The 115028-nt window shown below is 65.2% G+C and carries 99 protein-coding genes and 2 tRNA genes (1 of these 101 running past the window's edge); 68 read left to right on the forward strand and 33 right to left on the reverse strand.

Features of this window, described 5'->3' with window-relative positions; translation table 11 throughout:
• Positions 1-293 precede the first annotated feature (293 nt).
• Positions 294-1178, reverse strand: coding sequence for a LysR family transcriptional regulator (locus G503_RS0106745; RefSeq protein ID WP_028026980.1), 885 nt, complete (start codon positions 1176-1178; stop codon positions 294-296).
• A 174-nt stretch (positions 1179-1352) separates the two neighbouring features.
• Between G503_RS0106745 and G503_RS14150 the strand changes: the two genes are divergently transcribed.
• The 3 genes from G503_RS14150 to G503_RS14155 all read left to right on the forward strand — a co-directional run bounded on the left by G503_RS14150 (position 1353) and on the right by G503_RS14155 (position 3354).
• Positions 1353-1973, forward strand: a complete 621-nt coding sequence (locus G503_RS14150; protein ID WP_051191012.1) for a LysE family translocator — start codon at positions 1353-1355, stop codon at positions 1971-1973.
• Positions 1974-2290: 317 nt separating this feature from the next.
• On the forward strand, positions 2291-3088 hold the full coding sequence (gene hdhA / locus G503_RS0106755) for a 7alpha-hydroxysteroid dehydrogenase (protein WP_028026981.1): 798 nt from the start codon (positions 2291-2293) through the stop codon (positions 3086-3088).
• 77 nt (positions 3089-3165) lie between these two features.
• Positions 3166-3354 (forward strand): type II toxin-antitoxin system RelE/ParE family toxin, encoded by a 189-nt coding sequence (locus tag G503_RS14155; protein WP_051191013.1) that lies wholly within the window; start codon positions 3166-3168, stop codon positions 3352-3354.
• 319 nt (positions 3355-3673) lie between these two features.
• On the opposite strand, the gene G503_RS0106765 is transcribed toward G503_RS14155, so the two are convergent.
• On the reverse strand, positions 3674-5443 hold the full coding sequence (locus G503_RS0106765) for an FAD-dependent oxidoreductase (protein WP_028026982.1): 1770 nt from the start codon (positions 5441-5443) through the stop codon (positions 3674-3676).
• Positions 5444-5679: 236 nt separating this feature from the next.
• Here G503_RS0106765 and G503_RS0106770 point away from each other — a divergent pair, with 236 nt between their 5' ends.
• The 5 genes from G503_RS0106770 to G503_RS14170 all read left to right on the forward strand — a co-directional run bounded on the left by G503_RS0106770 (position 5680) and on the right by G503_RS14170 (position 12656).
• A complete protein-coding gene (locus G503_RS0106770; RefSeq protein WP_084636361.1) occupies positions 5680-7083 on the forward strand; it encodes a response regulator transcription factor in 1404 nt (467 codons plus the stop codon).
• 178 nt (positions 7084-7261) lie between these two features.
• The gene (locus tag G503_RS0106775) at positions 7262-8782 is read left to right on the forward strand and encodes an IMP dehydrogenase (RefSeq protein ID WP_028026984.1); all 1521 of its coding nucleotides are present in this window, start codon (positions 7262-7264) and stop codon (positions 8780-8782) included.
• A gap of 219 nt (positions 8783-9001) precedes the next feature.
• Complete coding sequence (locus G503_RS16575) at positions 9002-10711, forward strand: hypothetical protein (protein WP_028026985.1); 1710 nt, start codon at positions 9002-9004, stop codon at positions 10709-10711.
• Positions 10712-10808: 97 nt separating this feature from the next.
• Entirely contained in the window at positions 10809-11678 is an 870-nt protein-coding gene (locus G503_RS15615; protein ID WP_028026986.1) for a VanW family protein, read from the forward strand.
• A 129-nt stretch (positions 11679-11807) separates the two neighbouring features.
• A complete protein-coding gene (locus G503_RS14170; protein WP_035022220.1) occupies positions 11808-12656 on the forward strand; it encodes a hypothetical protein in 849 nt (282 codons plus the stop codon).
• A gap of 54 nt (positions 12657-12710) precedes the next feature.
• Here G503_RS14170 and G503_RS0106795 read toward each other — a convergent pair whose 3' ends face one another.
• Positions 12711-13601 carry a LysR family transcriptional regulator gene (locus G503_RS0106795; protein ID WP_028026987.1) on the reverse strand — a complete coding sequence of 297 codons (891 nt, stop codon included), beginning with the start codon at positions 13599-13601 and terminating at the stop codon, positions 12711-12713.
• 196 nt (positions 13602-13797) lie between these two features.
• Between G503_RS0106795 and G503_RS14175 the strand changes: the two genes are divergently transcribed.
• Positions 13798-14787: a TDT family transporter gene (locus tag G503_RS14175; protein ID WP_051191014.1), complete on the forward strand. Its 990-nt coding sequence runs from the start codon at positions 13798-13800 to the stop codon at positions 14785-14787.
• Between the two features lie 291 nt (positions 14788-15078).
• Here G503_RS14175 and yihA read toward each other — a convergent pair whose 3' ends face one another.
• Entirely contained in the window at positions 15079-15663 is a 585-nt protein-coding gene (gene yihA / locus G503_RS0106805) for a ribosome biogenesis GTP-binding protein YihA/YsxC (protein ID WP_028026988.1), read from the reverse strand.
• A 249-nt stretch (positions 15664-15912) separates the two neighbouring features.
• Between yihA and G503_RS0106810 the strand changes: the two genes are divergently transcribed.
• Positions 15913-16143, forward strand: coding sequence for a hypothetical protein (locus G503_RS0106810; protein ID WP_028026989.1), 231 nt, complete (start codon positions 15913-15915; stop codon positions 16141-16143).
• A 121-nt stretch (positions 16144-16264) separates the two neighbouring features.
• Here G503_RS0106810 and G503_RS0106815 read toward each other — a convergent pair whose 3' ends face one another.
• Complete coding sequence (locus G503_RS0106815; protein WP_028026990.1) at positions 16265-18025, reverse strand: FAD-binding protein; 1761 nt, start codon at positions 18023-18025, stop codon at positions 16265-16267.
• A 135-nt stretch (positions 18026-18160) separates the two neighbouring features.
• Positions 18161-19615: a helix-turn-helix transcriptional regulator gene (locus G503_RS0106820; RefSeq protein WP_028026991.1), complete on the reverse strand. Its 1455-nt coding sequence runs from the start codon at positions 19613-19615 to the stop codon at positions 18161-18163.
• A gap of 589 nt (positions 19616-20204) precedes the next feature.
• Between G503_RS0106820 and leuS the strand changes: the two genes are divergently transcribed.
• On the forward strand, positions 20205-22778 hold the full coding sequence (leuS, locus tag G503_RS0106825; protein ID WP_028026992.1) for a leucine--tRNA ligase: 2574 nt from the start codon (positions 20205-20207) through the stop codon (positions 22776-22778).
• A 299-nt stretch (positions 22779-23077) separates the two neighbouring features.
• Here leuS and G503_RS0106830 read toward each other — a convergent pair whose 3' ends face one another.
• A complete protein-coding gene (locus G503_RS0106830; protein ID WP_028026993.1) occupies positions 23078-24823 on the reverse strand; it encodes an FAD-dependent oxidoreductase in 1746 nt (581 codons plus the stop codon).
• Between the two features lie 300 nt (positions 24824-25123).
• Between G503_RS0106830 and G503_RS0106835 the strand changes: the two genes are divergently transcribed.
• Entirely contained in the window at positions 25124-26626 is a 1503-nt protein-coding gene (locus G503_RS0106835) for a helix-turn-helix transcriptional regulator (RefSeq protein WP_028026994.1), read from the forward strand.
• Positions 26627-26654: 28 nt separating this feature from the next.
• On the opposite strand, the gene G503_RS0106840 is transcribed toward G503_RS0106835, so the two are convergent.
• Entirely contained in the window at positions 26655-29399 is a 2745-nt protein-coding gene (locus G503_RS0106840) for a PAS domain-containing hybrid sensor histidine kinase/response regulator (protein WP_028026995.1), read from the reverse strand.
• A 208-nt stretch (positions 29400-29607) separates the two neighbouring features.
• Between G503_RS0106840 and G503_RS0106845 the strand changes: the two genes are divergently transcribed.
• Together G503_RS0106845 and G503_RS0106850 are read left to right on the forward strand one after the other, a co-directional pair.
• Positions 29608-30303 carry a SanA/YdcF family protein gene (locus tag G503_RS0106845; RefSeq protein ID WP_156891955.1) on the forward strand — a complete coding sequence of 232 codons (696 nt, stop codon included), beginning with the start codon at positions 29608-29610 and terminating at the stop codon, positions 30301-30303.
• A 10-nt stretch (positions 30304-30313) separates the two neighbouring features.
• Positions 30314-31174, forward strand: coding sequence for a hypothetical protein (locus tag G503_RS0106850; RefSeq protein WP_028026997.1), 861 nt, complete (start codon positions 30314-30316; stop codon positions 31172-31174).
• Between the two features lie 42 nt (positions 31175-31216).
• Here G503_RS0106850 and G503_RS0106855 read toward each other — a convergent pair whose 3' ends face one another.
• Positions 31217-31657, reverse strand: coding sequence for an IS1096 element passenger TnpR family protein (locus G503_RS0106855; protein WP_028026998.1), 441 nt, complete (start codon positions 31655-31657; stop codon positions 31217-31219).
• 248 nt (positions 31658-31905) lie between these two features.
• On the opposite strand from G503_RS0106855, the gene G503_RS0106860 reads away from it, so the two are divergent.
• The 9 genes from G503_RS0106860 (at position 31906) to G503_RS0106900 (ending at position 41748) form a co-directional block, all read left to right on the forward strand.
• Positions 31906-32541 carry a TetR/AcrR family transcriptional regulator gene (locus G503_RS0106860; protein WP_035022268.1) on the forward strand — a complete coding sequence of 212 codons (636 nt, stop codon included), beginning with the start codon at positions 31906-31908 and terminating at the stop codon, positions 32539-32541.
• Between the two features lie 280 nt (positions 32542-32821).
• The gene (locus G503_RS14185) at positions 32822-33742 is read left to right on the forward strand and encodes a 3-phosphoglycerate dehydrogenase (protein ID WP_035022227.1); all 921 of its coding nucleotides are present in this window, start codon (positions 32822-32824) and stop codon (positions 33740-33742) included.
• Positions 33743-33932: 190 nt separating this feature from the next.
• Positions 33933-34205, forward strand: coding sequence for a type II toxin-antitoxin system Phd/YefM family antitoxin (locus tag G503_RS15620; protein ID WP_051191015.1), 273 nt, complete (start codon positions 33933-33935; stop codon positions 34203-34205).
• Positions 34198-34467 (forward strand): hypothetical protein, encoded by a 270-nt coding sequence (locus G503_RS0106875; protein ID WP_028027000.1) that lies wholly within the window; start codon positions 34198-34200, stop codon positions 34465-34467. Before G503_RS15620 ends, G503_RS0106875 begins: the two co-directional genes overlap by 8 nt.
• A 33-nt stretch (positions 34468-34500) precedes the next feature.
• Positions 34501-35949 carry a bifunctional phosphopantothenoylcysteine decarboxylase/phosphopantothenate synthase gene (locus G503_RS16745; RefSeq protein ID WP_051191017.1) on the forward strand — a complete coding sequence of 483 codons (1449 nt, stop codon included), beginning with the start codon at positions 34501-34503 and terminating at the stop codon, positions 35947-35949.
• 97 nt (positions 35950-36046) lie between these two features.
• Positions 36047-36718 (forward strand): response regulator transcription factor, encoded by a 672-nt coding sequence (locus G503_RS0106885; RefSeq protein WP_035022230.1) that lies wholly within the window; start codon positions 36047-36049, stop codon positions 36716-36718.
• A gap of 1 nt (position 36719) precedes the next feature.
• On the forward strand, positions 36720-37832 hold the full coding sequence (locus G503_RS0106890; protein ID WP_028027003.1) for a sensor histidine kinase: 1113 nt from the start codon (positions 36720-36722) through the stop codon (positions 37830-37832).
• A gap of 161 nt (positions 37833-37993) precedes the next feature.
• Complete coding sequence (locus G503_RS0106895; RefSeq protein WP_028027004.1) at positions 37994-38677, forward strand: ABC transporter ATP-binding protein; 684 nt, start codon at positions 37994-37996, stop codon at positions 38675-38677.
• The gene (locus tag G503_RS0106900) at positions 38674-41748 is read left to right on the forward strand and encodes an ABC transporter permease (RefSeq protein WP_028027005.1); all 3075 of its coding nucleotides are present in this window, start codon (positions 38674-38676) and stop codon (positions 41746-41748) included. The genes G503_RS0106895 and G503_RS0106900 overlap by 4 nt, the downstream gene beginning before the upstream one ends.
• 68 nt (positions 41749-41816) lie before the next feature.
• On the opposite strand, the gene G503_RS0106905 is transcribed toward G503_RS0106900, so the two are convergent.
• The 6 genes from G503_RS0106905 to G503_RS16005 form a co-directional block, all read right to left on the reverse strand.
• Positions 41817-43175 (reverse strand): MATE family efflux transporter, encoded by a 1359-nt coding sequence (locus tag G503_RS0106905; RefSeq protein WP_028027006.1) that lies wholly within the window; start codon positions 43173-43175, stop codon positions 41817-41819.
• Positions 43176-43441: 266 nt separating this feature from the next.
• The gene (locus G503_RS15625) at positions 43442-43978 is read right to left on the reverse strand and encodes a MarR family winged helix-turn-helix transcriptional regulator (RefSeq protein ID WP_051191018.1); all 537 of its coding nucleotides are present in this window, start codon (positions 43976-43978) and stop codon (positions 43442-43444) included.
• Between the two features lie 425 nt (positions 43979-44403).
• Positions 44404-45108 carry an ABC-2 transporter permease gene (locus G503_RS0106915; protein ID WP_028027007.1) on the reverse strand — a complete coding sequence of 235 codons (705 nt, stop codon included), beginning with the start codon at positions 45106-45108 and terminating at the stop codon, positions 44404-44406.
• On the reverse strand, positions 45105-45989 hold the full coding sequence (locus G503_RS0106920) for an ABC transporter ATP-binding protein (RefSeq protein WP_028027008.1): 885 nt from the start codon (positions 45987-45989) through the stop codon (positions 45105-45107). Before G503_RS0106920 ends, G503_RS0106915 begins: the two co-directional genes overlap by 4 nt.
• Before the next feature lie 36 nt (positions 45990-46025).
• A complete protein-coding gene (locus tag G503_RS0106925; RefSeq protein WP_028027009.1) occupies positions 46026-46400 on the reverse strand; it encodes a GntR family transcriptional regulator in 375 nt (124 codons plus the stop codon).
• Between the two features lie 318 nt (positions 46401-46718).
• Entirely contained in the window at positions 46719-47414 is a 696-nt protein-coding gene (locus G503_RS16005; RefSeq protein WP_051191019.1) for a pentapeptide repeat-containing protein, read from the reverse strand.
• A gap of 93 nt (positions 47415-47507) precedes the next feature.
• Between G503_RS16005 and G503_RS14200 the strand changes: the two genes are divergently transcribed.
• The 14 genes from G503_RS14200 to G503_RS0106995 all read left to right on the forward strand — a co-directional run bounded on the left by G503_RS14200 (position 47508) and on the right by G503_RS0106995 (position 58965).
• A complete protein-coding gene (locus tag G503_RS14200) occupies positions 47508-48053 on the forward strand; it encodes a GNAT family N-acetyltransferase (protein WP_051191020.1) in 546 nt (181 codons plus the stop codon).
• A gap of 123 nt (positions 48054-48176) precedes the next feature.
• A tRNA-Val gene (locus tag G503_RS0106940) sits at positions 48177-48251 on the forward strand.
• Between the two features lie 224 nt (positions 48252-48475).
• On the forward strand, positions 48476-49279 hold the full coding sequence (gene cpaB, locus G503_RS14210) for a Flp pilus assembly protein CpaB (protein ID WP_084636370.1): 804 nt from the start codon (positions 48476-48478) through the stop codon (positions 49277-49279).
• Positions 49279-50793 (forward strand): AAA family ATPase, encoded by a 1515-nt coding sequence (locus G503_RS14215; protein ID WP_051191021.1) that lies wholly within the window; start codon positions 49279-49281, stop codon positions 50791-50793. Before cpaB ends, G503_RS14215 begins: the two co-directional genes overlap by 1 nt.
• Positions 50794-50806: 13 nt before the next feature.
• Positions 50807-52138 carry a CpaF family protein gene (locus G503_RS0106955; protein ID WP_028027011.1) on the forward strand — a complete coding sequence of 444 codons (1332 nt, stop codon included), beginning with the start codon at positions 50807-50809 and terminating at the stop codon, positions 52136-52138.
• Positions 52102-53076, forward strand: coding sequence for a type II secretion system F family protein (locus G503_RS0106960; protein WP_028027012.1), 975 nt, complete (start codon positions 52102-52104; stop codon positions 53074-53076). The genes G503_RS0106955 and G503_RS0106960 overlap by 37 nt, the downstream gene beginning before the upstream one ends.
• 5 nt (positions 53077-53081) lie before the next feature.
• On the forward strand, positions 53082-54041 hold the full coding sequence (locus G503_RS0106965; RefSeq protein ID WP_028027013.1) for a type II secretion system F family protein: 960 nt from the start codon (positions 53082-53084) through the stop codon (positions 54039-54041).
• A 30-nt stretch (positions 54042-54071) separates the two neighbouring features.
• Positions 54072-54314: a class III signal peptide-containing protein gene (locus G503_RS14220; protein ID WP_035022238.1), complete on the forward strand. Its 243-nt coding sequence runs from the start codon at positions 54072-54074 to the stop codon at positions 54312-54314.
• 35 nt (positions 54315-54349) lie between these two features.
• Positions 54350-54502, forward strand: coding sequence for a hypothetical protein (locus G503_RS16010; protein WP_202095516.1), 153 nt, complete (start codon positions 54350-54352; stop codon positions 54500-54502).
• 13 nt (positions 54503-54515) lie between these two features.
• Positions 54516-55034, forward strand: coding sequence for a TadE/TadG family type IV pilus assembly protein (locus G503_RS14225; RefSeq protein WP_035022240.1), 519 nt, complete (start codon positions 54516-54518; stop codon positions 55032-55034).
• 4 nt (positions 55035-55038) lie between these two features.
• Entirely contained in the window at positions 55039-57135 is a 2097-nt protein-coding gene (locus G503_RS14230; protein ID WP_051191023.1) for a hypothetical protein, read from the forward strand.
• An 11-nt stretch (positions 57136-57146) separates the two neighbouring features.
• Entirely contained in the window at positions 57147-57581 is a 435-nt protein-coding gene (locus G503_RS0106985) for a hypothetical protein (RefSeq protein WP_051191024.1), read from the forward strand.
• A 9-nt stretch (positions 57582-57590) separates the two neighbouring features.
• A complete protein-coding gene (locus G503_RS15630; RefSeq protein WP_051191025.1) occupies positions 57591-58124 on the forward strand; it encodes a hypothetical protein in 534 nt (177 codons plus the stop codon).
• Positions 58125-58632: 508 nt separating this feature from the next.
• Positions 58633-58965, forward strand: coding sequence for a hypothetical protein (locus G503_RS0106995; protein WP_084636374.1), 333 nt, complete (start codon positions 58633-58635; stop codon positions 58963-58965).
• Here the strand turns inward: G503_RS0106995 and G503_RS0107000 are convergent.
• A complete protein-coding gene (locus G503_RS0107000; RefSeq protein WP_028027017.1) occupies positions 58962-59318 on the reverse strand; it encodes a winged helix-turn-helix domain-containing protein in 357 nt (118 codons plus the stop codon). The genes G503_RS0106995 and G503_RS0107000 overlap by 4 nt on opposite strands.
• Before the next feature lie 24 nt (positions 59319-59342).
• Positions 59343-60920 (reverse strand): threonine synthase, encoded by a 1578-nt coding sequence (gene thrC, locus G503_RS0107005; RefSeq protein ID WP_051191026.1) that lies wholly within the window; start codon positions 60918-60920, stop codon positions 59343-59345.
• Positions 60921-61210: 290 nt separating this feature from the next.
• Between thrC and G503_RS0107010 the strand changes: the two genes are divergently transcribed.
• The 7 genes from G503_RS0107010 (at position 61211) to G503_RS0107040 (ending at position 67347) form a co-directional block, all read left to right on the forward strand.
• Complete coding sequence (locus tag G503_RS0107010; protein ID WP_028027019.1) at positions 61211-61423, forward strand: FeoA family protein; 213 nt, start codon at positions 61211-61213, stop codon at positions 61421-61423.
• Positions 61424-61517: 94 nt separating this feature from the next.
• Positions 61518-61748 carry a FeoA family protein gene (locus G503_RS0107015; protein WP_028027020.1) on the forward strand — a complete coding sequence of 77 codons (231 nt, stop codon included), beginning with the start codon at positions 61518-61520 and terminating at the stop codon, positions 61746-61748.
• Between the two features lie 160 nt (positions 61749-61908).
• Positions 61909-64245: a ferrous iron transporter B gene (gene feoB, locus G503_RS14240; protein WP_035022242.1), complete on the forward strand. Its 2337-nt coding sequence runs from the start codon at positions 61909-61911 to the stop codon at positions 64243-64245.
• A 30-nt stretch (positions 64246-64275) separates the two neighbouring features.
• Positions 64276-64479 carry a hypothetical protein gene (locus G503_RS0107025; protein WP_028027021.1) on the forward strand — a complete coding sequence of 68 codons (204 nt, stop codon included), beginning with the start codon at positions 64276-64278 and terminating at the stop codon, positions 64477-64479.
• A 193-nt stretch (positions 64480-64672) separates the two neighbouring features.
• A complete protein-coding gene (locus G503_RS0107030) occupies positions 64673-65053 on the forward strand; it encodes a metal-dependent transcriptional regulator (RefSeq protein WP_028027022.1) in 381 nt (126 codons plus the stop codon).
• A gap of 86 nt (positions 65054-65139) precedes the next feature.
• A complete protein-coding gene (locus tag G503_RS15635; protein ID WP_051191027.1) occupies positions 65140-66198 on the forward strand; it encodes an FtsB family cell division protein in 1059 nt (352 codons plus the stop codon).
• 201 nt (positions 66199-66399) lie between these two features.
• Positions 66400-67347, forward strand: coding sequence for a Ppx/GppA phosphatase family protein (locus G503_RS0107040; RefSeq protein WP_035022244.1), 948 nt, complete (start codon positions 66400-66402; stop codon positions 67345-67347).
• A 38-nt stretch (positions 67348-67385) separates the two neighbouring features.
• Here G503_RS0107040 and G503_RS0107045 read toward each other — a convergent pair.
• Positions 67386-67468: transfer RNA gene (locus tag G503_RS0107045), tRNA-Leu, on the reverse strand.
• 37 nt (positions 67469-67505) lie between these two features.
• Positions 67506-68318 (reverse strand): sortase domain-containing protein, encoded by an 813-nt coding sequence (locus G503_RS0107050; RefSeq protein WP_156891958.1) that lies wholly within the window; start codon positions 68316-68318, stop codon positions 67506-67508.
• Between the two features lie 334 nt (positions 68319-68652).
• Here G503_RS0107050 and G503_RS0107055 point away from each other — a divergent pair, with 334 nt between their 5' ends.
• Complete coding sequence (locus G503_RS0107055) at positions 68653-69708, forward strand: polyprenyl synthetase family protein (RefSeq protein WP_028027025.1); 1056 nt, start codon at positions 68653-68655, stop codon at positions 69706-69708.
• 1 nt (position 69709) lies between these two features.
• Positions 69710-70612 carry a peptidoglycan-binding domain-containing protein gene (locus G503_RS14250; RefSeq protein ID WP_028027026.1) on the forward strand — a complete coding sequence of 301 codons (903 nt, stop codon included), beginning with the start codon at positions 69710-69712 and terminating at the stop codon, positions 70610-70612.
• A gap of 457 nt (positions 70613-71069) precedes the next feature.
• On the opposite strand, the gene G503_RS0107065 is transcribed toward G503_RS14250, so the two are convergent.
• A complete protein-coding gene (locus G503_RS0107065) occupies positions 71070-72629 on the reverse strand; it encodes a helix-turn-helix transcriptional regulator (protein ID WP_156891959.1) in 1560 nt (519 codons plus the stop codon).
• 287 nt (positions 72630-72916) lie between these two features.
• On the opposite strand from G503_RS0107065, the gene G503_RS0107070 reads away from it, so the two are divergent.
• The 8 genes from G503_RS0107070 (at position 72917) to hisS (ending at position 83343) form a co-directional block, all read left to right on the forward strand.
• Positions 72917-74653: an FAD-dependent oxidoreductase gene (locus tag G503_RS0107070; protein WP_028027028.1), complete on the forward strand. Its 1737-nt coding sequence runs from the start codon at positions 72917-72919 to the stop codon at positions 74651-74653.
• Between the two features lie 176 nt (positions 74654-74829).
• Complete coding sequence (gene leuC, locus G503_RS0107075) at positions 74830-76116, forward strand: 3-isopropylmalate dehydratase large subunit (protein WP_028027029.1); 1287 nt, start codon at positions 74830-74832, stop codon at positions 76114-76116.
• A gap of 14 nt (positions 76117-76130) precedes the next feature.
• On the forward strand, positions 76131-76625 hold the full coding sequence (locus G503_RS0107080; RefSeq protein WP_028027030.1) for a 3-isopropylmalate dehydratase small subunit: 495 nt from the start codon (positions 76131-76133) through the stop codon (positions 76623-76625).
• 328 nt (positions 76626-76953) lie between these two features.
• Positions 76954-78060 (forward strand): 3-isopropylmalate dehydrogenase, encoded by a 1107-nt coding sequence (gene leuB / locus G503_RS0107085; protein ID WP_028027031.1) that lies wholly within the window; start codon positions 76954-76956, stop codon positions 78058-78060.
• 183 nt (positions 78061-78243) lie between these two features.
• On the forward strand, positions 78244-79698 hold the full coding sequence (locus G503_RS0107090) for a helix-turn-helix transcriptional regulator (RefSeq protein WP_028027032.1): 1455 nt from the start codon (positions 78244-78246) through the stop codon (positions 79696-79698).
• A 162-nt stretch (positions 79699-79860) separates the two neighbouring features.
• Positions 79861-81375, forward strand: a complete 1515-nt coding sequence (locus G503_RS0107095) for an FAD-dependent oxidoreductase (RefSeq protein WP_028027033.1) — start codon at positions 79861-79863, stop codon at positions 81373-81375.
• Positions 81376-81530: 155 nt separating this feature from the next.
• Positions 81531-81908 carry a NifB/NifX family molybdenum-iron cluster-binding protein gene (locus G503_RS0107100; RefSeq protein ID WP_035022248.1) on the forward strand — a complete coding sequence of 126 codons (378 nt, stop codon included), beginning with the start codon at positions 81531-81533 and terminating at the stop codon, positions 81906-81908.
• Positions 81909-82026: 118 nt separating this feature from the next.
• On the forward strand, positions 82027-83343 hold the full coding sequence (gene hisS, locus G503_RS0107105) for a histidine--tRNA ligase (protein ID WP_028027035.1): 1317 nt from the start codon (positions 82027-82029) through the stop codon (positions 83341-83343).
• A 116-nt stretch (positions 83344-83459) separates the two neighbouring features.
• On the opposite strand, the gene G503_RS15640 is transcribed toward hisS, so the two are convergent.
• Positions 83460-84443, reverse strand: a complete 984-nt coding sequence (locus G503_RS15640; protein WP_028027036.1) for an Rpn family recombination-promoting nuclease/putative transposase — start codon at positions 84441-84443, stop codon at positions 83460-83462.
• 277 nt (positions 84444-84720) lie between these two features.
• The gene (locus G503_RS0107115; protein WP_028027037.1) at positions 84721-85980 is read right to left on the reverse strand and encodes an RNA polymerase sigma factor; all 1260 of its coding nucleotides are present in this window, start codon (positions 85978-85980) and stop codon (positions 84721-84723) included.
• A 1343-nt stretch (positions 85981-87323) separates the two neighbouring features.
• Here G503_RS0107115 and G503_RS0107120 point away from each other — a divergent pair.
• The 10 genes from G503_RS0107120 (at position 87324) to G503_RS0107165 (ending at position 100415) form a co-directional block, all read left to right on the forward strand.
• The gene (locus tag G503_RS0107120) at positions 87324-90791 is read left to right on the forward strand and encodes a hypothetical protein (RefSeq protein ID WP_028027038.1); all 3468 of its coding nucleotides are present in this window, start codon (positions 87324-87326) and stop codon (positions 90789-90791) included.
• Entirely contained in the window at positions 90775-90963 is a 189-nt protein-coding gene (locus G503_RS0107125; RefSeq protein ID WP_028027039.1) for a hypothetical protein, read from the forward strand. The genes G503_RS0107120 and G503_RS0107125 overlap by 17 nt, the downstream gene beginning before the upstream one ends.
• Before the next feature lie 195 nt (positions 90964-91158).
• Complete coding sequence (locus tag G503_RS14260; protein ID WP_051191028.1) at positions 91159-91395, forward strand: hypothetical protein; 237 nt, start codon at positions 91159-91161, stop codon at positions 91393-91395.
• Between the two features lie 9 nt (positions 91396-91404).
• On the forward strand, positions 91405-91818 hold the full coding sequence (locus G503_RS0107135; RefSeq protein WP_028027040.1) for a type II toxin-antitoxin system VapC family toxin: 414 nt from the start codon (positions 91405-91407) through the stop codon (positions 91816-91818).
• 297 nt (positions 91819-92115) lie between these two features.
• Positions 92116-94284, forward strand: coding sequence for a Tat pathway signal sequence (locus G503_RS14265; protein WP_371821128.1), 2169 nt, complete (start codon positions 92116-92118; stop codon positions 94282-94284).
• A gap of 255 nt (positions 94285-94539) precedes the next feature.
• Positions 94540-96162 carry an FAD-binding protein gene (locus G503_RS0107145; protein WP_169628151.1) on the forward strand — a complete coding sequence of 541 codons (1623 nt, stop codon included), beginning with the start codon at positions 94540-94542 and terminating at the stop codon, positions 96160-96162.
• Positions 96163-96317: 155 nt separating this feature from the next.
• Positions 96318-97748, forward strand: a complete 1431-nt coding sequence (locus G503_RS0107150) for a helix-turn-helix domain-containing protein (protein ID WP_156891960.1) — start codon at positions 96318-96320, stop codon at positions 97746-97748.
• 415 nt (positions 97749-98163) lie between these two features.
• Positions 98164-98685: a 50S ribosomal protein L10 gene (rplJ, locus tag G503_RS0107155; RefSeq protein WP_028027043.1), complete on the forward strand. Its 522-nt coding sequence runs from the start codon at positions 98164-98166 to the stop codon at positions 98683-98685.
• Positions 98686-98775: 90 nt separating this feature from the next.
• A complete protein-coding gene (gene rplL / locus G503_RS0107160) occupies positions 98776-99153 on the forward strand; it encodes a 50S ribosomal protein L7/L12 (RefSeq protein ID WP_016309505.1) in 378 nt (125 codons plus the stop codon).
• A gap of 464 nt (positions 99154-99617) precedes the next feature.
• Positions 99618-100415, forward strand: coding sequence for an FAD-binding protein (locus tag G503_RS0107165; protein WP_028027044.1), 798 nt, complete (start codon positions 99618-99620; stop codon positions 100413-100415).
• 192 nt (positions 100416-100607) lie between these two features.
• On the opposite strand, the gene G503_RS0107170 is transcribed toward G503_RS0107165, so the two are convergent.
• From G503_RS0107170 to G503_RS0107185, 4 genes are all read right to left on the reverse strand, one after another.
• Positions 100608-101858, reverse strand: coding sequence for a baeRF8 domain-containing protein (locus G503_RS0107170; RefSeq protein WP_028027045.1), 1251 nt, complete (start codon positions 101856-101858; stop codon positions 100608-100610).
• 194 nt (positions 101859-102052) lie between these two features.
• On the reverse strand, positions 102053-104050 hold the full coding sequence (locus tag G503_RS0107175; RefSeq protein ID WP_028027046.1) for a heavy metal translocating P-type ATPase: 1998 nt from the start codon (positions 104048-104050) through the stop codon (positions 102053-102055).
• Between the two features lie 173 nt (positions 104051-104223).
• Positions 104224-104451 (reverse strand): cation transporter, encoded by a 228-nt coding sequence (locus G503_RS0107180; RefSeq protein WP_028027047.1) that lies wholly within the window; start codon positions 104449-104451, stop codon positions 104224-104226.
• Between the two features lie 107 nt (positions 104452-104558).
• On the reverse strand, positions 104559-104843 hold the full coding sequence (locus G503_RS0107185) for an ArsR/SmtB family transcription factor (RefSeq protein WP_202805170.1): 285 nt from the start codon (positions 104841-104843) through the stop codon (positions 104559-104561).
• Positions 104844-105249: 406 nt separating this feature from the next.
• On the opposite strand from G503_RS0107185, the gene G503_RS0107190 reads away from it, so the two are divergent.
• From G503_RS0107190 to guaA, 4 genes are all read left to right on the forward strand, one after another.
• A complete protein-coding gene (locus G503_RS0107190) occupies positions 105250-105627 on the forward strand; it encodes a sulfurtransferase (RefSeq protein WP_169628152.1) in 378 nt (125 codons plus the stop codon).
• 17 nt (positions 105628-105644) lie between these two features.
• Positions 105645-106952, forward strand: coding sequence for a cation:dicarboxylate symporter family transporter (locus G503_RS14270; RefSeq protein ID WP_084636384.1), 1308 nt, complete (start codon positions 105645-105647; stop codon positions 106950-106952).
• Positions 106953-107050: 98 nt separating this feature from the next.
• Entirely contained in the window at positions 107051-107908 is an 858-nt protein-coding gene (locus G503_RS14275) for a tyrosine-protein phosphatase (protein ID WP_051191029.1), read from the forward strand.
• Between the two features lie 89 nt (positions 107909-107997).
• Positions 107998-109602, forward strand: coding sequence for a glutamine-hydrolyzing GMP synthase (gene guaA, locus G503_RS0107205; protein ID WP_028027050.1), 1605 nt, complete (start codon positions 107998-108000; stop codon positions 109600-109602).
• Positions 109603-109854: 252 nt separating this feature from the next.
• Here guaA and G503_RS0107210 read toward each other — a convergent pair whose 3' ends face one another.
• From G503_RS0107210 to istA, 7 genes are all read right to left on the reverse strand, one after another.
• The gene (locus G503_RS0107210) at positions 109855-111252 is read right to left on the reverse strand and encodes a sensor histidine kinase (protein ID WP_051191030.1); all 1398 of its coding nucleotides are present in this window, start codon (positions 111250-111252) and stop codon (positions 109855-109857) included.
• A gap of 26 nt (positions 111253-111278) precedes the next feature.
• The gene (locus G503_RS0107215; RefSeq protein ID WP_028027052.1) at positions 111279-111941 is read right to left on the reverse strand and encodes a response regulator transcription factor; all 663 of its coding nucleotides are present in this window, start codon (positions 111939-111941) and stop codon (positions 111279-111281) included.
• Positions 111942-111986: 45 nt separating this feature from the next.
• Positions 111987-112388 carry a hypothetical protein gene (locus G503_RS0107220; RefSeq protein ID WP_028027053.1) on the reverse strand — a complete coding sequence of 134 codons (402 nt, stop codon included), beginning with the start codon at positions 112386-112388 and terminating at the stop codon, positions 111987-111989.
• Positions 112381-113196, reverse strand: coding sequence for an ABC-2 family transporter permease (locus G503_RS14280; protein WP_035022252.1), 816 nt, complete (start codon positions 113194-113196; stop codon positions 112381-112383). Before G503_RS14280 ends, G503_RS0107220 begins: the two co-directional genes overlap by 8 nt.
• Complete coding sequence (locus G503_RS14285; protein ID WP_202805168.1) at positions 113196-113783, reverse strand: ABC-2 family transporter permease; 588 nt, start codon at positions 113781-113783, stop codon at positions 113196-113198. Before G503_RS14285 ends, G503_RS14280 begins: the two co-directional genes overlap by 1 nt.
• Before the next feature lie 108 nt (positions 113784-113891).
• Positions 113892-114641 (reverse strand): IS21-like element helper ATPase IstB, encoded by a 750-nt coding sequence (gene istB / locus G503_RS0107235; protein WP_035021893.1) that lies wholly within the window; start codon positions 114639-114641, stop codon positions 113892-113894.
• Positions 114642-114643: 2 nt separating this feature from the next.
• On the reverse strand, positions 114644-115028 hold the 3' end of the coding sequence (gene istA / locus G503_RS0107240) for an IS21 family transposase (protein ID WP_235715498.1). It continues 1061 nt past the right edge of the window; the window shows 385 of its 1446 coding nt (coding positions 1062-1446); its start codon lies off the right edge, out of view; the stop codon is at positions 114644-114646.

The following is a 115028-nucleotide window of genomic DNA, read 5'->3' on the forward strand; positions in this document are numbered from 1 at the left end:
CCTGACGTCTGTTCCGTGCCTCAAGCTATCACCCCTCAAAACAAGTGGGACTGGAAACTTTTGTTTCCAGTCCCACTATCGGGGTTCAGTTCATGAACGACTCTCCCTTTTATCATGTTTTATCATTTTTTATCACGTTTTATCATTGGAGGCAATGGGGGGAGTGCAAGTTCGAGAAGTGCCCCATCTATTTCACCCCGGCCACAACCTCGGAGGCTCGTAAGGGCGGGTTTCAGGCCGCCCAGAGCCCTCGGAACTTCCATACCCGATCCCGGTTCCCGTAGGGGCGGACTTCAGCCCGCCCGCAGCTGCTCGCGCACGAGGTCGCAGAACAGGCGGGCGGCCGGGGTGAGCCAGTGGGTTTTGCGGTGGCCGAGGTAGATGGGGAAGGTGCGCTCGCCGAAGGGGTCGGGAATCTCGACGAAGGTTCCGCGCGCCAGCTCGTCGGCGACGGCGAAGCGGGGGAAGACGGAAAAGCCCATGCCCATGGCAACGAGGCGCTTGATGGCCTGGGAACTCCAGAGTTCCATCGTCTCAGCGAGTATTACGCCGCGCGCGTCCAGGGTTTGCTCGAGGGCGATGCGGAACACGTTGTCGGGCTCGTCGATGATGAAGGGGAGTTCCGCCCGCTGCCCCGCGGACTGGAAATCGGGGAGGGATACGCCCGGCGCGGCCACGAGGGTCGTGCGAATCTGCCCCGCCTCTTCGATGGAGAAATCCTCGGGCTGCCAGTCGAAGGCGTAGGTGAGCCCCAGATCGCAGGAGCCATCGCGCAGGTTCTCGGACACCTGGGCGCAGGTGCGGTCGCGCAGGCGCAGCGCCACGCCCGGGGCGCGCTCGCGAAACGCGGCGATCACCTCGTCGAGCGCATAGCACAGAAGCGTCTCGGCCAGATCCACCCGCAGCGTGCCCTGCAACGCCGTCTCCTCTGTGCCGAGGGCGGCCAGGCGGTCGGCGGCGGCGATGATCTCAGCGGCCTGGGCGAGCGCCTCGGCTCCTTTCTGCGTGAGCACCATGCGGCGCCCGATGCGCTCGAACAGCGGCAATCCCAAGTCGCGTTCGAGCTGCTTGATGTGCACCGTCACCGTCGATTGGGTGTAGCCGAGCCGGTCGGCGGCCTTGGCGTAGGTGCCGCAGGCCACGACGGCTTGGAAGGTGCGCAGGCACTTGATATCCACGATGATCCTCCTCTTCGGTGCGCTTTGCGGGCGGGGTGGCCTCGCCGCGCGCAGGTTCTAGCATATGCAATATTGATTGATTTAGTCAAACATATTCTTCTCAATCATTCATTATACAAATGCGTTGTGGCGTCCTATGCTAGAGCCAGCGGAAACGACGGAAGGAGAGCGCCCATGGAGGCAACGGGAATGACGATGGCGGCCACCTTGGCAGGGCTGGCGTTCTACTGTTTCGTGCAGGGCATCACCCCGGGACCCGCGAACCTCTGCTCGTTGGCGACGACGCTGCGCTACGGCCGGACGCTTGCGCTGCGCCAGTGGTACGGGCTCATCGCGGGCTTCTACGCGGTGTCGTTCGCCTCGGTGCTGGTCGTGTGGACCGTAGGCCAGGTGGCGTCGGGCCTGATGGGGTGGCTCACCGCGGCGGGCGCGGCCTACGTGCTCTGGCTCGCCTGGACCATGGTGGCGCCTCGCCGGGAGGGGCACGCGCTGTACGAGGCGAAGCCCACGGTGGCCTCGGGCTTCCTCCTGCAGATCACCAACGTGAAGATACTGGTGCTGTGCCTGACGGCGCTGTGCTCCTACGTGCTTCCCTTGAGCGACCATCCGCTGGCATTGGTAGCCGCGGGGCTGGCGATGCCCCTCATCGGCGTCGGCTGCAATCTGGCTTGGATCTACGCGGGCGAGCTTCTGCGGTCGTTCTACGAGCGGCATCGCCGCCGTGTAGACGGGGCGATGGCCGCCTCGCTCGCACTGTGCGCCGCGACCATGGTGGCGCCCCTGCTCGGAAGCTAGCGCACGACGGCAGCGGGTGCGAAACGAGTTGTAGGGCTTCTTTTGGCTTAGAAATCACGGTTTTGTTACCAGAAGCTACGCGAATAGGCCGCCGGGTAATACAGATGCGGCCGTTTTCCCAGGTGGCGTATTACGCCAGGGACGATTTCGTGCTTGTGCGGTAACAAAACCGTCGATTCCAAGCCAAAATACGCGAAATTGCGTTCAGAAAGGAAACAGGTGCCGAGGGACGGCCGCTTTCGGGGGAGCGGCTCCGTATGATGGGGGAGTTTCCTATTCGCCGGGCAGAGGGCCCGGATGCGTGAAAGGACTTCCCCATGAGACTGCAGGGTAAAGTGATAGTTGTGACGGCGGCCACGCGCGGAATCGGTGCGGCTATTGTGAGGGCGTGCGCGGAAGAGGGGGCGATCGTCTACATCGGCGCCCGCAACATGGAGCGCGCCCAGGCCGAGGCCGACGAGATGACGGCGGCCGGCCTTGCGGTGAAGTGCGTGTACAACGACGCGGGCAAGCCCGATAGCTACCAGTCGATGATCGACACGGTGGTGGCCGCCGAGGGGCGCATCGACGGGCTTGTGAACAATTTCGGTGGCACAAACCCCGCCGAGGACAAGGACCTGCTGAGCACCTCCTACGAGCATTTCCTCGCCGGGGTGGACGCGAATGTGGGCAGCGTGTTCCTCGGCTGCCAGGCGGCCGCGCGCGAGATGGCGAAGACCGGCGGCGGCTCCATTGTGAACATCAGCTCCATCGCCGGCAGCGTGCCCGACATCAGCCAAATCGCCTACGGCACCTCCAAGGCGGCCATCAACCACATGACGAAGTCCATGGCGGTGCAGCTGGCCAAGTCGAACATTCGCGTGAACGCCGTGGCCCCCGGCATGACCGCCACCGATGCCGTGGCCGACAACCTCTCCGAGGAGTTCAAGCAGTTCTTCCTGCGCCACATTCCGCTCGGGCGCATGGCCGATCCGGCCCACATCGCCGCGGCGGTGGTGTACTTCCTCGGTGACGAGAGCGCTGCCACCACCGGCCAGCTCATCGAAGTGGCCGGCGGCTTCGGCCTGGCCACGCCCATCTTCGCCGACGCCATGGACGCCGCCGTGGCGCGGTAGGGGACAGAATCCTTTGTCGTCATTATCGAATGCATCGTGTCACGTTACATGTCACGTTATCGCAAAGGAGGTGGGAGATGATAAGGGCGTTCGCCGATGCCGACACGAGAGAGCTGTTCGAGACGGGGCGGAGCAAGAGCCTTCTCGCCGATATTGTTCGTAGAGCGCTTCGGAAGCTGGAGTATGTGGACAATGCGGTTCTCGTGACCGATCTTCGCCTTCCGCCGGGAAACCGATTGCATACTCTGAAAGGTGCCTTCGCATAGGACGTCTGTTCGGCACCACACTACAGTTCTGGATGAACATGCAGCAGAAAGAGGACATCTGGGATTCCATGGCGTTGCACGAAGATGAGGTAATGGCCATCGAGTCTATTGAGATAGCCGTTATCGCATGGTGCGGTGGGGACTCACAAGGAACGTTCCCCGGTGTCCTCCGGCGACATAATGTGACGGCCGTTGGGGGAACAAAGGGCTGGCGATGATTGCTGAGGCCTGGTTGGGTTTGTGAAAGAAAGCAAAGCATCCGGATGAGGCGCGAGGGCCTCATCCGGATGCAAGGGGAGGACGTTTGGCTTAGCGTAGGCTAGGAGAAATCGCCGGCCAGATAGCGGGCGACGTGGCGGCCGAAAGTCAATGTGCGACCGCAGGCGTTAGCGGCAAGAAGCTCAGGATACGTGTTGGCGTACATGGAGCCCGAACAGTCGCCCACGGCGAACAATCCATCAATCGGACGGCTCTGCTCGTCGAGAACGCGCATATGCTCATCAATACGCAGCCCCTGCAAGGTGGCAAGGAGGGATCCGCCGAACCACGCGCCATAGAAAGGCCCGGTTCGCAGCTCGGAGAGGCGATAGGCCTCTTTGCCAAACTCGTCATCGCGCTGATTATCATAAGCGGTGTTGTAGGTGTCGACTTGCGCGAGGAACGTCTCCTTGTCAGCCCCTTCGAAGCCCAGCAAGTCGGCCAGTTCGTCAAGGGTGTCAGCTTTTTTAATTGGGGTAGTGTCAGCATGCATCATTTGTTCTATGGCTTCCAGCCATTCGTCAACCGTCTCGAAGTTCACCATCCACATGCCGCCTGTAGAGCAGCCGATGGTGGCAAAGCGCTTAACATCCTTGGGCGCGTTGGCGTCCCATACCATGCACCAGACTCCGCCTTCGTGACCTGCAGCCGAAAATACAACGTTGTCGTACGGCGTCGACTCGTTGATGAAGCGTCGGCCGCGTCGATCAACTTTCATGAAGGGCTGGGAGCCAATGCCATTTTGCCCGATTTGGCCGGAGAACATTGCAGTATCGGAGTCGTCGGTATAGCCTGCATCTACGCCTGGCTCCACCATCCCGCGATTGAAGATTGCCGGTGCGGGCTCGGAATCAAACTGTGCGCCAACTTGCATGGCGATGCGAATTCCTTCTCCGGTTGTACTGGGCGAGAAGGCATTGCCGGTAATGCATTTTCCAAGAATCGGGTTGAGCTCACGTGTCATTGCGGCATTGGCTGCATAGCCTCCCGTCGCCAATACCACACCGAGAGAAGCGTTTACGCGAACGTATCCTTCAGGCGTCTCGAAGATGGCGCCCGTGACGGGTCCGTCCTCGACGCGATCGAGCTTAACGAGCTTGTGCTCAAACGTCACTTGATGTCCCGCCTCATTGAGATGTTCCTCAAGCCATACGTTGCGAGACCAGTCCACGGGCAGATCGATGCTTCCCGCTTTTTCAAGAGAAATGCCCGGCTCGATGGATTCATCGGCCACATACACATGAGAAATGGGGGGAATGTAGTAATCGGTGCCGCCATCGCCGTGGTTCTCGTGAAGGCACAAGGTCGCCTTAAGTCCTTTTTTGGCCGCGATGCCGTCGAGCCACTGTTTCATTTCAGCTGACTCGTCGATCCATACTTTAGTGACACGGGGGTCGTTTTTGAAGTCTGCGTAACGGCTCATCTCGTTAAGGAGTTTCAGGGGATCGATATCGACCCCAGCTGCCTTTGTGCAATCAGAGTTGACAACGCCAAAGAAGCCACGGGCGGCTTCAACAGCTGCATTCTTCTCGCAAAGGATAAAGTCAAGACCGAGGTCGACGCAAGATGCCGCGCAGGCCATGCCGCCATTGCCTGCGCCAACGATAAGCACATCCGTTTCCAGGGTGTTGACGATGTCGGCGTCGTCGATTTGAGGCGCCTCGCCAACCCAATTAGTGTTCTTTGGTTCTTCCGCGATGCTCGTTTCCGCGAGAGTTGTGCTCGGCTGCGGCGCGCAACCGACCAATGCGGCTCCGGACGCAAAGGCCGTCAGGGCGCCTAAGCCAAGAAAGCTTCGGCGGGAAAGAGCGGTGGCGCTTGTGGTTGTCATGGGATCCTCCTCGGTTTTTATTCGCCTTCGTTCGAGGCTTTTGGGTTTGCCAGCCGTCGTGGCGTGTTTGAGTATCGTTGGTCGAAAGGGGCTTGAAAAGACATATACCCAGGTGAATAACGGGTGATTCTGCTTCTACAAGCCATCACCCGTTTTGTCACCAACTGCTGAAACGCCTGATGTGAATCGCGATTGCAGATGCCTGCTATAATCGAGCGATTCAACGAGAGGGGTAGATGATGAAATCTGAGAGACGGGAATGGCACTGCGGCCTCTTCTTTGCTGGTCTCATCTTGACGATACCAGCGCTTTTCAGCCTTCTTCCGGCCTCTGCGTCCTCTGGTTGGGGAATTTCTCACATTCACGCTGCATTGCTGGGCGGAACAACGGCTCTTTTGACGGCAGCTTTAGCGTCGGCGTACGGGCGAGAAATATGCTTGCAAAAAAGATTTGCCTGGCTCGCTTATGGTCTTCTATCAGGCGGCATGGTTATTCTTGCGTTAGAGCCGATTGGCATCGGGGTTGATCCGTGGGTCTCTATTGCGGCAGGGTTTGTCCTAGGGGCGGGAAAGGCTTGGGCCTTTTTGCTCTGGGCCCGCCTGTTCTCTTGGTTGCCCTTAGCAAGCATGCTCGCTCACTCCTCCGCCGCATGTCTTTTTGCGGGCGTTTTGGCGTGGTTGGTAATGGGTCTGCGTGCAGAATGGGTTATTGCTGTTGCCGTTGCTGTTCCCTTTATTTTGGCAACCGCCTATGCGTATAGCTGCTCCGTTCTCTCGTTCGATTCTTCTCGGAAGGAATATGACGTAAAGTTTCAAAAAGTCGGCCGTTTGCCTTGGAGGCCGATTATCATTATGGCTCTTGTGGGTTTCGTTGCGGCCTTGGGCCCTATTGCGACTTTTGGAATAACCGTGACACTGGAGGAGGTGGCGCTATTGCCAATGGGGGCTCTCACGTTGGGCTTCCTAATTTGGGTAAAAGCGTTCCGCTCAGAATATCTGCTCAAAGCCGCTTTTGCTGTATATGGCGTTGGCTTTCTTTTGCCGCTCGTGCACAGCGAATGGTCTATCTTGGCTGGTTTTATCGTGTCTATGTCCTATTGGGGAATGGCACTATTCGTCTTCTGGTTTCTCTGCAATGATGTTCGAGAAAAGAAGTCGCCGACCGGTTGGACCTTTGGCGTTAGTTTTGCTTTGCTCGATATTATGCAGCTTGTTGGTTATGTATTACCCCAGATGGGGCTGGTGGTGCCGTCTGCGAACGAGGGCGGGGCGCTCGGCGTGTTCACGATTGCCGCGATTGCCTTGGCTGTTGCAGGCGCCGCTTTGTGGGCAACAGAGCACGTCGGGCAAGGTCATTGGTCCCGACAGTTCGTTGGCTCCAATGTCACCGAAGCTTCGCATTCTGCAAGGCCTGGCGAGAGTGAACTCGCTTTTAGGTGTAGGATGTCTGGACAAGCCCGCGGGCTCACTTTTCGCGAAGAGGAAATACTTGTTCTGTTGCTGGAGCGCAATACGATAAATCAAATAGCGCACCAGCTGTTTCTGAGCGGCAACACCGTGAAGACTCACGTGAAGCATATTTACGGAAAGATGGGCGTTCACAACCGCGACGAATTGCGAACCGCCGTCCTCGGCTCTTAAGGAAACAGCATCACCTTACCAGTTCGTCGTCTGGCTTCCCCAAGACTTTCTCAGCCATTTTCGACCGCTGCCGAAAATATGGTGCACTCTGGGCATGCTCTGGCATGGACTGCGCTCTCGGCCTATAATGAGTCAATTACTGAAATCCAGGGCACCGAGTGGAAGAAGGAGCGCAGCCGTGGCCTACTATTTCGATGAACCGTCCCGTACCTTCAACGAGTATCTGTTGGTCCCGGGCCACACCCCGGTTGATTGCGTGCCGGCTGCGGTCAGCCTGAAAACGCCGCTGGTGAAGTACCGCAAGGGCGAGGAAGACTGCCCCATGGAGCTGTCTGTGCCCATGGTGTCCGCCATCATGGCCGCCGTGTCCGACGACAAGATGGCCGTGGCCTTGGCCACCGAGGGCGGTCTGTCGTTCATCTACGGCAACCAGTCCATTGAAGACGAGGCCGCCATGGTGGCCCGCGTGAAGGACTACAAGGCCGGTTTTGTCACCTCGGATGCGAACCTGTCGCCGGACATGACCCTGGAGCAGGTGGTGAACCTGAAGGACGAGCTCGGCCATTCCACCATGCCCGTCACCGAGGGCGGCACGCCCCACGGCAAGCTCTTGGGCATTGTTACCGAGCGCGACTACCGCCTGTCCCGCATGTCGCTGGACGAGAAGGTGGCCGATTTCATGACCCCTCGCGAGAAGCTCGTGGTGGCTCCCGACGGCACCTCGCTCAAGGAAGCCAACGACATCATCTGGGATCACAAGCTGAACTCGCTGCCCATCGTGGACGGCGACGATCACCTGGTGGCGCTCGTGTTCCGCAAGGACTACGACTCCCACAAGTCCAACCCCGACGAGCTGCTCGATTCCCACAAGCGCTACATGGTGGGCGCGGGCATCAACTCCCGCGACTACGCCGAGCGCATTCCGGCCCTCGTGGAGGCCGGTGCCGACGTGCTGTGCATCGACAGCTCCGAGGGCTACTCCGACTGGCAGAAGCTGACCATCGAATGGGTGCGCGAGCACTACGGCGACACGGTTAAGATCGGCGCGGGCAACGTGGTGGACGCCGAGGGCTTCCGCTTCCTCGCCGACGCGGGTGCCGACTTCATCAAGATCGGCATCGGCGGCGGCTCCATCTGCATCACCCGCGAGACCAAGGGCATCGGCCGCGGCCAGGCCACGGCTACCATCGAGGTGGCCCGCGCCCGTGACGAGTACTTCCGCGAGACCGGCGTGTACGTCCCCATCTGCTCCGACGGCGGCATCGTGTACGACCACCACATCTCGCTCGCCCTGGCCATGGGCGCCGACTTCGTCATGCTCGGCCGCTACTTCGCCCGCTTCGACGAGAGCCCCTCGGCTAAGGTCATGGTGAACGGCACCTACATGAAGGAGTACTGGGGCGAGGGTTCCGCCCGTGCCCGCAACTGGCAGCGCTATGACCTGGGCGGCAAGAAGAAGGGCCTGTCCTTCGAAGAGGGCGTCGATTCCTATGTGCCCTACGCCGGCAGTTTGAAGGACAACATGGCCGTGACCCTGCTGAAGCTGAAGAGCACCATGTGCAACTGCGGCGCGCTCACCATCCCCGAGTTCCAGGACAAGGCGAAGCTCACGCTGGTATCCGCCACCTCCATTGTGGAAGGCGGCGCCCACGACGTGCTGCTGAAGGACAAGGCCCCCTACGCGAGCAATACCCGCTAGGCGGCGCAACAGAGTCGAATGCGAAGGGCGGCCTGCGGGTCGCCCTTCTTTGTTGCGCCGGGGGCTTTCGGAGGGCGAAAATGCCGAAAAGAGGCTGGTTGTGTCCTTAATTACAAGAAAATGACACGCCCTCTTTTCATCATATTGACCGATGCTATACTGCCAATTTAATGGATTAGAGTGTCAATTTCTGTCGAGAGGCGAAGGAACATGGGAGATATGACGATCGGCATAGCACTTTTTGTGCTGATCATCGTTATAGGTCTGGTCATCGGCCTGCGCCTCAGCTCGACGAGCCCGCAGCGTCACGCCGTGCTGGTCGCATTCGGGTCGATGGCGGTGATCGCGGGTCTGTTCTATGCTTTTGCCATGAACGCCTCCCAGCTGTGGACGGCGCCAGTGTTCGCCATTGCCTGCATCGTAGTTCCCATTGGGGCCTACACGCTGATGATGCGCCGCGCCCAACCGGAGAAGAAGGTGGTGTCCCGCCGTGCGTCCAACGAGGCGCCGAAGCCCATTCGCTCCGACCGTGCTGCTCGCGCCGGCTCGATTCTGGACGGGGCGGTGATGCCCGTGGCCCCCAACCATCCGGTGAACGAGTACCTGTCGCTGCAGCCCGATGAGGACATCGAGCTGGCGGAGGAGATGGACGAGGCCGCTGAAGCCGAGGAAGCGGCCGAGCCCCGGGATATCGAGGCCGAACTTGTGACCGAGTTCAGCAGCGATGTGACGGCCAAGATCGGCGGCGATATTCTGGCTGACGAGGACGAGTTCGAACTGTCCGAGGACATGGACGCCGCGGCGGCCGAGGGGTCGCCGACTCCGGCGACCGCGTCCGATGCTGGCGACGGGGCCGAGCCCGCGTCCGATGCCGATGGCGGGGCCGAGGCCGAGGCGCCCTCGACGGCCACCGAAGCGCTCATTGAGGAATACCTGGTGGAAGAGAACGAGGACGAGGGCGGTTTGTTCGAGCCTGAGGCTGCGCCCTCGCTGCAGCCGAAGAAGGAAGCGGCACCCGTCACGTCCACCATGATGGTGACTATTCCCTTCTCGGAAGGCGACGAGCGCTTCCTTGTGGTGTCCGAGAGCACGTCGGTTCCCAACCCCATTCTGGCCTACAAGCGCACCACGTCGTCGCACCTGGTGCCGTTGGGCTCTTCCGGCAAGCGCGGATCGCACGTCAAGACGCCGCGCCACGCCGGTTCTGAGATGGTAGCCGAAGAGCGCCGCCCCGAGCCTGTGGAAAAGCCCGTGTTCGAGCAGACGTCCATCCCGCTGGACGAGTCTGTCGCAACGGAGAGGCCCGCGGCTCCGAAGCCGGCTGCTCGCGCCGTCGAGCCTGCAGCGCAGCCCGCCCCGAAGCCCGAGATAAAATCCGAGTCCGTGGTCGCCGCAGCCGTCGCCGCCGCCCCCACGGCCGCGCCGAAGCCGGCGCCGGTGGCGTCGCGCCCCGAGCCTGCGGCCCCGACGGCTCCCGCGCCTGCTGCTGCCTCCAAGCCCGAACCGGCCCCCGCGGCCCCCGCGGCCCCCGCGGCTCCGCAGGCCGCTCCCGTTCCGGTGCCGAAGCCTGCTCCGACGCCGGTCGCCCCGCAGCCGTCTCCCGAGCCCGAAGCGACTCCCGCACCCGCCCCTGCCTCCAAGCCCGTGCCCGTCGTGTCCGAAGAGCGCTTCCAGGAATTCCTCGACAAGGCCCAGGGCCTGCGCGATCGCGGCCTGTACCCCATGGCTGCACGCATCTACGCCACGGCTGCCGAGTCGGCGCCCACCGGCGACGCCCGGCGCCGCGCCCGCTTCGAAGAGATCTCCTGCTACGTGAAGGCTGGCCAGAACGACCAGGCTCGCGCGCTGGCTGCCCAGCTGCGCGCTTCCAGCGTGCTGACGCGCGTGGAGCGCATCAAGCTGGATGCCATCGAGAGAATGGTGGGGTAGGGCCATGGCCACCCGTCGCCGCCCATCCCATCAGCCTACCCCGCGCACTGCGGGCCGCTCGGTTGCCGAGCGTCCGGCAGGGCCGCGGCGTCTGCATATGCCGGCGACCTCGCCTATCGTGCTGCCCATCGTGGCGGTCTGCTCCATCGCCATGTCGGCCTGCATGGCCTTCGGCCATCCCGTACTGTGGTCCGGTAATGCCATTCCCGAGGTGAACGATCATCCCGTGCAGGAACCGGTGCCCCAGCCGACCCCGGAAGAGCAGCCCGACCCTGTCGATCCCGATGCGCCCCAGCAGGTGATCATCGGCGAGTACGAGGCTATCTCCCAGAGCAGCGACCCCGGCCGCCGCGAGAACATTCGCTTGGCCGCCGAGGCCATCGATGGCACGGTCATCGAGCCGGGCGAGGAGTTCTCCTTCAACGACATCGTGGGCAACACCTCGGCCGAGCGCGGCTACCAGATCGCGGCCATCATCAGCAACGGGGATGTGGCCGAGGGCTACGGCGGCGGCATCTGCCAGGTGTCCACGGCGCTCTATATCGCCGCGGTGAAGGCCGACCTGGAAATCACTGAGCGCCACCCCCATTCGGTGCCCTCGGACTACGCCCCTATCGGTCTGGACGCCACCATCGTCTACGACCACTTCGACCTGCGTATCAAGAACAACACGGCCCACGCGCTGACCATCCACATGGAGGCCCTCGGTCAAACGGTGAAAGCCTCTATCACCGGCGACCCGCTGCCCGAGGGACGGTCGGTGGATGCCACATCCCACATCATCAGCCAGTACGAGCGCGAGGACAACCAGGGCCGCATGCGCCAGTACTACGTCACCGAGTCGTTCCGCGTGTTCTACGAGTACGGCCAGCGCACCACGCGCGACTTGCTGTCCAGCGACATCTACATCATCCACGAGGATTCCGAAGTGGTTTTGGCTGAAGGCAGCGTCGAACCGAGCAAATAATGCGGGAAAGCCATGGGCGAGTCGTTGTTTTCGCTGGCGAAAGCTGACGTTTCGTTTACAATGGGCCTATATGCAAACTCGAGCACCGCCTGCGCCCAGACGGCCCGCTCCCTCCGAGAAAGAGATGCCATGGAAACTAATGAGTCCATTCTCGTTCGCGATGTTGTCGGCCTCGATGATCGTCGCGTTATCGGCAAGATGCGCGAGCTGCGCGTTGACTGCGACACCCTGGCCGTGAGCCACTATGTGGTGGCCAGCGCCACCACCACCGCGCCGCTGGTGCTTCCCTTCGGCCAGGCGCTGTCCGTGGGCGACACCTTCGTCACCATCCAGTCGCGCGAGAACTTCCTGCCCGCGTCTTCCACCGAGGCCCAGGCCCTTATCGCCGGCGGTTTCAAGCTGGTGGGCGTCGAGGCCTACAGCCGCACCGGCGACAAGCTGGGCGCCGTGGCTTCCTACGAGTTCGATCCGGTGTACGGCACCGTGACCAGCCTGAAGCTGGCCGACGGCACCGTATTCGCCGCCGACACTTTCGTGTTTTTCGCTCCCGAGTTCGTCTTCGTGGACAACGGCGCCAAGACCGCGGCCGAGCTGCGCGCCACCCCGGTGGTCGCCGAGGAGACGGTGGCCGAGGTCGCCGAGGTCCCCGCGACCGAGGAAACCGTGGCCGAGGCCGAGGAAGAGGCTGCCGAAGAAGCGGTTGAAGAGGCCGTCGAAGAGGCTATCGAGGAAGCTGCCGAGGCCGTGGCCGAGGCCGTGGCCGAGGCCGTGGCCGAGGAAGAGCTGGAGGCCCCCGAGCTGTCCGACGAGGACGCTCAGCTGGTAGAGCTGCTGGTGGGCGCGACTCTGGTCGACGACGTGACCAGCGAGGACGGTGCCTTCGCGCTGAAGAAGGACACGGTGCTCACCCGCGCCATGGTCTATGATGCCATCTCCCACGATGCGCTGCTGCTGCTCACCTTGGGCGCTGACATCTAAGCCGTCGCGAAGACGTTGCGCACAGGGGCGCGTCCAGTCGGGCGCGCCCCTTCTTTATGCCAGGCGGTCGACCAGTCCGCGGAAGAGCGTTTGCAGCTCGGTCTCGAAGATGCTGTTCGGTAATCGGATGAAGGAAATGTCGTGGGTGATGGGCGCGCCGGACAGCGGGATGATGCGCAGAGTGCCCTCGGCCACTTCGCGGCGCACGGCGGCCTCGTAGACAAAGGAGATGCCCAAATCGCCGGCGACGAATATCTTGATGATGTCGAGGCTTTCCACCACACCGGCGTCGGCGAAGGCGGCCGGCGTCAGGTTGCGCTTCGTGAGGGCGTGGATGAGCACGTCGCGGCTGCCCGACCCCGGTTCGCGCAGAATCAGCCGCTCGCCCAGCAGGTCTTCCAACGAGGTGGGCTCGGTGGCGAAGCGGTGATCGGCTGCGCAGATAGCCACGAGCCGCTCGGTGCGGAAGGTGTTGCTGGCGTAAGTGCTCTTGTCAAAGAGACCTTCCACGAAGGCACAGTCGATCTCGCCGGCGTTCATCAGCGTTAGCAGCTGCTGGGTGCCTCCCGAGCGCACCGTGACTTGGATATCGGGATGGTCGGCCAGGTATTTCGCGAGCGGGTGGGCCACCACGTATTCGCCGGCGGTCATGGTCATGCCGATGCGCAGCTGCAGTTGGGCGCCGTGGGCCACTTCCGCGATGCGCTCACGCAGCAGTTTGTCGTCGTGGGCCATGGTGGACAGGGCGTCGCGCAGCACGCGTCCGGCCCGGGTGAGCTCCAGCTTCTTGTGGCGGTAGGTGAACAGCTTCGCGCCGTACTCCTTCTCGAGGTAGGAGATGTGCTGCGATACGGCCGGCTGGGTCAGCATCAGCTCTTCGGCGGCACGCGTGTAGTTCAAAGTGCGGCATACCGTGAGGAAGGTCTTCACGCGGAAGTCTTGCATGGGCGCTCCTGCCGTTGTTTTCCGAGGTCGGAGGTTGAGTGTAGCAATAAATTTGCTTTATATCAGCATAAAAATAGATAAGTTTTCTTTTGGTAAGGAAGCGCGCATAATACCCCTACCGCGTTCCTGCGGGTCACTGCGAAACGATCCGGCGACTCGTGGTAGAACCCTCATAGGCAATCGAAAGGCAATGAATATGCGCGAACTGATCAAGAAAGTTCCCATCCCCACGGCGGGCGTCGCGCTCGGCTTGGCGGCTCTGGGCAACCTGCTGCAGCCCTACACCGAGATCGCCCACCTACTGTGCGGCGGCCTGTCGCTGTTTCTGGTGTCGCTGCTGGTGGCGAAGGTCGTCCTGTACCCCTCGATGATTCGCGACGATCTGCAGAACTCCATCTTCGCCAGCGTGTCGGCCACCTTCTTCATGACCCTCATGCAGCTGTCCGGCTATCTGGCGCCCGTGGCCATGGTGCCCGCCTTCGGGCTGTGGTGCGCGGCCATCGTGGGTCACTTCACCTTGATGGCGTGGTTCACGGCGCACTACATGCGCAATTTCAAGCTGACCGAGGTGTTCCCCACGTACTTCATCTGCTACGTGGGCATTATCGTGGCCTCGGTGACCTCGCCGGTGTTCCACATGGAGGCTTTCGGCAACGCCATCTTCTGGTTCGGCGCCATCTGCTTCGCGGCCCTGCTGGTTATGGTGACCGTGCGCTACATCAAGCACGAGATTCCCGAGCCGGCCCGTCCGCTGTTCTGCATCTTCGCGGCTCCCATGAGCCTTTCGCTGGTGGGCTACCTGGCCGTTACTCCGAATCCCAACGTGGTTGCGGTGGCCGTGCTGATGTGCCTGGGCCAGCTGTTGCTGCTGGGCGTGGCCACGCAGCTGCCGAAGTTCATCGCCCTGAAGTTCTATCCCAGCTACGCGGCTATGACCTTCCCCTTCGTTATCTCCGCCATGGCGCTTGGCAAGGGTATCCAGGCCCTGTACGCCGCCGGTGTGGCCATCCCCGCGCTGCCCATGGTGGAGGCGCTGATCGCCCTGGAAACCGTGTTCGCGGCCGTGATGGTGACCTACGTGTTCGTTCACTACATGAAGTTCTTCTTCGGCACGCCGAAGGGTGCCCGCGTGACGGCTCCCGTGGCGGAGGTCCCCGTGGTGCTCACCGCGGAGGCGGCCGAGTAGCCTTCGATCCCGGCCTTTGCATCGCCCATCCTCTTCCTCGGATTCAACCGATGGATCTCCCTCTCTCAGGCAGGACGCCCCGAAGCCAGCGGCTCGGGGCGTCCTGCCGTGGGGCGGGAGGCGGTCTTGCGGCCCGAAACCGACGGCCGCGGCCGCGGGGAGGGGCCGCGGCCGCTCGCTGATCGCAGCCGGGCTGGGTAGCGCCGCGCAGCTTCCGCCCGATGGTTGCGGTCGGATGGCTCCCGCTCGATGGTCGCGACGGGGACAGCGCCGACGGGCGGCGTCTCAGACCTAGCGCTCCATGGCCCGGGAGATCAGGGTGCGCAGCTCGTCGATGCCCTCGCCTTTCTCCGACGAGGTGACCAGCAGGGGCGTGCCCCGGGGCAGGTCGAGGGCCTTCTTGATGGCCGCGCGCTGGTTCTGCTGCTGTTGCTTCGACAGCTTGTCGGCCTTGGTCAGCACGATGGCGAAGGGCAGCTCGGCATCCTGCAGGAAGCGCACCATGTTGCGATCGAGCGCCGAGGGGTCGTGGCGGATGTCGATGAGCGATACCACCAGGGCGAAGTCGCGGTCCTGGTTGTAGTAGCCCTCGATGAGGTCGCTCCATCGGCCCTTCTCGGATTTCGACACCTTCGCGAAGCCGTAGCCGGGCAGATCCACCAGGTCGCGACCGTCCACGTCGTAGAAGTTGATGGTGGCCGTCTTGCCGGGGGTGGACGACACCTTCGCCAGGCCCTTGCGATACATCAGCTTGTTGAGCAGCGACGACTTGCCCACGTTCGAGCGTCCGGCGAAGGACACCTCGGGGCCCGTGGAGGGCGGCAGCTGCTCTGAGGTGCCGTAGGCGGCCTTAAACGATGCGTTGTGGAAGTTCATGGGCGCTCCTTCGAAGGCAATGGGGACCAAATGAGAAGAAAACGACGGTTTTCGTACTCTCAGATCCATCGCTTTCGCAAAAAGGGCAAAATCACCTGGGAAAACGTTGGGACCAAGCGAATCTGCCCATTGAAAAGTTACGAAAACCGTCTTTTTCTTCTCGTATCGGGAGGGTTTTTCCGATATTCAGCTTCAGTTGGCTATTATGGTACCCGAATCAAGCGGGTAAGGATGATAAGGGTGAGAGAAATGACGGAAAAGGGACGCAGCGACAAGTTGGAAGTGGCGCACATCACGGGCGTGCAGGGCATTCGCGCTGCCATGGCGCGCCTGGCCGATGGGGAGGCCGACGTGCCGCTGCCCACCGGCGAGGTAGACGCCCCGCGCCCGGTGAAGACCTGCGCCGTTTGCGCTGCCGACAACGACGGCGCCCGCGACGCCTGCTGGAATTGCGGCGCCTCGCTGCGCCGCGCGCGGTAGGAGCGTGACAGGGGCGACGCGAGGCGCATTAAGGACTCTCGTTTGGGCCCGACGCGACCGGTTCTTGCATCAACAAGAAAGGAGCGCCTCATTCGAGGCGCTCAGGAGGTTGAGGTCGGTGTTACTCGTCGCCGTGACCGAGGGGATTACCGTTGGTGTAGCCCTCTCCCAGAATGGAACTCATAGGAACGTCGCCCTTCCAGTCATCGGCGAACGAGCCGCCCAGGACATTCTCGACGATATGGCGCGCCGCCACGCATGAGCACCACAAGGCCACCGGTTGGTTCGTGCCGCCGCCGTACACCTGGCTGTCCCAACCGGCGGTGGCGATGCCCGAGGCGTACAGGCCGCTGATGGGCGCGCCATCGGGGTCTACGACCTGGGCATCGGTGTTGATGTGGATGCCGCCGTTGGTGTTGTAGGCGTTCACGCCGGCCTTTGCGGCGTAGAAGGGCGGGGTCGCCAGCGCCCAGATCATCTCCCGGGGCTTGCCGAACTCGTCGGGCGCGCCCTCGGCCGCGGCATTGTAGGCTTCCACGGTGCGCGTGAAGTGCTCCACGCTGAAGCCCGGCACGTCGGCGGCGATGGCCTGCCCCAATGCCTCGATGGTATCGGCCTGGTAGAACCAGTCTTTGTCGGCAACGCGCTCGATCTCAGAGCGAATGACCAGCGGGCTGCCCTGCTTGGTGGCGGAATCGAAGCCGTTGTGGCCGTTTTGCCACTGGCCTGCTTCCCACTTCTGCACGTAGGATTCATCGAAGACCGAAAACGCCTGGCTCTGGGACAGAATGACCTGGGGAATGCACGTGAAGAACAGCTGCGATCCCGTGTTGAAGCCGAAGGACTCGTCGTAGAAACGGTCGCCGTATTGGTTGACGAACATGCTGGAGAACTGAAAACCCGCGGCGGTGTTCAAGTCGGAGTCGAAGCCGCAGGGGTCGGCAGCGGTGCCGATTCCCGCGAAGAAGCCGTCGATGGTCTGCAGGCCGGTGCGACCGTGGGCCGTCTGCTCCACCATGAGATGGCCGTCGCCATCCTGGCCGACGCCCAGAGGCATGACCTTGCCCAGGTCGACGTTCGAGTACAGCTCCAACAGCTCGGGATTGGTGTTCATACCGCCCGAGGCCACGACCACGGCGCGGGCGTTCAGCTGCACGACTGAGCCGTCCTTGGCCTTATATTGCAGGCCCGTGACGGTGTACTCGTCGTCGAGCACCAGGGCGAAGGCGCGGGCGTCGGTGCGGATGTCGACGCCCAGTTGTTCGGCCTGGGGCGCCAGCGTGGCCACGGCCGAGGCGCCGGTGCCGCCCTTGTAGAGGGGCTGGCCGGAGCCATAATCCTTAATGGCAACGCCGTGCTTGCCGAACAGCCAGTCGGCGCAGTCGCCCTGCTGGGTCTTCAGGGCGTAGAACAGCGAGGGGTCCACGACGAAGTTGCGCTGGATCATCTCGGCCTGCACGGCGGCGCGCGCCTCCTCGGGGGTCATATTGAGAAAACCGCCGCCGCCCTCGGCGAAGTTGGTGTTGCCGCCCAAGGTGCTCTGCTTCTCCAGCAGCACTACCACGGCCTCGGGCGCCTGCTCCTTGGTGAGCATGGCCGCGGTAAGTCCGCCCATGCCCGAGCCGATGACGACAACGTCCGCCTCCTCGGTCGTGTCGGGCGTAACGGGAATGCCGATGCCGTCGGGGTTGGCGTATCCCGACGCAACGGGGCTGCCGGCAGATGCGGCCGCGCCATCGCCCAAAGCGGTGGCGGAATTGTTCGCGGGTGCTTGGGGCGCGCAGGCGGCCAGCAGCGACCCTGCGGCAGCGGCAGCCGTGGCGGCCATGCTGCCTTTCAGAAACGTACGACGGTCAAGACGGCTCAGGTTTAGCTCGCTCATGGCGAATCCCTCCTTTGGTTGGCTTGGTCAACTGGGAAGGATTCTAGAAACGCGGCGATGGCGAAACAATCGCGAATAAAGTGTGAAATGATAGGTATGCTTTGATCAGGTAAAATGCAGCAAAATACGCTGCGGTCACCCTTTTTTCGCGAGGCCGGCCAAAACCCCGAGCAGTTCTTCGCGCGACGAGACGTCGGCCTTCTTGTAGATGTTGCGCACGTGGGTCTTCGTCGTGTTCTCCGATATGAAGAGGCTCTCGCTGATCTGCCGGTAGGGCGTGCGCTTCAGCAGCATCGCGGCGATCTCCTCCTCGCGCGGACTGAGGCCGAGGGCGGCCGCCCAGGGGTGCTCCTCGGCGGACTCGGCGCTTTCGATGGCATGCTCGTCCCCGGCCGTGCCGATCTCGCCGCCCGTTCGGAGCGCTGCGTCATTCGTCTTCGAGCGCCAGTACATGAACCCCATGGTCACGACCAAGATGAGGTACACCAGGCTCATGGACAGCATATTCGAGAACTGCGCGGGCACGAGCGAGCCGGCCAACTGGCTGGTCTGACTGGCGAAGAACAATGCTGCGATGGTGAACGTCAGGCGCCCGCTCTCGTTGCGGGCGGCAAGCACGGCGGCAAAGTACCACATGAGCACGAAGAAACAGACGAATCCGCCCTGGTTGATCACGGCAGGGATAACGGCAACGCCGCCGCGCAGGGCCGCCAGCAAAAGACCGGTGGCGACGAAGGGTACGACGAACAGCAGGCACAGCTCGAACAGAGACAGGCGCTTTTGGAAGAAGAACACCGCGATGAGCAGCAGCGCCGCACAACAGCTGCCCACCCATTCGGAAAGAAGGCCGTCGGGGATGGCGGCGGGGTCGGCGGCTCCCACGGTGAAGGTGCGTGCCATGCCATAGCCAATGCCCGTCAGGACTGCCAGGATGACCAGGGTGCGCAGCCCCGTGTCGACACCGGCTGTGCCGAGGCCTGCTCCCAGGGTACCGGGGGTGCGTGACGCGTGCAGGAAGCACAGCGCGCACAGCAGTGCGAGTGCAAGGGAGAGGGGGAGCGCCACTGCATCGTGGGCGAGCGACGGCAGAAAAAGCAGGACTCCGCCGAGAACCTCCAAGGCGAACACGAGCGGCAGCGCGCGCAAGGGGAGGCGAGCGTGCAGCTCTCCGTAGAGAATCATCGCGAAGCTGTTGCCGACGCCTGAGAGCACGGCTCCGAGGGCCACGAGTGGTGCGGGCTCGCTGATGAAGAGCGGGGCGAACACCAGGGAAAGGGCTACGAGGGAGAGGGCCGCAAATATTCCGTAGGAAGGTAACCAGCGGGCGTATTCGAATCCAGGTTTGCGATGGGCGATCAAGGCGAGGACGGCGAGGGTGGCAACGGTGCCGATCAGGCTGAGCATGAAGCGGCTGTCGTAGCCGGCGACGAGGGCATCGCGGGCGGCGACGTCGGCATTCCATAGCAGCAAATAATGACAGCCCCACCAGGCGATGCTGCCGCATATGAGCGGAAGGTGGGGCGCCAATCCCTGCGGAATGCCCGCGAGTGCTCGCGAGGCGCCCTTCTCCGCAGCCAGTTCGTCGCTCACGACCCATCTCCTCCCGTTGTCCGATGATGCCCGCTCGTGATTTTAGCGCATGAGGTGCCCCTTTGTGGAGTCCGGTACCGCTGAGCTAAGGGCGGACTCCGACCTGGTGAGGTGCTGGTGCGGCTCGCGGGGGAGGGCGGGGCGATCGCGCGGGGGCTGTCCCCGAAGGTCGTCTGTTGCTCTGGGACGGGGCCTGTTCCTGGAATGTGCTGAATTCGAGACGCTGAAAGTGGCACTGGACTGCGAAAAGTAAACGGCGTCTGACTACTTTTCGCAGTCCAGCGCCACCTCCCTTGGATGCTGGCAGCATTTCCCCTGGTGGGCGCTGCGCGGGCGGCGAACACTAACGATTTTTTTGGTTGCGCGCGTGTACTTTTCGCAATCCAGCGCCACTTTCAGCGACATTTGCTTGAAAATGCGGAAAACGGGACGGAGCGGAGAAGATATGGGATCGGAGCGCAACGGGGCGCGACGGTCGTCTTGCGGCGGGGGCGCTCGGCGGAAGCGGGGGGCTCGTCTCTTCCGCTGGGGAAAATCACGGTTATAATGGGGCATTGCCTATTTCACCGACGTTCACCGAGGGAGAGCCATGAAAGCCTATAATCCCCATGAGATCGAGCCGCGCCTCCAGCTTGCCTGGGAGGAAGCGGGCCTGTTTTGCGTGCCGGAGAACTCCGACGCGCCGAAGAAGTACGTGTTGGAGATGTTCCCGTACCCCTCGGGCGACATGCACATGGGCCACGCGAGCAACTACACCTACGGCGATGTGGCGGCCCGTTACGCGAAGATGCAGGGCTTCGACGTGCTGCATCCCATGGGCTGGGACGCCTTCGGCCTGCCCGCCGAGAATGCCGCGGTGAAGCATCACAGCCATCCGGCCCTGTGGACCTACCAGAACATCGAGACCCAGCGCAAGAGCTTCACGCGCATGGGATTTTCCTACGACTGGGACCGCAAGGTGGTGGCCTGCGACCCCGAGTACTACCGCTGGGGCCAGTGGATCTTCCTGAAGTTCTGGGAGCGCGGGTTGGTGGAGCGCCGCAACAGCCCGGTGAACTGGTGCCCGAGTTGTGCGACGGTGCTCGCCAACGAGCAGGTCATCGAGGGGCGCTGCTGGCGCTGCGACTCCGAGGTGGAGAAGCGCGATCTCACCCAGTGGTACTACAAGATCACCGATTACGCCCAGGAGCTGCTGGACGACCTGGACCAGCTTGAGGGCTGGCCCGAGCGCGTGAAGCAGCAGCAGGCCAACTGGATCGGTCGCTCCGAGGGCGCCAATGTGGACTTCATCCTGTGCGATCCGCAAGGGAACGCTCCGGCCGAGCCGACGGAAGACGACATCATCACCGTGTTCACCACTCGCGCCGACACGCTGTTCGGCTGCAGCTTCTTCTTGCTGGCCCCCGAGAGCAAGCTGGTGCCCCAGCTGGTGGCCGGCACGGAATACGAGCAGCCCGTCATGGAGCTCGTGGAGGCCGCCAAGAAGGTGACCGCCGTGCAGCGGGCCCAGGGCGACCACGAGAAGCACGGCGCGTTCACCGGCCGCTACGTGGTGAACCCCATCAACGGCGAGAAGGTGCCGGTGTGGGTGGCCGACTACATCGTGGCCGATTACGGCACCGGCGCCGTGATGGCCGTGCCCTGCGGCGACACCCGCGACTTCGAGTTTGCCCGCAAGTACGACCTGCCCATCATCCCCATCATCCTGGGCGACGACGACCCGCTGTACCCGTCGTTGAAAGACGAGCAGAACCGCGTGGTGACCAAGGTGGACTGGCCGGAGGCCTACGCCGCCGAGGGCACCCTCGTGCAGTCGGGCCCCTACACCGGCATGGCCGGCGGCAAGCACTCCGAAGGCGAGGCTGCCATCGTGGCCGCCCTGGAGGAGGCGGGCCGCGGCAAGCGCACCGTGGAGTTCCGCCTGCGCGACTGGCTCATTTCCCGCCAGCGCTACTGGGGCAATCCCATCCCGGCCATCCACTGCCCCACCTGCGGCGTGGTGCCGGTGCCCGAGGAGGATTTGCCCGTGCGCCTGCCCGAGGACATCGACCTGGCCGCCGGCGAGACGCTCGCCACCCACGCGGGCTTTGCCGAGTGCACCTGCCCGGTGTGCGGGAAGCCAGCCCGGCGCGAGACCGACACCATGGACACCTTCACGTGCTCCAGCTGGTACTACATGCGCTACACCGACCCGCACAACATCCACGCCCCCTTCGACCCCGCGAAGGCCAACGGCTGGATGCCCGTGGACCAGTACATCGGCGGCATCGAGCATGCCATCCTGCATCTGCTCTACAGCCGCTTCTTCACGAAGGTGCTGCGCGATTTAGGGATGCTCGACTTCGACGAGCCCTTCACGAACCTGCTGTGCCAGGGCATGGTGCTCGATGCCCACGGCGAGGTGATGAGCAAGTCCAAGGGCAACGTGGTCTCTCCCGAGGCCATCATCGCCGAGTACGGCGCCGACGCGGTGCGCACCTACACGCTGTTCCTCGGGCCGCCCGAGAAGGAGAAGCTGTGGAACGACGACGGCCTGCCGGGCATGTACAAGTTCCTGAACCGCCTGTGGCGCCAGGTGCACGACCTGTGCGGCAAGGCCGGCGACGAGACGCTGTTCCAGGAGGCTCCGGCTCCCGAGGTGGCCGTGAAGGCGGCCCAGAAGCTGGCCCGCGAGCGCCATCGCGTGGTGCAGAAGGTGAGCGCCGACATCGAGCGCAACAACTTCAACACCGCCATCGCCGCCATCATGGAGCTGTCCAACGCCGCCGGCGAGTACCTGCGCGCCTTCAGTTCCGACACCCGCGCCGCCTGTCCCGACCATCGGGCGCTCGATGCCGATGTGGCCGAGACCCTCGTGAAGCTCATGGCCCCCATCGCGCCGCATATCACCGATGAGCTGTGGCGGGAGGCCCTCGGCCGTGAGGGCTTCCTCTACGGCGAGCCGTGGCCCACGTTCGACCCCGAGCAGGCCCGCGCCGACGAGGTGGAGCTGGCCGTGCAGATCTGCGGCAAGCTGCGTGCCCGCATCATGGTGGCCGCTGACGCCCCCGAGGCCGACGTACTGGCTGCCGCCCGCGAGGTCGTGGCCGACGCCATCGAGGGCAAGGCGGTGAAGAAAGAAGTGTACGTGCCCGGCCGCCTCGTGAACATCGTGGCGGTGTAGGCGCGGCCTTTGCGGGTTGCGGGAGGGGGCACCCCTTGGCGCAGTCCGCCGAGCGCTCTTTCCCGCTGCGAACGCGATTAAAGAAAGAGCGGAAGGAACGCACGCATGAGAGCCCCGTCCCAGCACGCTTGCTGCTGGCGTGGGGCTCTTTCTTTACCTATCGCGTTCTTCACGGGGCGCTCAGAGGCCTGCGCCAAGGGATGCCCCCTCCCGTAACGGGAAGATACAACGGGGGCCCGCGAGATCATCTCGCGGGCCCCCGTGTTGGAGGGGGCTTCTGATTGTCCCAGCGCAGAGGCTTAGGCCAGCTCGCCAGAGGCCAGTTCCTGGCCGAGCACGTAGGGCAGCGTGATGCAGCAGGCGCCGTAGTTCATGCCCTCCATGGCGAAGGTGTAGGTGGCGCTGTAGAAATTGCCGATCATGCAGCCGGCGTTGTAGAGGCCCTCGATGGGGCTGTCGGTGGCGTCCAGCACGCGCAGGTGAGCGTCGGTGCGCAGGCCGCCGAGCGATGTGAGGAAGCCGGGGGTGAAGGCGGCGCCGTAGAAGGGGCCGTCGTTCTCGCCGATGGGGATGAGCTTGTCGGCGGTCTTGTAGAAGTCGGTGTCTGCGCCGGCAGCGCACATGCCGTTGTAGCGCTCGATGGTGTCGATGGTCTCGGCGGGCAGGCCCAGCTGGGCGATCACCTCCTCGCGGGTGTCGGCCTTCACGATGTTGAAGCCGTCGGTGTCATTGTCCCAGCGCTCGATGACCTCTTCGGTGGTGAAGTACTCGCCGTGGACGAAGTTGATGGCGCCCCAGGGGCCGCCGGCCTCGGCGCGGTTCTGGCCCCAGATGCAGTAGGCGGTCTTCTCGGGTAGGTGCATAATAGTGGCGCAGGCGAAGCCGCCCAACACGTCCTCGTTCATGAAGCGGCGGCCGGCGTTGTCCACCATAAGTCCGGTGTGGCTCGTGTAGGGCTGGTCGCCCGGCAGGTTCGGACGGCCGAGCATGATGTTGTTCGGCTCCTTCTGCCAGGCGCCGCCCACCCACAGCTCCATCTTGTGGCCGTCGCCGGGCATGAGGCCGCCCATCCAGATGCCCTGGTCGTAGTTCACTTCGCTTTCGAAATCGCACAGCTCCACGGCCTGGGGACAGTACTTCTCCATCATGTCGCGGTCGTGGGAGAAGTCGCCAGTGGCCATGACCACGGCCTTGGTGCCCACGTACTTGGTGTAGGTGCTGCCGTCGGCGGTGGCGAGCACGGCGTCCACGCGACCGGAGGTGCCGTTCGGGGTGCCGCCGCGCACGAGCTGCTCGGCCTTCACGTTCCAGCGCACGTCCACGCCGAGGTCCTCGGCGATGTAGCGGCCCATCTCTGCGGCAATGTACGGCTCGCCGGTGCCCACCTTGCCGTGCAGCTCCTCGTCGTCCACGTAGAAGGCGTGGGCGGCGGTGGGGGTGAACATGGGGTCGCCCTCTTTGTACTCGGGGCCCGACTCGATGGTGGTCTTAATGCCGGCGTTGGCGGCGATGTCGATGATCCAGTTGATGGCCTCCTCGGAGTGGTTGTAGAACTTGTACCACAGCTCGGGGCGGAAGTTGCCGCCGTTGGCCGCGTACTGCATGCGGTAGAACCACGCGGGGTCCATGCGCGGCAGCCCCATCTGCTCCATCACCTTGGAATACACGCCGTTGTTCGAACCGCCGCGGGAAACCGGGGCCTGAGACGCGCTGATGAGGATGACTTTCAAGCCGTTCTCGGCGCAGGATGCGGCTGTGACCATGCCGGCCATGCCACCGCCCACGACGACCACGTCGGCCTCTTCCGTGGCGGTGATCTGGTCGTCGGCGATGGGCTCGGGGGCAATTTCGAAGGCCCATTTCTGGTCGGCGCTGTTCACGCCGGAGCCGGCGGTGCTGGCCAGGTCGCCGTCGGCGGCGGCTGCGGACTGCTCGGTTTTCTCGGCCGGGGCGGCGCAGGCGGCCAAGGCACCGGTGGCGACCAGGCCGGCTGCGCCCAAGGCGGCGCCTTTGACGAATCCACGGCGATCGACGTTTGCTCTCATAGTGCTTCCTTCCCTCCAGGATGTACGGTTGCGCGCAGTCGGCGCAGTTCGCGATGGCGCGGCGGCTACCGCGGTGCCATCGTCCGACTGCTCTTCGCATCCTAGCGTTTGCGCAGGTCGCAAACCTCATCCAGTTTGGGTGGTTTCTCGCCCAGAGACCCTGCGGGCCCCTGTTGGCCCCTTCTCGGGACGGCCGCCGTCCCCGTGGCTCGATATAATGGAAGGCGAGTGAACGCCTGCGGCCACGGGCGCGCGGGCAATGGGGAGAGCGAACCGCATCCGGCTGGGGAGGGAAGGACCATGAGGCTGAAGGGTGTGCCGAGCGCGTGGATGGGCTTGGCGGCGGTAGCGGGGGCCTACGGGCTCTTTCTGGCGTGTACGAGCATTGTGCTGTGGGGCGGCTACACGGTGTTGCTGCCCCAAGGGGCGGACTCCGCGGCCGGCCTGGCCGTGGAGTACTTCGTGCGTTGGGCGGCCTTCCCGCTGACCTTGTTCGCCGTGGCCCTGGCCACCTATCTGCGGCCCAAGGCGAGCATCGGCCGCCATCCCCTGGTGGCGCTGTCGCTGTTTCTGCTGGTGCCGGCGGTGACGGGTGCTGCGGGGGCAGGGCTGCTGGGGTTGCATAGTGCCCTGGTGCTGTGCGCGGTGTGCCTCAGCTGCGGCAGCGGGATTCTGTTCAGCTATCTGCAGGAAGTGGTCGCGTCGCTGAAGGTGTACGACGCCGGCATCGTGGTGTTCGCGGCGGCCGGCGTGTCGGCGGTGGTCTACATCGCCTTAGGCCAGCTGCCGCGCGTGACCATGATGTGGATCGGGTTTCTGGTGCTCGTGCCGCTGACCGTGGCCGCCGTACTGGGGGCGCGGCGGCTCGTACCCCAGGTGCACCCGGCCTTCGACACGGTGCCGACCCAGCAGGTTGATCGGTGCCGCCGGGCGGCCCGCGAATCGTGGCCCTCGCTCATCTGCATCGCGTTCTCGGCTTTCGTCGTGGGGCTCATCCGCGTCCAGGCCATCGGCAGTGCCGAGGTGTCCCAGGCCTTCGACAACGCCAACATGATGGGTCTTTTGGTGGCCTCGGTGGTGCTGTTGGGTGCGTGGCGCACGGTGTACGAGCGTATCAGGCTATCGCGGCTCTACCAGATCATCTTTCCGCTGACCGCCACCATCTATCTCCTGCTGCCCCTGTTCGACGGCACGTTTCGCCAGGGGTTTGTGCTGCTGGTGTTCGTGGTGTTCTCAGTCACGTCCTCGCTTATGGTGGTGTCCTGCTCGCGGGTTGCGCGCAACCAGTGTGTGCCGCCGGTGCTGGTGTACGGCGCGTTCGCGGGCACGGTGTACGGGGCCATGGAGCTGGGTTCGCTTCTGGGCTGGCTGTTGGAAGCCACGGTGGGTATTGGGCTGGCGGCCCTGTCGGTGGTGGCGCTCGTGGCTATCTACTGCATGTCCATGGTGATGAACGCCAAACGCCAGGCCGTGGTGGTGCCCCTGGCGCCCGCGCCCGCGCCTGCCCTCGCGCTGGCGAGCGCCGCGGCCGCACCCGAGCGGGGGCTGTCCCAAGAGATGCCCCCGCTGGGCGCCATGCTGGCACAGCAGTGCGCGGCGGTGGTGGCCCAGTACGGGCTCTCGGCGCGGGAGGCCGACGTGCTGGGGCTGCTCGCTCGCGGGCGCGACGCGGCCTACATTGCCGACGAGCTGGTCATATCGAAGAACACCGTGCGCACCCATATGCGGAATATCTTCTCCAAAACGGGAGTGCACTCGCGCCAAGAACTGATCGACCTGGTGGAAACGGCTGAGCGCTCATAGGTTCGGGGTACCCGCGGGCGCCCCGAACCTAGGCGAGCATGGTGTCCAAAGCCTCGAAGAGCTTGTCCATCTCGATGGGCTTGGTGAGGTGTCCGTCCATACCGCAGCGCAGGGCTTTCTGGCGATCTTCCTCGAAGGCGTCGGCGGTCATGGCCAGGATGGGGATGCGGGACAGGTGCTCGTCATCCAGATGGCGGATCGTGCGCGTGGCCTCGTAGCCGTTCATCACGGGCATCTGCACGTCCATCAGCACCAGCTGGAAGTAATCGGCGCCCGAGGCGCGCAGCTTGCTCACGGCCTCTTGGCCGTCCACGGCGTATTCCACGGTGAAGCCCTCGTCCTCCAGCAGGGTGATGGCGATCTCGCGGTTCAGGTCGTTGTCATCCACCAGCAGGATGCGGCTGCCGCGCATGTGGTGGTTGGGCTTCAGGTGGTGCGCCTTCGCCGGTGTCACGACGGGGCGCGAGGAATTCAGCTCCAGCATCAGTTCTATGGTGAACGTGCTGCCCTTGCCCTTGGTGCTGTCTACGGCGATGGTGCCGTGCATCATGTCCACCAGGCTCTTGGTGATGGACATGCCCAGCCCCGTGCCCTGGATGCCGCTGATGGTGCTGGTGCGCTCGCGCTCGAAGGGATCGAAGATGTGGTCGACGAATTCTGCGCTCATGCCGATGCCCGTGTCCGACACCGTGAAGCGGTAGCGGCCGTAGCCCGCCGGTGCGCCGAGCACTTCGGTGACGTTCACCTTGATGAAACCGCCGGGTTTCGTGAACTTCAGGGAGTTGCCCAGCAGGTTCAGCAGAATCTGATTGATGCGCAGCTTGTCGCAGTGCACGTTGGCGTGCTGGATATCGTCGGTGATCACCGTGAGGTACAGCTGGCGGGCGCTGGCCTCGGCCTGCACGATGCTGTACAGATCTTCCAGCATATCCACCAGGTTGCAGGGCTGCTCGTCCAAAGACACCTTGCCGCTCTCGATGCGGCTCATGTCCAGGATGTCGTTGATCAAGCTGAGCAGGTGGGTGGAAGAGGACTGGATCTTGTCCAGGTACTCGCGTACCTTCTCGGGCTGGTCGATGCGGCTGCCGGCAAGGGTGGTGAAGCCGACAATGGCGTTCATGGGCGTGCGGATGTCGTGGGACATGTTCGACAGAAACGCGCTCTTGGCGGCACTCGCCTTGTTCGCCCGATCGAGCGCCTCTTCCAGAAGGGCGCGGCGCTTCATCTCGTCGCGGGTCTGTACGTCGACGCTGCGGAAGCCCAGCACGATGTCGTGGCCGTCCTGCCAGTCGCCGGTGCGCACGGCGGTGGCCTGGCAGTATTCCGCAGTCTCGTCGCGGGCGATGCGGTAGTTCACGTGGATGCGCGTGGCATCGGCCAACTCCTCCCGCAGGTTCGCCACGGTGAGGGTGTTCTTCAGCGTGGCGCGGTCGTCCTCGTGCACGGCGCTGGCCAGGTAGGCGTCGATGCAGTCGTCCAGCTGCAGAATGCCGGTGAACAGGTCGTCCAAATGGCGCATCTTGTCGCCGCTGACGCGCAGGGGGATGCCCTCGCCGGTGTCCAGGTTGAAGGAGCAGACGATGAGATAGTCCTCCGACAGGGCGTGGATGAGCTCTTTCTGGTAGCGGTCCTTCTGCACCTCTTCCAGCTTCTTGTCGGTGTAGTCCAGAAGGAAGCGCTGGAACAGCAGCTCCCCGTCGCTCTCGATGAGCTTCACGTTGCCCAGCACGTGCAGGATGTCGCCGTTGTCGTGGCGCACGCGGTACTCGGTGCTCACGGAATCGCCGACATTCTTCAGCGTGGCGATGCTGGCGCGCAGCCGCTGGGCGTCTTCGGGCAGCACTGAAGGGGCCACCATGTCGAATCCGTCGTCTACCATCTCTTCCTCGGAGTGGTAGCCCAAGATGTTCAGGGCGGCCTGGTTGATGCCGAGCACGCGAGTGCCGTCGAAGGAATGGGTGATGACACCGCATTCCATGGTGGTGAAGATGGTTTCCAGGGTGCGGTTCTTCTCGACGATCTCCGTCTCGTAGGCTCGCTCCTGGGTGACGTCGATGGCCACGCCCACGGTGCCCATGACCGTGCCGTCGATGTTGTAGAGGGGCGATTTGTAGGTGGTCAGCAGGCGGGTGCCGGCGCCGGTCTGCACCACTTCCTCGGATACGATGGTGGATTCGGACTCCATTACCTGGCGCTCGGATTCGATGCAGGCCGGGTCGTCGGCCTCCACGTCCCAAATATAGGCGTGACCGCGGCCCTGCACGTCTTCTTTGGTCTTGTTCACCGTGGCGCAGAAGGCGTCGTTCACCTTGTGGTGGATGCCGTCTTTCGACTTGTACCACACGAGGCAGGGAATGGAATTAATGGTGGCTTCCAGGTACTGCTCGGTTTCCCAGGCCTCGGCCTCGCGGCGGCAGGCCTTCTGCCACAGCCCGAAGCGGAACGAGAATTCCTGCACGGACAAGGGGGCGATCCAGATGTCGGCGACGGCGTCGAACAGGTCGGCCAGCTCGGTCATCTGCTCATGGCTGGCGATGACCACCAGCTTCGCCCAGCTTTTCTTCACGGCCAGGGCATCCGTGATCCAGGCGGTGGCGTTGCGGTCGGAGACATCGACGAACAGGGCATCGGCCCGGGCGATGGCCGCGGGATCGGGCCCCGGCGCGCAGAACACCATGTGGGAGAACGGGAACAAGGGCTCAGTGGTTTCCACGATGGAAGCCAGCTCGTCGGAAAGGCCCACGAGGCAGATGTTAACCGGGAAATGGTACATGACGCGCGTCCTTCGAAGGGTGCCGAGTCGATTACGGTAACGTTACGGAAGGGCAACGTTTTATCTTTCGTAGTATACCAACTTTAATGCCAAGTTTATCTGGGCATTTCATCGAATGCTCTCGTCTGCGTCCCGCGGACCGGTTGGGACGGGGCCAAATTTGCTATAGTGGACGCTTCCGTCCGTCAAGTTGTGCAGGGAGGTGCCTGTGGCTCGCGATCATTCCCGTCGTCTTTCGCCGGTGGTGCGCTGCCTGCGCGCCCTTGCCTGCGTGGTCCTTGCGGCGCTTGCGGTGGTGGTCGTGGCCAATGGAGTTACGGTGGCCACGACGCGCGGGCAGGTGCACACGGTGCCCCAGTTGGCCGACGAGCTGGCGGAGGCGCCGGCCGATGCCGTGGTGGTGCTGGGGGCCAGCGTGTACGCCAACGGGCGGCCGAGCGACATTTTGGCGGACCGTCTGGAGGTGGCCGTGGATCTGTACAAGGCCGGGGCGGCGCGGGCCATCATCTGCAGCGGAGACAACCGCTCATCCCATTACGACGAATCCGACGCCATGAAGGCCTACTGCGTGTCGCTGGGCGTGCCGAGCGAGGACGTGTACGTGGACCACGCCGGCGTAACCACCTACGATTCCATGTACCGTGCGCGGTACGTGTTCGGGGCCGAGCGCATTGTGGTGGCCACCCAGGCCTATCATCTGTATCGGGCCATGTTTATCGCCGACCAGCTGGGCATGGAGGTGTGGGGCGTGCCCACCGACAAGGGAGCCTATCGTAATCAGGTGAGCTACAGCCTGCGTGAAGTGATGGCGCGCACCAAGGACTTCTTCGCGGCGCTGCTGCAGCTGCCCGTGGACACGGGCGGGGATGCGGTGTCGCTGGCCGAGTCGGGCGACTTGACATAAGGAGGGCGCGATGCAGAGTCTGGCAACGGGATTGAGCGCGCTGGTGGCCGATTTGGGGCCTGAGGCCGCCGCGGCGCTGAGGCGCTCGCGCAACAAGGAGCGCTACCGCGCGGCCGTGGAACGCACCTGGCGCGCCCGGCCCGAGGTGGGGCACTTCGTGCTGGCCCACACCAACGGCATCTACATCGCCCGCGACGAGCGGCCGCGCAAGGGGCCCGACAAGCACCGCGAGCGCTGGGTGTTCGGCATCTATCTGGACGAGCCGGCAGCCCGCACCGAGGTGGACGCTTGGCAGGCGGTGTTGCTGCAGGCCCTGCAGGTAGAAGGCCTGACTGTGGACGAGCTGCGCTTTCTGCCGGCGAAGTGGGACATGCGCAAGCGCAAGCTGTTTCCCGAGCTGACCGAGGGCGGCGCGGCCGGCGGCGCTGGCGCCGGGCCGACGGGCGCCGGGCCGGCGGGGAAGGGCTCGGCGCGGGTGTGGCGCGAGGAAGACGAGTCGCGCGGGCTGGACATCGTGAAGACGGCTACCTGCCTGGCGTTCGAAGACATCGACCTAGCCTGGGCATTCTTGGAACAGGTGCGCGGTGCGGTGTTGGACGAGGTGCTGCTGCGCGAGCCGACCGAGACCGGTTCGCGGCGCGACGGCAAGATCCAGGACAAGAAGAACTACTGGCTCGTGCTGTTCGTGGACGATCCGGAGGGCATGGGGCGCATCGTGGACGCCTACGGGGGTGCTATCCGCAGCCAGGCGCGGCGCCTGGGACTGCGGATCCGCAAGATCGCCGTGCGGCCGGCCACTCCCGAGATGGCCGGGTGCCACAGCTTCCAGCGTCAGGGGCGCTCGCTGCCGCTGAAGCGCGAGGGGCGGTAGGGGCCCGCGGCCGGCCGCGGGCGTCGCTTCGCGTTTTTTGGTCTAGCCGAACTGCTCGAGGGGCACCGCATGGTCGCGGGAGATGCGCAGTTCCCAGGTGTGGACCAGGTCGTACACGTAGAACAGGGCATCGGTCTTGTGGGTCAGGACGGCGCTGACGGGCACGTCGGCGGCCGAGTAGATCTTACGGCACTGGGCCGACAGTCGGTCGTGGCCGGCGAACAGCTCGGGATCCTCGAAGCGGCAGCTGCCGTAACTGAAGAAATAATTGTGGGAGGCGTCCCAGCTGAACAGGCGCGCAAGGATGCGGTGCAGGTCGGCCAGGGAGGCGTCGGGCTGCACGGTGGCGCTGCGCGCGGGGGTATGTTCGCTGGGGACAAGCTCGACGATCAGGTTCCAGGCCGCACCGCCGTCGGTGATCCGAGGCGCCCCTTGCACGGCCGGCCGAGCATCGGCGGGAAACGGTATGATCTTCGCTGCCATGGCAAATGCCTTTCGCCTTGGTCGAGGATGTTTCAGGCGGCATTGTAGCAATTCGTTTTCCCGTTTGGCGATAAAGGGTTGAAAAAGAGGGGAAATATCGGTCGTTATCAGGGGTTATCGGTTGTTTACGCTAAGTTAATAGGTCATGAAATTGGGGAATTGATGATGGGCGGCATCCGCGAATGCGCCCGTGCGGACAGCGGTATAATCAACGGGATTCAAGAGGTAGGCCGACGGAGGGCAGCGTGGTGCAGCAGAAGAGAAAGACGACCAAGGCGGACGCCACCCGTCGTCAGCTGCTGGATGCCGCCCTGGCGGTCATTGCCGAGCGCGGCTATGCCGAGGCCACGGTGGATCGCATCGTGGAGGAGGCCGGCGTGTCGAAGGGCGTGGCCTACTATCACTTTTCCAGCAAGGCCGATATCGCCGAGAGCATCCTGGTAGAGGGCATCGGGGACTTGATCGCATCGTTCGAGTCGGTGGCCGCTAAGGCCCCCTCGGCCCGCGAGGCCCTGGTGACCATGGTGGAGCTGTTCGCCTCGGTGATCTTCAAGAACGCCGCCTTCGGTCGCTTCTTTGTGGCCGAGCTGTGGCGGCCGGGGCGCGCCTGGTCGGAGGTGATGCGCGGCTACGAGCGCCGTTTGCTGGCGTTGCTTGAAGGCCAGCTGGTGCGCGGCCAGCGCGAGGGCACCGTGCGTCCCGAGCTGGATCCCTCCTTCGAGTCGGTGGCCCTGGTGGGCATGGTGCTGACCACTACGCTGTACTACATCGGGGAAGAGGGCGAGAGCCTCGGCACCCTGACCGAGCGCGAGTCGCTGTTCGTTGCCCGCATCACCGATTTCGTCCACCACGCCAACGTCCCCTCGGCCGTGCGGGCGGGCTGAAGCCCGCTCCTGCGAAACATGTCCGGACAAGTGCGCGGCCAGCGCGCGGCGCGGCCAGCGAGAGGGCCTGTCGCGACGCCCCCCGTAGGGGCGGGCTTCAGCCCGCCCGCCGACCACGGCCGACAGGGGGCCTGCCGGCGCTCCTTCGATCGCGTAGCCGCCATCCCCGTGCGCATTTAACCCGTCTGTGCGGCGGCGGTGCGGGACGGGCGTGGTTTCGCGGTATGCTGCGGGTGGTATTTGAACCAGGTTCCGCAGATATCGCGAGAAGGAGCGCCCCATGTACAAGATTCACTGCCTGAACAATATCTCTCCTGTCGGCCTCGACCTGCTCACCGACAGCTACGAGCTTACTGATAACGTGGAAGAGGCCGACGCCATCCTGGTGCGCTCCGCCGATATGCACGCCATGGACATTCCCGCAAACCTGAAGGCCGTGGCCCGCGCCGGCGCCGGGGTGAACAACATCCCCCTCGATACGTTTGCCGAGGCTGGCATCGCCGTGTTCAACACACCGGGAGCCAACGCCAACGCCGTGAAGGAGCTCGTGCTCGCGGGCATGCTGCTGGCGAGCCGCGACATCATCGGCGGTGTGGAGTGGGTGCGCGCCAACGCCGACGACGAGAACGTGGGCAAGTCCGCCGAAAAGGCCAAGAAGCAGTTCGCCGGCGGTGAGATCATGGGCAAGACCCTGGGCGTTATCGGCCTGGGGGCCATCGGTGCGAAGGTGGCCCAGGCCGCCGAGGCGCTGGGCATGAAGGTCATCGGCTACGATCCGGCCATGGACGGCATCACCGTGCATGAGAAGGTTTCCCCCACGATGGAGTTCGCCGACGACCTGGCCAAGCTGTACCCGGTCTGCGACTTCATCACCATCCACGTGCCGGCGCTGCCCGCCACGAAGATGATGATCAACGGCGAAGCCCTGGCGCAGATGAAGGACGGCGTGGTGTTCCTGAACTTCTCCCGCGACGTGCTCGTGGACGATGAGGCCATGGCCGCCGCCCTGGAAAGCGGCAAGGTGGCCGCCTACGTGACCGACTTTGCCAACCCGGCCGTGGTGAAGATGGAGCGCGCCATCGTCATCCCGCACCTGGGCGCGTCTACCGCCGAGGCCGAGGACAACTGCGCCAAGATGGCCGTGGAGGAAGTCATGGCCTACCTGGAGCGCGGCGAGAAGATCCACTGCGTGAATATGTAGCGAGCTCGCACGACGGGCGGTGCGGGGAGCTTCCTCTCGTCTGTTGACGGTCTGAGGTTGGGGCAGTCTTCGGGCTGCCCCTTTTCTTGTGGCTTCTTGCGACTCCAGAACGGTGACAGAAGAGTAGAGACACTATATTTACGCTTGAATTTAGGCTACAATTTCTTCTAGTCTAGTAAAGGAGGCTGCAATGACAGTGTTGACGGCTACGGCAGCAGAGGCTCGAACTAATTTCTCACGCATTGCCTCGGCGGTAAGCGAGACGGGGGAGCGTGTGACGGTGTTCAAGAACTCGAAGCCTTGGGTGGTGATTGCGCCCGCCGGTGAAGTGGATGCTGACTATGTTGAGCTGGTGCGGAGCGGCATTCTCGAAGGTCGCGAGCAGATCGCGTCGGGTCTTGGCATCGAAGGCACCGAGGCTCTTCGCAAGACGGTTGCCGAACTGCGATCCCAGCATGACTAAGATGGTTTACTCGCCGCGGTTCGCCTGGGAGCTCTCCCGAGTGACCTCTGCGCGAGTGGAGCAGAAAATCTACGACACCTTGGACATCATCGAGGCTGTTCCCTCCATTGGCTCGCGGAATATTCCCCGGATGATCCAAGTAGAGTTTGGGGAAGGTGTCCTTAAGATGGTCGTCGATCCCTTCGATATTTTCTACGAGTATTTCGATGCTCTCGATACGGTGTACGTCTATACCCTTGTTTTTCAGCGACAGGCTCGTTGAAATAGCGGGAAAATCGTTTTTTTGGAGGTTGGTATGAGCATGGAGCGCCCTTGTGTTTTGGTGGGTGTGACCGGGTGCATTGCGGCCTATAAGGCCTGCGAGATCGTGCGCGGGCTGCAGAAGGCGGGCGTGCGGGTGAAGGTGGTCATGACCGAGCACGGCACCCATTTCGTGGATCCGGTGACCTTCCGGGCGCTGACCCACGAGAAAGTGGCCGTGGGGCTGTTCGACGATCCGTCCGACCCCATCCACCACATTTCGCTGGCCCAGGAGTGCGACGTGTTCCTCATCGCTCCCTGCACGGCCAACGTGATGGCGAAGGTGGCCTGCGGCATTGCCGATGATCTGCTGTCCACGACGGCCCTGGCGACGACCGCGACGCTGGCCATGGCGCCGGCGGCCAACGTGCACATGTACGAGGCCGCGGCCACCCAGGCGAACATGGCCACGCTGCGCTCGCGCGGCGTGCGCTTCATCGAGGGGGATGCGGGCTATCTGGCCTGCGGCGACGTGGGGCGCGGCCGCTTGGCCGATCCGGCCCTCATCGTGCGGGAAACGCTGGCGTTGCTGGCCGAGCGGGTGGGCGAGGAAGCCCTGCGGGCAGCCTGCGAGCGGTATGGGGAGGTGCCGTTCGCGTCGGTGCTCGATCAGGTGAACGCGGCCCGCGAGACGGCAGCTCCCGTGGAAGAGGCGGGTGTGCCTGAGGGGGTTGCGACCGGCCCCGACGACGTCGCCGCGCCCTGTGCTGCTGCGAACGCCGCGACTTCCGGTGTTGCGGGTGCGCCTCGGCCCGGTGCCGTCGCCGATGGCGCGGCTGCCATGCCTGCCGGCGCCCTGGCCGGGCGCACGGTGCTCGTGACGGCGGGCCCCACGGTGGAGCCCATCGATGCGGTGCGCTACATCTCCAACTACTCTTCGGGCAAGATGGGTTACGCCATAGCCGAGGCCGCGGCGGCCGCCGGAGCGCGCGTGGTGCTCGTGTCGGGGCCGGTGGCCCTCGCCGCGCCGGCGGGCGTGGAGGTAGTGCCCGTGAAGACGGCCCGCGACATGCTGGCCGCCGCCTCCGAGGCATTCCCCGCCGCCGACGCCGCTATCTTCGCGGCGGCTGTGGCCGACCTGCGTCCGGCGAATCCGGCCGATCGCAAGCTGAAGAAGGGGCGCGACGATGCGGCCCTGGCCAACGTGCCCCTCACGGAGAACCCCGACATTCTGGCTACCCTGGCTGCGGGCAAGCGCGCCGACCAGTACGTGGTGGGCTTTGCCGCCGAGACCAACGACGTGCTCATGAACGCCCACGCCAAGCTTGTGAAGAAGAGCGCCGACATGATCGTGGCCAACCAGGTGGGCGATGGGCTCGCCTTCGGCACCGACGACGATGAGGTGTGGCTGGTCACGGCCGACGACGAGGTGCTTTTGCCCCTTATGAGCAAGGCCGCTGTGGCCGGTCGCCTCGTGGAAGTGGTGGCGGCCCATCTGGCCTAGCCATTACGCTTCCGTAAGCAACCCCAGGTTTTTCGCGAAAGCGTCCCGCAGCCGGGGCGCTTTCGCTATGATGGTGCCCGAACGAGAAAGGGGCATTATGCGCGTGCTTTTGGTGGAAGACGACGGCGCCATCGTGCGCACGCTGTCGGAGCTGCTGGCCGACGAGGGGTTCTCGGTGGTTACCGAGGCGACCCAGGATGGGGCCTGCGGCCGCCTGGCCGCCGAGAGCTTCGACATCGCGCTTTTGGACGTGACTCTGGCCCAGGGCAACGGGTTCGCCGTGTGTGCTGCCGCCCGGGAAGTGGCGCCGGACATGCCGGTCATCTTCCTGACTGCCTCCGACGACGAGTACTCCACCGTGGCCGGCCTGGACATGGGGGCCGTCGACTACATCGCCAAGCCCTTCCGCGCCCGGGAGCTGGTCTCGCGCATGCGCGGGGCCCTGCGGCGTGCGAGCCCCGCCGACAACGTGCTGACTGTGGGCGATGTGCGGCTGGATGTGAGTTCCGGCGCCGTGACCCGGGGTGGCGCCGAGGTGTTCCTCTCGGCCCTGGAATACCGGCTGCTCCTCTACTTCTTGCAGCACAAGGGCAAGCTCGTTACCCGTGAGATGCTGCGCGACGCCATTTGGGACAGCGCCGGTGAGTACGTGTCGGACAACGCCCTGAACGTGTACATCAAGCGCTTGCGCGAGAAGGTGGAGGCTGACCCGTCCGATCCGCAGATCATCGTGACGGTGCGCGGGCTCGGCTACAAGGTGGGGGCATAGGGTGGGCTCCCTCTCTACGCTGCTGCGCCAGGCGGCGGTGCTGGCGGCCCTCTGCACGGTGCTGGCGTGGCTGGCCCCGACCGATGCGAAGCTGTGGGTGGTGGCCATGGGGCTGGTGTCTCTCGGGCTTTTCTGTGGCATCTCGCTGTACCGCCATCGCCAGATCATGCGCCTGGCGGCCGAGATCGACGAGGTGCTGCACGGCGGCCGACGGGTGGACTTCTCCACGTGCCGCGAGGGCGACGTGGCTATTCTGACGAGCGAGCTGGCGAAGATGGTCGCGCGTCTGGGGCGCACGCGTGACCAGTTGTCTCACGAGCGCAACGCCCTGGCCGATGCCCTGGCCGATGTGTCCCATCAGATTCGCACGCCGCTGACGGCCATCGGCCTCATGCTGCCCCTCATCGAGCGCACCGACGACGGGCGGGAGCGCCGTCGCCTCGTGCGCGAGCTGGAGGGGATGCTCGACCAGGTGTCGTGGCTCGTGACCACGCTGCTGAAGATTGCCAAGGTGGATGCGGGCGCCATGCATGTGGAGCGGCGCGAGGTGCTCGCCGGCGAGGTGGCCCGCCGGGCCGTTGGGCCCTTGGCCACGGCCATGGACCTGCGCGACGTGAACCTAGTGCTCGACCTGGATGAGGCTGCCACCTTTGTCGGCGATGCCCCGTGGAGCGCCGAGGCCCTGGAGAACATCGTGAAGAACTGCATGGAGCACACTCCTGCCGGTGGCACCGTGACCGTGACCGTGCGGGAGGACGCCCTGGCTACCACCTTGGCGGTGAGCGACACGGGCCCCGGTATCGCGGCGGAGGATCTGCCCCACATCTTCGAGCGCTTCTACCGCGGTCGCGACGAGGGGGCTCGGGGTGCGGAAGATTCAAGGAACGCGAACGGCCTCCAGGGCGGGGAAGGCGGCAGGGACACCGGCGCTGCCGGAGCGCACCCGTCCGTGGCTGCGGCTGTTGTCGATGAGGTGCGCCAGCCCGCCGGCTTCGGTATCGGCCTTTCCCTGGCCCAGGCCCTCATCTCGGCTCAGGGCGGCACGCTGCGGGCCGCCAACAATCCCGAGGGCGGCGCCCGCTTCGAAATCGCCTTCCCGAAGCTGGTGGTGTAGGGGCTTCTCGTCTGCGCTCCCTCGTGGTGGGGTGCGTGCGGCCCCTCCGATTCGCCGTGCTTTTCGCTTACACTTCCGTAATGGGCGCGTTATGGGGCGGCAAGGGGGCTTGCCCATACTGTTCCGTAGATTGGGAAATCAGGAGAAGAAAGGCATTCGGTATGGATATTCTCACCGTCAGCCACTTGACGAAGATCTACGGGGAGGGCGAGGCGGCCACGCGGGCCTTGGACGACGTGTCCTTCAGCGTGCAAGAGGGCGAGTTCGTGGCCATTGTGGGGTCGTCGGGTTCGGGGAAATCCACCCTGCTGCACCTCATCGGCGGGGTAGACCGTCCCACCTCGGGCCATGTGCTGCTGAACGGCGCCGATGTGTACGCGCGCAGCGATGAGGAGCTGGCGGTGTTCCGCCGCCGCGAGGTGGGCCTGGTGTACCAGTTCTACAACCTGGTGCCCGTGCTGAACGTGGTGGAGAACATGACGCTGCCCGTGGCTCTGGACGGCCGCACCGTGAACCAGGACCGTCTGGGCGGCCTGCTGGACCGGCTGGGTCTGCGCGGCCGCGAGGGACATCTGCCGCGCCAGCTGTCGGGCGGTCAGCAGCAGCGCGTGGCCATCGGACGAGCCCTCATGAATGCGCCGGCCGTGGTGCTGGCCGATGAGCCCACGGGCAATCTGGACACGGCCAACAGCCGCGAGATCATGCAGCTGTTGCGCGACTCCAACCGCGACTTCGGCCAGACCATGGTGGTGATCACCCATGACGAGGAGATCGCCCTGGCCGCCGATCGCATCATCGCCGTGGAGGACGGCCGCATCGTGCGCGATGAGAGGATCCGCCGATGAACGCCATGACCACCTTCACCATCAAGAGCCTGCGGGCCAACAAGGTGCGCACGCTGGTGACCATTGCCGGTGTGGTACTGGCGGCGGCGCTGCTGACGGCGGTGCTCACCAGCTACACGAGCTTGCAGGCCATGCTCTACGAAGCCGAGACGCGCATGGCTGGCACCTGGATGGCCGAGGTGCAGGGCGACGACTTCGACGCTCTGGCCTCGGAGGCGCGGGAGGCCCAGGCTGCAGGGCAGGTCAACGATGTCGCCTACCTGCGCGACGCCGGGTTCGGCGAGCTTACCGAACAGCAGCAGAACTACTTCGGCCGGTATCTTCCCCTTGCGGATTTCTCGGGCGACATCGAAACGCTGTGCTCCCTGCGGCCGAGCGAGGGGCGCTTGCCCGAGAAGGCCGGCGAGATCATGCTCTTCGATACGTGGCGCACCGCCGGCGACGGCGTGGAGGTGGGCGACACTATCACGGTGCCCGTAGGCGAGCGCGTGGCGGTGCTCGCTCCGGGGCGCACTGGCTCGATGACCCACGGCGAGGTGCCGGCGAGCGGCGGTTTCGTCGGCGGGATGGAGGCTGCCGAGGACGAGATCGCTGAGGGCACCGTGCTTGATTCGTCCATAGGGTATTTGGATGCCGCCCTCGACGGCGGCATCTTCAACGAGGAGCTGCGCGTTACGGGCGAGCGCACCTATACGGTGGTGGGATTCTACGACAATATTCCCTATGCCGCCTCTCACGGCTTCGGTATGACGGCCTTCACCTGCGATTCTCCGGACGATGAATTGACGGGGCTGAATCGGGCCTATGTGACCATGGCCGGCGTGGGCAGCACGGCCGCGGTGGAACAGCGCATCGAAGAGGCTTTCCCCGACCGCTATGCCGAGTTGCACATGGGGCTTCTGCGCTATATGGGCGTGCGCACCGACGGTGCCATTTGGGACACGTTCTTCAATATCGCGGCGGTGCTGGCCGTGGTCATCATCGTGGCCTGCGTGTCGCTCATCTACAACGCCTTCGCCATTTCCGTGGCCGAGCGCACCGGCCAGTTCGGGCTTTTGGCCTCGGTGGGGGCCTCGCGCCGGCAGCTGCGTCGGGCCGTGGCGCTGGAGGCGCTTATCGTGGCGGCCATCGGCGTGCCGCTGGGGCTTGTGGTGGGCATCGGCGGCTGTACGGTGACCTTTGCGGCCCTCGGCCCGTCGCTGGCCACGATCTTCGGCGCGGCCGAGGTGGGCTTCAACCTGTCGGTGGCGCCGTGGGCTCTGGCGGTGGCGGCCGGCCTCACGGTGGCCACAGTGCTGTTCAGCGTGTTCGTGCCCGCTTGGCGGGCGAGCCGGGTGAACGTCATCGATGCGCTGCGCGGCAACCAGTCGGCCCGGGCTTCCAAACGCGGGGCGGCGCGAGCGGCGCGGGCGGCCAACCCGGCCAAGCTGTGGCGCGGCCGCGGCATCGCCGGGCGCGTGTTCGGCATGGGCGGCCTTCTGGCGCGCATCAACGAGAAGCGTGGCGCGTCGAAGGGCATGGCTGCTTCAGTGTCGCTGGCCCTGGCCATCGTGCTGCTCATGACGGCCGGATCGTTGTCCACGTTTTTGGGGACGCTGACGAAGGTGGCCGGCGGCCCGGTCGATGCGGGCGATGTGGGCGTGGTGGCGATGTTTTCGGACGATACGGCACCGGGCGGGGATGGGGCCGAGGGCGCGGACGCGGCTGGCAATGCGCCCGGAGCCGAGGGCGCGGACGCTGGCGCTGCTGATGCGAACCCGGCTGCCCTGGCCGATGACGGGCCCCTCACCTTGGAGGCCGTGGTCGAGGCCCGTAACGCCCGCTTCGCCGAAGAGGCCACGGTCTACGGAAAGGCCTGGGAGGTGCTGAAGACGACGCCGGATGCCGAGCCGGTGGGCTGGCGTCTGGATGGGGGCGTGCCCCTTATCGTGCCCGAGGCCATGGTCGGCGATGCCTTCAAGGCCGATGGGGCCCTGCACGGGGGGCAGATGGCCGACGGCTCCTTTGCCGTGATGGGATCGGTGGTGTACTTGGAAGACGCGGCGTTCGACCGCTGCGTTGCCGACGCGGGGCTGAATCCCGCCGACTTCCGCGACCCGACTGAGCCGCGGGCCCTGGGGGTGGGGAAGGCCTATGGGAACAACGGCGCCGTGTACGAGCTGCTCGACGTGCTTACGGCTACGGGCACGGTGCAGGCGCTGACAGCCGGCCTCTACGAGGGCGAGGTCGTGTCCGGGTTCGCCGTGGCCTATGAGGCAGACGGCGCGAACGGCGCGGGCTTCGGCTTTGTGCCCTACGTGTTCGAGCCTAATGGGGCTGACGGCGGGATGACGCGCAACCTCGATCCGGCCGATGTGGAGACGGCCACGACCCCTGTAGAGGTTGTCGCTGTGCTGAACGAGGCTCCCGAGCTGGTGGGCATGTACGGAGAATCGGTGCAGCTCATTGTGCCCATGTCCCTGGCGGCCACCCACAGCCTCGGTATCATCGACCCCACCTTCCGCGCCTCCTTCGACGCGCCAGAGGGCCGTTCGGGCGAGGTGGGGGACGACTTGGTGAACGCGGCGGGCACCTTCTTCCACGACGAGGCTCCCTTCGAGGTGGCGTTCCTCGCCATGAACGACTATGCGGGTGATGTTGCCAGCAACCAGACGCTGGCCATGGTCGTCAACGTGTTCTGCCTGCTGTTCACGGTGATTCTGGCGCTCATCGCCATGGCCAATGTGTTCAACACGGTGACCAACGGGCTCATCCTGCGCCGCCGCGAGTTCGCCGTCATGCGGTCGGTGGGGCTTTCCAACCGCCAGTTCCGCGCCATGATCGTGGACGAGTGCGTGGCCTGGTGCGCTCGAGGCCTCGTGCCGGGCGTGCTGCTGTCGCTTTTGGTGTCCTGGCTGCTGTGGGTGGCGGTGTCCGGCTCACTGTCGGGCCTTTCCTTCATGGTGCCCTGGGCCTACGTGGCCCTGGCCTTCGCCATGACCGCGGCGGCCGTGGGCATTTCGGTGGCCTACGGCATGCACCGCTGCAAGGCCGACAACGTCGTGGAGGCCCTGCGCATGGACAGCGTGTAGGAGTCCATTGCGGCTATGCGGGCGGCAGCCGCGAGCGTGCCGCCCGGGCCCCGAGCCGGCAGCTGCCCCTATGCTGCTGCCGGCTTCTCTCCTCGCTTGCGGTAGCCGTAGCGGCCGGAGAGCGCGATCATGAAGAGGGCGGCCACCAGGCAGGTGAGCGCGTCGCCCACGGTGACGGCGAGCCAGATGCCGTCGATGCCGAAGGCCAGGGGCAGCGCGATGACGGCTGCCACCTGAAATACGAGCGTGCGCAGAAACGAGATGGTCGCCGAGACGAGCCCGTTGTTGAGCGCCGTGAAGAAGGCCGAGGCGTAAATGGCGAATCCCATGAACAGGTAGCAGAGCGCGTAGAGCTTATAGGCCGTCGTCGTCAGCTCTAGCAGGGCGGCGTCGTAGCTGACGAAGATGGCCGCGAGGGGGCCGGCGAGCCACTGGCCGAGCAGGAACATGATGACGCTGGCCACGGCGATGAGCCCCAGGCTCTTCCACAGAAGCGAGCGCATCTCGGCGTGGTTCTGCGCGCCGAACTGGAAGCTCATGAGGGGCGACGAGCCGATCGCGTAGCCCATGAACACGGCGGAGAAGATCATGGCCGTGTACATGATGACGCCGTAGGCCGCCACGCCGTCCTCGCCGATGAAGCGCAGAAGCTGCCAGTTGAACAGGATGCCCACGAGGCTCATGGCGATGTTGGTGACCATCTCCGACGACCCGTTCAGGCAGGCCTTCCCGATGACAGGCCAGCGCAGATGCGGCCGCACGAAGTACAGGTGCGTAGAGCGCTTGCGGGCGAAGTACACGAGCGGCACGCCGCCGCCGATGAGCTCGCCGATGTTGGTGGCCAGCGCCGCGCCGACGAGCCCCCAGCCGAACACGCCGACGAACAGCAGGTCGAGCAGGATGTTCGCCACGCCGGCCGCCACGATGACGTAGAAGCCGTAGTTGGGCTTGCCCGCCGTGACGAAGAAGCTCTGGAAGGCGTACTGCAAGATGAAGAACGGCATGGAGATCATCATCATGCGGCCGTAGAGCGTGGCCTGGGCGGCCATCTGCCCGGTGGCGCCCAGAAGGTGCGCGGTGGGCTCCATGAAGAACCAGCCGCCGATGGCGAGCACCGAGCCCACGGCAAAGGCGAAGATGACGAGCAGCGAGAAGTGGCGCCGGGCCCGGGCGCGGTTGCCCTCGCCCAAGGTCTTGGCCACAAGTGCGCTGCCGCCGGTGCCGACCATCATGCCCACCGAGGCCAAAATCATCACAGCGGGAAAGATCAGGTTCACGGCGGCAAGGGCCGTCTTGCCCGCGAAGTTGGACACGAAAAACCCGTCCACGATGGTGTAGCACGAGGTGAAGATCATCATGGCGATGGTGGGCAGCGTGAACTTGATGAGCGCGCTGGTGGAGAAGTGCTTGGACATATCCACGGACATGGGAAAACCTTTCAGAGTAGTGCGATGGTGCGGGAGAGGGGGTGCCAGGGCCGGCGGGCGGGGCGCGGATCGGGCGCTCGGGCCGGCGCTCTGGCGGCGAATCCGTTGGCGGGAGTGCTGCGCGGCCGTTTTCGGCCCGGCCGGCCCCTCGTGCGGCGCGAGGGCGACCGATGCGGTCGGCGACGGTGCCTAGGCGAAGGGCGACATCGCGGGCCGAGGACGGCCGGCCTGCGTGGCGGACGAGTGTTGGCGAGGGGCGCGCGCCGCTAACGGAAGGTGAGGGCGGCCAACTTCCGGTCGAGGGCGTTGATGTAGCGTTCCATGGCCGCGGTCAGCTGGCGCTGCTCCTCGGGGGTGAAGATGTCCACGGCCTCGCATTCCGCAGCCAGCACAGCGCGGATGTGGCCCTCGTACTCGGCGCGGCCGCGCTCGGTGAGGTAGACGCCCGTGGTGCGGGGCGAGTTGCCACGCAGGGCCACCAGGTCGTTGGCCACGAGGCGCTTGATGGAGGAATGCACCGTCTGTTTGGACGAGAACCCGCGCTCGCACAGCTGCTTCTGGGTGAGGCCGTCCTCTTCCACAAGCGCGTACAGAATGTCGAAGGCGCAGTCGGCCAGGCCCATGCGCCAAGCGGCCTGGCGGTACAGCTCGTCGGCGCGCCGGTAGAAGTCGTCAATGGCGCGGATGGTCTCCAGGGCTTGTGGGTTCGCGGCGGAGTGGGCCGCGGTGGCTGCGGCGGGATCTGCGGTCGGGATGGTATGTGCGATTGGCGCGGCGCTTGCCGCAGTGCGTGCGGTGCTCATATTTCCTCGGTGCTTCGTTGCTGGTTGGTCTGATTTCGGACTATTGAGGCGATAGTATAGTCCGAAATCAGACCAATAGGAGGAATTCACAGGGTTTTCAAAAGCACGGCGGCCGATGGTCCGATCGGAAGGGGCCTGCGGTTGCTCTCCAATCGTGTTCTCCAGCGACAGAAATGACGGTTGAGCGAGGCCAGAGGGGCTCCGACCTCGCTCAACCGTCATTTCTGTCGTTCGTGGGGCTGTTTCAGCCGTGCAGCCCTCGCCCAAGCGTCATTTCTGTCGCTTTCGAAGGCGAGGGAGCGGCGGGATTGCGCGGGAAGGGGTGCGCTTGGGGACGTCCTGGGACAGAGGCGCCGCCCGAAGCGGGGAAAGGCGGCAGTCGTCACGCCAGTACCAGTTACTGCTCTAGTCGAAGCGCTGGGCCTTTAGAATGTGCGCTGCTCGTAGAGCTTGGCGGCGACAAGGGCGCTCGCGCCGTAGATGACGGCTGCGGCTGCCACCATGAGCGCAGCGGCCACGAGATAGTTGCTGCCGGTGTCGAGCCACTGCATGAAGTCGGCCAGAGCACCGGCTGGCTGGATGCCCTCGCCGAAGAAGCCCACGCCCAGGGCCAGGAAGATCACGACCACGGCGGGCACGAGGCGCGTGGCCTTGGTCATACCGAAGCGCATGATAAGGGGCAGCGCCACCGCCATGCCCACCATGATGACGCACACGCCGCCGACCACGCCGCCGATGATGGCCGCCGGCGGGTTCTCGGCTGGCGCGAGCCCCGCGGGAACGACGGGGGCCGGCAGCAGGCTCAGCACGGCCAGGGTGGCGAAGGACAGTGCCAGGGCGAAGGCGATGGTGGCCACAGCGATGATTCCCAAGGTGGCGTAGCGGCCGAATACCACCTGGCGACGCGTGACGGGCAGGGTGAGGCGGAAGCGCTCCCAACCGCCCTGCTCGTCGATAGCGGCGAGCGAGAACAGCAGCATGAACGGTGTCATGGCGGCCACGGCGGCGGCCCCGCTTGCCACCGCGCCCGTGGCGTAGCCCATGAACAGGGCGACGACGGTGCAGATGCCGACCAGCTGGACGAGTGTGGGCCGCAGGGTGGCGAAGTCGGAAACGATCATGGTCTTCATCGGGATTCTCCCTTCAGGGTCAGGGTCATGTAGTCTTCGATGGTGGCCTTGTCCACGGGAATGTCGGGGAAGGCGCGTCCGAAGGCGAAGCGGTCGGGCACGAGCAGGTCGCAGCCGTAGTCGTGGCGCAGGACGCGGGCCGTGCCCGGGGCGAAGAAACCGGCTTCCAGCACGGCCGCCACGTCGGCGGCGCGGCAGCGGGCCACGCCCGCCTCGTCGGTGAGGACATCTTTCGGGGCCGCGAACATGATGCGGCCGTTGTCAACGCAGACGATCTCATCGGCGATCTTCTCCAGATCGGAGGTGATGTGGGTGGACATGAGGATGCCGCGCTCGCCGGTGGCCATGAAGTCGCGCAGGATGTCGAGCACCTCGTCGCGGGCGATGGGATCGAGCCCTGCCGTGGCCTCGTCCAGCACGAGCAGCTCGGGATGGTGGGCCAGGGCGAAGGCGAGGCTCAGCTTCATGCCCATGCCGCGGGACAGGTCGGCCACCTTCTTTTTGGGCGCCAGTTGGAAGAGGGCCGTAAGCTCGTTCCAGCGGGCATCGTCCCACGTGGCATAGGCGACGCGCCCGATGGACGCGATGTCTCCCACGCGGCAGGTGCTCGGGAAGGCGCAGGTATCCAGCACCACGCCGATACGGCTCTTTAGCTCCTCGACGGCCGCCGAGCCGGGTGCGGCGACCTGTCCGAACAGGCGCACGGTGCCCTCGTCGGCGGTGATGAGTCCCAAAGCCGCCTTCAATGTGGTGGTCTTGCCGGCGCCGTTGGAGCCGATAAATCCCACGACGGTGCCCGGCTCCACGGCCAGGTTCACACCGGTGAGGACGAAGTCGCCGTAGCGCTTCCCCAGGTTCTCTATATCGATGAGGTTGGTCATGATGTCTCCTCGTGCGGGGCCGCTGCGCCCCGCGGGTCAGTCTTCTTCCAGCAGCAGGTTCAGCATGGCGTGCAAATCGGCGGAGCCGATGCCGGCTGCGGTCGCCTCGGCCACGGCGCGGGCGAGGTGGGCCTCCACTTGCCGGAGGCGCTCCTCGCGCAGAAGCTCCAGGTTACCGCCGGCAACGAAGGAACCTTTGCCCTGCACCGTGTCGATGAAGCCCGCCTCCTCCAGCTCCGCGTAGGCCCGCTTGGTGGTGATGACGCTGATGCGCAAATCGTTGGCCAGGGCGCGGATGGAGGGCAGCGGGTCGCCTTCGGCCAGTTCACCGGCCATGATGGCCCCCTTGATCTGGCGTGCGATCTGCCCGTAGATGGGCTCGCTGCTTCCGTTCGCTATGATGATGTCCAAAGGTCCTCTTTCGCGAGGCGCTCGCTTGCGCGGCATCGTCCTGTCGTGATGCGGCTTCCGCGACTCGTTTCTGTGGGATGCCGCGGCTTGGTCGATGCGAGCGAGCTTGCGCCTCTCGGTCGGCCCTCCCCGCTGTCGGCGTCCCTTCACCGGCGAGGGCGTGAATAGTGTATATACCCTACAAGCACAGTATATACATACCTATACACACTAGTCAAGCACAATGGGCAGATTTTGCTAGCATGCGTGAGAGGAGCGGCTTGACCGCAGGTGGGGTACGCTTCGGGTCTGGTAGGGCATTCGAAAATGCGCGGACGGCTACTCCGCGACGATAACGCCGAGGCGCCGTGCGAGGGCCGCTGCCTGATAGAGATTCATTTTCGTGCCGTAGATCTCGGCCATGGTGTCGGATAGCGTTACCCCTTCCAGCTGGCAGGTGGTGAAGTCCAGGCCGAGCAGCGGGGTGCGAAAGAAGCTCGTGCCGATAAAGCGACCGTCGTCCAAGGTAATGTAGTGCAGGTCCATCTCGGCCATGTCGGCTCCGGAGAAATCGCAGCGCTGCGCCTGGAGGGCCCACCAGCGGCAGCGGTTGAAGGCCCCGTAGGCCAGGGTGCAGTCCTCCATGGACACGTGCTCCAGGGCGGCTTCCATGAACGAGGCGCCGGTGAGCTTGCAGTTCTTGAAGGTGCAGCGCTTGAATCCAGCCTGGTCGAAGTAGGTATTGGCGAAATCGCAGTTCTCGAACACCGTGTCGGTGAAGAGCGATCCGGTGAAGTCGCAGCACGAAAGGAAGCAGTTGGCGAAGCGCGCGCCGGTCGCTTCCAGTTCCGAGAAATTCTCGTCGGCGATGCACAGGTCGCGGGCATCGATGGCCTCCAGGGTGCGCTCGGCGGCGCCGATGAGGTCGTCGGCTTCCAGGGCGCGCAGCTCGTCGGGGATGGTGGGCAGCGCCAATGCGCGGCCGGTGGTCGCGCGGTCGTAGGCGGTTTGAACGGGATCGGCGAGGATGGCCATGGGATTCCTTTCGCGAGGCGGTGCCGCGTGTTCGCGCAGCTGGCTGCGGGCGATGGGAGTACAATACCAGAAACCAACGGGGAAGGGCGCATTATGGACGAGATGCTGGAGATAGGACCGGGGGCGGCCGGCGAGGCCGATGAGCTGCTGGCGCTGTACGCGGCCGTGCAGGAGTCGGTGGCGGGAACCGACAACGATCCGCAGTGGATCATCGGCGAGCATCCCTCGCGCGGGCAGCTGACCCGCGCCGCCGAGGCCGGCGAGCTGTTCGTGGCCCGCGCGGGGCGGCGATTGGCCGCGGCCTTCATTCTGGACCGAGAGGGCGCGCCCGGCTATGGGGAAGTGCCCTGGCGCGTCGAGGCGGTCGCGGGGGAATACGGCGTGGTGCACCTGCTCGCCGTGCACCCCGACTTTCGCGGCCGGGGGCTTGCCCGGCATCTGATGGACGCCGCCGAGCAGGCAGCTCGTGAGCGGGGGCTGAAGGCGCTCAGGTTGGATACGCTCGTGGACAACTACGGCGCCCAGCGCACCTACGAGCGTCTGGGCTTTACGCGCTTCGGGCCGGTTCATCTGACTTATGGCACCTATATCGATACCGAGGCGCCCCGCTTTGTGATGTACGAGCGGGCCGTGCGGTAGGGCGGCGCGGGGCATCGGGCCGTGTCCGCTGGCGGGGGCTTGGCGCTGTTCGAAGGGTCGTGTTTGCCGCGACGGAGGATTTGTGGCACAATACCGTCTCGCGCGAATGCTTCGCGCGGACTCGGTCGCGTGGCGCAGCGGGAGCGCAGGTGCCTTACAAGCACAAGGTCGGGGGTTCAAATCCCTCCGCGACCACCATGAGAATGCGAGAGCCTCCTACCGGGAGGCTCTTTTTGTGCGTGGGGTTTTGCGGTTGGCGGACGGCGGCGGGACGGTTTTCGAGCGGTTTCGGGACGGCGCGGAGACGGTTTTTGCGAGGCCGTTCGACGGTGCCGGGACGGTTTTCCTGCGGCGGTTCCCGAGACAGTTTGACGGTTCCCATCGGGCACAATGATCGCGTTTCCAATTGAAAGGGAGATGCGATGAAGGTCAACAAGCGCGTGCTGGTCTCGGCGCTGTGCGGTCTGTGCTGCGCCGCCTGCGTGGGGCTCTATCTCGTGGGGGTGAAGGGCGAGGCAGATGCCGCCCGGGCCGAAGCTCTGGCTCGCTACGGGGGAGATCAGATCGAGGTCTGCGTCGCCAGTCGCGATATTGCGGCGGGCGAGGTGGTGGAAAGCGGGGCTGTCGCCACGAAGCTGTGGGTGGCCGACCTGCTGCCCGATGGGGCCGTGACCGACCCTGCCCGCATTGTGGGTCAGCGTGTGGGCTCGGCCATCTATCGGGGCGAGGTGATCTGCGCCCAGCGCACCGAGATCAGCGAATCCGAGCTCAGCGTGCCCGAGGGCATGGCCGCCATCAGCGTGCCCGCCCGCGCTGTGCAGGCGGTGGGCGGACTGGTTGAGGCGGGCATGGTGGTGGACGTGTACGCCACCGGCCCCGCATCGACGACGCGGCTGGTCGCCGGTGCGCTCGTGCTGGCATCCAGCGCGGCGAACGAGGGCGCGTCCGCTCAGGCGGCTTGGCTCACCCTGGCCGTGGAGCCCGACCAGGTGCAGGAGGTGGTGGCTGCTGCCCAGAATCTGGAGCTGTACTTCACCTTACCGCCCGCTGCCGCCTCGGAGGCCGCAGATGCCGGGGAAGGTGAAGAGGGCGGAGCTGATGACATTGAGGGTGCAGATGCCGGCGAGGCTGGCGTAGCCGACGGTGACGGTCCGCCCTCGGCGACCGAGGCTGCTGGCGAGGGATCGCCTGCGCCGACGGATTCTGCCGAGGCGGTGATCTTGTGATGGCGAAGGCGCGGATAGCGGTGTGCGTTGGCGCCGAGAGCAGTTTCGGGGCGCTTCTTTCCCCGACGACGGACGTGGCTCGATCGCTGCCCCCGTGGCTTGTGGTCATGCCCTCGGCCCCCGAAACGCGTTCTGCGCTGTCGGAGGCAACGGGGGTGGAAGAGGTGTGGGTGACGTCGGGCGATGAGGTGGGGGCCATCAATCTGGCTGCCGCTTGCAAGGCCGATGATCCGGCGAAAAAGGTGTACCTCGTGCACGGTGAGGCCACCGGCTCGGTGCGCTCGCGCATGCACGCCGCCGCTCTCGATGGCATACGTTCGGTGCAGGATTTCGCGGCGCTGCTCCAGGGGGAAGGCGGGATGGCCCCGAGCGAGGAGCGGCCTGAGGCGGAGACGGCGCGCTCTGGGGGAGGGGTGCCCGGTGGGGAGGAGGCGCCTTCGGCGAAGGTCGCGGTTCCAGCCGACCCGCCAGGGATCGGCGCCGGCGCGTCCTCTGCGGGGGCCCTCGCGGTGTCGGCGGCCACGACGGCCGCGCCTTCGGGTCATGGGGAACCTTCGCTGCGAGGGCGCGCGGTGGCCGCTCCCACGCCACTCGGGACTTCTTCCCGGATCGCGAATGGGACGTCATCGGCAGAGGGCGTTCACGGGGGATTCCTCTTCACTGTTGTCAGCGGCAGCGGGGGTGCGGGCAAGAGCACGGTGGCCACGTTGGCGGCTCACTTAGCGTGTCGGCGCGGGCTGCGCACGGCACTGCTCGACGCCGATCTGCAGTTCGGCGACCTGGGCGAATTGACGGGCGACTGTGCGCGCGTCCCAGTGGAGGAGGTGACTCGGGATGCGTCAGCGCTTTCTGCGGTGCGCGATGAGCCGCTGGTGCTTATCGAGGCGCCCCGACGTCTCGAGGCCGCCGAGGTGGTGGCCGCCTCCCTAGGCGAGGTGATCGACGAGTTGCTGGCTCAATTCGACTTCGTGGCTGTGAACACGGGTGCAGGATGGGACGAGCAGCGGCTGATGCTGCTGGAGCGTAGCGTGACCTCGCTGTTTTTGGTCGATCAGCGAGCGTCGTCGGTGCGGGCGTGTCGCCATGCGCTGGATTTGTGCTTGCGTTGCGGCGTGGCTACGAGTTCGTTTCTGCTCGCTGTCAATCGCTGCAGTCGCCAGGCGCCCTTCACGTCCATCGATGTGTCGAGCGCTCTGCACGGTGCCCACGTGGCCGAGCTGTCCGAGGGCGGTCGCGAAGTGGAGGAGCTCTTGGGTGCGGGCATGGCGGAGGTGCTGGTGGCGTCCCGCAATCCGCTCTGCGCGAGCATCGATCGCTTGTTGGACGAGATCATGCCCTCGTCCGGGCGTGGGGCGCTTTCCGAAGGATCGGCGCTGCGCGCGGCCACTCAGCGGGGCCTGCGCATGGCCGCCCCCCGCGACGGGAGTCGCCGTCGGGGCCGTGGCGAGCCGGGCGGTCGTCGGCGGGGCCGTAAAGAGGCCAAGCGCACGGCGCTCAGCGGCGTAGCCGGCTAGAAAGGGGTTCGATATGTCTTTGCTAGAACGAGTGCAAGCGGTCGAGCAGGCCCAGAGCCACCATGACGCCGAGCGGGAGCGGATGGGCATCGAGGCCTTGCGCGCAGCGGTGGGCACCATTGTGCCCCTGGATCGCGTGGCGCTCATCATGGACAAGAATCCCGAGCGAGCGCGCAACGAGATTCGCGCCGCCTGTCGGTTTTTGCACACTCAGGAACCGTGGCGCAGCCTTGAGTCCTCGGTGTTCAAGGAACTCGTTGAGGGCCTGCTCGCCACGGTGTTCGGGCTCGGTCCGCTCGATGAGCTCATTCGCGACGAGGCGGTAACCGAGATCATGGTGAACGGTACGCGCAGCGTGTTCATCGAGCGCGAGGGGCGACTGCGCGCCGTGGATGTGCGCTTCGAGAGCGATGACCAGGTTCGGGCGCTGATCGATCGGATCTTAGGGCCGCTCGGCCGCCGCATCGACGAATCGTCTCCGCTGGTGAGCGCCCGTCTGCCCCAGGGGCACCGCGTGCATGCGATCATCCCGCCGCTCGCTATCGACGGGCCCCATCTGACCATCCGCTCTTTCACGCGGCGGGTGATGTCGCTGGCCGAGTTGCGCGAGCGCAACTCGTTCGACGCGACGGTGGAGCAGTTCCTCGTGTGGGCGGTGAAGGCGCGGAAGTCCATTGCGGTGTCGGGCGGCACGGGCAGCGGCAAGACCACGCTGCTGAATGCGCTGTCCGGTCACATTTCCCCCGACGAGCGCGTGATCACCATTGAGGATGCGGCCGAGCTGAAGTTCGACGAGCATCCCCATGTGGTGCGTTTGGAGGCTCGCGGTCGCAACGCCGAGGGCGTCGGCGAGGTGACGATTCGAGAATTAGTGGTGAATGCCCTGCGCATGAGGCCCGATCGCATCATCGTGGGCGAGTGCCGATCCGACGAGGCCATCGACATGCTGCAGGCCATGAACACGGGTCACGATGGGTCGCTGACCACCTTGCATGCCAATTCGCCGCGCGAGGCCGTGGATCGCCTGGTGACTATGGTGCGCTATGCCGTCGATCTGCCGCTCGATGCCATCGAGGCCCAGATTGGCAATGCCTTCGATCTAGTGATCCAGACGGCCCGTTGCCCAGGAGGCGAGCGGTGCGTGTCGGAGATCGCCGCCATGGGCTTCGACTACGATCGGCGGCGCTGCACTCTGTCCACGCTGTATCGGCGTCCACTGCGCAGTCGCACGGGCGCCTGGTTGGAGTACCCGTCTTGGGTGGACGACTTGGCCGCCGCGGCCCTGGCAGAGAAGAAGGAGGTGAGGTCATGGGTGCGATCCTTGGATATGCGGCTGTCGGCTTAGCGAGTGCTGCGGCCCTGGGGGTTTTGGCGGGTGGCATCTGCTATGACCGGCGCGAGCGTCAGCGCCGCCGCCAGAGGGCCCTGGCTCCGGGTGAGTCGACGGTCTCATGGGCGTCGTGGCGTTTGCGCAAGGGCGTGAAGTGTCTGATGCCGGCGGCGCGTCGGCTGTTGCGCTGGTCGCCCGTAGAGCGCTATGGGCGCGCCCTGGTATTCGTGGCCGAGTCGCGCGGGGTGGCAGCTTCGGCAGACGCGTTGCTGTCCTGTCTGATTGCTGCCTGCGCGCTGTGCGTGGCTGCCGGTTGGATCGCGGCCGCCTCGCCGGTATTCGGGATCGCGGCATCGGGTTGCCTGATCGTAGGTTTGGGCGGCTCCGGCAAGGGCGAGGCCCAGCGGCGCACTGGCGCGATGCGCGATGAGATTCCCGATGCTCTGCGGTCGTTGGGCGTGTGCTTCCGTGCCGGTCTGTCGCTGATGCAGACGCTGCGCCAGACGGGCAGCGAGCTGAAGGGGCCGTTGGGCGAGGTATTTCTCTCCGCAGCGCGCATCCTGGAAACGGGTGGCACGGCAACCGAGGCGCTGGCGCTGTTCAAACGGCGCGCCGACACGCCCGAGCTCGCCTTCGTCGCCGTGGCGCTCGATGTGCAACATACCAGCGGCGGCAGTTTGGCCCATGTCCTCGATGCCGCGCGGGAATCGGTGGAGGGGGAGATCGAGCTCGCCCAGGCGCTCAAAGTGCAGACGGCCCAGGCCCAGCTCTCGGCGCGCATCGTGACGTTCATGCCCTTTGTGCTCGTGGCGCTGTTCTCGCTTGTGAGCCCTGGCTTTCTGATGCCCTTCTTTGCGAGCTTCGCCGGTTTGGCGCTGTTGGCGGTGGCCCTGGTAATGCAGGCGGCCGGCGTGATGCTGGTGCATCGGATGCTCGACGTGGGAGTGGGGTGAGGGTGATGGAGATGTGGCTGCAGCCGGTGCTGCTTGGAGGTGCGATGGCGGGCGCGGCCGGCTTCGGCGCGGCTCTGGGCACGCTGTGGCGCGCCGCGCGTCAGCGAGCGCACTATCGAGCGTCTTTGCGGTCGCAGCGAGAGGAAGGCGCGCCCTGGCTGCTGGGGGCTGCGGTGTCTGAGGGCGGTGCGGGCTCGGTCGATGGCAGGGTGATCGCCTTCGCGACAACAGTGGACCAGCGCGTCGCCAGTCCGCGGTTTCTTGCGCTCGCTCCACAGGCGCTGCGCGCGCGGCCGTGGATGGAGGGTCCGGTGGCTCGCGCGGGGCTGGAAGGACAGCTGGGGTCCGCGGGTTTCTGGGAGACTCGCGTGCGGTTGGGGCTTGCCGGCGCGCTCGGAGGCGGTGCGGTGGGATTGCTCGTCTCGGGAGAGCTGGGGCTGATCATGGCCCTCGGCGGCCTTGCCCTGGGATGGCGCGCGCTGCCCCGGGCCATTCGCCAGCGCGAACGACACCGCGCCGAGGCTATGGAACGCGACCTTTCGGAAATGCTCGACGTGGTTGCCCTCGGCATGCGTAGCGGCTTGTCCTTCGATCGGAGTCTGCAGCTGTATACCGAGCATTTCCAAACGCTGCTGGCCGCGTCGTTTCGCTCGGCGTTTCGGCAATGGGCGTGCGGACTCGCTTCGCGGGAAGAGGCGTTACGGGCCACGGCGGCCTCCTACGATTCGTCGCTGCTCGGTCGTGTCGTGGAGAACATCGTGCGCTCGCTGCGCTTCGGTTCCACGTTGGCGGACAACTTGGAGGATGCCGCACGCGAGGCGCGGGCTGCCTATCGGGCGCGCAAACAGGAGCAGGTGGCCAAGGCGCCCGTGAAGATGATGATCCCCACGGGTGTGCTCATCTTGCCCGCCATGCTGATGTTGGTACTGGGTCCGGTGCTTCTCGAGTTAGCGGGAGGTTTCTGATGGAAGGAACGAAGAGAGAGGAAGAAAGCTATGAACGTGTACACGGCAACGAAAGGCCTGGTCAACCGTGGCCGAAAGGGCGTCTTGCGCCGCATCCAGGGTGGGTGGGCGCGGCTGTCCGCGAAGCTGTCCTGCGCCCGCGGTCAGGGTACCACCGAGTACGCCATTTTGGTCGGCGTGCTCGTGGTGATCGCCATCATCGCGATTACCTTGTTCCGTCCCAAGCTGCAAGAACTGTGGGACGCCATCGCCGCCGGCATCAACGGCTTATAGGCGATGAGGTCGGCCAGGGAACGGTCGAATACGCTGTGGTTACGGCCGCGTTCGTATGCGTGGTGGTGGCGGGAGCGGCACTGTGGCGGGCATTGTCGTCGGGGCTGTTCGTTGAGCACGCCCTGATGGCGGCTTCCCATCACTTGCAGGGTGCCGCGGGGTGGATCGCCGATGTGTTCAGTTATTAGGAAGGAGGATTCCATGAGATGGCGGCGCACAAAGCAAAGACACGACGAATCGGGCCAGGCAACGGTGGAGGCTGCTTTTGCGCTGCCGGTGCTGCTCTTGTTGGTGTTGCTGCTCGTGCAGCCGGGCATCGTGCTGTACGACCGTCTCGTTATGGCCAGCGCTGCTGCGGAGGGCTGCCGCTTGCTCGCCACCGGCGAGGGCGATGAGGAGGCGTGCCGAGCCTTCGTGAAGCGGCGGTTGGGCGCGGTGCCCCAGCAGGACAACTTCCATGTGCACAGTATGGGCTGCACCTGGGAAGTGCGCTGCGAAGGCGGGGGCGCGGCAGATAGGTCGCGCGTGGTGGTGCGTACCGAGGTGCAGCCGCTTCCCCTGCTGGGTGCGGGGGCGACGCTATTGGGTCTGGTGAACGAGCGCGGCAATATCGAGGTGGAGGTTGAGGCCGAGACTCCCACGCGGTCGGCGTGGGCTCAGCAGTCGCTCGGCGGGACGAGTCCGAACGAGAAGGTGGGTGAATGGTGCGATGAGGGCTGAGCGGATGCTTCGCGACGAAGAGGGCTTTACAACAGCCGGTATGGCCATTGCGCTTCTGGTCTCGCTGTCGCTGCTGTTCTCGGCAGCCCAGGTGTACCGGGTCAACCGTCTGGCCGCCGATGTGCAGGATGTGGCCGACGCGACCGCCCTGGCGGCCCAAGCCCAGGTGGCGGAGTTCATGGTGGCGGTGCGGGTGACCGACGGGGTGGTGCTCTCGATGACTCTGCTCGGCATTACAGCGTACGGTTTGGGCGTGGTGGCGCTTTGCGTGCCTCCCGTTGCCGAGATCGGCGGCCAGCTGGTATCGGCGGGGCAGAAGGTCCTGGACGCGCGCGACGCCTTCGCCCAGCGCGCCGCCGCACTGCTCGACGAGCTTCAGAAGGCTCTGCCGTTTTTGGCTGCGGCGAGCGCCGCTTCCGTGGCACGGGCCAACGAGGACGGAGGTGGCGAGGGCTACCACGGGGTGGCGTTGCTATTGCCCTCCCAAGGCGAGGCCATCACGGTGGGCGCGAGCGATGCCGAGACCGATCTCAAGCAGGCGGTAGAGGCACAGCAAGACGAGTTGGCCGAGGCGGCGGCGCGTGCCGAAGAGGCGGCTCGCGCAGCGAATGATGCCAAGGAGCGCGGCTTTCGTCGCGACTGCGGCGACGCGCCAGCCTACTGCATGTACGAGCGGGCCGATCATCTGGCATCTCTGGGGGCGGCCGAGAACCCGCGGTACGCATCGGTGGATACCTGGTCGTTCTCGGTGGCGTTGGAGCGGGCGCGTGCCTATTACGCCAAACGTCTGCTGGGCGAGCGTCCCGAGAACGCCACTGTGGAGGAGAAGGCGCGCTCGGCGCTGCGGCGGAATTTTTACCGCTATGCCGTCGGCGCGCTGCGCGAGGCCTGCGCCCAGCCGCCCGATGAAAACGGTGCCGTGTCGTTTCCCCTGCTGCCGCGCAATGCCGACCAGATGCGGGGGACGACATTGTATACCGATCCGGCCTATCCCGTGGACACCGAGGGCGAGGCGCCGACCATGCACGCTTGGGAGGGTTGCCCCGGCTTGGGTCTGACGGATTACTACGGCTCGGCCCAAACGCTCGACCAGGGCGTCTTCTCCGAGTGCCCCGAATGCCACTTCACCGTGGCTGCGCTGGGCAGCGTGGCGGCAGCGTCGACATCCATTGAGAACGGGTTTGAGTACCACTACGCCGCCGTGGCCCAGGCCGCCGATGACTATCGGCGCGCCATGGAGGATGCGCAGCCGTTGAGTGCCCTGGCGAAGACCAAGGCCCAGGGGCTGCTCGATAAGATGGTCGCTGCCTTGCAGGATGCAGGATCGATGCGCATCCAGGCGCGGCCGCCGGGGGCGGATGGGTGCATTGCCCTGGTTGTCTCGTCAGGCTCAGCGACGGGGGACCTTTTTGAGAGCGCGTTTGTGAGCACACCGAGCACGCTGGGCACGCGCGCGGCCATCGGCGCAGCCACGCTCGTAGCCGATGAGACTGAGGAAGCGTCAGTTGTCGGCGACGTGCTCGACGGCTTCGGGGCCGACGGATCAGCGGCCGTAGGGGCGGGGCGTATCGTGCTTGATTGCTGGGCGGGGATGCTGCGTGTCTACGGTTCGGGGCAGGATGGCCTGGCGAGTGCCGTTGAGACGGCATTGGGCAGTCTGCCTTTGGCGGGCTCCGCCGGCCTGGGAACGTGGGCGGCCGACGCTCTGCGGGCGGGTCTGTCCGCTGTGGGGTTGCAGCCAGCTGAGACGGCACCGCTCAAGCCCGTACTGGTGAACTCGGCGGCGGTTGCCCGGGCCGATGGGTCGGCGTGGTCGGTGCGCTATCTATCGTTGCGCGATCAGGCCCTGGCCGCCTCGCTTACCTCGGCGGACGTGTTTGCCTCGCTGGCCGATCGCATCCAACGCGATGCCTATGACCGTTTGGCGGCCCTGGAGATCGAAATTGCCGTTATCGAGCTGCCTGTGGTCGGCCTCTCTCTTCCGCTGACCCTGACATTGCCGCCTGCGGTGGTCCAGGGCGCCCAGGGGTTGGTGGAGCGCGCGGTCGATGCGGTGCGCTCGGCATCGGGCTGGCTCGGCCGTGAGCCGGCCTGGGAGTAGGGGGGGGTGCCATGAAGCTGCGGGGGAGACAGGGAGAGCGGGGGCAGGCGACCGTCGAGTTGGCGGTGGTGCTGCCTGTGGCCCTCGTCGTCGCGGTCATCGCGGTGAACGCTCTTGCGTTCTTCGGTACCTGCGCGTCCTTCGACCGCGTGGCGCGCCAGACTGTGTGTGCTTTGGCGACAGCGCCGGCCTCCGGTGACGACACGGCTTCGCTCGCGCTGGCGGTGGAGCAGGCGCTCACCCGACAGGTGGGAGAGCAGGGGGAAGTGCAGGTGCGTGCCGAGGGGTTCGCATCGGGTTTGACACGGTTCACGGCTCGTATCGAGTACGCGCCGACTCTGTTCGGGCTCGGGATGCGCAGCGAGATCTTCGGCGTGGCGCTTCCGCCGCTCGTGCACGAGGTTGATCTGGTGGTAGATGCCTACAAGCCGGGCATCATGTTCTAGAGGGAGGATATGGTGGATAAGCAGCGACGGCGGCTGGTGCGCGCGTTGGGCGTACTTGGACTCTGTTTGGCCGTGGTGGCTGCCGAGCCGGTCTTTCGCGCTCTTTCGGGGGGCGATGCCGACGTGGCCCCGCTGTTCTCGGGGGCGGCGGTGGCTGATGCGGCTCTCGCCTCTTCGGGGGATGATGCCGCCACGGCCATTGATCGGGCGCTGGCAGGGTCGGCATTCGGTGACGGGGCGCGGCGCACGGCCTCGGAGGCTCCCCCGTGGTTTTCCGAGGAGGTGCTTTCCTTGGAAGGAGTGCGCGACCTGCGGGCCAACGAGGATTGGTCGGTGGTGGGTTTCTCGGTCTCGGGCGATTTGGACGACGCGCTCGATCAGATTCGAGACCAATGCGAGGAGCGCGGTTGGACGCTCGTGGAAAGTGGGGCCGTGGGATCTTTCACGGCCGTTAAGGAAGGGGGTCGTGTCCCGTGGCTCTTGTTCAGTTGCATAGCGGTAGGAGAGGAGACCTGCGTCGTCCTGCAGGTTCCTGCCGCGTGATCGATGGTGGCCCTGCTCCTTTCGGGGGCACTTGGGTGATGGCGACCGGCGCGCTCACGCGCCTGCGCGGTTTGGCGCGCCGGCCTCCCGATCGCACGGTTTTAGTGCTGCCACGGTGCCGCGACGTGCACACCATGACCATGAGGCATCCGATTGATGTGGCCTTCGTGGGTGCGCAGGGCATGGTGCTGGAGGTGCATCGCCTCGTGTTGCCCGGAGTGCGCCTGCGCCACAGCCGTGCGGTGGCGGTGGTAGAGCGTTTTGCCCAGTCGGGCCCGTGGTTCATGCGGGGAGACGTCATTGAGGTAGACGAGAGGCGCTCCGCCTTTCGGGGCATCCCTCGCGGGAAGGCGGGTGGACCGTCGACAACGCCTCGGCCGTCGAGATCGGCGGGGTGGTTGGGATGTCCGTCCGGGATGGCATCGCCCGTTCTGTCGAGAAAGTCGGCGCCGCCAATGCTGCCCAGGCGGGTGCCGTCAAGGAAGGTGACGAGCCGAAGGAGATCGCTATGGAATTGAAACGCTGCCCCACCTGCAAGACGCTGGTGTTCGCCGACATGGATGTCTGCTACGAATGCATGTACCGCTTTGGGAGCGATCCCGAACGGGAGCGTGCTGCCCAGCAGATGCCCTCATCTTCCGAGGCGCCGCCCAACCCCGGGCGATCTGGGGAAGGCGTTCGGGAAGTGCGCGCAGTGATGCTCAGCGGCTGGAATGTCGAGTTGGAGGCCTCGAGCGCGCTTCCTCAGGGCACGCGGTTGCGCATAACGATCGAGTCAACCCCTGGAGGGGCTGGCTCGATGGAAAGCGATGACGGCGATGACGGCGATGACGGCGGCTAGCGTCTCGGCTCACTCACGCATGCGGCGAACAAGCGCTGCCCCTCAGCGGCGAGTTGCTCTTGAATGCGCAGGTAGGCGTCGAGGAGCTGATTGCCCTCATCGGTGAGGGTGGAACCGTGGGCTCCGTCGCGCAACAGCAGCTGGATGTCCAGGGAATCCTCGGTGTCCTTGATGATGCGCCATGCCTTGCTGTAGGCCATGCGCATGGCCTTGGCCGAGGCATTGAGTGAGCCGTGATCGCGCACGCCGAGGCAGAGCTTGGCGACACCAGGGCCGAAGGCCGAGGTACTCTCGGACGCGGGATTGGTAATGGTGAGGCGCACTCCTGCTGTGAGCGATTGAAGCTGACCCATGCCGTTCTCCGATCTTCTCAGACGCTATGAGCGGCTGAGAAATTCCCCCGCTGCCGCCTCGATGGCTTCAACGTTGCTGTCGATCACGTCGGTAAATCGTACCTCCATGGCATCGAGATTGGCAAGTCCTGCGGGAATGTCGCGCTTGCCGGTCTCCTCGGCGATGCGCTGGTTCAGCTGGCACCCCGTCAGGGCGGCCACGTCGGTGGGCAGGGGGTCGGCAGGGGCCATATCGTGGAGCGCACGGTAGACGTTATCGCCGAATTTCGCCCAGTGGGCGGTAGAGGCGATGAGCACGGGGTTGCTGCCCCGCAGGTTCTGGGCAGCGGCGTAGGCCACGGCGGTGTGCGGGTCCAGCAGGTAGTCGTGCTCGTCCAACACGGCCTTGATCGTGGCCAGGCAGGTGGCGTTGTCCACTGAGTCGGCGCTGAAGTTCTCGCGCACCCGGGCAAAGGTGTCCGCATCCACGCGGAAGCAGCGCTTCTCGTTCAAGTCGACCATCCATTGGCTGATAGCTTCGGCATTGCGCCCCGTCAGCTCGAACAGCTGTCGCTCCAGGTTGGAGGACACGAGGATGTCCATGGATGGAGAGGAGGTGAGAATGAACTCGCGATCGGAGATGTCGTAGGTACCGGTGTTGATGAAGTCGGTCAGCACGCGGTTGTCGTTGCTTGCGCAGAGCAACATGCCGATGGGCACGCCGATCTGCTTGGCGTACCAGGCCGCGAGGATGTTGCCGAAGTTGCCCGTGGGCACGCAAACGTCGATCTCGTCGCCGGGTTGCACCTTGCCGGCGGCCACCAGCTCGGCATAGCTGGAGATGTAGTACACCACCTGGGGCAGGAGGCGTCCCCAGTTGATGGAGTTTGCGCTGGAAAGGGCGATGGCATGTTGGGCAAGGAGCTCCTCGGTGAAGACATCGTCGGAGAAGGCGCGCTTCACGCCGGTCTGGCAGTCGTCGAAGTTGCCGCGTACGGCCCACACGCACACGTTGTCGCCGGTGGTGGTGACCATCTGCTTGCGCTGAATGTCGCTCACGCCGCCATCGGGGAACAGCACGCCGATAGAGACGCCGTCTACGCCCTTGAACCCTTCCAGGGCCGCCTTGCCGGTGTCGCCCGACGTGGCCACGAGAATCATGAACTCGTGGTCGAGCTTGCCCTGTTCGCGCAGATGCTCTGCGCTGGCGGAGAAGAAATGGGGCAGGCACTGCAACGCCATATCCTTGAAGGCGCTGGTAGGTCCATGCCACAGCTCCAGAATGTGCGTGCTCTCGTCGAGAGAGGTGATGGGGCAGACGGCCTCGGTGTCGAAGTTGTTGCCGTAGGCGCGCTCCATCAGCTCGTCGATGACCTCGTCGGCAAGATCGATGTTGAAGGCCCGATAGATGGCGGCGGCACGCTGAGCGTAGGGGAGCTCCGCCAGTGCGGCGATGTCGTCGATGCTGAGGGAGGGCAGCTGTTCGGGGACGTAGAGTCCGCCGCCCGGGGCCAATCCGTTCACCACGGCCTTCGTGAACGAGATTGGCTCGCCGCCTGTTCCCCGTGTGTCGAGGTAGAGGTTTTGACCAAAGGCTCCGGCGCGATCGATGGGCTGGGACATGGGGCTCCCTTCCTGAAGGATGACGATTGCGGACAAGGATACCATGGGTTGCCGCTGCGCTCGCCGCCGACAGGGCGAGTGCGCAGGAGGAAAGGAGAAGGGACGCGCGATGTGCCAACCATTCGCAGAAAAGTATGAAAAAGCTAACTCTTTGGGTTTACATAAGCTAACTTTTGGTTACAATGCGAAGTTGCATGCAGTTAACATTGATGGGAGTCGCTATGAGCCATGCAACGGTTGTAGAGGGAGCTTGCCGCCAGAGCACTAGTGCGAGTTCGTCGTGCCAGCCCATGCCCCTGGCGTTTTTGCGCTGTGGGGACGTGGCCAAAGTCGTCCGGGTGCGCGGAAAAGGCGAAGTGCATCACCATCTCGAGAACCTCGGGTTCGTCGAGGGTGCCTCGGTGTCCGTCGTTTCCGAGCAGGCGGGGAACTTTATCGTTCAAGTCAAGGGCGCTAATGTGGCCCTCGACCGAAGCGTGGCCTCGAAGATCATCGTCGCCTAATACGACCTCTCGAGTGCGTTCGCCTTTCCAGATCGAACGCGTCGCAATCTCATAGCCCCATCGCCACTCCAGAGGAACGCAGAAAGGAAAGAACATGGCAGAGGACAAGACCCTGCGCGATGTGCCCGTGGGCCAATCAGCCACGGTGCGACGTCTCGTGGGCGAGGGTGCCGTCAAGCGGCGCATCATGGACATGGGCATTACCAAGGGTACCGAGGTGTACGTGCGCAAAGTGGCGCCCTTGGGCGATCCCATCGAGGTGACGGTGCGCGGTTTCGAGCTGTCGCTGCGCAAAGACGAGGCGGAAAACGTGCTCGTTGCCTAAAGCGTCCGAAGCATCGCAAGCGCAGTGCGCGGGGCGATGCGGGAGGCGCATTTTTTCTCCCCTATAGTTAACTAAAACTAACTTTTTTGGCTCCGCGGGCGTTTGGGAGAGCGCCGGGGAAAGGATGCGGCGCCAGCTCTCGGAGAAGGAAAGGCTGATCATGGCTATTAACATCGCCCTTGCTGGCAACCCCAATTGCGGCAAGACGACCATGTTCAACGATTTGACCGGCGCCAATCAATACGTGGGAAACTGGCCCGGCGTTACCGTTGAGAAAAAAGAGGGCAAGTACCGCGGCGACAAAGAGGTGGTTATCACCGACTTGCCCGGCGTGTACTCTCTGTCGCCCTACACCCCCGAGGAGATCGTTACGCGCGATTACCTCATGAGCGGCAAGCCCGACGTGGTCGTCAACCTGGTGGATGCTACCAACCTGGAGCGCAACCTGTATCTCACCAGCCAGATCATCGACCTGGGCATTCCGGTGGTTCTGGCTCTGAACATGATGGACCTCGTGGAAAAGAACGGCGACTCCATCAACGTGGCCGAGCTCTCGCGCCATCTGGGCTGCCCGGTGGTAGAGACCTCCGCTCTCAGGGGCCGCGGCATGGACGTGCTCATGGAGCGTGCCGTCGCTGAGGCAAAAAAGGGCGCGGCTCCTGCGACCGAGTTCGGTTTCGACCGGAAGGTAGAGGAGGCCCTCGCCCAGGTGATCGACATCGCCGAGACGCGCATCAGCGGCCGTTATGCCCGCTGGTACGCCATCAAGCTCCTGGAAGGCGAGCAGCTCACCGTGGACAAGCTCGGACTGCCCGCGGGCGATCTGTCCAAGATCGCCGCGGTGCGCGAGGCACTTGAGAACGTTGAGGACGACGATGCGGAATCCATCATCACCAACGAGCGCTACGATGCCATCGGCGATGTGTGCACCGAGTGCGTGAAGAAGTCTCCGAAGGCCATGACCACCACTCAGAAGATCGACCGCGTGGTCACCAACCGTATTCTGGGCATTCCGATCTTCGTCGCCATCATGTTCCTCGTGTACTACATCTCCGTGTCCACCGTGGGCACGCTCGTGACCGACTGGGCCAACGACGGCCTGTTCGGCGACGGCTGGCTCTACACCAACACCGAGGCCTACGAGGCCGACGTGGAGGAGTTCGAGGGCGTCCTGGAAACCGCCGAGGGCGCTGCCGCCTTCGAGGCCGGCGAGATCGAGGAGCCTGATCCGGCCACCTACGGCCTCTACCACGTGGGCGTGCCCGTGGTGGTGGGAGGTTGGCTCGAGGCGGTCGGCGCCGCACCCTGGGTGCAGTCCCTCGTGCTCGACGGCATCATCGCCGGCGTGGGTGCCGTCATCGGCTTCATCCCGCAGCTGATCGTGCTGTTTATCCTCCTCGGCTTCTTGGAGGGCTGTGGGTACATGGCCCGCGTGGCCTTCATCATGGACCGTATCTTCCGCCGCTTCGGCCTGTCCGGTAAGTCCTTCATCCCGATGCTCATCGCCTCTGGCTGCGGCGTGCCCGCGGTCATGGCCACCAAGACCATCGAGAACGAGAAGGACCGCCGCATGACCATCATGACCACCACCATGATCCCCTGCGGCGCGAAGCTGCCCATCATCGCGCTCGTTTTCGGCGCGCTCGCCGGCGGCGACTACGAGACCACCTGGTGGGTCGCCCCGCTGTTCTACTTCCTGGGCCTGGCCGCCATCATCTTGTCCTGCATCATCCTGAAAAAGTTCCGCGCCTTCGCCGGGGAGGTGGCTCCCTTTATCATGGAGCTGCCCCAGTACCACCTGCCCACCGTGAGGAACGTGCTTTTGTCCATGTGGGAGCGCGTGCGCAGCTATGTGGTGAAGGCCGGTACCATCATCTTCCTGTCCTCGATGGTTATCTGGTTCCTGCTGAACTTCGGTATGTACGAGGGGCAGTTCGGCCTGCTCGACCCCGAGCTCGACGACTACATCCAGTACAGCCTCATGGCCGGCCTCGGCAACCTGCTCGCGTGGATCTTCGCGCCGCTTGGCTTCGGCAACTGGGAGTCCACCGTTACCTCCATCACGGGCCTGGTGGCCAAGGAGAACGTCGTGGCCACGGTGGGCGTCATCACGAGCCTGGGCGAGGAGATCGGCGAGACCGACCCGAGCCTGTGGGCCTCCTTTGCCGCCATGCTCGGCGGTAGCAGCGCCGCCGTCATGGCCTTCTGCGCCTTCAACCTGCTGTGCGCCCCCTGCTTCGCCGCCATCGGCACCATTCGCCGTCAGATGATGTCCGCGAAGTGGACCTGGGCCGCTATCGGCTACATGTGCGCCTTCGCCTGGTGCGTGGGACTTATGATCTATCAGTTCGTCGGCCTGGCCACCGGCGAGGTCGCCTTCGGCCCCTTCACGGCCCTGGCCGTCGTGGTGGCCGCCGGCATGCTCTTCCTGCTGCTGCGCCCGGCTGCCAAGGCGAAGGGCTCGGCCCAGTTGGAAGCGGCCGTCGACAACGCTTAACGACTCGTACCCCTTCGCAAAGGAATCGCCATGCAAGAACTCAGCTTGAACTTCCCCACCGTCGTCATCCTCGTCGTCATCGCGGCCCTGGCCGTGCTCGCCATCCGGCGCATGACCCATCGTGGGCTGTGCGACTGCGGCGACCACTGTGAGAGCGGCTGCCACGGCTGTGAGGGCTGCTCGGCGGCGGAGTCCATGGCCGCGGCCATGGAAGAGGCGGCGAAGGGGAAGTAGCTCTTGTGCGGCGCCCCCTTCGAGACGCCGGCGCCGGCACGGGAGGGAGCACGGCGCCGGATCTGGCAAGGTAACCGCTCGGCAAACCGTTGACGAAGACAATGTGAACGAGGCTCGGAACTCTGCGTCCGAGTCTCGTTTTTTGTGGGGCACCGTGATACCATGAGCAGAACTGTTCAATAAGGAGATCGCCGTGGTGAAGACATCCATGTCCCATGAGGACTACCTCGAGGCCATCGTCATGCTGGGAGGCACGACGGATGTTGCCGTGCGCTCGGTGGATGTCGCCAACAAGCTGGGCGTTTCCAAGGCCTCGGTGAACAAGGCCATCTCCGCGTTGAAGGAGCAGGCTCTGGTCGTGCAGCCCCATTACGGCGATATCACGCTGACCGAGGCCGGTTACGCCTACGGCAGCTCGGTGCTCGGCCGTCATCGGATGCTGTTCGACTTCCTCACCAAGGCCGTGGGCATTCCCGCGGACGTGGCCGAGGATGAGGCCTGTCAGATGGAGCACGCCATCAGCGATGAATCTTTCGAGAAGTGGGAGGCATTCGTCCGCAGCCTCAAGTTATAATACGGCGCTCGCGCCACCGCCCATCCGCTTTCGACTGACTACACGAACCAGAAACGAGCCCCGGCAGCGAAAGGAAGTTCCACCCCGTGTCACGACAGGCGAATATCGTATCTTTCGACGCAGCGCGCCGCGCTGCGACGGGTACGCGCGCGCCTCGCCGCGGATCGGGAAGCGCGGGCCGGGTGCTCATCGGCGGGGATCAGTCGGCCGTGGTAGATGAGCTGCCCTCGTTCTCGGTGCAGCGTCCGCGCCGCGGGGGTGCCGCCGGCAACAATTCCCGTGCTGGCGAATCCTTCACGTCGTCGATCGCCGCGTCCGCGCGCGATGCGGCTCGTCGCGGGGCCAACCCCCAGCCGAGCTGGTATCGCCCTGACAGCTTCGCGTCCGACGCCGGCAACGATGACGTGTTCGCCCGCCCCGCAGCCGCCCGCCCGACTCGTTTCGCGGATGATGATTTCGAGGGCGCCTCCGACGAGGCGCTGGAAGAGGCCATGGCTGCCCGTCAGCGCGGCCCTCTCGGCGCCTTCCGCTCCCGCCGTGCCGAGAAGCGCCGCGAGCGCACCAAGGAGCGCGCCGACCGCGCCTATTTCCGTCAGTACGAGGCGGGCAAGGGCCCCGACACCTCGGCCGCCGGCCCGCGCGCGGCGGTGTACAAGGGCGAGATGGGCTCGTCCCACAAGCGTTCGTCGCGCATGCAGCAGCAAGCCGCGCCGGCGACAACGGGCGGTCGGCGCCGGTTCCGCGGCTCGGCCGAGAAAGGCCCCTTCTTCACCCGGGCCCCCTTCATGGGGTTCGCGGCCACCATGCTCTGCCTCGCCTTCGGCGTGGCATTTCTGTACGGCCCGGCTCAGCAGCTCTACGTCGACATCCGCGAGCGCGATCGTCTGACCGCCGAATACGAGGCCGTGATGCAGCGCAACAGCGCCATCGGCAAGGAGGTCAGCGCCCTGCAAACCGAGGACGGTATAAAGGATATGGCGCGCACTCAGCTGGGATGGGTGAGCGAGGGCGAGCATGCGGTTAGCGTGAGCGGCCTGAACCACGAGAGGGAATCGTCGTTTTACGGCAACATCCTGTCCGAGGACATCGAGCTGCCCGACACCTGGTACTCCGGCGTGCTCGACCCCCTGTTCGGGGTGTCCTAGCCTCGCCGACCCGCGCGACGGCGCGGGAAGCTGCGGCCGCTGCGCGGGCGGTTGCGGAAAGGGCGCGGGCCGCACCGACGGATCGGTCCCTTCCTCCCCTCGGTGCCGCGCCGACGACCCTCCCTGGCGGTTTCGGCCGGCGAAGGCTCCCGTCGACGACCTTCCCCCGGCGCTCGGCCCGGCGTTTTGAAAGGAATTACCATGACCTACCATGACGGACGTTTTGCAGCTCTGGATATCGGCACCGTGACCTGCCGCTTGCTCGTGGCCGACGTGGAAGGCGGCCAGGTGAGCGAGGTGGCCAAGGAATATGCCATCACCGATTTGGGTGTGGGAGTGGACGCCTCGGGGCGCCTGGCCGACGACGCCATGGAGCGGGTGCTCGCGACGGTGGACCGCTATCGAGGGACGCTGGATCGCTGCGACACCGACGAGCGCCCCTTGCGCGGCTTGATCGCCATGGCCACCTCGGCCGCGCGCGACGCCGCCAACGCCGATGAGTTCACGGCCCGTTTGGCCGAGCGCGGTGTCACGCTCGCGGTCATTCCCGGCGAGCGCGAGGCGGCGCTCACCTTCACGGGGGCCTCGGCCGACTTTCCCGGAGAGAATCTGCTCGTGGTGGATATCGGCGGCGGTTCGACGGAGATCGTGGCCGGCCGCCGGGGCGAGACGCCGGTGGCGTCCCGTTCCTTCAACGTGGGCTGTCGGCGGGTGACCGAGCGCTTCCTGACCGACGAGGTGCCCACCCTGGCGCAGATGGATGCCGCGCGGGCGTGGGTTCGCGCCGAGATGGCACCGCATTTCGAAGTCCTGGCTGCCCGTGGTTTCACCATCGATCGCGTGGTGGCCGTGGCGGGAACGGCGACCAGTGTGGTGGCCGTGCGCGAGGCCATGGAGGTGTACGATTCCAATCGTGTGCACAGGGCCGTGGTCACAAGCGCCGAGCTGCGGGCTATCGAAGAGTCCCTGGCCGCGCTGCCCTTGGAGAAGCGCAAGGCCACGGTGGGTCTGGATCCGAAGCGTGCCGGCGTGATCGTGGCGGGGCTGGTCATCTTGGAAGAGGTGCTGGATCTGGCCGCCGCCGACGCCTACACGGTCAGCGAGTCGGATATTCTCAACGGGATGATTCTGGAGGCAGCCAGCCAGTAGGGCGGTGAGTCCGCTTATCAACCAGGAGGGGTTGTTGCTGGTAGGGGCGGTGGGACTCGAACCCACAATCCGAAGAGGCGGATTTTAAGTCCGCTGCGTATGCCAATTCCGCCACGCCCCCGCGAAAGCAGCAGGAGCATCATATCACGAAGTGCGGCCTAATGAGCCATGACGCAGCGGACATTCTGGTCGTCTGCCACGCAAGTTTGCAGGGTGATGGACTCGCCCCGCGGCGAGAGGCGCCCCTCGTAGGCGAAGTAGTTCGACGCGTTGGGCAGCACCAGCGTGTCGAAGACGAAATAGCTGCGGGAGGCTCCCGTGCTATCCCAGACCACGATCTCGTCGCCGACCTGCAGGTTCATAACGCCGCTGAACACGCCGGGGTTGTGCCCGATGAAGTAGGTGTTCTCGTCGTCGTCCACGTCGCCCTCGCCGATCCAGGTGCTGGCCACCCGGGCCTTGGGCGCGGTCATGTCGGCCGGGTTGCCCTGCACAAAGGGCACGTACTCGCCATGGAAGTAGAGGGTGTTCGTGAAGGTAGGCGGCGGGGTGGAGCTGGTCTCGTTGACAGGCGCGCTCTCGCGCGTGCGCGCCGCGGCCTCGGCGGCGGCTTGCTCGGCGGCCTGCTGGGCCTCGCGGGCCTGCTGGGCCGCGGCCCCGGCGGCGGCGCTGTACTCCTGCCCCTTGCTGTTGAGGGCCTGCAGGCGCAGCTCCTCGGCCACCGCGTCAGTGCGCCGCGCGTGCTCCAGGGCCTTCTCGTCCAGCACCAGCTGCCCTTCGGCATCGATGCGCAGCTGCAGAAGGTCGAGGGCGTCGCACACGCCGCGCGTGACCGCTCCGGCCGGCGCAGGTGCCTCGTCGGCCCAGGCGGCTGCGGGGGTCGGCCCCGCTGCCCCCATGCCGAGCAGCGCGCACAAAACGCCCGTCGCCAGGGCTCGTTTCGGGAATATCGTCAAGTAAGGGGCGCTCACGGCCGCAGTGCCCTTTCTCCAACCCAATGCCCGCGCTCGTCCGAAGCTCGCTCGGTTCGCGTGGGCTTTCTCTCTCAATCTTCCCTACTGTATCGACTTCTCGTCAAAAAATCTACCCCCGACTTCCCGAAACGACCCCCAGGAGCGACGGCGGAAGGCGATCCCCTTTGCGCGGGCGCCTACGGCGGTGACGCCTTGATCGGCGGGCGGCTCTGGTGGGGTGGCGCCATCAATCTTACATTCGTGTCGGTGGACTGATCGGCGAGGCGGTTGGGGCCGGGGCGTGGTATTATGTTTCGATGCTGACACGACCGACCGACGGCAAGAAAGCGCTATGAAGAATATCTCAGACATCCTCGCTGGCGTCGACGAGACGCCCACCACGTTCGAATCCTATCTGAAAAGCTTCGCCGATCCGGTCGGAGAGCTCATCAACAGCTACATCCCCCAGGGCAGCCATGGCGACATGGACCGCTATCTGTACGCGCCGCTGTACCAGTACAGCGAGAACGCCGGCAAGCGCCACCGCCCGCTCATCTGCTATGCGGCCTGCCTGGCCGTCGGCGGCAACCCCGATCGCGCCACCACGTCGGCAGCGGCCATCGAGCACTTCCATTCCGCGGCCCTCATCCACGATGACATCGCCGACGAGGCCGAGCTGCGCCGCGGCGAGCCCTGCCTGCATCTCACGGAGGGGCTCGGACTGGCCATCAACATGGGTGACCTGGCCCTTTCCATGGTGAACGGACCGGTGGTGAACGATCCGCTGCTCGATGACGCCACGAAGGTGCGCGTGATCAGCGAGCTCATCTCCATGACTTGCCGCACCGTGGAGGGGCAGGCCCTCGATTTGGGCTGGGCCCGCGACGGGCGCTACGACATCACGCCTGAGGACTACCTCACCATGGCCGTCCACAAGACGGCCCACTATTCCGGCGCCGTGCCGCTGGCCGTGGGGGCCATCGTGGCCGGGGCGTCCGAGGAGCAGGTGGAAGCCCTGCGCAGCTACGGCCTGGACACCGGCCTGGCCTTCCAGATCCAGGATGACCTGCTGAATCTGGTGGGCACCGATGAAGCCAAGAAGAAGGACTTCCGTAGCGACATCACCGAGGGCAAGCGCACGCTCGTGGTGGTGCATGCCCTGCAGAACGCCGGGGCCGCCGCCCGTGCGCGCCTGGTGGAGATCCTCTCTTCGAAGGAGCGCGATCCCGAGGTGCTGGCCGAGGCCGTGACCATCATGGAGGAGGCCGGTTCGGTGGATTACGCCCGTGCCTACGCCGAGAATCTCAGTCAGAACGCCAAGGCGCGCTTGGTGGAGGTCATCGAGCCCTCCCCCTATCGCGATCTGCTCGTTTCCATGGCCGACTGGTTCGTGAACAGGTTGAAGTAATATGGAGCCGATCAAGCGCAACGATTCCGGCGCTGCCGTCGAGGACGTGCAGCAGCGCCTCGCCCGCATCGGGCACCTGCCCGAAGAGGCCGTGTCGGGCACTTTCGACGACGCGACCGCCGCAGCCCTGGCCGCCTTCTGTGCCACAGCTTCGCTGCCGTCCGCCGACGAGGTGACCGAGAAGGTGTGGTCGGCCTTGGTGGATGCCTCGTTCAACCTGGGCGATCGCACGCTGTATCTGCGCATGCCCTACTTCCACGGCCACGATGTGTACGAGTTGCAGCATGCTTTAGGCGCGCTCGGGTTCTTCTACGGGGACGACGACGCCATCTTCGGCGCTCACACCGAAGATGCCTTGCGCCGCTTCCAGCTGAACATGGGCCTGCCCTCCGACGGCATTGCCGGCGCCTATACCTACGCCGCCCTGCGCAACCTCGCCCATTCGTGGGTGGGGAAGGAGGCTACCCACGGCCCCGTGCGCCATCTGGGCTTTGCCCGGGCGGCCGATGTGCTGGAGCGCAATGCCGTCTGCCTGTTCGGCACCGACGAGTTCTCCCGTTCGGTGGCGTCGCGCATGTCGAATGTGTCGGTGGCCACGAACCCCGCCTCGAAGATCATCAGCGCCGACAGCCTGTCGGTTCTCCCCGATGCGTCCATGATGCTGGTGCATGTGGTGCTCTCCGCCGAAGATGCGGAAGTCGGCGTGCCCCTGGTGTCCTACGAAGACGAGGGGACCCTGGCCCTGCGCCTGACCTCGGCCGTTGATGCCGCTCGCGATGCTCGTTGGCCCCGCGTGTCGGTGCTGCTGCCCGGGAAAGTGTGGCTGGAAGCGGGCCCAGAGCGTTCCGCCCAGCACTATGCCATTACGCTGCTGGACGCCCTCTGCTCCGCGTTGCAGCGGTAAGCGCCGGTTTTGCGGCCGCGCGGCGCTGGGCTCCGCGACGGTGGTGTCGCGACGGCGCTCGGTCGTTGATGCGATCGCTTTTGTCTTTAAGGGCGTGAAAGTGGCGCCAATGAACGAAAAGTAAACGCGCACAGTCGTCGGAGGGTCCTGCGAGCGGTGCTCGGCGGGCATTTTCCCAGGTGGGGGAATTAGACGATGGCGCTGATGTGCGAAAAGTAATCACGCGCTGACTACTTTTCGCACATCAGCGCCACTTTCGCGGGGTTTTTGCGCGAGCCATTGCGGTCGACCGGTCGATAACTCTTTTGCGAGGGCGAATGCCGCGGCGCCCGGGACGGTTCCGGCTTTCCCCTCGAGCGAGCGGTGTCTGCGGGGAGGGGTGAGCGGGGCCCGTAAAGCGCGGCGGGGCGGTCGCCACCGGGCCGCGAGCCGTCGTCCCATCCCTTTTCCTGCGTGTCTATTCGAACAGGTCGAGCAGCTCTTGGCGGGAATGCACGTCCAGCTTCTGGTAGATATGCTTCACATGGGTGGCCACGGCGTTCTTAGAGAGCACCAGCTCCTCGCGAATGTAGGGTTGGCTGCGGCCGCGGGCCAGATAGCCGAGAATCTCCCGTTCGCGTCCTGATAGGCCGTGGGACTCGGCCAGGGCATTGCAGGCGGTCTCCAGCGTGCTTTCCCGGCTGCCCTCGGCGATCGCTTCGGCGGTGGAGCCGATGGGGAGCTCGGAGATCGGGCCAACCGGCTTGGGCGCCGCGGTTCCGCGACGAGCGCCCCCTTCGTGCCGGTCACGTTCGGCGGGGTACAAAAGCCACGCCAGGGCGAAGAACGCCGTCAGGCCGAGAGCGACGGAGAAAAGCCCCGTGGGTGATGCTGCGGCCAGCGGGCTGGCGGCGCTCCCCGTTATATTTCCGAGAAGTACGCCCAGTTGCAGAGAGCCCTGGGTAATGCCAACGCCTGCGGCTGCGTTCACCAGCCCGCGTCGGGCGGCGTCGGTTACGAATAGCACCGTGGCGATGGTCAGCATGATGTCGGCCAGGCTCACGAGAGTTGCCGAGAGAAAGACCGCCCACAGGTCGGCCCAGGGCAAGAGGGCTGCCGAGCCGACGACGAGTGGGGCAATCAGGCGGAAGAGGGAGTCGAATCGGGGGCGCGCCGCAAAGAGCACGAAGCAGGCCATGAGGACGATGCCGCCGAGAGAGCCGATGAGCGTGGGCAGGTCGAGTCCGAGCACGGTGAAGGGGTCGTCCGCGCCCTGTTGCAGGGCTCCGCAGCATCCCACGGTGAAGTAGGAGAGGAAGGCGAGGGCCGAGATGCGAACAATAGGGGCGGGCAGCAGTGCGCTGACGACTTCGCTGCGGTCATCCCACGTGCTTTCGCCCGAAACGCGGCGCGCATCGCTGCGGTCCCTCGGGTCGATCTCCTCCCATATCACGGCGGGATCCCGGTACGTAAGCCACAGCAGCAGTCCCGACAGGAGCGGAAGCGTGGCGGTGGCGGTCACGCCGGCAAGTCCGGGCAGGTAGGGGAGCACAAGGGCCCCTGCGAATGTGACGAGGGACGCCGACGGTATGGCCACCTCTGCGCTCTCGGCGTCGAGGCGGGCGAGCGCCTGGCCCCAGAGCACGTAGAGCGCGCCAGTGCCAAAGCCGGTCAATAGGCCGCTTGCGAAAAGCACGGGAACGTAGTAGCTGCCTAAGGCGGGTAAGGCCGACAGCACCGTGCCTGCGGCAGCGGCAATGGAGGAGGCCAGGACAAGCTGTCGATGGGGTGCGGCCGGACGCCTTCCCAGCAGCAGTCCCGTGGCAAACATGGTAACGACCACGGCGGTGGCCGAGATAATCCACGAGTCGTCGGCATTGATGCCGACACCTGTGCGCTCGGGGTATACGGCGAAGGTTTCGTAAGATCCGTAGATCCACGCCCAGATGAAGCCGATGCCTAGATAGCGCAGCTTCAGGGCGCCCTCCAAGCGCGAGAGCGCGCCCGGGGCTGCGCCTGGCGCCGATGAGTGTGCCAATATCCCTCCCTCATGTGATTCTCTCGCTCCATGATAGGGCTGTCCCGTGCGTTTCACCCTCACCTATTGTAGGTGAAAACGGCGAAAACCCAGCTTTCAGGCGATGTTTGCCGCGGCGTTCGCTGCCATGATGGGGGGCGCCTTGAAATCTCAAGGGAGGGTTCCCGTTCCGGTTGCGGAGCCTGCGCCGGTTCCGGTTGGGGCTGCGGATCGCGGCTCTGGGTGCGCCGCGGATCGCGGTTGCGGCGCGGCGGCAGCTGGGGCGGGAAGTAAGAAGGAGGAACACTATGACCGAAACTTCGTTCTCTCGTCGCTCGTTTCTGACTGGCGCAGCCGCCCTGGGCTCGCTGGCCGCCGTGGGCGCGATGGCCGGCTGCTCGCCGAAGGCCCCCGCCGACAGCGCTGGTACAGCCGATGACGCCCTCGCGTCCACCTCGGGCAAGCCCGCATGGCTCGTCGACGCCCCAGCGGTGTCGGATGCCGACTGCGTGGAAACCATCGACGCCGACGTGCTCGTGATCGGCGCGGGCACCGCCGGCTACTTCGCCGCGTGCGCTGCCGCCGAGAACGGCGCCAAGACGCTGCTCATCGAGAAGTCCGGCAACGGCAACTCCGTGCGCTCCTCGGCGCTCGGCGCGGTGAACAGCCGCCTGCAGCAGGCCGAGGGCGAGAAGGCCGCCATTGACCCCATGGAGATCGTCAACGACATGGACCGCTACGCCAACGGCCAGGTATCGGTGGGCCTTCTGAAGAAGTGGGCCTTCAATTCCGGCGAGGCCATCGACTGGTACACCGACCTGCTCGCCAAGAACGGCATGGAGGTGCAGCTGGAGTGGAATATGCCCGAGGGCACCTTCTACAAGGACTTCCCCACGGGTCACGGCACCAACGGCGAGTATCCCTCCCGCGAGGGCGATGTGGCGGCGATCATGGATGCCTACATCGCGTCGTTTGACGGCTGCGAGGTGCGCTTCAACACCCCCATGGTGGACCTCATCGCCGAGGACGGCCGCGTGACGGGCGCCTATGCCGAGGGCCCGGACGGCATGATCCGCGTGAATGCCGCCAAGGGCGTGGTAGTGGCCACGGGCGGCTACGCCTTCAACCAGGAGATGTTCGCCGACCGCCATGCCACCCGCTACGCCTGCAACGGCACTATGGACGCCTTCCCCAGCTGCACCGGCGACGGCATTTTGGCCCTGCTGCGCCAGGGCGCCTATATGGACGAGAACCCCTCCTCGGTGTCGTTCAACCGCTGCCTGCTGACGGCCGACCAGGAGGTGGGCACCCCCTACGAGATCGGCGGCGAGGAGTACGGCTACCACTTCTACGCCTCCCAGCCCTTCCTGCGCGTGGACGCCCACGGTCGCCGCTTCCACAACGAGAGCGCGCCCTACGACTTCGTGCAGAGCGCCATCTCCCGCAAGCCGGCCGGCGAGCGTTTCTGGCACCAGGTGTGGGACGGCAACTGGAAGAACGACGTGCCGCGCTTCCACACCGTGGGCTGCTCCACCATCTACATGCAGCCCGAGGGCGGTTCCGATCACGACGCCTTCCCCGGCCAGCTGGACGAGTGGATCGAGCCGGAGATGGAGCAGTTCGTGGCCGACGGCCGCATCGTGAAGGCCGACACCCTGGACGCGCTCGCCGACGCGCTCGGCTTCACGGGCGACGACAAGGCGACGTTTTTGGAGACCTGCGAGCGCCAGAACGAGAACTTCGACAACCAGATCGACCCCGATTTCGGCAAGGAGCCCTTCCGCCTATCCGAGCTGCGCACGCCCCCGTTCTACGCCTCGGTGAAGTCCTGCGGCTTTACCCTGTGCACGACCGACGGCGTGGTGGTAACCGACGACTTGCAGCCCCTGCGCGAGGACGGCACGGTGATCGAGGGCGTCTACGCCGTGGGCAACGACGGCGGGTGCTTCTACAACGGCACCTACCCGAACCTGGCCGCGGGCCTGAACGCCGGCAAGTGCGTCACCTTCGGCCGCATGGTCGGCAAGATGCTCGCTGAGAAGTAAGCCAGACAACTCTCATTTTTTGCGAAATCGCCGGCGCCCGTTCCTCCCTGCGGGCGCCGGCGACTCCTTTACGTGGAAATTCTCGCAGATGGCCGCAGGGAAACCGATTGGAAATTGACGCGGTGCTACAATTATGCGGTTTTCAGTAAGGTTTGCGTTGCGTAAAGGAGCTTCCCTTGACTCGTCCCATGACCATGGCGGAGAAGATTCTCGCCGCCCATGCGGGGCTCGACGAGGTGGTGCCCGGCCAGTTGATCGAATGCGATCTCGACCTGGTGCTCGCCAACGACGTCACGGCCCCCATCGCCATCAAGACCGTGCGCGAGATTACCGACCGCGTCTTCGACGCCGATCGCGTGATCCTCGTGCCCGACCACTACGTGCCCAATAAGGACATCAAGAGCGCCGAGCAGGCCAAGATCGTGCGCGACTTCGTGCGCGAGCAGGGCATCTCCCACTACTACGAGGTGGGCTGTATGGGCGTGGAGCACGCGCTTCTGCCCGAGCAGGGCGTCGTGGGCGCGGGCGACCTCATCATCGGCGCCGACAGCCACACCTGCACCTACGGTGCCTTGGGCGCCTTCTCCACGGGCGTGGGCTCTACCGATGCCGGCGTGGGCATGGCCTGCGGCAAGGCCTGGTTCAAGGTGCCCGAGACCATTAAGTTCGTCATTAACGGCGAGCTGGCGGCGGGGGTTACCGGCAAGGACGTCATCCTGCACATCATCGGCATGATCGGCGTGGACGGCGCCCTGTACAAGGCCATGGAGTTCACCGGCAGCGCCATTGCGACCATGCCCATGGACGAGCGCCTCTCCATTTCGAACATGGCCATTGAGGCCGGCGGCAAGGCGGGCCTCATCCCCGTGGACGACGTGACCCGCGCCTACATGGACGGTCGCGTCGAGCGCCCCTACACCGCCTACTACTCCGACGAGGACGCCGAGTTCGCCCAGGTCATCGAGATTGACGCCGCCGACATCGTGCCGACGGTGGCCTTCCCGCACCTGCCAAGCAACACGCGCCCGGTGGCCGAGGCCCGCGACGTGAAGATCGACCAGGCGGTCATCGGCAGTTGCACCAACGGCCGTCTGGACGACATGCGCCAGGCCGCCGCGGTGCTTGCCGGTCGCACGGTGCACCCGGACGTGCGCTGCATCGTCATTCCGGCTACCCAGCAGGTGTACCAGCAGTGCATCGCCGAGGGGCTCATGGACATCTTCATCAACGCCCACTGCGCGGTGTCCACCCCCACCTGCGGGCCGTGCCTGGGCGGCTACATGGGCATTCTGGCCGCCGGCGAGCGCGCCATCGCCACCACCAACCGCAACTTCGTCGGCCGCATGGGCGACCCCACGAGCGAGGTGTACCTCTCCTCGCCGGCCGTGGCCGCCGCCAGCGCCGTGCTCGGCCACATCGGCCTTCCGGAAGACTTGGAGCCGGTCGCCTGCGCGGCCGAATAGGGAAGGGAAGCCTCATGCAATTCAAGGGAACCGTGCACCGCTACGGCCGCGACATCGACACCGATGTCATCATCCCGGCCCGCTACCTGAACACCTCCGACCCGGCGGAGCTGGCCAAGCACTGCCTGGAGGATCTGGACACGGAATTCGTGAACAACGTGCAGCCGGGCGACATCATCGTGGCCGACGAGAACTTCGGCTGCGGAAGCTCGCGGGAGCACGCGCCTATCGCCATCAAGGCGGCCGGGGTGGACGTGGTCATCGCCAAGAGCTTCGCCCGCATCTTCTACCGCAACGCCATCAACACGGGGCTGGCCATCATGGAATGCCCCGAGGCGGTGGACGCCATCCGCAACGGCGACGTGGTGAGCGTGGATGCCGACAGCGGCGTCATCGTCGACGAAACTACGGGCGCGACCTTCACGGCCCAGCCCTTCCCGCCGTTCCTCATGGAGATCATCAACGCCGGCGGTCTGGTGCCGCGCTGGCAGAAGAAGCTCGGGAAATAGGAACATTTATTCGTATTATTGGCCTATGAGAGCTGGTATACTAAGGAGGCCGGCAAAGTCCGCTTGCGGGTGGCGCTTCTGAGAGGAGGCGCTTCCTATGGATATATTCCTTGAAATCTTGAATGGCTGGCGCAGCCCTTGCCACGGTTGCCGGGCTTTTGCTCGAAGTCTGGAGAGAATATAAGCAACGACGGATGACGAAGGGAGAAAAGGAAAGGACCGGCGGCAACCGGTCCTAACCAATTCAATTGACCTGCGCCGCCCGCTCCCCGTTTAGCAACGGCGGGCTTTGCTGGCTTCCTGCATTATAACACGGAGGAAGGAAGAGATGAACACCTATAAGATCTGCCTGCTGCCCGGTGACGGTATCGGGCCGGAGATTATCGCCGAGGGCGTGAAGGTGCTGAACGCCGTGGGCGCGAAGTACGATACGGCCTTCGAGTACGCCGACGCGCTCATCGGCGGCGCGGCCATCGATGCGACTGGCGAGCCTCTGCCGGCGGCCACGTTGGACGCGGCCCGTGCGTCGGATGCGGTGCTGCTGGCCGCGGTGGGCGGTCCGAAGTGGGACACCACCGACCCGAATGCCCCGCGTCCGGAGCAGGGCCTGCTCGGCATCCGCAAGGAGCTGGGGCTGTACACGAACCTGCGCCCCGTGCAGATCTTCAACGCCCTGGCCGATGCGTCCACCCTGCGCCCTGAAATCGTGGACGGCGTGGACATGATGATCGTGCGCGAGCTGACGGGTGGTCTGTACTTCGGTCGTCGCGAGCGCTTCTACGATGAGCCGGCCGCCGGGGTGGATGGCGCCCCGGGCCAGCGGGCCTACGACACCCTGGAGTACTCCGAGTACGAGATCGAGCGCATCGCCCGCCAGGCCTTCGAGATCGCCCGCAAGCGTCGGGGCAAGGTGACCAGCGTCGATAAGGCCAACGTGCTGGAGACGAGCCGTCTGTGGCGCGAGATCGTGCACTGCGTGCACGATGAGGCCTACGCCGACGTTCAGCTGGAGGACCTGCTGGTGGACAACACCGCCATGCAGCTTATCAACCGCCCGGCTGACTTCGATGTGGTGGTGACCGAGAACATGTTCGGCGACATCCTCTCCGACGAGGCGGCCCAGATCACGGGCTCGCTCGGCATGCTGGCCAGCGCGAGTCTGGGCGATGGCGTGGCCCTCTACGAGCCGAGCCACGGCAGCGCCCCCGACATCGCCGGCCGCGGCATCGCCAACCCGCTCGCGCAGATCCTGTCGGTGGAGATGATGCTGCGCTACAGCTTCGACATGGCCGATGCGGCCGACGACATCCGTCGCGCCGTGACTGAGGTGCTCGACGAGGGCTGGCGCACCGGCGACATCAAGGGCGCCGAGACGCCGGCCGATCACGTGGTCGGCACCGAGCGCATGGGCGACCTGGTGGTGGAGCGCCTGTAGGTATACCTGTAGGTGTGCCTGTAGGTGTGCAGCCGCCGCGCTCGCGGGCGCAGCGGGCTTCGTCGAGTTCTGTAACTTAAGGGGAAGGCGTCTCTGCAGGCGCCTTCTTCTTGCTTTTGGGCAGGCTGCGCGGTATGGTAAACAAGTTTTGCTGAGGCCATCAAAGGGAGGGGTGCCGCGGCAATGAAGAAGCGATTGAACGATTTGCGCCATGCGTTCACGCCAGCGGCCTTTGCAGCCCTGGTGCTGTACGCGTTCTATCGGCTGTTGGCCTATTCCAGCTACGTAACCAACTTCGGCTTGTGGGCCGAGCCGCTCGGCTATGTGTCGAACATTCCGTTCATGGTGGGTGCTGCCGTGGGCAACCTTATCTCCTGCGCCATCGTGTTCGTGCTGTATGCCAGCGGGCGCCTGCGACCCTGCGGTTTGGGCTCGCGCAGCTCCCTGGTTCTGGTGGCCGTCATCTACCTGGTAGTGGCCCTGGTGCCCAACGATATTCTCAACGCAGTGGTCGCCTCGTCGTTTCTCGGCGTGCTGTGGGGATTGACCATTACCGTGGTGGGCCTGGTGGCTTTGGAACTGCTCACGGGCACCGACTCGCCGGTGGTGCTTATCGTGCAGTTCGCCACGTCGGCTTTCTTGTTCGCTATCGGCTCCTATGCGCTTAACCTGCTGCCCGATACGGTGAGCGCCTTGCTGTGCGTGGCGGTCTCGGTGGCGCTTATTCCCGGCATGGCTTTGGGCCGCGCGGCGCTCGATGTTCCGCAGCCCACGGTAGAGACCACGTCGCTCGCTACTCTGCGCGCCACGTTGCGCGAGTGCTCAACGCCCATATTGGCCGTGGCCTTCTTCGAGCTGGTTACCGGGCTCGTGAACATGTACGCCTATGCGAGTCATTCCTCGTTCACGATTTCCACCCAGGCTCCTCTGGAAGGCTCGCTGATCTGCGCGGTGCTGCTGACGGCCTTCGTGGTGTTGACGGCGCGCATTCCCCACAATCGGTTCATGTACCTGGCGGTGTTTCCCGGCGTCATGGCCATTTTCCTGGCCCTCCCTTATTTCGGTGATGTCTGGGGCCGCTCGCTGAGCACGGTGATTTATACGGCCTATACGTTCACGGCCACCCTGTCCATGTTCTGTGTGGTGCGGGCATGCCGCCGCGCCGGCGACTGCATCTATGGTGTGGGTGCGCTGTTGTCGGCGGCCATGCGCCTGTGCCTGATGGTCGGCCTGGCCCTGGGCTGGTGGTTCGGCAACCTTACCGAGGGCGGCACGTTTGTGCATCTGTCCATCGTGTGCGTGGTCTGCGTGTACGCCCTGGGCGTGGTGGTGCTGCTGTGGGGCTATCGCAACTCGCGCCAGAAGCCCGTGGTGGAAGTTGTGGAAGTGGTGGTGGAGAAGACGCCCGCCACGTTTGAGGAGTCGGTAGCCGATCGGGTGGACGAGCTGACGCGGGTGCACAATTTGTCGCCTCGCGAGCGCGATGTACTAGTGGGATTGGCCCAGGGCAACACCGCCGCAAGCATCGCCGCGGGCCTGTGCATTTCTACCTCAACGGCTCAGGGCTACATCAAAAGTTTGTATGCCAAGCTCGGTGTAAATCGAAAACAGCAGGTCATCGACTTGTTTCAAAAATAACCAATTTTTAGGGGAGCGCTCATTTCCTCACTTTACTAGACTTCGCGTTGCACTGATCGCTTCGTGCGGCCGGGCCTGGGGCGCGGCGCTCGCTTGCTCAAGGGGAGGGGCGGGTAGGGCACGGCGATCGCACACGAATCCTTAGAAAGGGAGGGATTTCGTATGACGATTTCACGTCGTGATTTTCTGAAGATCGGCGGTGCCTCGTGCATCGTGGCCGGCGCCGGCGCGGCACTCGTGGGCTGCAGTCCGGCGGGTGGCGCCGACGACAAGGCGCTTGCCGAGACCGGCGAGGCAACGCTGGTGGGCTATTCTCCGGTGAACTTCACCGAGGAAGCCGACATTCTCATCATCGGCTCCGGTTACGCGGGTCTGGGCGCTGCCATGGCTCCGGCGCTGGCGGGCAAGAAGATCATCATCGCCGAGAAGCAGGCTCAGATCGGCGGCGACTCCGCCACGTCCTGCTGTTTCATGTTCGCCAACGGCACCGAGCTGCAGCAGAAGGCCGGCAACCCCATGACCATCGACAAGTACTGGGAGGCCAGCGCCGAGAAGCTGTCCGCCGGCTGGGACCAGTACGAGTGGTTCGGCGAGTGGGTGAAGGGCAAGACCTACGCCAACACCCGTTTCGTGGATTCCGCCATCAACGACTTCGGCGCGAAGTATCAGGAGCCCTGCACGGAAGAGGAGCTGCCCCGTCTGTTCGGCTCCGTGATCCTGCCGGCCGACGGCATCGGTTCCGGCGGCCCGAACATCCTGCAGCCCATTGCGGCCAAGTTGAAGGAGCTGGGCACCGACATCCGCTGCGGTCTGCGCGCCACGGCTCTGATCAAGGATACCGAGGGCGCTGTGATCGGCTGCCGCTTCGAGGATACCACCTCCGGTAAGGTAACCGATATCAAGGCCACCTCCACGGTGCTGGCCACCGGCGGTTTTGCCGATAACGGCGAGATGGTGATGGAGCACCTGCCCGCTTGGGCCAACCACGCCCAGCTGGTGCACGGCTGCATCGGCGAGGGCCACAAGCTGGCCGCCGCGGCCGGTGCCCAGATGTTCGGTATGGATTCCTCTTTCGAGCGCTGCAACCTGATGGGCGACATTCCGAACTGCACCACCTGGGGCTATTGGACGCCCATCGTGCTGGTGCTGCCCAACGGCAAGCGCTTCATCGAGGAGGCCCAGTCCCACGACGCGGCCCAGGCCGCCGTGGACGCCGGCTATCGCCAGTGGTGGTCCATCTTCGACCAGCGCGCCTTCGAGGCCCGCGCCATCGCGCATTCGGTCGAGGGCAACATCAAGAGCCACGAGGACGTGTACGTGAAGGCCGACACCTTGGAGGATCTGGCCGTGGGCATGGACGTGCCGGTGGAGACCCTGAAGGCCACCTTTGCTCGCTACGACGAGCTCGTGGCCGGCGGCGGCGAGGACACCGACTTCGGCAAGAAGGCCTGGCTGGAGTCGCTGCAGCCGCCCTACCATGCGCTGAAGCTGAACGTGTGCCGCTACAAGACCTCCGGTGGCGTGATGTGCGGCCCGAACAACCAGGTGCTTGACATGAACGACGCCGAGATTCCGGGCCTGTACGCTGCTGGCGCGGTGGCGCTGCAGTCCTTCGCAAGCGTGTCTGCCTGCATGGCGACCGGCTACTACACCGGCGAGACCCTGGCTGCTCTGTAAGCCTCCCCGCATCGCGCGCTGCGGCGTGCGAGATACGGCGGCCGTCCCGTTCGCGGGGCGGCCGCTTTTTACTGGGAAGAGGTTGCGGTTGCGCATTATCCTTGTTTGCGGTTAAATGGGGCGGTATCACTGAGAGAGCGAGCGAAAGGACGAGTATGGCGACGATGAAACTGGCGGTGCCCACCATGGGAGCTGCGGGGCTGGATGCCCAGCGCGCGGGACATTTCGGGCACTGCGATTGCTTCACGGTGGCGACGATTACCGACGGCGAGATCGGGGAAGTGGCTGCGGTGGACAACCCGCCCCACGAGGAGGGCGGCTGCCTGCGCCCGGTGGGGCTTCTGGCCGATGCTGGTGTGGACGCCATCGTGGCGGCCGGCATGGGCATGCGCCCGCTGACGGGCTTCCAGCAGGCGGGCATCACTGTGTACTTCGACAACGTGCACCCGCAGGTGGGTGATGCCGTTCGGGCCGTGGCCGCCGGCGAGGCACCGGTGATGGGCGCCGATCAGGCCTGCCAGCATCACCACTAGGCTGTGCGACGGCAGCTCAATGACGAGGGCGGTCCACGGGCCGCCCTTTCTGCGTTACAATACCCGAAGCTTTACGTACGCGGGCGCCCGGGTGCCCGCTCATCACGAAGGATGGACCATGGCCATTAACGCACCTAAGGGAACGCGCGATCTTCTGCCCGATCAGGCGTTGTTCTGGAATCAGTTCAGGCAGACGGCGACCGATGTGTTCGGTGTCTACGGTTACCTGCCCATCGAGACACCCCTGATCGAGCAGACCGAGCTGTTCGTGCGCGGTATCGGCGAGGCCACCGACGTGGTGTCCAAGGAAATGTTCACGGCTATTTCCGGCGAGAATCTGCGTCGCTGGGTGGAAGAGGGCGAGGCGCCCGATGCCAAAAGCCGCCTGTCGCTGCGCCCCGAGGGCACGGCTGGCACCGTGCGCGCGGTGGTGCAGCACGACCTGGTGCCCCAGGGGGCAGCGCCGGCGAAGCTGATGTACGCCGGCCCGATGTTTCGCGCTGAGCGCCCGCAGAAGGGACGCTATCGCCAGTTCACCCAGATCGGTGTGGAATGCCTGGGAGCCGAAGAGCCCACGATCGACGCCGAGGCTATTATCATGCTCATGCGCTTCTACGAGAAAGTGGGCATACCGCGCGATGCCATACGGCTGCTGCTGAACTCCATGGGTTGCGAGCAGTGCCGGCCGGCCTACCGCGATCGGGTGAAGGCTTACATGGACGAGCGCGCCGGCGAGCTGTGCGGGACGTGCATGGCCCGCGCCGAGGTGAACCCGCTGCGCGCCTTCGATTGCAAGAACCAGGCCTGCGCTGCAGTGATGGCCGGGGCTCCGAAGATCAGCGACCATTTGTGCGACGATTGCCGCGAGCACTACGAGGCCGTGAAGGCGCTGCTCGACGGTGCGGGTGTGGTCTATGAGGAGGACTACAAGCTTGTGCGCGGTCTGGACTATTATACGCGCACGGTGTTTGAGGTGCAGGTGGACGACGGCATGGGGGCCCAGAACGCCATCGGCGGTGGTGGGCGCTACGACAAGTTGGCCGAGGAAGTGGGCGGCCGTCCCACTCCGGGCCTGGGCTTCGCCCTGGGCTTCGAGCGCTGTGTGCTGGCCTTGGAGGCGGCCGGTCACGAGTTTCCCCGGGCGCAGCGCTGCGACCTGTTCGTGGCCTGCGTGGACGACTTGGTGCGCGCCCGTGCCTTCGCCCTGGTGCAGGAATGCCGCGATGCGGGCTTCATCTGCGAAATGGACCACCAGAAGCGCAGCCTGAAGAGCCAGTTCAAGCTGGCTGACAAGTTGGGTGCGGCGCGCGTGGCCGTCCTCGGCCCCGACGAGCTGGCCGAGGGTGTTGCGACGCTGCGCGACATGGGCACTCACACGGAAGCCAAGGTGCGCCTTGACGAGGTCGTCGGCGAGTTGGGCCGCGCGATTCTGTAGCAGGCGCGGAACGGGCGCGGCGGGAAGCTTGGTTTCTCACTGGGCAGGGGCTCTCCCGAGTGGAGGGCCTCTGCCTTTGCTTGGCGGAAGGACGGGGCTTGCTTTGGGCTGAGTCGCTACAGTCCAAATTCAGCGAGCAGCTCGGCGCGGCGGCCGTCATCGGAGGTTATGGCGTGTAGATCGTCGAGACGCCTTTCGGCTAGCAGGCGATCGACGAGGGCTCCGTAGCGAGCTTCGGCTGCGGCGACGCCCTCGGCATGGCCTTCCGCTCGACCCTCCTCTCGACCTTCCGCTCGACCCTCCTCTCGACCTTCCGCTCGACCCTCGGCACGGCCCTCTTCTCGGCCTTGCGCTCGGCCTTCCTCAAGGCCCTGGGTCCGACCCTCTTCCAATCCCCGCGTCCGCCCTTCTTCGAGACCCTTTTTCAGGGCGAGGCGTTCCAGGATGCGGGCGCGACGGGCATCGTTTTCCTCGATGGTGCTCACGCAATAAAACACCTTGCTCACCCACTTCCGATCGTCGTTGGCCTCGGTCACGATTCTGTCGATACGCCGCACAAGCGGATCGCTGCCGACGCTGCCATTTTGCGTGTAGTGTAACAGATCACGGAGGGCTCCATCGGGCAATGCGTCCCAGGCGCGGGCGTTCAGGGCGATCCAGTGGGCGTTGCAGTCTACGGTCAGATCGGGTGCTTCGCGACAGTGCCGCTCCAAGGTGTAGAGGGGGATGCCGCGGTCGAAGGGGTCGTAGGCGCACATGAATATGATGAAGCTCTCGGGCAGCTCGTCGTAGTCTTTCCCGGGGGCGAGGGCGGTGGTGTCCAAGGCGGACTGGTAGTAGCGAAAGCGCTGCCCGATCAGGGGCTCAGCGCCGGCTTGTATCTCGATGTCGTAGACGCGGTTTGCCTCGCGGGCATACACATCCATGCGCACGCCGCGGCTGTCGATAGCGGGCTCTAATACCTGCTCGGCGTTAAGGTACTCGATGCGCTCGGCTTCAATGCCCAGCACGCAGCGAATAACGTCCTTGCAGACAGATTCATCGAGCATGACGCGGCCGAACATCCAGCGGTTCGTGAAGGCTATGCGCGGGCGGTTCATGGGCGATCCTCTCAGCGGTGACGACGATGGGGCAAGCGTACTAAACCGGAACCGCAGAAGTGTCTCGGGACGTGTCGGAGAAGAATCGGCTGGGAACCGTACAGGAATCGGATAACTGTCGCATGGAGATCGTCGGGGAGTCGTACAGATATCGGAGAAGAGTCGCTCGGGGGTCGCAGGGGGTCTCCGTAGGGGCGGGCTTCAGCCCGCCCCTACGGGATGGTCCCCTACGGAAGGCTTGGAGGGATCGAAAGCTCCGCCCTGTGAAGGGCTGCTTTTATTTGGTGGCTACGTAGGGTTCGGGGATGGATGATGGAAAATCTATGGTGATAAGGCCAGTGGTTCTATTCCCTCGGTAATCGGTTGCAGTGAGGTGGTACGTACCGCTGGGCACGAGGAAACGGAACTCGGTGACAGTCCTTTCGGTTCCATCGCTACGCTCCTCACCAGCCCCGACGCCGCCATCGGGCGCATCGGCCGCGCCGCTCTCGCCGTCGGCCACGCCACCCTCCTCGCCAGTCACCCCGGCAACCGCATCACCGTGCGCCTCCGCTACAGTTTCGGCGCGGTACTCGGTGCCATCGTCGCAGGCCAGCACTGCGTCGGCCACACCCGAGGCATCGGTGAAGCGCAGCAAGGTGGTACCCCGATCGGTGCGCATCTCCACGAGTTGGGGCGGCTCCGTGTCCGCGACGGTATCGGCCGCCGCAGCAGAAGGCTCGGCAGCAGGCACTTCTTCCTCGTAGATGATCTGCGGCTCCGGTGCCTTCAGGTGCTCTGCTGCGACGAAGCCTAAGCTGCCCACCACGCCGAGCACGGCCGCAGCCGCCACGGCCTGCACCAGGCGATCGGCCCCCGTGCGCTCTCGGTTGCCCCGACGCGGCAGCGCGCCCGGAGCCGCCGTGCGCTCCACGGCCCGCTGCAGCGCCGGTGCCAGGGCCGGACCCGCGGGCAGCACCACCATGACCTGGCGTAACTTCGCCAGGGCTCGCTTGATGGTGCGCTGCACGGTGCTGACCGACACCTCCTGGTTCTCGGCAATGGCCTCCAGGCTCATCTCCTGGTAGAAGCGCATGAGCACCACCTCGCGCTCGCCATCGTCCAACTCGTCGCGCAGGGCCCGGGCCAGGCGGCGGTGCTCGTCGCGGTCGGCGATGGTGGCGGCCGGGTTGGCGGTATGCTCGCCGCCCTCGCTGCCGTCGGCGCGCTCGCGCTCGACGGCCTCCAGCTCGTCGGGGGAGGCCGGCACATCCGACGCGCGGCCCTTGCGCTCGTAATAGCGCAAGCACACGTTGCGCGTCACGCCGTTCAAATAGCCGATGAACAGGCGCGGCGTCACGGTGGCGATGTTCTTCCATGCGATGCAATACACTTCTTGCAGCAAGTCGGGGGCAATCTCGGGGTTGGTCTTCGCGAGGATAGCGAAGTACTGCGCCTGGGCGGTGATCTGGTACAACGTCTCGAAGGCCGCACGATCGCCGCCTTGGGCGCGGGCCACCAAAGTGGCCAGCTGCGTATAGGAATTCCACTTGGTCATGGCGGTTGTGCTCGCTTCCCGTGAGTGCCAACGTCGCATCTTACCCGAAGACCATCTGTGAAGGACGTGTGAAAAGAACGAAGCTGCAACAGAAAAGCTGACTAGCTTCTTGCGAAGGGCGGACATCTCATATGGATGACTGTCTCTTGATGCGGGCGATGAGAGCGCCGGCGTCATGTGTGAAGGAGGATGCTCCCATGGAGCGAGAAGGAGAACGCCCACGTATCCAGGGAAAATCGCTGAACGCCACCTCTCGCCGCGAACGCAGCGGGGAGAGGGTGCTCTTTGCGGGGAAATTGCTGAGCGCGCTTCTGGCGGTGGTGCTGGCAGCGGGCCTGCTGCCCATCGTGCCCGCATCTCCTGTCGTGGAAGAGGCTGAGGCCTTGGCGGGGACGACGAACTACGGGGACTTCTTCACGATCGGGCACCGGGGCGGTCGGCCTGGCTCGATCAGCGGAAACACGTTGCGGGGCGCGTCCACTCAGAACTACTGGGATTATGAGTATCGAGATAATCGCTGGATGAGTAGCAGCGTTTTTATCAGCAAAAGGCCAGTTTCGCTTTTGCATGACTGGACGGTTAATGTGCATGCGAATCTTGCCGAGCCCGCTCTGTCGAACGCGGGTGCGGGTTCTAATGCAACTACGGCAAACTTTCAGATAGGTCTCTCTTCTGTATCAGACCCTGCGAGAACCGAGGGATTTGCAGGCATTGTGGTAAGAGATTGGGCTCGGGGAGGGGGCAAGAGCGCCAGCGCCAAGATTTCAAGCATGAGTGGGGGTGTTGTCACAGGCGTCATTCAGGGCCCGCAGACCGTGGATTCGCTTGATACCTATAATGCGGTTCTCTCGTATACGGCATCGTCTCGACGAGTTACCTTTTCGGCGGCGGGAAAAACGTTCACCTATCAAGTTCCCAATAAGCTAGGATCCTCGCCGTACCTCTTCATCCAGGAAACCATTTGGTGGAGCAATGGGTCGACAACAGTGGCAAACCCACCATCCAATTTGACTAGTACAATGGTCTTTCAGTCCATGGCACTTCCTCGGTTGGAGCCTGTCATCGAGAGTGTGGATTTGTTTCGAGAGAATGGTGTCAAGATCGGCAAGGGTGACATCGTGCTTCCTGGCGAGAAGGTGAGGGTGCACTGTGTGGTGAAGAACGCCTACCCTTCTCCGAATAGCCAACAATACCCTATGCATGTGAAGCTGGCCAATACGGCTGATCATCCCACTCAGGGTCTTGCGCCGTTTGCGGACGCGGCTCATCCGCTACAGGTGAACGGGACGACGGTTGCTACGACCTCTGGACCGAATACGGTTACGGGTGCGAATGGCGTGCCTGTGACGCTTGTGGATTCTGCTCCCACGACCGTCTCGTACTGGGCCACCATCACGGGGGCGACGGGCGGCGCGGTCACGCTCTCCCAAGAGCTGATCGAGGACGCCTTCCAGGGGCGCAAGTACGCCACGGTGGAGCTGGTGGCCGAGCAGTCGCTGCGGCCGCTGCCCGACGGCGCCGACCCCGACGACCCCTCGTCGTGGGGCGTCCCCGGCTCCGACTACCACTACACGCGCCTCCCGCAGCCCAACGCGAACGGGTGGAACACCACGCCGGTGGCCGTGCAGTTCTTCGGCGGCGACTTCGACTCGCTGACCCTGGCGCCCGCCAACGGCGACGCGGCCGTGTCGCTGGCCGACCGCCAGACGTGGACGCGCGCCGACGACACCGACGGCTACGGGGTGCAGATCAGCGCCGCCAACTCGGAAACGGGCGACGTGTCCAGCAGGCGCGACGACACCATCAAGATCGACACCTCCGCCCCGCGGCTGTCGCTGGACCCGGCGCTGGGGGCGCTCACGGCCGACGATCGGCCGTCGGATCCCTCCAAGGCGACCTCGGGGGTGTGGAGGCTGCACCGCACGGGCGCCGACGGCTCGGTGGGCTCGGGGCGCGCCGCGCCGCGGGAGTTCCCCCTGGCCGACGGGGCCGGCGCGGCGACGCAGACGGTGGCCGGCATCGCCAACGGCTGGTACGTGGCCGAGGACGCGGCGGGCAACCTGTCGGCGCCGCTGAAGGTGTCCTCCACCGAGCCGCCGAGCGTGGAGCGGCCCTCGGGCAGCCTGGCCGGCCCGGGCGACCCCGGCTACGCGCCGCCCGTGGGGCCGCCCCTGGGCCCGGGCTCCGACCCCGTGCCCGGCCCGACCGTCAAGGAGGACGGCGAGGGCCTCAGGCACGCGCTCATCGAGGAGTCGGTCTCCGAGATGATCGACCCGGCGGCGCCTCCCTTCGGGGGCCTTTTGGAGCCGGCCGAGGCGACGGCCCTGATGGACTACCGCTACGCGGCGTCCTCCACGGCGGCGCCCACCACTAAGGTGGACACGCTGCTGGACGCCGACGGCAACCCGATCGCCTCCTTCGACACCAAGGTGCCCGGCGAGTGCCTCGTCAAGCGCGTGATCACCGACGCCCAGGGCAACACCACCACCATCCTGCTGCATTATTCCACCATCCGGGACAACTGCCCCGCGGTGCGCCCGCTGCAGCCGAGCGACCCGGCCGACCCCGACAGCCCCAAGGTGCCGGGCGACCCGCTGTCCCCCTCGGGGCCGGTGACGGAGGACCCCGACGGTACCCAGCACGTAACCGTTGACTGCGAGGCTTCCGAAGCGGTGAGATCGGGCACGATGGACCGCGACGGGGCCCTCGCGCTGTTGCAGCGCCACTATGACGTGGCGGCGCTGGACGGCGCGGCGGCTACGCTGACGGTGCGGTCGCTGCAGGATGCGACGGGTACAGCGGTGTCGTCCATCGACCTCTCCCAGCCCGCTAACTACCTCATCACCTACGTAGCCTCCGATGCCCAGGGCAACACCACCACAGTGAACCTGACGTACCATCTGATGAGGTGGAAGTCCCCCGAGGTGAAGCCGCCGCCCACCACGACCGACCCGGATCCGAAGCCGCTGGAGCCGCCCGAGCCGCCCCACATCCACCCCGACGGCACGCACCATGCCGTGCTGTACGACAAGGTGCGCGTGCTCGCCCAAGCCGGCGCGAGCCTCTCCCTGGATGCCGTGCGCGCGCTGATGGAGGGCCGCTACACCTTCGCCGCTACCGATGGCGGGACGACGGCGGAGCGCTCGCTGACCCTGGCTTCGGCCGACGGCAGCGCGGTGGACGCCATAGACCTGTCGCGCGAGGGAACCTACCATATCGACTACACGCGGGCCGATGCCGCGGGCAATACCACCACGGTGCACCTGACCTACGAGGTGTTCCGCGACCAGTGCCCGCCGATACGGCCGCTCGAGCCGGTGGATCCCTCCGACCCCACGGGGGATAAGGAGCCCGGCGACCCCTTGCAACCGAGCGAGCCGGTGACAGAGGGCGCGGATGGCACCCAGTCGACGTCGGTGGACTGCTCGGTGACCGAGGCGGTCACGCACGGCGTGATGGACAAGGTGGGCGCCCAGGCCCTGCTGCGCCGTCATTTCCTGCCGAGTGGCGTGGACGGCGGCGATGTGACGGTGACGGTGCAGTCGATGACCAACGCGGCAGGCGACCTTATCTCGGCTATCGATCTGTCTCGGCAGGCTCACTACCGCATCACCTATGTCGTGCGGGACGGGACCGGCAACACCACTACGGTACGATTGGCGTACCAGCTGATCAGCTCGCGGGTACCGGGCGTGATGGCGACGCCCGATCCGGACGAGGTGACCGATCTGATTCCCGGCGATCCGCTGAATCCGCAGCCGCATCCGCTGGATCCCACGCATCCGCCCACGGTGGCGGCCGATGGCACCCAGCATGCGGAGGTGGCCGACGAGATGCGCGTGCCCGTGAAGCGCGGGGCCGAGCTGACCCTGGCCGACGCGCGCAGCCTGGTGAACCGCCGCTACACGTTCACGCCCGAGGTCGCGGGCACGGTGTCGGAGGTGTCGCTTGCCATGGCCGACGGCTCGGGCGGCCCCGTGCGCTCCATCGACCTGTCGTATCCCAGCGCGTGGCGCATCAACTACAAGGTGCGCGACGTGAACGGCAACACCGTGAAGGTGAATCTGCGCTACCTGGTGGTGGCCAAGCCGCCCACGGTGACGCCGGGCAAGCCGGGAGGGAATGGTGGCCCGGGCGAGGACAATGGCTCGAGCGGGCGCGATCCGCTGCCGCCCAGCTCGGTGACGGTGGATCCGGAGACGGGGTTAACTCATGCGGTCATCAACGACGAGGTGACGGTGCCCACCGAGGACGATCCCATGACGCCCGCGGCCATGGCCTCGTTCATGGAAGCGCGCTACGGGGCGGCTTCGGGCCTGCCCGATGGCAAACTGACCCGAGGAGCGCCGCAGCTCTACGATAGCGCGGGCAAGGCGGTGACGGCTATCGACCGGTCGCGGCCGGGCGACTGGCGGGCCGATCAGGTGATCACCGACTCGGCGGGCGATACCGTCTCCATTCGGCTGACCTATCTGGTGCGCGAGGGCACGGTAACGGGCGGCACCTCGGGCGGCAATGGCTCGAGCGGCGCCGGGGATGGCGGCGGCGCGGGCGATGGTTCGGGCACCCAGGCGGGCTCGGGCGGCGGAGGCGACGGCGACGGTCGCGGTCGCTGGGCGTCGCGCATTCACCAGCTTCCCCAGACCGGCGGCATCTTCGGGCCGTGCCCGGTGCACATCCTGTTCGTGCTGATCATGCTGTTGTCGGCCGCTTACACGCTGGCGCGCTTGCGCCAGGAGGCCGCCCATCGCGCCGAGCGTCGCCGCCGCGATGCCGAGTGGGAGGAGTTCTATCGTGAAGCTGTCCGATAAGATGCTGTACGCCCTGCTTGCCTTGGGCGCCGCAGGCCTGGCCGTGCTGGGATTCTGCCCCCTGGACTGGCTGTGGGCCGTAGCGACCCTGCTCGTGATAGGAACCTGCGCCTGGATACTCCGCAGCCGCTGTGCCCGCCAGGATGAAGACGAGGCGCGGTCCCGAAGGTAGGGAGGCGGCGCGGACAGCCCCGCCCTCCCCCTCCGTAGGGGCGGGCTTTAGCCCGCCCGCATCCCGAGGATTGACTGTGCGGATGAGCTCGGGACGAAGGGCTTTTCAGCTAGCAGCACATTTCGTGACTCCCCTATACTTGCATTTCAAGTATAGGGGAGATATACTTGTTATACAAGTATAAGGAGGTGCGCAATGCCGCAGCTGTCACTTTACCTGGATGAGCCGACGATGGAATTGTTGCGCGAGCAGTCAGCTCGGGCCCAAACATCTATGTCGAAGTTCGTGACGGGGTTGATTCAAGAAAGCAAGGAGGGTCGCCGTTGGCCCGAAGGCTATTGGGATCAGGTGTACGGATGCCTTGCCGACCCGACGTTCGTAGCCCCAGCAGAAGTGAGCGTGCCGCTCGATGAGATTGTTCTATTCGAGTAAGGAGCGGCTATGTACCTTCTTGATTCGGACATTTGTATCGAGATAATGAGAGGCCGTCTTCCCGTGGCTCAGGAGTTGATGAGAAAAACGTCGCCCGAGTTGTTTGGTATCCCGGCTATCGTGGAAGCTGAGTTGCGGTATGGCGCTGAGAACAGCGATAACCCTGAAGAAGGCCGATATTGCGTCGAGAGTCTCCTGGCACCGTTGAGCATTGTGCCTTTTGATTCGCGCTGTGCGGGATTCTACGCAAAATTAAGAGCGGACCTCAAGCGTCGTGGGAGCATGATAGGACCAAATGATTTGCTCATAGCTGCCACTGCTTTGGCGAATGGCGCGACATTGGTGACAAATAATGTAAGAGAGTTCAGCCGCGTCAAGGGCCTTACCCTGGAATCTTGGGCCCAGGTGGAGTGGAAGCCATAGGGCCCCGTACGCCAAGCTCCCTTTCCCGATTTCCTTATGTTGGGGGGGGTGAGTGACTAACAGTGAGGGCGGCCCGAAGCCCGCCCCCGGCGGGGCGGCTGGAACTCGGAGGACTGGGGCTGGGGCGATCTTTATGCTTGCGGTTTTCTTTCGGGTATTTTACGGGGTGTGGGTTGACGGGGACGGTTCGGGTATAGTGTGGCGAAACCTTTGACGGGGCAGCAGGCTCCGAGGTGAGATGCGAGGTCGATTGCGGCGCAGCGGGGAAGCCGTTGTTGCGTGCGCGACCGAGAGAGGATGAGATTAGTGGCACAATCTGGTTTGGACGCCCTGCTGGAGGCCTTGCGCCAGTCGGGCATGAACACCGACGACATGGGTTCGGGCCCGAGCGCCGGCGCTGGGGCGTCGGGTACGGGCGCGGGCAATGCCGGTGCTGGCGCTGGTTCGGCCGGCAATGGCGCTTCGGGCTCGCGCGGCGGCGTGGGCGGTTTCGGCGGCTTCCCGTTCGGGGGCTTTGGCGGTTTCGGCGGCAACGGCGGCGGCAAGGGCGGCAAGGACGCGGCCGGCGGCGACGGCGACGGCCCGGTGAGCTTCGACTTTCTGGCGAACGACTTCCACCTGCCCTCTAAGAAGTGGCTCGTGATTTTCATTCTAGTGGCCCTGCTCGTGGTAGCGGGTGCCTATTGGTGGTTCCATCCGGCCATCAACATCCATTCCACCGACTTCTGGGGCTTTGTGTTCATCGTGATTCTGCTGCCCGTCTTCCTGGTGCTGTGGACGCGCTCCAAGCAGTACAAGACCGGCACGAAGGAAGTGACGAAGAACGAGGGCAAGGCCAAGACCTTCCGTTTGCTGTCATTCATTCCCGTGGCCGTGGTGGCCCTGGTGGCCATTGGTGCCGTCATGTCCATGGCCATCTTCCCGGGCAACGCCGAGAAGTATTCCAACGTGCTGAAGACCGATACGCTGGAGTTCGCCCAGGACATCAAGGAAGTGAACTACAACGAGATTCCCGTTATCGATCGCGACTCGGCCATCCTGCTGGGCAATCGCGAGATGGGCTCCATCCCTGAGTATGTGAGCCAGTTCGAGGTGTCGAACCTGTATTCCCAGATCAACTACCAGGGCACTCCGGTGCGCGTGAGCCCGCTGGGCTACGCCGATCTGTTCAAGTGGTTCACCAACCGCGAGGCGGGCATCCCGGCCTACGCCCTGGTGAACATGACCACTCAGGATGCCGAGATCGTGCGTCTGGACGACAGCCCCATCCATTACTCCCAGAGCGAGCCGCTCGTGCGCAACATCGACCGTCATGTGCAGCTGAGCTACCCCTTCTATATGTTCGGCGAGAAGTCCTTCGAGATTGACGAGGACGGCCACCCCTGGTGGATCTGCCCTGTGAAGGACTTCACCATCGGCCTGTTCGGTGGCGAGACCATCAGCCGCGTGGTGCTGTGCGATGCCACCACCGGCGAGACCCAGGATCTGGCCGTGGCCGACTGCCCCGAGTGGGTCGACCGCGTGTTCCCGGCCGACCTGCTGATCAAGCAGTACAACTGGTGGGGCATGTACAACAACGGCTGGTTCAACTCGTTCCTCGGCCAGGAGGGCGTGGTGCGCACGACTCCGGGTACCGACGGCACCCTGGGCTACAACTACATCGCCAAGGACGACGATGTGTGGGTGTACACCGGCGTGACCTCGGCTACGGCCGATAACTCCATCATCGGTTTTGTGCTGGTGAACCAGCGCACCCAGGAGTCGCACTTCTACAGCGTGGCCGGTGCCACCGAGGACTCGGCCATGCAGTCGGCCGAGGGCCAGGTGCAGAATTTGCGCTACACCTCCACCTTCCCGCTGCTCATCAACGTGAGCAATCAGCCCACCTACTTCATGGCTCTGAAGGACGGCGCGGGTTTGGTGAAGAAGTTCGCCATGATCGACATCCAGCGCTACCAGAACGTGGCCGTGGGCGATACGGTGGCCGACACCCAGAAAGCCTACGAGGCACTGCTGGCCACCAACGGCGTGGTGGCCGAGGACGCGAGTGGCGCGACTGACGTGAAGACGGTAAAGGGAACCATTCGCTCGATGAACCAGGCGGTCATCGAGGGCAACACCCACTTCTATGTGACTCTGGAAGACGAGAACGGCAACATCTTCGACTTCGCGCTGCCGGGCCTGCTCGACATCGTGGGATACAAGGTGGGTGACGTGATCAACTTCACCTATGTGGAGTCGGCCGGCTCCAACGTGACGCCGGCCTATGAGATCCTCGGCGGTGACGCGTCGACCGCAGACGCCGGTGACGGCGCAGCGGTCGAGAAGCCGGCGGCGAGCGATAACGCGGCCGCGGGCGACGAGAACGCCTCGGGTGAGCCGCAGGACGATGTGGTGCAGCAGAACGGCGCTGCCCAGACCCCGGCCGATGTGGCGGCAGGCGACGACACGAAGGACGTCGCGTAACCTTTTCGATTCTCCGAGAGGGAAGCGGGCGAGAGCAATCTCGCCCGCTTTTTATTTTCCCTGATCAAACCCAGGGTTTATAGAGGGGTTTAAGGGTTTAAACTTCTTTTTTCTCCTTGGTCGATGTGCGTTTTCGACAGAGCGTTCATAGTGCGTCGTGCAGCGAGGGAGCTGCATCAGACGGGGCAGCATGATGCTGCATCCGCACGAATAAAGGGCGTGCGGAGTCAATCTCAAGAGGGAAGGGAATCCATCATGGGAAATGCAATGAACGTATCTCGTCGCGACCTGTTCAAGTTCGGCGGTATGGCCGCCCTGGGCGTGGCCGGTGCCTCGGCACTTGCAGGCTGCGCGCCGCAGCAGAAGATGGCCGAGACCGGCGCCGCCGCTGACGGCTCCACCTATGTGGGCCCGAGCTTCCTGCAGAAGCCGGCTGAGATCACCGAGTTCGCCGAGACCCACGAGTACGACGTCGTCGTGGTGGGCGCGGGCGAGTCGGGCTTGTCCGCCACCCATGCCGCCCTGGAGGCCGGTGCTTCCGTGGGCGTGCTGCAGAGCCTGTCTATCGTGCAGACCGCCGGCAACATGGCCGCTTCCATCGACCTGGCCAAGACGAGCGAGGCCGCTATCAAGGCCTGCGTGTCCTTTATCAGCTACAAGAGCGACTACCGTTCCAACGCCGGCCAGGTGGAGACTTGGGCCCGCACCTCCCAGGAGGCTCTGGCTTGGTGGGCCGAGGCCGCGGCCAAGGGCGGCAGCGAGTCTCAGCCCTACGATTACGTGGTGAACTGCAACGGCCACGACGTGTTCTTCCATGCCAACACCTACTTCCATGACGAGGGCCACCAGAAGGGCGCGCTCGTGATCGGCGATGCCGTGCAGGAAGAGGGCGCCGAGATCTTCTTCGAGACCCCCTGCGTGCAGCTGTATGTGGAGGATGGCCGCGTGGCCGGCGCCATCGGCGAGAACAAGAACGGCGAGCACGTGCTGCTGAAGGCCGCCAAGGGCGTCATCATGGCCGCTGGCGACTATGTGGGCGACACCGAGATGCTGTACTACTACACCCCCGATGCCAAGGGCCTGCACCAGGCCGTGGACTTCCGCAACGGCACGGGCCTGAAGGCCGCCATGTGGGCCGGCGCTCAGATGTGCCCCGCCTCCCACACCAAGATGGTGCACGGCGAGGGCCCGAAGGTGCGCTTCGAGATGCCGTACCTGTTCCTCGACCGTCACGGCAAGCGCTTCATGGACGAGGGCTGCTGCCGCATGGGCTACCTGAACGAGTACACCAACAAGTACCTGGCCGAGGTGGACTTCGAGGATTCCACGGCCGCCAAGTTCTTCTCCATCGTGCCGACGAACTGGCAGGAGCACTACGACGCGTGGGAGTCGTTCTCCGACATCTCCATCCACAACGCCTACCGCAACGTTGATCCCGAGGCGTGGATCAAGGGCGAGACCCTGGAAGAGCTGGCGGCCAACATGATCGCCTACGCTGACGAGCAGGAATGGGCCCACGACTACACCGTGGAGGCCATCGTGGAGTCCATCAACCGCTACAACGAGCTGGTGACTGCCGGAGAGGGCGATGCCGACTTCGGCAAGCGCGACGAGTACATGGTGCCCATCGAGGCCCCCTGCTACGCGGTGCCCCGCGGCGCCAACAACATCGACGCTCTGGTGGACGGCCTGTGGTGCGACCATCACTTCCAGTGCCTCGACGTCGACATGAAGCCGATCGAGGGTCTGTTCGCCGTCGGTAACGCCTCTGGCCCCTTCTTCGGCAACAGCAACTACCCGATGGATATCGAGGGCCTGTCGGTGGGTCGCGCCATCACCACCGGTTTCGCGACCGGTCGCTACGTGGCGGGTCTCTAAGTTATTCGCTGCCTGCGGGGTCGACTCCCTCCCCCTGCTCCCGCAGGCTCCCCTCCTCTGGAAAGCCGGCGATCTTCGCGGTCGCTGGCTTTTCTGTTTGCGGCTGCCATCTGCGGATTTGCTGCTATAATCCCTGTGGGAGGAAAGGGGTCTCATTGAGCGAGGTAATTGGGCAAAGGGAGGAACGGCGCGCGCTGCTGCGTGGCGGTCGCCGCTATATCGTGGCCTACGGGTGCGCTCGGGCTTGGGCGACGCTGACGTTCACGGGCACACAGTCCGCAGCTGCGACAGCGGCGATGACGGTGCCCTGGAGCTTTAACCCCCACCTCACGTTCGATGCGGGCTACATCGCCATCGGCATTCTGCTGCTGCTATGCTTTCGCCGCTTCATCCCGCTGAACGAACATCGGCTGGTGCGCGCCGGGGCCGCCGCGGGCATGCTGCTGGCATCGGCGGCCTGCGTGGCGGCCCCATGGTTTCCCGAGGCGACGTTCTCGCTGATTGTCGGCGGGTCGCTGGCGGCCGGTGTGGGCTACGGGCTGTTTCTGCTACTGGCGGCGGAAGTGCTGTGCACGTTCAGCCTCCTGCGCATCTTCTTGTTCCTGTCGGGGGCTATGCTGTTGGGCGCGGTGATCACCTTCTTCTGTCAGGGCCTCACGGCGCCCCAATTCCAAGTTATGCTGGTGGGACTGCCGGTGCTGGCGATGCTGTACCTGCGCACGGCCTACGAGCGCGTGCCCGAAGTCGACCGCCCCAAGCGCGGCGTGCCGAAGTTCTCGTATCCGTGGAAGCTGTTCGCGCTGTACGGCCTGTACGCCTTCGCCTACGGCATGCGGGCGAATCAGCTGGTGGCGGGCGCGGGACGGCACTCGTCGGTGTCCACCGCCATCCTGATGGCGGTGCTGTTCCTGACAGCCTACTTCGCGTCGCGGCGCTTCAATATCGGGCTTTTGTACCGCTCGCCGCTGGTGCTCATGGTCTGCGGCTTTCTGCTTATTCCCGCCGAGAGCGTCTTCGGTCCGGCGGCTTCCAGCTACCTCATTTCCATCGGCTACTCGCTCATGTCGTTCCTCGTGATGTTTCTGCTGTACGACATCTCAAAGCGCACGGGCGTGGCCATCGTGGCCTTCATCGCCTTCAAGAATGCCGAGCAGCTGTTCCAAGTGATCGGCGGCGAGGCTACGGGCGTGCTGGCCCTAGTGGGGCTGCCGACGGCCACCCAGGATATGGTGGTCACCGTGGTGGTGAGCGTGGTGATTCTGGGGGCCACGGTACTGCTGTTCTCCGAGAAGGAGCTGGCCAGCAAGTGGGGCGTGGGGCTGCTTGAGGAGGGCGGCCTGGTGCAGCGCACGGCCGAGGAGGAGCATGCCCGCGTACGCGTGGAGGAAGTGGCGCGCACCTACCGGCTGAGCCCCCGCGAGGAAGAGGTGCTGACGCTTTTGGCCGAGGGGAAGACCGGGCGCGTGATTTGCCAGGAGCTGTTTATCGCCGAGGGCACCTTCAAGGCCCATACGCGGCATATCTACGAGAAGATGGGCATCAATTCCCGTAAGGAGCTCTTCGACCTACTGGGCGTGCAGGGGTAGGGCGCGGAAGGCTGGATGACCGTAGGGGCGTGTAGGGGTGGCCTTGAGCCCGCCCGCGAGGGCGGCTGCTGCTCTTTGGGCAGCCGCTCGCGAACATTTTCTGGAGAGCGGGGAAATGCCCCTTGACGAGGCGAGCAGTCGCCCTATACTGAACAGGCTGCCCAAATCGGGCGGCGCAACGAACAGAACAGTTCCGCTACTTAAGACAGCAGGCACCGCGCCCGCACGCCCCTAGGGGTTCGCGCAAGGCCGGTTTAATCGCGCAAGCGGCCCGCCGAGGTGGTCGACATGATTCGCTTCCGTGAATTCTGCGGCCTCCGTCTTATGGGCGGGGGCCGCATCGCTTTCTCAGGCAGGCGGCCCACCCACCGAGGTGCGGAACGCGGAAAGCTTGAGAAGGAGGTGTACGTACAACATGCCCAACGCTCAGAACAAGGAGATGCTCGCCAGCATCAAGGAGGATCTCGACGGCGTTTCCGCCATGTGGGTCGTGGACTACCGCGGCCTCACGGTGAAGGAGATGCAGCAGCTGCGTCGCGACATTCGCGAGACTGGCTCGGTGCTGAAGGTCTACAAGAACACGCTGGTTCACCTGGCGCTGTCCGAGGCCGAGCTGCCGACCCTCGACGATATGCTCGCCGGCCCCAGCGCGTTCGTGTTCTCCGGCAACGATGTGGCCGCTTCCGCGAAGGCCCTGAAGACCTTCGCCAAGGCCAATCAGAACCTTGAGATCAAGGGCGGCCTGATGGAAGGCGCTGCCGTGTCGGCCGCGGAGGTGGAGGCAATCGCCTCTCTGCCCTCTCGCGAGCAGCTCATGGCTCAGATCGCCGGTGCCATCTCCGGCGTCGCTCGTGGTCTGGCCACCACCATCAACGGTGTGCCCCGTGGCCTGGCCCAGGTCGTCAAGGCCGTGGCCGAGCAGAAGGAAGCTGCCTAACAGCTCGGGCGGCCTGAGATGGGCCGCGTAGCAACGAAGAAAATTTGGCCGGCACGAAGAGGCGCCGGCCCCCTTTGAAAGGAAACTAACATGGCTGTTACTCGTGAAGAGATCATTGAGGCTCTGAAGGAGATGTCCCTGCTCGAGGCTTCCGAGCTCGTGAAGGACATCGAGGAGACCTTCGGCGTGTCCGCCGCTGCTCCGGTGGCCGTGGCCGCCGCCGCTCCGGCTGAGGGTGGCGCTGCCGCCGAGGAGAAGTCCGACTTCGACGTCATCCTCGAGGGCTTCGGCGACAACAAGATCGCCGTCATCAAGGTTGTCCGCGAGATCACTGGCCTGGGCCTGAAGGAGGCCAAGGAGGTCGTCGAGGGCGCTCCGAAGCCGGTGGCCGAGGGCGTTGCCAAGGACAAGGCCGAGGAGATCAAGGGCAAGCTGGAAGAGGCCGGCGCCGCTGTGACCCTGAAGTAAATTCGCTTTCGCGAAACTTCTCCAGTCGAGAGACTGCCAAGAACCCCGCTTTCGAGCGGGGTTCTTTTTGTTCCGGGCGCGTGCGTGTCAGCTTCTTGGCCAAAATGAACCACTTCTCGTCATCGTTTTGCGCTGCTCGCCCGATTTTGTTGCCAGCTAACGGGGAAAACGCCTTCGCATGAAAGGGGTGGGGCTGTGAAAACTACGAGAAGTATGTGATTTTGGCCAATCTAGCCGAGCCGCTTCTGGAGGGAGGCGGTGTCGCGGCGCACCTGGACCCGAGCGGTCTCGTAGGAGCGCACGGCGGCTGTGAGATGTTTTCGGACCGGCGCAACAGGCGAGAGCTGCGCCCTAGTGTTAGATTGGGCGGCGGCCGCATCGGTTCCCAGGGGTTCACAACCAGCACGAGGGCGATTACGTACATGACCTGGTTTTCGCCACCTGCTCCGCGCGGAAGGGCGCCCATGCTTCAGGAGGCGGCCAATAGCGTATATACGCCGGAAGGCGCCAACGCAGGCGATCATGTGAACATGGCCTATTGGGTGGGTGGCAGCATGCAGAAAGGCGCGGCGGCTGCCATGGTTCACCCCATCATGGGCGGGGGCGCTTGCGGCACTTATGCCTTTATGCGCGTCAACAAAGACGGCAAGCGTTTCTGCAACGAAGACGCCCCGCTGCTGGGCATCACCAACGCTTACATGACATCTCCCGGTCATGTGGTGTGGACGGTGATGGACGCCGATTTTGCATCGGAGCTGAGTCAAATGACCCTGCTATCTCAGTACAGCGGATCCACCTCGGGCCCCTTTGACCCGACGTTGGGGTATACGCCCGAAGAGCAGATGGAGATGTGCTTGGAGACGGGGGCCTCGGTAACGGGGGAGACCTTGGAAGATCTGGCTGCAGCCATGGGCGTGCCCGCCGACAATCTGGCCGCTGCCGTTGCGCGCTATAACGAGTTGGCCGCCAGGGGTGCAGATGAGGATTTCGGAAAGGATGCCGCGAACTTGTTCCCCATCGCACGGCCCCCGTTCTACGCTTCTCAGGTAACGGCTGCCCTGCTCACCTGCGCGAGCGGCCTTAACGTGGATAGCTCCATGAACGTGTGCTCCGCCGCAGGTGAGGCCATCCCGGGTCTGTACGCCGTGGGAAATGCCGCGGGCAACTTCTTTTCTAACGATTACCCCATGGTGTGTCCGGGTATCAGTCACGGACGTTGCCTCACCTTGGGTTATGTACTGGGCGAGCAGTTGGCGAGATAGTTTCGCACGCGTCGCTCGTCGTCCTGCCCGTTGAGGGCGACCTCTCCCTGAGCCCCGCTCTCCTATTGGGCGCCGCCTCATTTCGAGGCGGCGCTTTTTCCGACGGGGGCGACGGTCGCTTGGTAAAGATTCGATGCAAAAGGAGAGCCGCACGATGGCGGCTCTCTGGAAACGTTGCAGCAGCGATGCGGGTTATTCCGCGTAGCGGAACAGGGCGGCTGCCGGCGAGGCGGTGGGCATCTGGTCCTGCTCCACGATGTAGATGTGGGCGTCCTGGGCCAGGGCAGCCTGGGCGAAGGCGTCGGTGATGTCGGGCGCGGCCGGATCGATGTAGCCGTCGTCGACCGGGTTCGGGTTGCCGTCGAAGGCGACGGTGCCAGTGTTGATGTCGAAGCCGCCGGGCAGAATCTTGCCCTTCACCATGAACAGGGCCGCCACGCGGCGCTCGGCGAGCGCCATGCCGATGGCGTCGAAGTCGTCGGAGGCCTTCCCGTGGGCCGCATCGGCACCGAACTGCTCAGCGGCCTGCTTGATGTTCGCATCGCGGATGCCGTCCATCACGGCCAGCGACTCTTCCAAGAGCGCCTTGCCGTCAAGGCCGGCCGGATCCTTCTTGATGCCCTCGGGCAGCAGGTGGCGCAGGGTGCAGATCTTGCGGAAGGCGTGCTCGTACTCCTCGTCGCAGCACAGGATGATGGGCGTGGTATCGTCGCGCACCAGATAGTCGTTCACGGCCTTGTTCACGTAGCGGAACCACTGGGCGGCGTCTTCTTTCTTTACGTCGTTGCGCGACTGGTGGTCGTGATACTGACCCATGTGACCCTCAAGGGTGATGTAGTCCAGCGCGCCCAGCTCGTCCTTCTTCATGTCGGCGGCCGTGTCGTCGCTGTTGGCGAAGAGCTCGCTGAAATAGTCGTGCACCTCGCGCGGCAGCTGCTGGCGCTGAACATGGGTGCGGTCACCCTTCGCCCAGCTGAAGCGGTCGTTGCCGAGCTCGAGCACGTAGTACTCGGTGCCGTACTGGAAGTTGCGCAGCAGCGGCTTCACGAAATAGGTGTCGCCGGCGGCCACCATGGGATCGGGGGCGAAGAACAGGTTGTACACATACACGTCGTCGTTGCCCATGAGGAATCCCAGGCCCTCGCCAGCGTGCAGCCACAGCGGCATGTCGGGATGGGCGAGCAGGTAGTCGGCCTTCTCCAGGATGCCCTTATAGGCGTCCTTGCTGTAGCTTTCGGCCAGGGTGCGCTCGGCGTCTTTCATGAGATCCTTGAACATGTCGCGATCCCAGATGTCGCGGCGCTCCTCGCGCTCGCTGTGGTGAACGGGAATATACAGCGACACGACCGGTGCGGGCACATCCGAGAGGATGGCGGGGTCGAAGCTCTCCATTACGTGAATGCTCTCGTCGGTCTTGCGCAAGGTCTCCTTCTCGTCTTTCATGACGAACCTCCATAATAATCGGGAACTGCTGGGTCGCGCAGCCTTGGGGGCCAGCGTCCCGGAGCGATCCTGCGGGATCGCACGGAGCGGATGGGAAGGCGTTGCGCAGTGAAAAGCATAGCCCCCGACCGGAGAAATCGGGGGCTATGGGCGGGTCTGTGAACTTCTGGTTGCCGAAATGCTGATTTGGGGGCTTACCGCTTCTCGTAGCGCTTCACGTTCATGGCGCGCATGGCGTTCAGGATGGCGATAACGGCCACACCCACGTCGGCGAACACGGCCATCCACATGTTCGCGATGCCGAAGGCGGCCAGCACGAGCACAGCAAACTTGATGCCGAGGGCGAAGATGATGTTCTGCCATACGATGCGCATGGTGCGCCGGGCCACGTCGATGGCCTTCGCGATGTCGTCGGGGCTGTCGTTCATGAGCACGATGTCGGCGGCCTCGATGGCGGCGTCCGACCCCATGGCGCCCATGGCGATGCCGATGTCGGCGCGGGTGAGCACCGGCGCGTCGTTGATGCCGTCGCCCACGAAGGCGAGCTTGCCCTTGCCGCGGGTGTCGCGCTCGGTGGCGGCCAGCAGCCGCTCCACTTCCGCCACCTTGTCCTGGGGCAGCAGCTCGGCGTGTACCTCGTCGATGCCGAGCCGGGCGGCCACGGAGGCGGCCACATCGGTGCGGTCGCCGGTGAGCATGACGGTCTTCTTCACCCCGGCCGCGTGCAAGTCGGCGATGGCTCGGGCGGCCGTGGGCTTGATGGTGTCGGCGATGACGATGGTGCCGAGGAAGGCCCCGTCAGCGGCCACGTACAGCACCGTGCCAGCGGCATGGGTCGCCTGGAAGGGCACGCCATGGGCGGTCATGAGCTTGCCGTTGCCCACGAGCACGCCGCGACCGTCCACGACGGCCTCCACGCCCTGGCCGCTCACCTCGCGCACGTCGCGGATGCGCTCGGCCAGCGGAGCGGCGTTGGCAGCGGGTCGTTCCCCATTCATCATGGTGTCGCCGCCCGACCGTTCCCCATTCGCCATGGCGTCGCCGTAGGCTCGCACCGATTGGGCGATGGGATGGGTGGAGAAAGCCTCGGCCGCGGCGGCGGTGGCCACAAGCTCGGCCTCGGTCACGCCGGGGGCGCACGCCAGCTCGGTCACGGCGAAGGTGCCGTCGGTAAGCGTACCGGTCTTGTCGAACACGACGGTTTCCGTGGAGCCCAGGGCCTCCAGGTAGTTCGACCCCTTCACCAGAATGCCGAGGCGCGAGGCGCCCCCGATGCCGCCGAAGAACGATAGGGGCACCGAGATCACCAGCGCGCAGGGGCACGACACTACGAGGAAAGTGAGGCCGCGCAGCACCCAGTCGGCCCAATCGCCGCCGAGCAGCAGCGGGGGCACGATGGCGAGTACGGCCGCCACGCCCACAACGATGGGGGTGTACACGCGGGCGAAGCGCGTGATGAAGTTCTCGGTGCGGGCCTTCTTCTCAGCGGCGTTCTCCACCAGTTCCAGGATGCGGCTCACAGTGGAATCCTCGAAGGGCTTCGTGGCGCGTACTGTGAGCTTGCCCGTGAGGTTCACGCAGCCGGAGATGATCTCGTCGCCCGGGCGCGCCGTGCGGGGTACCGATTCGCCGGTGAGCGCCGCGGTGTCGATCTGGCTGTCGCCGGTGAGGATGACGCCGTCCAGTGGGATGCGCTCGCCGGGCATGACGATGAACTCGTCGTCGGGGGCCAGCTCGAAGGGATCCACCTGCTTCAGTTTCCCCTCTTCCATGACGTTGGCGAACTCCGGCGCGATGTCCATCATATCGGCGATGGATTTCCGCGATTTGTCCACGGCATAGCTTTGGAACAGCTCGCCTACCTGGAAGAACAGCATGACGGCGGCGCCCTCGGCCATGTGCGGCTCGGTGTGGGGGAACAGCACCAGCGCGAAGGCGCCGAAGGTGGCCACGGTCATGAGGAAGTCCTCGTCGAGGGCGTGACCGCGGAAGAGGTTGCGGAATGCGCTGGCGATGACGTCGTAGCCGGCGATGAGGTAGGGAATGAGGAAGAGCGCGAACTCGGCGTACACGTCGCCGGGGCTGCCGAAGGCGGCACGCAGCAGGCCGGTCTCTTCCACGATGATGATGGCGAAGAAGATGACGAGGGCGACGATGATGCGGGTGAGGAGGCGTTTTTGCTTGGGGCTCATGGTGGGGTCCTGTTTCTTGCCGTTCGCGCGAGGTTTCGGGGTAATACTCGATGCTCAGACAGTCCTCGCTCGGCGGAAGTGTCCACCGGACACTTCCGTTCGCTGCGGAACTGCGCGTCGAGCGTCACCCCGAACCCTCGCGCTGCTCTTACAAATCAGAAAAATGCTCGGTTCTACCGTTTGATGAGGCAGTCTTTCTCGTAGCTGGTGCATACCTGCTGGGCGGCGTCGACGATGGCGGCGAAGACCTCGGCGTCTTCGGTGTCGGCGTCGATGACGAGCTTGCTCGTCATGAAGGAGATGGACGCCTTGTTCACGCCGGGCAGCTGGTTGATGCCCGTTTCCATCTTCGCGGCGCAGTTGGCGCAGTCGAGGTTCTCCAGCTTGAATGATTTCCGCATGGTAGTTCCTTTCTCGGGGGGGGGTCTCTTCTGGGGGACGGTGGTGGCTTGCGGGTGGTCGAGCGGTCGGGCTCGCTAGGGTGCGAGTTTAGGGCGCGCGGTGCGGGTTACTCGCAGACGTGGGTGATGCCTTGGGCGAGCATGGTGAACACGTGATCGTCGGACAGCGAGTAGATGACGTTCTTGCCGTCGCGGGCGGCCTTCACGAGGCGGGCCTGCTTCAAGGTGCGCAGCTGGTGACTCACCGCGCTTTGGGTGCAGCCGATGGCCTCGGTGATGCCGGTGACGCTTGAGGGGCCGCCCATGAGCGCGAACAGGATCTTGATGCGCGTGGTGTCCGAGAACGCCTTGAACAGGTCGGCCACATCGAAGAGCAGCTCCTCGTCGGGCATATCCGAGAACAGCTCGGTTGTGGCCTCGCGGTTGCAGCCGCAAGGGCAGTCGATCATCTGGGCGCAGGCGGTTTCCACGACCTGTCGTGCTTCCTGTTCCAGCGATACGGTTTTCGCCATGGTGGCTCCTTCTGAATGTAACAACATATGAACAATTATTCATAAGTATAGGCAATGTCACAGCGCTGTCAAGGGGGAGTGGGGGAGATTCTACTTTTCCGCTCAGCGGCAAGCAAAGCGTAACGACGCCGTTGTCCGTTTCCGCAGCCCCCAGCGCTACCATGGGGACGAGGCGCTGTTCGGCACGGCGGCTCGGACGTCGGCGCGGCTACCGCGCGGTTGTTCCGCCCCGTTCTCGCTCTTATACCCGATGCGCCCCGAGCAACGATTCCCGAAAGGTGATGTCATGAGAGCTTATCAAATTGTTGATGCCGCTTACGTGGAGCGCGAAATAGGGTCCATGCCCTTGGTGGACGTGCGGCCTCCGTTGTATTACAACACGGGCCATATTCCCACGGCGATCAATATCCGTCTCGATGTGGCTGCCGAGACTGCCGATCCGTCGGCCTCGCTGGCCGAGATGTTCCAGGACCATGGCGTTTTTCCCAAGGATGCCGTCATCGTGTACTGCCAGTCGGGCATTCATGCGAAAATCGCCTGCGACTATTTGGCTGCGGCCGGTTACAGCCAGCTGCGCCTGTACGCGGGCAGTATGAACGATTGGGCGAGTGACCCATCGCGCCCCATCGAGCAGTTCGATCGAGCCTTCGCGCGGGCTTCGTAGGGGCGAAAAGGGGAGTGATGGAGACGATGAAGCGGCCGAGCGCTGCGGCGATTGCGAAACATGTGGTGACCAGCCTGCCCTTCATATTGCTGGTGGCGGTGGCGGCGGGCATCGGGATCGGCTCGGTGGCGTCTGCCGAGGTCATCGCCGTGGTGGCTACCATTGGCGACGTGCTGCGGCAGGTCATCGTGTTCTGCGTGCCGCTCATCATCGTCGGCTTCATCGCGCCGTCCATTGCCAAGCTGGGCGAGAACGTGTCGCGCATTCTGGGCGTGGCGCTTCTTGCGGCCTACCTGTCTACCCTGGGAGCCGCGCTGCTTTCCATGGCCGCGGGCTTCGGGATCATTCCGCACCTTACCCTGGCCGAGGGCGCGGAGGCCCTGCGCGAGGTGCCCAGCTTGGAGTTTCCCCTTGACATTCCCGCCATCATGCCCGTGACGAGCGCCCTGGCCCTGGCGCTCATGCTGGGTCTGGCGGCGGTGTGGGCGAAGGCGTCGCGGTTTACGGCGCTCTTGGTGGAGTTCCAGCGCATGGTGCTGGCCATTGTGGTGAAGATCGTCATTCCCATTCTGCCGTTCTTCATCGTGTGCACCTTCGCCGGTCTGGCCTGGGAAGGTACGCTCACGAGCCAGCTGCCGGTGTTCCTGGTGGTTATTGCCATTGTGCTCGTGGGGCATTTCATATGGCTCGGGGTGCTCTACGGCGCAGCCGGGGCCTACTCGCGCACGAATCCCTGGGAGGTGCTGCGTCATTACGGATCGGCCTACCTGACGGCCGTGGGCACCATGTCGTCGGCGGCCACCCTGGGCGTGGCGCTGGAATGCGCCGGCCAGGCGAAGACCCTGCGGCGCGACATGGTGAGCTTCGGCATTCCGCTATTCGCCAACATCCATCTGTGTGGATCGGTGCTCACCGAGGTGTTCTTCTGCATGGTGGTGTCCCAAATTCTGTACGGAGCGCTGCCGAGCCTGCCGACGATGCTTCTGTTCTGCGTGCTTTTGGGCGTGTTCGCCATTGGGGCGCCGGGGGTGCCGGGCGGCACGGTCATGGCCTCGCTCGGCCTGGTCACGGGCCTTTTGGGCTTCGATGGGGCCGGCACGGCGCTGGTTCTCACAGTGTTTGCGCTGCAGGACAGCTTCGGCACCGCCTGCAACGTGACCGGCGATGGGGCCCTCACGCTGATTCTCACGGGCTATGCGAACCGCCATGAGGTGGCCGACGCCATGGCCCCCGCCGACGAGGCGTTCTTCGACGGGGAAGTGGCCGAAGCCGCCGGTGCCGGTCGCGGCAAGCCGGCCGGCGAGGGGGCGACGAGCCGCTCCTGATTTCCCAACAGGCCCTTGACAGGTTCGGCTCTCGAGCGCGCTCGAGCCCCGCTCCCGCTACCATAGGGGGAAACGATTTCACGAGAGAGGGAGCACCCATGGCCCAGACGCAGATGCCGGCAAAGATAGAGCTTCCCGGGGCAATTCCCGGGTTTTCCGAGTTCGGGCACATCCCCTTCGAGGGGCTGCGCAACACCCGCGACCTGGGCGGTTTGCCCGCAGCCGACGGGCGCCGGGTGAGGCCGGCGCTGCTTTTGCGGTCGGGCGCCCTGCACAAGGCGACTGAGAGCGATCTGGCGCGCCTTCTGGTCGATTACCGCCTGGAGGGTGTGGTGGACTTTCGCACCGAGGTGGAGCGCGACAAGGAGCCCGACCCGCGCGAGCGTATGGAAGGCGTGGTGTTCTACGACTTTCCGGCGCTTTCGGGGGAGACTATCGGCATCACTCATGGGGCGAGCCTCGCGCAGGACGTGAAGGCGCTCGAGGCAGTGAGCGCCCAGCCCCACGAGGCGGTGCGGAAGATGTACCCGCAGATTCTTCTGGGCGAGGCGGGTCGTGCGGCCTACCGCGGGCTTTTGGACGTGCTGTTGGAATCTGACGGCGGGGCGGTGCTGTGGCACTGCACTGAGGGCAAGGACCGGGCGGGCCTGGGCGCGGTGGTGGTGGAGTGGGCGCTCGGCGTGCTCGAGGCCGATGTGCGGGCCGACTACCTGGCCACGAACTTGTTCGCCCGCAGCCGGGCCGAGGGCGTTTTAGACGCTCTGGCCGCGAAGCTGCCGGCTTTGCGCGGGATTGATGCCGATATGGATGCGTTCTTCTACGCCTACGCCGACTACTACGATACCGCCATGGCTGCTGTGACCGACGCATTCGGCACCTTCGACGCCTACCTTGCCGAGGCCCTCGACTTCGGTCCCGAGAAGCGGGCTGCCCTGCGGGAGAAGTATTTGGCGTAATTCAACGAGATTTCCCACGCTGGAAACGCGGGGGCGGCTGGCGAGGTGTAAAATCGCCCTCGAACATTCCGCAACCCCAAGGAGGCACCGTGGCCGAGTCCGCAACCCCGGAGCAGATTGTCATCGTCGTCGATTTCGGCGCCCAGTACGGGCAGCTCATCGCCCGCCGCGTGCGCGATCTGCACGTGTATTCCGAGATCGTGCCGTGCGACATCACGGCCGACGAGGTGCGCGCTATGGCGCCGGCGGCTATCATCCTGTCGGGCGGTCCGGCCAGCGTGTACGCGGAGGACGCCCCCTCCATCGACCCGGAGATCCTCAGCCTGGGCATTCCGGTGCTCGGCTTCTGCTACGGCCAACAGGCCATGGCCGTGGCGCTCGGCGGGGAAGTGGCGCACACCGAGAAGGGCGAGTACGGCCCGGCGGTCATCACGCGTGCCGGCGAGTCGGCGCTGTTCGACGGCACTCCCGGCGAGCAGACCGTGTGGATGAGCCATCGCGATGCCGTGAGCCGCGTGCCCGAGGGCTTTGCTGTCACGTCGCGCACCGAGGTGTGCCCGGTGGCGTCCATGGAGTACCCCGAGCGCAAGCTGTTCGCCACGCAGTTCCACCCCGAGGTGCGCCACACCGAGTTCGGCCAGACGCTGCTGCGCAACTTCCTGTTCGTCGTGTGCGAGCTTGAGCCGGATTGGACCATGGACTCCATCATCGAGGACTCGGTGGCGGCCATCCGCGCCGAGGTGGGCGACGACCGCGTGATTCTGGGCCTTTCGGGTGGTGTGGATTCGTCGGTGGTGGCGGCGCTGTGCGCCCGCGCCATCGGCAAGCAGCTGACCTGTGTGTTCGTGAATCACGGCCTGCTGCGTAAGGGCGAGCCCGAGGAAGTGGAAGAGGTGTTCACGAAGCAGTTCGACGTGGACTTCATCCACGTGCACGCCGAGGAGCGCTACCTGGAGCTGCTGGCCGGCGTGACTGACCCGGAGGAGAAGCGCCGCATCATCGGCACGCAGTTCTGGAAGGAGTTCTTCGCCGTGGCGGAGGATCTGGCCCAGGACGGGCGTCCGGTGAAGTACCTGGCCCAGGGCACTATTTACCCCGACATCATCGAGAGCGGCGCCCGCAAGACCGGCGGTAAGGCGAGCACCATCAAGAGCCACCACAACCTCATCCCGTTCCCCGAGGGCGTGCATTTCGACCTGATCGAGCCGCTGGACCACTTCTTCAAGGACGAGGTGCGCGCGCTCGGCACGGCACTGGGACTGCCCGACTACATCGTGCACCGCCAGCCCTTCCCAGGGCCGGGTTTGGCCATTCGCATCATCGGCGACGTGGACGGGGAGAAACTGACTATTTTGAAGAACGCCGACGCCATCGTGCGCGAGGAGCTGGACGCCTACAACGAGCGCCTGTTCGCCGAGACCGGTGAGCGCAACAGCGAGCACGCCGTGTGGCAGTACTTCGCCGTGCTGCCCGACATCAAGAGCGTGGGCGTCATGGGCGACGAGCGCACCTACGCCCGCCCCGTGATCCTGCGCGCCGTGGAAAGCAGCGATGCCATGACCGCCGACTGGGCAAAGCTGCCCTACGACGTCCTGGCCCGCATTTCGGGTCGCATCGTAGCCGAAGTCCCCGGCGTGAACCGCGTAGTGTATGATATAACCAGCAAGCCCCCCGCGACCATCGAGTGGGAGTAAGCCGACAGGGTTCTGACCTGCACTTTTGAGTGCCGTACTGTACTCCTGAGTTTCGTTTCGTACGAGAGTCACGGCAAAGCCACCAGCGACATTGGTGGGTAAATCCGATTACCGAGCCTCCGTTCCCGTGCTGGGACGGGGGCTTTTTCTTCGCCTTTTACTCTCCTTCACCTGCGATTTCGCTATTTACTCCCCGTATTTCAAGATGGAAGCGTTTGGTTGCGAGCCACGCCGGTGTGAGGGCCTGAGTCGTCAGGCCCCGCGCAGGGGGACCGCGATGGTGGCCACCGCGCCGCCCGAGGGGCCGTTGGCGAGCGAGACGGAGCCCCCGTGGGCGCTCGCGGCCTCGGAGGCGGCGTGGAGGCCGAGCCCGTAGTGGCGGCCTCCGTCGCGCGAGGAGCGGGAGGAGTCGTCTGTGAAGAGGCGCTCGCAGCCGCGTTCGAGGGCGGCGGGAGAAAAGCCCGGTCCGTCGTCGGCAACCTCGATGACGAGGTGCCCGCCCGCGACGTCGCAGGAGACCGCCACGCGCGAGCGCGCGTGCTCGGCGGCGTTGGCCATGAGGTTCGCGGCGGCTCGCGCCAGGGTGGTTCGGTCGAGTGGAGCCTCGGGCGCGCCCGCGACAGCGGGGCCCGTGGCTGCGTCGAACATCACGCCTCGCGCCCGGGCGATCTGGGCGGCCTCGGCGAGGACCTGTTCGCAGAGCTCGGCCGGCCGCATGGGGGCCCTCTCCGCCCCGCCGGACCCGCGCGAGGCCTCGATGAGCAGGCGCACGTAGCCGTCGAGCCTTTCGACACCGCCGGCTATGTCGCGCGCGGCGGCCGCGAGGTCGGCGTCTTTCTCGTCTTCCAGCTCCTCCGCCACGAAGTCGGCGTTGGCGCGCAGCACGGTGAGCGGCGTCTTGAGATCGTGGGCGAGCGACGCCACCTGCTCGCGCTGCCCCCGCTCCGCGGCCCAGCGGGCCTCGAGCGACTCGGCGAGGGAGGCCCGCATGGCGTCCATCGCGGCGAGGACGTCGTTCACCTCGCGCACGTTGGTGCTGCCGACCGCGAAGTCGAGCTCCCCCGCGCCGACGCGCCCCGCCGCCTCCGCGAGCGGCGCCATCTTGCGCGAGATCACGCGGCTCGCGCGGCGCGCCGCGAGCGCGAGCGCGAGCGCGCTTCCCGCCGCGGCGCCGACGAGCATGAGGTTCTGCGGGTTGGGAAGCAGGCCGGCGAGGTCGCGCGAGACCCACTGCGGCAGGTACTCGCTGACGAGCGCGCAGGCCCCGCCGCCCTTGAGCGGGAACGCGGCGTAGGTGAGGCCCGAGCCCCCGCCCTCGATCTCCACTGTGCCCGGATCCGCGGCGAGTGCCGCACGGGCCATTTCCGCCGCGCCCTCGAGCCGCGTGCCCTCGAGGTCTGTCATCAGCACGTATCCGTCCTTGTTCAGGATGAGGTAGCGGTACGCCGTCGGCACGTCCTGCTGCCCGCAGACGCCGTCGCGTGCCAGGCCCTCCGCGACCTCGCGCGCATTGGCCGGCCCCCAGCTTGCCTCGTAGACGAAGCCCGCGTTGATCGCCGCGGAGAGCGCCATGAACGAGGCGAGCCACGCCGTGGCGACCGCCGCGAACGCGTAGGCGAAGTAGCGCGCGATGACGAAGGAGAGCGGCATGCCCCCGCGACCTCGCGCCCCGGTCCTCAGAGCTGCCACTTGTACCCCATCCCCCAGACGGTCGCAATCGGGTCGGCGCCGGCCTCGGAGAGTTTCCTCCGGGCGCGGCTGACCTGCATTGATATGGCCGCGTCGTCGGCGTCGCTCTCCCAGCCGAGCACCGCCTCGCGTATCTGCGCGCGGCTCATGACTTGCCCGGGGTGGCGGGCGAGGTACTCGCAGATGGCATACTCGGTGGGCGTGAGCGGCACGGCCTCGCCGCTCACGGCGAGGCCGCGCGCCCCGAGGTCGATCCGCACCTCCCCGAAGGAGAGGGCGTGCGAGCGCGGCCGGCGCTCACGGCGTAGATGGGCCGCGACCTTGGCGCGCAGCTCCGCGGCCCCGAAGGGCTTGCGGACGTAGTCGTCGGCGCCCAGGCCGTAGCCGGCCACGGCGTCCTCCTCGGCCACGCGCGCGGTCAGGAAGATGATGGGCCCGTCGAAGTCCGGGCGGATCTGCCGCACGAGCTCGAAGCCGTCGAGCCCCGGCATCATGACGTCGCAGAGCACGAGGTCGAAGCGCGAGAGGTCCATCCCCGGGACCGCCGTCGGGTCCGCCGCCCTGACGACCTCATGGTCGTCGCGGCCGAGGACGCGCGCGAGCGCGTCGAGGATCGCCCGCTCATCATCCACTGCCAGTATCCTCGCCATGTTCGACCTCCTGAAACTCCCGTCGGCATTGTACTTGCGCCGCGCTCAGCGGTCCAGAGCCCCGCGCGCAGCCGCGGGTGCCTCGGCCGCGTTGCACGCGCGGTAGCGCACGCCCGAGCCGCCGCGCGCCTCGATCTCGAGCCAGCCCTCGCCGTCCGACTCCCGCCCGAAGAAGATGAGCTGGAGCTCTCGGATATTGCCCCTGTCGTCCGCCGCGTCCACCAGGTAGACGTAGTTCGCCCCCGCCCCGGTGGCGTCGGCGTAGGAGCCCGCGTGGCTGCCGGGCTCGGGCGCGGGCGCCCACATGGCGATCTCAGGGTTGGGCAGCACGCGGTCGGCGATCGAGCGCAGCGCCGACCCCCAGCCGGCGTCGAGCAGGGCATTCCCGCCCAGGACGAGCGCTGCGGAGAGGAGGGCGAGCACGGCGGCGAGCGGCTTCCTACGCATCTGCCCTCCCGTCCTCGAAGCGGCAGAACCAGGCGATAAGGACGGCGGCGGTTGCCAGGGTGAGCACGAGGCCAGCGAGCGCAGTCGTGAGGAGGGGACCCGCCGCGCGTGCGGCGTCGATGAAGGCCTCTACCCCGAGCGACCCCAGGCGCGCGGGCCAGGCGAGCGGCACCCAGCTCAGGGGCGTCGCCAGGGCACCGGTGAGCTCGCCGGTCATGAGGCCGTGCGCAAGTCCGCCCACTGAGAAGAACGCGAGGAGCATCCCCGCCGCGCCGGCGCCGATGGCGGCGTTGCGGCCGAGGCGCAGGGCCACGCCGAGCCCCAGCGCGTAGAGGGGCAGGCTGCCCAGCACGATGCCCGCCCAGGCGGCCGCAAGCGGAGCGGGCCCGAGCGGCAGGCGCCCGGCGACGGCAAGCACGGCCCCGAACACGCCGAGCGCCACGGCCAGCGCACCCGCGCCGAGCGCCGCAAGGGCGAGCAGCTTCGCCGCGACGGCGCGCCCGCGCGAGGGGACCGCCGTGAGGTTGGCGAGGCGCCCGGCAGCGCGCTCCTCGTCCACGGCGAGCCCGCAGACGATGGCGGACATGAGCGGCATGAGGGCGCCGAGGAACTGGGCGTAGGCGTCCGCGCCCAGCGCCGGGTCCCATCGGGTTACGGAGAAGTACTCGCCGCAGGCAAGACCGGCTGCCAGGCCGCAGACGAGGTGCACCGCCGTGAGCGGGGAGCGCGCCAGGCGCAGGGCCTCGGAGAGCAGGGCCCGCGGGAGAGTCATGCGCGGCGTCGGGTCGGAGAGTCGTGTCATGGCCATCACCTCTCCTCGGAGCGCGCGAACCAGGCCGCGCCCGCTGCCGTGAGCGCGGCGAACGCGAGCGCGCAGACCGCAAGGCCCGCCAGTGTGAGCATGCCGTCCGCCGTGAGCGCCCCGCCGAGCGCCATGTCCGCCGCGAGTGGTTCGCCGCTCGGCAGCACGGGGATGAAGCTTGTGGGGATGACCATGCTCGCTGACGGCGGAAAGAGCTGCGGCAGCGGCATCAGCGACCAGGCGAACCCACCCACGAGCTGCGCGGCGAGCGGGCAGAAGATGCCCGCGACCATGCCGAGCCGCGCCGTGAGGAAGAGCCCTGCGGGGATCATCCACGCCGCGGTCACCGTGTTGGCGAGCGCGCAGAGGAGCATCGTGAGCGTGCCCGCGGCCGTGAGGCCCTGCGAGGAGAACGCCGAGCCCGCGAGGTAGATGCCGAAGACCACGAGGTTCGAGAGCGTGCAGAGCGCGAGGCACCAGAGCGCCTTGGCCCACCAGGCGCGCCCGAGCGGGAAGCCTAAGCCTAGAAGCCCCCGCATCCGCGTGCGCGCGTCCGCCCGCGCGACGCACGCCACCACGAGCGAGAGAGCCACGGGCAGGAAGAGCGCGTACCAGTAGTTCCACGTGTGTTTGGCAATAGCAAAGTCGACATTTTGGCCTGACTAAAATCGACACTTTGGCACCGCCGACCCCCCCTGTCTTTACCGTCTTCCTAGCATGAGCGAATCTCCCATCCGCTTGCTCTCACCTCCGAACTCCACCAGCCGCCCGTGATGGACTATCCGGTCTATGGCCGCTGCCGCGAGCTTCTCGTCGCCGAGAACGGTTCCCCACTTGCTGAACTCGATGTTGGTGGTGAGGATGAGGCTCCGTCTCTCGTAGCAGCTGGAAATGACCTGGAACAGCAGGCGCGCACCCTCCAGATCTATGGGTATATAGCCGAACTCGTCCATTATCACGAGATCGCTCTTCTCTATGTCCGCCAGGTACTTGTCGAGCGCCTCCTCGCGGTTCGCCTTCAAGAGAGCCAGGACGAGCCCTGCCGTGCCGAAGAACCTCACCATCTTGCCGGCATTCACGGCCGCTGACCCCACGGCTATTGCCAGATGCGTCTTGCCCCGCCCGGTCTGGCCGTGGAACACGAAGTCCTGGGCGTGCTCGATGAAGTCGAGCGACATGAGATCGTCCCTGCCGTAGCCCTCCGGGAAGCTCACCTGCGAGAAGTCGTATCCGTCGAACGACTTGAGCTGGGGGAACGCTGCCTTGCGGAACAGCCTCTCGCGCTTGCGCCGCTCGCGCACGCGCTGCTCGTGCTCTATGAGCGCGCATGCCATCCTGAGCTGCCCGGCGGAGGCCTCCTCGCAGAACCAGTCGCACGACTCGTTGGAGAAGTACATCGATCGGGCCAGCTCTCTGAAGGCGGCCACGTCGCCCTTCGGTTTTGGGGCCATGGTCACACCCCCTTCCGTGCGAGGGCGTCGTAGACGCTGAGGTCCACTGGCTCGTCGTAGCGGATCGGGGTGCTCGTTCGCGAGAGGACGGCCATGTGCATCCCGGCCTCGTCGATCCGCCCGGTGCTCTCGAGCGCGGTTGCCGCCGCTTCCACCATGGCTTCCCACCCGCTCTGCGCCGCCACGTTCCTCATCAGGCGCAGCCGCTCGGCGAGCGCGTCTCGGCCCAGCCCGTCCATGTACTCGCGCAGCTCATCTGCGACAGCCGCCCTCACCCGACTGTTCCTCCAGGCGCCCGGCTTCCTGGCGAGGAGGGCGAGCTGGCTCGCGGGGTTCGATGTGTCACTCGGCGCGTCCCCGTAGGCGCGCGTATGGGTGGCGATAACC

Source organism: Adlercreutzia mucosicola DSM 19490, from assembly GCF_000422625.1.
In the GTDB taxonomy this organism is placed as follows: domain Bacteria; phylum Actinomycetota; class Coriobacteriia; order Coriobacteriales; family Eggerthellaceae; genus Adlercreutzia; species Adlercreutzia mucosicola.

Excerpts from the sequence above, each read along its gene's own strand:
- G503_RS0107080 (WP_028027030.1), top strand. The coding sequence starts at position 76,131 with ATGCAATTCAAGGGAACCGTGCACCGCTACGGCCGCGACATCGACACC.
- G503_RS14175 (WP_051191014.1), top strand. The coding sequence starts at position 13,798 with ATGCGCGAACTGATCAAGAAAGTTCCCATCCCCACGGCGGGCGTCGCG.
- G503_RS0106815 (WP_028026990.1), bottom strand. The coding sequence starts at position 18,025 with ATGAGCGAGCTAAACCTGAGCCGTCTTGACCGTCGTACGTTTCTGAAA.
- G503_RS14170 (WP_035022220.1), top strand. The coding sequence starts at position 11,808 with ATGGAAACTAATGAGTCCATTCTCGTTCGCGATGTTGTCGGCCTCGAT.
- G503_RS0106915 (WP_028027007.1), bottom strand. The coding sequence starts at position 45,108 with ATGAAGACCATGATCGTTTCCGACTTCGCCACCCTGCGGCCCACACTC.
- leuB (WP_028027031.1), top strand. The coding sequence starts at position 76,954 with ATGAACACCTATAAGATCTGCCTGCTGCCCGGTGACGGTATCGGGCCG.
- G503_RS0106885 (WP_035022230.1), top strand. The coding sequence starts at position 36,047 with ATGCGCGTGCTTTTGGTGGAAGACGACGGCGCCATCGTGCGCACGCTG.
- G503_RS0107135 (WP_028027040.1), top strand. The coding sequence starts at position 91,405 with ATGTACCTTCTTGATTCGGACATTTGTATCGAGATAATGAGAGGCCGT.
- G503_RS0107090 (WP_028027032.1), top strand. The coding sequence starts at position 78,244 with ATGAAGAAGCGATTGAACGATTTGCGCCATGCGTTCACGCCAGCGGCC.
- G503_RS0107190 (WP_169628152.1), top strand. The coding sequence starts at position 105,250 with ATGAGAGCTTATCAAATTGTTGATGCCGCTTACGTGGAGCGCGAAATA.
- G503_RS0106855 (WP_028026998.1), bottom strand. The coding sequence starts at position 31,657 with ATGGCAGCGAAGATCATACCGTTTCCCGCCGATGCTCGGCCGGCCGTG.
- G503_RS16575 (WP_028026985.1), top strand. The coding sequence starts at position 9,002 with ATGACGATCGGCATAGCACTTTTTGTGCTGATCATCGTTATAGGTCTG.
- G503_RS14275 (WP_051191029.1), top strand. The coding sequence starts at position 107,051 with ATGGCCCAGACGCAGATGCCGGCAAAGATAGAGCTTCCCGGGGCAATT.
- G503_RS15630 (WP_051191025.1), top strand. The coding sequence starts at position 57,591 with ATGGTGGATAAGCAGCGACGGCGGCTGGTGCGCGCGTTGGGCGTACTT.
- G503_RS14215 (WP_051191021.1), top strand. The coding sequence starts at position 49,279 with ATGGCGAAGGCGCGGATAGCGGTGTGCGTTGGCGCCGAGAGCAGTTTC.
- G503_RS0106905 (WP_028027006.1), bottom strand. The coding sequence starts at position 43,175 with ATGTCCGTGGATATGTCCAAGCACTTCTCCACCAGCGCGCTCATCAAG.
- G503_RS0107165 (WP_028027044.1), top strand. The coding sequence starts at position 99,618 with ATGCTTCAGGAGGCGGCCAATAGCGTATATACGCCGGAAGGCGCCAAC.
- G503_RS0107170 (WP_028027045.1), bottom strand. The coding sequence starts at position 101,858 with ATGAAAGACGAGAAGGAGACCTTGCGCAAGACCGACGAGAGCATTCAC.
- feoB (WP_035022242.1), top strand. The coding sequence starts at position 61,909 with ATGGCTATTAACATCGCCCTTGCTGGCAACCCCAATTGCGGCAAGACG.
- G503_RS0107025 (WP_028027021.1), top strand. The coding sequence starts at position 64,276 with ATGCAAGAACTCAGCTTGAACTTCCCCACCGTCGTCATCCTCGTCGTC.
- G503_RS0106840 (WP_028026995.1), bottom strand. The coding sequence starts at position 29,399 with ATGTACCATTTCCCGGTTAACATCTGCCTCGTGGGCCTTTCCGACGAG.
- G503_RS0106810 (WP_028026989.1), top strand. The coding sequence starts at position 15,913 with ATGACGGAAAAGGGACGCAGCGACAAGTTGGAAGTGGCGCACATCACG.
- G503_RS0107095 (WP_028027033.1), top strand. The coding sequence starts at position 79,861 with ATGACGATTTCACGTCGTGATTTTCTGAAGATCGGCGGTGCCTCGTGC.
- G503_RS0106770 (WP_084636361.1), top strand. The coding sequence starts at position 5,680 with ATGATGAAATCTGAGAGACGGGAATGGCACTGCGGCCTCTTCTTTGCT.
- G503_RS0106835 (WP_028026994.1), top strand. The coding sequence starts at position 25,124 with ATGAGGCTGAAGGGTGTGCCGAGCGCGTGGATGGGCTTGGCGGCGGTA.
- G503_RS0107070 (WP_028027028.1), top strand. The coding sequence starts at position 72,917 with ATGACCGAAACTTCGTTCTCTCGTCGCTCGTTTCTGACTGGCGCAGCC.
- G503_RS0107015 (WP_028027020.1), top strand. The coding sequence starts at position 61,518 with ATGGCAGAGGACAAGACCCTGCGCGATGTGCCCGTGGGCCAATCAGCC.
- G503_RS0107210 (WP_051191030.1), bottom strand. The coding sequence starts at position 111,252 with ATGCCGCTCTCCTTCGTCATCGCGCGCTACTTCGCCTACGCGTTCGCG.
- G503_RS14270 (WP_084636384.1), top strand. The coding sequence starts at position 105,645 with ATGGAGACGATGAAGCGGCCGAGCGCTGCGGCGATTGCGAAACATGTG.
- G503_RS15625 (WP_051191018.1), bottom strand. The coding sequence starts at position 43,978 with ATGAGCACCGCACGCACTGCGGCAAGCGCCGCGCCAATCGCACATACC.
- G503_RS14185 (WP_035022227.1), top strand. The coding sequence starts at position 32,822 with ATGTACAAGATTCACTGCCTGAACAATATCTCTCCTGTCGGCCTCGAC.
- G503_RS16745 (WP_051191017.1), top strand. The coding sequence starts at position 34,501 with ATGAGCATGGAGCGCCCTTGTGTTTTGGTGGGTGTGACCGGGTGCATT.
- G503_RS0107000 (WP_028027017.1), bottom strand. The coding sequence starts at position 59,318 with ATGGGTCAGCTTCAATCGCTCACAGCAGGAGTGCGCCTCACCATTACC.
- G503_RS0106795 (WP_028026987.1), bottom strand. The coding sequence starts at position 13,601 with ATGCAAGACTTCCGCGTGAAGACCTTCCTCACGGTATGCCGCACTTTG.
- G503_RS0106985 (WP_051191024.1), top strand. The coding sequence starts at position 57,147 with ATGAAGCTGCGGGGGAGACAGGGAGAGCGGGGGCAGGCGACCGTCGAG.
- thrC (WP_051191026.1), bottom strand. The coding sequence starts at position 60,920 with ATGTCCCAGCCCATCGATCGCGCCGGAGCCTTTGGTCAAAACCTCTAC.
- cpaB (WP_084636370.1), top strand. The coding sequence starts at position 48,476 with ATGAAGGTCAACAAGCGCGTGCTGGTCTCGGCGCTGTGCGGTCTGTGC.
- G503_RS14250 (WP_028027026.1), top strand. The coding sequence starts at position 69,710 with ATGGAGCCGATCAAGCGCAACGATTCCGGCGCTGCCGTCGAGGACGTG.
- hisS (WP_028027035.1), top strand. The coding sequence starts at position 82,027 with ATGGCCATTAACGCACCTAAGGGAACGCGCGATCTTCTGCCCGATCAG.
- G503_RS14280 (WP_035022252.1), bottom strand. The coding sequence starts at position 113,196 with ATGGCCATGACACGACTCTCCGACCCGACGCCGCGCATGACTCTCCCG.
- G503_RS16005 (WP_051191019.1), bottom strand. The coding sequence starts at position 47,414 with ATGGCCATCCTCGCCGATCCCGTTCAAACCGCCTACGACCGCGCGACC.
- G503_RS15615 (WP_028026986.1), top strand. The coding sequence starts at position 10,809 with ATGCCGGCGACCTCGCCTATCGTGCTGCCCATCGTGGCGGTCTGCTCC.
- G503_RS14230 (WP_051191023.1), top strand. The coding sequence starts at position 55,039 with ATGCTTCGCGACGAAGAGGGCTTTACAACAGCCGGTATGGCCATTGCG.
- G503_RS0106765 (WP_028026982.1), bottom strand. The coding sequence starts at position 5,443 with ATGACAACCACAAGCGCCACCGCTCTTTCCCGCCGAAGCTTTCTTGGC.
- G503_RS0106900 (WP_028027005.1), top strand. The coding sequence starts at position 38,674 with ATGAACGCCATGACCACCTTCACCATCAAGAGCCTGCGGGCCAACAAG.
- G503_RS14265 (WP_371821128.1), top strand. The coding sequence starts at position 92,116 with ATGAGATTAGTGGCACAATCTGGTTTGGACGCCCTGCTGGAGGCCTTG.
- G503_RS0106920 (WP_028027008.1), bottom strand. The coding sequence starts at position 45,989 with ATGACCAACCTCATCGATATAGAGAACCTGGGGAAGCGCTACGGCGAC.
- G503_RS0107010 (WP_028027019.1), top strand. The coding sequence starts at position 61,211 with ATGCCCCTGGCGTTTTTGCGCTGTGGGGACGTGGCCAAAGTCGTCCGG.
- G503_RS0107100 (WP_035022248.1), top strand. The coding sequence starts at position 81,531 with ATGGCGACGATGAAACTGGCGGTGCCCACCATGGGAGCTGCGGGGCTG.
- G503_RS0107175 (WP_028027046.1), bottom strand. The coding sequence starts at position 104,050 with ATGAGCCCCAAGCAAAAACGCCTCCTCACCCGCATCATCGTCGCCCTC.
- rplL (WP_016309505.1), top strand. The coding sequence starts at position 98,776 with ATGGCTGTTACTCGTGAAGAGATCATTGAGGCTCTGAAGGAGATGTCC.
- G503_RS14220 (WP_035022238.1), top strand. The coding sequence starts at position 54,072 with ATGAACGTGTACACGGCAACGAAAGGCCTGGTCAACCGTGGCCGAAAG.
- istB (WP_035021893.1), bottom strand. The coding sequence starts at position 114,641 with ATGGCCCCAAAACCGAAGGGCGACGTGGCCGCCTTCAGAGAGCTGGCC.
- G503_RS0106895 (WP_028027004.1), top strand. The coding sequence starts at position 37,994 with ATGGATATTCTCACCGTCAGCCACTTGACGAAGATCTACGGGGAGGGC.
- G503_RS15640 (WP_028027036.1), bottom strand. The coding sequence starts at position 84,443 with ATGAACCGCCCGCGCATAGCCTTCACGAACCGCTGGATGTTCGGCCGC.
- hdhA (WP_028026981.1), top strand. The coding sequence starts at position 2,291 with ATGAGACTGCAGGGTAAAGTGATAGTTGTGACGGCGGCCACGCGCGGA.
- G503_RS15620 (WP_051191015.1), top strand. The coding sequence starts at position 33,933 with ATGACAGTGTTGACGGCTACGGCAGCAGAGGCTCGAACTAATTTCTCA.
- G503_RS0107055 (WP_028027025.1), top strand. The coding sequence starts at position 68,653 with ATGAAGAATATCTCAGACATCCTCGCTGGCGTCGACGAGACGCCCACC.
- G503_RS0107115 (WP_028027037.1), bottom strand. The coding sequence starts at position 85,980 with ATGACCAAGTGGAATTCCTATACGCAGCTGGCCACTTTGGTGGCCCGC.
- leuS (WP_028026992.1), top strand. The coding sequence starts at position 20,205 with ATGAAAGCCTATAATCCCCATGAGATCGAGCCGCGCCTCCAGCTTGCC.
- G503_RS0106955 (WP_028027011.1), top strand. The coding sequence starts at position 50,807 with ATGTCTTTGCTAGAACGAGTGCAAGCGGTCGAGCAGGCCCAGAGCCAC.
- G503_RS0106995 (WP_084636374.1), top strand. The coding sequence starts at position 58,633 with ATGGAATTGAAACGCTGCCCCACCTGCAAGACGCTGGTGTTCGCCGAC.
- G503_RS14150 (WP_051191012.1), top strand. The coding sequence starts at position 1,353 with ATGGAGGCAACGGGAATGACGATGGCGGCCACCTTGGCAGGGCTGGCG.
- G503_RS0107180 (WP_028027047.1), bottom strand. The coding sequence starts at position 104,451 with ATGCGGAAATCATTCAAGCTGGAGAACCTCGACTGCGCCAACTGCGCC.
- G503_RS14260 (WP_051191028.1), top strand. The coding sequence starts at position 91,159 with ATGCCGCAGCTGTCACTTTACCTGGATGAGCCGACGATGGAATTGTTG.
- G503_RS0106830 (WP_028026993.1), bottom strand. The coding sequence starts at position 24,823 with ATGAGAGCAAACGTCGATCGCCGTGGATTCGTCAAAGGCGCCGCCTTG.
- G503_RS14225 (WP_035022240.1), top strand. The coding sequence starts at position 54,516 with ATGAGATGGCGGCGCACAAAGCAAAGACACGACGAATCGGGCCAGGCA.
- G503_RS0107215 (WP_028027052.1), bottom strand. The coding sequence starts at position 111,941 with ATGGCGAGGATACTGGCAGTGGATGATGAGCGGGCGATCCTCGACGCG.
- G503_RS0107185 (WP_202805170.1), bottom strand. The coding sequence starts at position 104,843 with ATGCCCGACGAGGAGCTGCTCTTCGATGTGGCCGACCTGTTCAAGGCG.
- G503_RS0106960 (WP_028027012.1), top strand. The coding sequence starts at position 52,102 with ATGGGTGCGATCCTTGGATATGCGGCTGTCGGCTTAGCGAGTGCTGCG.
- G503_RS0107040 (WP_035022244.1), top strand. The coding sequence starts at position 66,400 with ATGACCTACCATGACGGACGTTTTGCAGCTCTGGATATCGGCACCGTG.
- G503_RS14200 (WP_051191020.1), top strand. The coding sequence starts at position 47,508 with ATGGACGAGATGCTGGAGATAGGACCGGGGGCGGCCGGCGAGGCCGAT.
- G503_RS0106875 (WP_028027000.1), top strand. The coding sequence starts at position 34,198 with ATGACTAAGATGGTTTACTCGCCGCGGTTCGCCTGGGAGCTCTCCCGA.
- G503_RS0106850 (WP_028026997.1), top strand. The coding sequence starts at position 30,314 with ATGCAGAGTCTGGCAACGGGATTGAGCGCGCTGGTGGCCGATTTGGGG.
- G503_RS0107220 (WP_028027053.1), bottom strand. The coding sequence starts at position 112,388 with ATGCGTAGGAAGCCGCTCGCCGCCGTGCTCGCCCTCCTCTCCGCAGCG.
- yihA (WP_028026988.1), bottom strand. The coding sequence starts at position 15,663 with ATGAACTTCCACAACGCATCGTTTAAGGCCGCCTACGGCACCTCAGAG.
- rplJ (WP_028027043.1), top strand. The coding sequence starts at position 98,164 with ATGCCCAACGCTCAGAACAAGGAGATGCTCGCCAGCATCAAGGAGGAT.
- G503_RS0107145 (WP_169628151.1), top strand. The coding sequence starts at position 94,540 with ATGGGAAATGCAATGAACGTATCTCGTCGCGACCTGTTCAAGTTCGGC.
- G503_RS14155 (WP_051191013.1), top strand. The coding sequence starts at position 3,166 with ATGATAAGGGCGTTCGCCGATGCCGACACGAGAGAGCTGTTCGAGACG.
- G503_RS0106965 (WP_028027013.1), top strand. The coding sequence starts at position 53,082 with ATGGAGATGTGGCTGCAGCCGGTGCTGCTTGGAGGTGCGATGGCGGGC.